This is a genomic window from Sorangium sp. So ce204, from assembly GCF_051526795.1.
In the GTDB taxonomy this organism is placed as follows: domain Bacteria; phylum Myxococcota_A; class Polyangia; order Polyangiales; family Polyangiaceae; genus Sorangium; species Sorangium cellulosum_B.
Genome location: NZ_CP150317.1, coordinates 461,371 through 576,713, shown reverse-complemented (window position 1 = coordinate 576,713; position 115,343 = coordinate 461,371). Strand labels below are relative to the sequence as shown.

Below are 115,343 nucleotides of genomic sequence, written 5' to 3'. Positions count from 1 at the left end.
GGCCCCGACCCGGCGCCGTACCATTCCAGGAGCCCTCGGGCCTTGTGCATGCTCGCGCCGGCCTGCTCGATCCACGCCGCCGCCTCCAGGGTGTGCCAGGGATCCAGGAGGCGCTCGATCGGAGCGCACCAGGGGCCCTTGAGGTTCGGCGGGATCGCCTTGCGCCATTCGCACCGCGCGCGCTCGCCCTCCTCGCTGCTCCAGCGCGTCACGTCCTCGAGCGGCTCCGGTACGCCGTGCGCGGCGAGCCACTCGAGCAGCGCGCGGTCGTCACGCAGCTCGGCCCAGCCGCACCACTGCTTCCAGTCGAGGCCCCGCCAGTAGATCGAACGGTTCTCCGGGTACAGATCCACCCGGCCCACCGGCCCGCCCTCCGCCGCAAGCACGATTCCGAGTTGCGGCAGCCCGTGCGGCGCGCGGCCGCGCTCGTCGAAGGAAGCCTTGTGCTCGTCGATCTCGAGCGCCCCTCCGAGGGCCTGCAGCGCCGTCCGGTCGAGCTCGACGAGGACGCGATCGCCCCCGTCGACCACCTGGCCCCGGGACGCCGCCGCGAGCGCGCGCTGGAGGTCCTCGTTCCGGGGAGGGCGGCCGTAAGGATAGGGATTGATGAAACGCACGAGCTCGTCTCGCTCCTCGCTCCGGGCTGATCAGCGCCGGCGCCGGCCGCGGCCCCCTTGCCGGCCGGGGCGCGCCTCGACCCAGGTACCTTGATGCACGTACGGCGTCGTTCCGCCCGTCCAGTTCGGCGCCATCATGCCCGGGCCCCATGCGTGGCCGCCCGGCCCCACGGACGTGGTGCCCGCGTAGGTCGCGGCCGGGTTGGCCGAGCGCGCGCCGCTCGCGATCGCCCGGGTCTCGTCCGCGACCGCTTGGAGCACGCTCGGCCCGTTGCCAGCCGCCGGGGTCGCGCTGTTGCACGCGGACAGCTCGACGCGCCGCTTTCGCCCCCGCTTCTGGCCGCGGAACCCCGCCGCCGTGAGCCGTTGCCCGAGCTGGCGGCCGTCGATGTACCCGTTGCCCCACTCCACCAGGTTGGGCGCGCCGTGCGTCGATACGATGACGTGATCCTCTCGCGCCAGGCTGCCCGGCGTGAGCTGATCGTATCGAAGCACGCGCGCGCCCGGATGCTGTCCCTGAAGAAGGGCGACGTGCTGCTGGATGGTCGCGTCGGCCGGCGCGCCCACGACGATCGTCGTGAGCCCGGAAGGGTCGATGAAGATCGTGACGTTGGGGACGAACCCGATCTCCTGCAGCGCGCCCAGCAGGCCGAGCGGGTCGGGGGTCAGGAAGACGTGCGTCGCCGGGTCGTAGAAGCGGTGGCGGTTGTAGTGCAGGCCGGTCACCGCGTCGGCGCGCTGCCCGGCGAACCGGAGCGCGCCCGGATCGCCCGTCGCGCGCGCGACGCGGCCGAAGGCGCCGAGATCGATCTCCGACGCGCGCCCGTCGCGGTGCAGGTAGAGCCACGGCGTGGAGGCGGCGTCCGTCACGACCATCCGCCAGTCCTTGCCGTCGCGCGCCTCGAGGAGCGGCGTGAAGCCGTCGTCGTCGAACACGCGCTGGATCGACGGGCCGCTCGTCGGGCGCTCCTCGACGAGGCTCTCGCCATCCCAGCCGAACCAGGTGCTCTCGCCATTGCCGTGCGCCTGCGCGACGCAGCGGCCGAGGGGGTCGTAGAGGTAACGGACGGCGAGGCCGTCGCCGCGGACCGCTGTGACGAGGCGGTCGCGCTCGTCGTACTGGTAGCGCCAGGTCTGCAGCGGCCCCTGGCCGGCGCGGCCCGCGAGGCGGCCGCGGGCGTCCCACTGGATCTCGGCGCCGCCAGCGCGCAGGGGACGGCCGTCCCCGCCGATCGACCACGCGGGGCCGCGCGACGGGATCGGGGTCCCCTGGGGCGCGTACGCGAACTGCTCGTCGGCGCCGAGGCCGTGGAGGCGGAGCGGCCTGCCCTCGACGTCGAGGTCGTACCGGCGCGCGCCGCGCTCGCTGTCCTCGACCGCCGCGACCGGGCCCACCCGGCTCCAGGTCCACGCGCGCGTCCGGACGGGCTCGCCCCGCCCATCCAGGATGGCGACGCTCTCCGGCATGCCCTGGACGTCGCGCGACCAGACGAGCGCGCGCGTCCCGTCGAGCCGCCTCCGCCGCGACTCGCCGCGCGCGTCCCGTTCGAAGGCGAGCCCGTCCGCGTCGGCGGCGGCGACCTCGAGCGACGCCGGCGCGCCATCTTCCTCGCGCCGGTGCACCTCGACCGACCACCCCGTCGCATAGCGACGCTCCAGCACGCGGCCCGCGTCGTCGAAGCGGCGTGCGACGGCGAACGCGAACCCGGCGGCCTCCTGGACCTCCCGGACGACCCGGCCGTCCTCGTCGCGCTCGAACGTGACCATCACGTCCGCGTTCCGCGCGCGCGTGAGGTGGCCGAGCGCGTCGTACTGGAGCTCCTCCACGAGCCCGCCCGAGGTCTCGAGCTTCGTCACGCGACCGGCGCCGTCGCGCTCGTAGCGCACCCACGTTCCGTCGGCGTGGGTCGTCCGGACGAGGTGGTTCGATCCGTCGTACTCGTACGCCGTGCTCGAGCCGCCGAACGAGGTCTCGCGGGAGAGGTTGCCGCAGCCGTCGTAGTCGCGCGCATGGCGCTCGCCCGCGGCGTTCTCGATCCAGCGGAGCCGGAGGAGCGCGTCGTAGCCGAGCCGGAATCGCCTGCCGTCCGGGCGCACCACCTCGACGAGCGCGCCGGCGACATAGCGGTACCTGGTGATCCCGCTCGCGTCGGAGCGCGCGGTGACGCGGCGGCTGGCGTCGATCTCCAGCTCCTGGACGTCGCCGTTCGGCTCCTCCAGGCGCACCAGCGCGAAGCGCGAGTCGTACGCGAATCGGTAGACGCCGCCCTTCGGGGTGCGCGCCTCGACGGGGCACCCGAACAGATCGAAGACGTACTCGTAGACGTCGCCGGCCGGCGTCTCGACCCGCAGCGGGTTGCCGTGCGCGTCGTAGTCGTACGTGAGCTCGGCGCCGTCCGGCCCGGTGGACGCCCGCACGAGGCCGTGCGCGTCCCACTCGAGGGCGTGCTCGCGGCCGCGCCAGTCGACGCTCCCGGTCGGGACGCCCCTCCGGTACGTGGTGCGGGTCTTCTTCCCGTCGGGCCGCGTGCGGACGATGGCCTGCGCCTCTTCGTCGACCGCGTCTCGCCAGGTCGCGCCGCCGGGCTCGGTGACGCTCGCGAGGTGCCCCGCGGCGTTGTACGACAGCCGCGTAGTCCGCCCGCCGCCGTCGCGGATCGAGAGCAGCCTGCCGACCGCGTCGTACGTGTAGGTGCGCGCGTGGCCGCGCGGATCGACATAGGAGGTCACGAGGCCGAGCGCGTTGCCCGTGTAGGTGTGGGTCGCGCCCTCGCCGTCGATGACCACGGTCCTGCGCAGGGCGGTGTCGTACGAGAGCCGGGCGTGGTGGATGCCCCGGGCGCCCGGGAGGGAGGGCGCGCCGAGCTCCGCGAGCACGTCGCGGCCGGCGATCTCGCCCCACGTCTCGACGCACCGCCTGACGCCGTCGATCGCCTCGTACCTGAAGCGGAAAGCGAGCCCGTCGGGCAAGACCTCCCGGATGAGGTAGTGCTCCTCGTCGTACTCGTACCGGATCTCGGCGCCGCCCGCGTCGATGACCCGCACGAGATCGCCCGCGCCGTCGAGCTCGTAGGTCACGGCGCGGCGGGTGTGCGGGGTGCCATGCTCGTCGGTCGCGGTCACCTCCCACCAGGCGAAGGCTCCCTGGCGCTCGAGCCGGGCGCGCCGCCCGACGGCATCGACGATGCCCGTGAGCTCATCGCCTCGCCATTCCAGGGTGGCCTTGTTGCCGAACGCGTCGCGGAGCTCGACGAGCGCGAAGCGCTCTTCCGGGCCGGCGCGGCGCAGCACCCGCACGAAGCCGTCATCGTCTTCGACGAGGAGATCCTCTCCGACGGCGGCGACGCGAACACCGAACGGCAGGAGCAGGACCTGATCCTGCGCGGGCCAGGAGAGCACCTGGGTGCGACCGCCCGGCGACGTCAGCTCGAGCGCGTCGCCGCGGCGCCGGGCGCTCCAGGCGAGATCGTGCGACCACCCCCACCCCATGCCGCAGCGGTGCCGCACCGCCGCGGTCGAATAGCTTCGCTCCAACGTCACGACCAGGGGCCCCGGCAGCTCGACGTCCGCGACCGGGTTCGTGTACATGGCCCCTGTCACGACGTCGACCGGGTGCCCCGCAGACGCCTGGCCGTCCGCAGCCGGCGGCGCGGGTGGGCTCGGCGGCCCCGCGCCCTGACTGCTGCCCCCGCCGCCCCCGCCGCCGTTGCTTGGGCCCTGAGGGCCGCCGCCGCCCGGACCGCCGCCGCCCCCGCCGCCCCCGCCGCCCCCGCCGCCCCCGCCCGCGGCGTTGCTCGCGCTCGCGCCTGCGCCGACAGTGATGCTCTTGTTCATCTGGCCCATGCTGCCCGTGATGCCGGCCATGCCGAGCTCGATGAGGACGTTGGGCGCGCCCAGCCAGGGGAAGCACGGTCCTCCCGTGTTGAGGCTGACAACCTCTTTGAGCGTGCCTGGCTCGTTGCCGTGACAGGCCTTCATGCAGCCGCCGACCGTGAGGATCTTCGCCCCTTCGATCTTGGTCCGCATGCACGGATCGATGATCCCCTCGGCCACGGTGCCCATCGTCGGATAGGGGATCGGCAGCGGACTCGGCGCCGCGGGCGTCAGGCACACGCTGACGGCCATGCCGGTCATCTGGTGGCCCGACTTCTCCGTGATCGTGTCCATGTGGAGGGCGGTGACCTTGGCCATGACGCTCTCGAGCGTCTCATGGGAGGTGCCCCGTCCTCAATGCGGAGGTCGGCGTGACGCGCGCGGGTCCGTGTCAGCCGACCTCGCGATCGCGCCCGGCGATGTGCGTGAAGAGCGAGAGGTCCGGCATCTTCTCTCCCTTGCGCAGGTGCGGAGAGAGCAGCGCCTCGAGCTCCGCGGCGATCCGGCCGGCGTGGGCCTCGCCGGACGCGACGACGGAGTTGGCGCTCTTCTGACGCTCGGTGACCAGCTTCGAGGGCATGAAAGCTCCTTCCCGTGAGGGTCGACGCGCGACGGCGGGCGTCGTCGCGGCGCGGACGAACGCCGCGCAACCGCGCAGGGTACAGGGTCCGGCCGCGCGCCCTCCATGGCCGGGCAGGCTTCCGGCGCTCGAGATCGCCGGATCGGGATGGGGCGCCGCAACCCGGGACGAGACGTCGCCCGGGCCACCCGGCTCAGTTGCACTCGGCGGGCGGCGTGGTCCCGGCAAGGCTCGCTCGGATCTGTGTGAGCGCCTTGGCGCGCGGCGTCTTCCCGCTCTTCACGAGCTTCTCGATCCCGGCGCAGAGATGCGATGCCGTCGCCGCCTTCGACTTGGCTTCCGGCGACTTGCCCGACTTGGTGGCGACCGCGTGGAGCGCCGTGCAGCACGCCTGGATGGAGGCACCTCCCCCCCGCGCCGTCGTCCCCGTCGCCCCCTCGGCCGTCGCCGCCCCAGCATCTGCTGTCGCCGCGGGCTCGGCGGAAGCCGCCGCCGCGGGCTCCTGCCCCGCCGCCGGCTCCTGCGTCGCCACCGTCGTCGGCGTCGCCGCCGGCACCGGATCGGCTGCCACGGGCGCGACCGTCGGCGCAGGCGTGGGGATCGTCTCCGGCTCTGCCTCTTCTTTCCGGCAGGAGCTCGACAGGATGCTGCAGGCAACAACGACGAAGGCGATGGCCGAACGCGACCGGATCATGCCTCGTCTTCTACAGAGCTTCTCCGAGCGCATCCATACGGCGGCCCGAGTACAAGCCCGTACGGCCTCACCCGCCGCGCACCCGCGCCTGCTCCCTCCAACCGCTCCGCGATCGCCCCCACCCTCCCCTTCCCCCCTTCCCCCCCGAGTCGGCGGGGGTGGGGGTGACGAGGGAGGGGCCGGCGGGGGAGGGCCCCACGAATCCGAGCGCCGGCCCGCATCGCAGCGAAGCCCCTCAGATCCGTCTCCCCCCGTTCACGAGGCAATAGCCACCAAAAGGCGCGAGTTCGTGGGAGGGCCCCCCGCCGGCCCCTCCCTCGTCACCCCCACCCCCGCCCGTAGCAGCTCAGCTGCATCCCATGCTGTTGCCGCAGTTGAGGCACTTGTAGCAGGCCCCGTTCCTCACGGTGATGTGCCCGCAGCCGTCGCAGACCGGCGCGTCGCCCATCATGTCCTCGAGCTGCGCGTCGAGCGCGCTCGCCGCCCGACCCCCGCCCTCGACCAGCGCCGCCGCGACCGGCGAGGTTGGCGAGAACGACACCGCGCCGCTCTCCTGCGCCCGCGATTCGACAGGGTCCTCCATGGCCGAGCTGACCGGCTGGACGTGGGCGAGATCGTAGCGGTTCAGGTACTCGACCCCGAGCACGCGGAAGAGGTAGTCCACGATCGACGTCGACATCTTCACGTAGTCGTGCCCCTCGACGATGCCCTGCGGCTCGAAGCGGGTGAAGGTGTACTGCTCGACGAAGGTCTCGAGCGGCACGCCGTACTGGAGCCCGATCGACACCGCCATCGCGAAGCAGTTCATCATCGAGCGGAACGCGGCGCCCTCCTTGTGGAGGTCGATGAAGATCTCGCCGAGCGTCCCGTCGTCGTACTCGCCGGTTCGGACGTAGATCTTGTGCCCGCCGACGCGCGCCTCCTGCGTGAAGCCCTTGCGCTTCCTGGGCAGGCGGAACCGCTCGGGCGCCGCCGCCGAGGGCGAGCGCGGGCGCGCCAGCGCGGTCGCTGCCTGGACGACGGGCGCGGGGGCCTCGGCCTTGTCGGCCTTGCCCTTGCTCTCCTTGCCGTCGCTCGAGCTCGAGGTCGACGAGAGCGGCTGCGACGCCTTGCAGCCGTCGCGGTAGAGCGCGACCGCCTTGAGCCCGAGGCGCCACCCCTCCTCGTAGATCCGCTGCACCTCTTCGACCGTCGCGTCGTTCGGCAGGTTCACGGTCTTCGAGATGGCGCCGGACAGGAACGGCTGCGCCGCCGCCATCATGCGGACGTGCGCCATCGGCGCGAGGTACCGCCGGCCCTTCTTGCCGCAGCGGTTGGCGCAGTCGAACACCGCGTAGTGCTCCTCGCGCAGGTGCGGCGCCCCCTCCACCGTCATGCGGCCGATGATCGTCTCGTTCGCCTCCTCGATCTCCGCGGCCGAGAAGCCGAGGTGCTGGAGCAGCGAGAAGCCGAAGCGCGCCCGCGACTCCTTGGAGACGCCGAGCCTGTCATAGGCCTCCTCGCCGAGGATCCAGGGGCCGAAGGCGAGATCCAGATCGAAGACGCCGGGGATCGCGGCCTCGACCTTCGCGAGGTCGTCGCTCGTGAGCCCCCGCGCCTTGAGCGACGCCCGGTTCACGTGCGGCGCCGCCAGGAGCGTGTTCGTGCCGGAGACGTAGGCGACGATCTCCTGCACCTCGGCCTCGGGGTAGCCGAGCCGCCGGAGCGCCTCGGGCACCGACTGGTTCACGATCTTGAAGTAGCCGCCGCCGGCGAGCTTCTTGAACTTCACGAGCGAGAAGTCGGGCTCGATGCCCGTCGTGTCGCAGTCCATCAGCAGGCCGATGGTGCCGGTCGGGGCGAGCACCGTCGCCTGGGCGTTGCGGTAGCCGTGCTCCTGCCCGATCCGGACCGCATCGTCCCAGTCCGCGCACGCGGCCCGCCAGAGCGACTCCGGGCAGCGGTCGCGGTCGATCGCGTAGGCGGCGTCCCGGTGCATGCCCATCACCCGGAGCATCGGCTCGCGGTTCCTGGCGAAGCCGGCGAACGGCCCCTTCGCGGCGGCCATCTCCGCCGAGACCCGGTAGGCGTGGCCGCAGAGGATCGCGGTGAGCGCGCCGGCGACCGAGCGCCCCTGATCGGAGTCGTACGGGATGCCCTGCAGCATGAGCAGGGTGCCGAGGTTGGCGTAGCCGAGCCCGAGCGGGCGGTAGTCGTGCGAGTTCTTCGCGATGCCCCGGGTCGGGTACGCGGAAAAGTCGACGAGGATCTCCTGCGCGACGAAGAACACCCGCACCGCGTGGCGGTAGCCCTCGATGTCGAACGAGCCGTCCTCGCGGAGGAACTTGGTGAGGTTCAGGCTCGCCAGGTTGCAGGCCGAGTCGTCGAGGAACATGTACTCCGAGCACGGGTTCGAGGCGTTGATGCGCGCCGTGTTCGGGCAGGTGTGCCAGCGGTTGATGGTCGTGTCGTACTGCACGCCCGGATCGGCGCAGCCCCACGCCGCCTCGGCGATCTGGCGCCAGAGATCCTTGGCGCTCAGCGTGTCGACGACCTCGCCGGTCGTCCGCGAGCGCGTCTCCCACGCCGCGCCCGTCGCCGCCGCGCGCATGAACTCGTCGCTCACGCGCACGGAGTTGTTCGAGTTCTGCCCGCTCACCGTGTGGTACGCCTCGCCGTTGAAGTCGGAGGGGTACCCCGCGCCGATGAGCGCCATCGCCTTCTTCTCCTCGCGGACCTTCCACTGGATGAAGTCGACGATCTCCGGGTGGTCCATGTCGAGGCAGACCATCTTCGCGGCGCGCCGCGTCGTACCGCCGCTCTTCGTCGCGCCGGCGGCGCGGTCGAACACCTCGAGGAAGCTCATGAGCCCCGAGCTCGTCCCGCCGCCCGAGAGCTTCTCCTGCTTGCCGCGGATCGCGCTGAAGTTCGTCCCCGTCCCGGATCCGTACTTGAACAGCCGGGCCTCGCTCTTCACGAGGTCGTAGATGCTCATCAGGTCGTCCTGGACCGCCTGGATGAAGCACGCGGAGCACTGCGGCCGCTCGTAGGCGTTCCGGGTCTCGACGATGTCGTCGACCGCGCCCGCCCCGTTCGTTCGAGCCGCCGACGCCTTCCCGTTGGCGCTCCCGTTGCCCGCGTCGGCCGAGGCCTCGTTCCAGGCGAAATTGCCGCCCGACCCCTCGATGCCGTACCGGTGGTAGAGCCCGCAGTTGAACCAGACGGGCGAGTTGAACGCGCCGTACTGGTGGACGAGCAGGTAGGCGAGCTCCGCCTCGAAGGTGTCCGCGTCCTTCGCCGAGGCGAAGTAGCCACCGAAGTGCTCACCCGCCTCGCGGATGGTGCGCGAAAGCCGGTGGACCACCTGGCGCACGCTCGTCTCGCCTAGCTCCTTCTTGCCGTGGATCCCGGCCTTGCGGAAGTACTTGGAGACGACGATGTCGGTCGCTAGTTGCGACCAGCCGGCGGGGATCTCGGCCCCTTCCATCTTGAAGACGACCGAGCCGTCGGGGTTGGTGATGACGCTCGATCGGCGCTCCCAGGTGACCTCATCGAGCGGATCCGCGGCCCGGTGCGTGAACCGCCGGTCGAACCCGAGCCCGCGGGGGCGCGAGGCGCCTTTCTTGGCGCCCTTCTTCGAGGCTGCGCCGTCGACCTGCGCCTTGGCGGCCCCCCCGGTCACCGGACGAGCCCCCCCCTCTTCCTTCGTCCGTGCCGTCATCTTGCCGTTCCCGGCGGGGAGCTTACCGCCGTCACCCACAACTGCCGACTGGGCCATTTCCAAGTCCTCCTGTGAACCACCGCACCTGGCGGTGACCCGGGTCCTACCGAAAGCACAAAGAGTTCCCTGGAGAACGACGAGGCCTCATCGCCTCGATCTCCACAGGTCTCGTCGCTTCTCCCCTACTACCTGCTCAAACGTTCCGTCTTCAGACCAGTGAGCATAGTTTCAGGTGCCATGCCTGAAAGGCGTGCGCCGACATGCGGGAGCGCCTGACCGCTTGCTATCCAAACTCGCGAACGGTCCGTGCGTCAAGGAGAACCGCTACATGTTGGGATCTCCCTCCGAACAGGGCCCACATATAGGGCCTCTCTGTCCGGTACGGGATTCCTAGCGATCCGTGATCAGTTCTGAACAGGTGCTACCCACCGGGCGCACAGATTACGCACAGCTTCTCCCGCGAGAAAATCCGCCTCTTCCCGGGAATGCACCCAACCAACCACCAGCTCTTCCAGAAGCCGTGCGCGTGGGCGTGTGCGCGTGCGGGGCGCGCGCTGGGGCCCGCCCGGCCGTCGCCAGCTAGTCCAGGTCGTCGGCCTCCGCGCAGTACGCGAGCACCCGCTCGCCCTCGCAGTGGATGGCGAGCGCCACCTCCTGGGCGATCCCGCGGAGCCCGACGAGCTCGAGCAGCGCGGGCACCGGCGCCGGCAGCAGCGGTGGAGGTGGGATGTACCGCGACGCGCGCACGATGGCCGGCTCGATGGCGGCCGCCTTGGGCCCGATCATCTGGCGCAGCTCGTGGAGCGCCCGCTCGAACCCGCCGAGCATGTCGACGAGGCCGCGCGCCTGCGCGTCGGCGCCGCTGTAGACGCGCCCCTGCGCGAGCGGCTCGATCTCCTCGACAGGGCGGCGGCGGCCGCGGGCGACGACGCGGAGGAACGCCGCGTAGATCGCGTCGAGCTCGCGCTCCACCACCGCCCGCTCCCCCGCGTCGAGCTTGCGCGACGGCGAGAACAGGTCGGCCCGCGCGCCGCGCTTCACGACGTCGGTCGAGACGCCGAGGCGCTCGAGCAGCGGACCGAGCGCGAAGCGCGCCGAGACGACGCCGATGCTCCCCGTGATCGTCTGCGGCTGCGCGACGATCGCGTGCGCGGCCGCCGCCACGTAGTAGCCGCCGCTCGCCGCCACGTTCGACAGGCACGCGACGACGGGCTTCACCTCCGCGAGGCGGGTGACCTCGTGGTGGATCCTGTCGGACGCGAGCGCGGAGCCGCCCGGCGAGTCGACGTGGAGGATGACCCCCTGGACGCGCGGGTTCTGCCGCGCCGCGCGCAGGCTCGCGACGAGCCGCTCCTCGCTGGCCAGGGAGGCGCCCCGGAAGCGGGCGCGGCTGACGATCGCGCCGTGCACCTCGATGACGCCGAGGACGGGCCGAGGCCACACCGGCGTCATCGAGAGCGCGCGCCGCGCGCCCAGGTAGCGGTCCGCCGACACGAGGCGCTTCTTCGAATGCCGCGCTGCAGCGCGAGCGCCTCCGCCTCCTCCACCCGATGCGCGGTCCGCGTTCTCCGCGCCGATCTCGGCGCGGCGCGGCGCGGCGGTCGCGCAGGGGAGCGACCCCGCCGCGAGCATGTGCTCGAGCTCGTCCTCGTACGCGACCGCGTCGACGATCCCTCGCGCGACGGCCTGCTCCGCGCCGAAGGGGGCCTCGTCGATCCACAGCGCGGCCGTCTCGCGATCGACGCGGCGCCCCTGGGCGAGCGCCGCGGTCAGGTCCCCGAGGCGCCCGTCGAGCAGGGCGCCCACCTGCTCGCGCTGCGCGGCGCTCATCGTGTCCCGCACGAGCACCTCGCCGGCGTTCTTGTACATCCCCTTCGCGAACACCTCGGGCTCGACGCCGACCTGCTCCAGCGCGCGGCGCACGTAGCGGCCCTCCACCGCGAACCCGAGCGGCGACACCATCGTCTCGGGCCCGACGACGATGGCCCGCGCGGCCGAGGCGAGCAGGAGCATCGTCGTGTCGGCGCCCATCGGCAGGTAGGCGACGATGTCCTTGCCCCCCGCCCGGATCTCGAGGAGCGCGTCCCGCAGCGAGGCCGCGACCGCCGGCCCCGCGTGCACCGACCGCATCCGGAGGAGCAGCCCCGCCGGGCGCGGATCCCTCATCAGGTGCTTGCCGAGCTCGCGGACGCGCTCCACCGAGAGCGGAGCCCTCTTCCTCCGGCGCCACGGGAGCGCGAGGCGGACCCGGGGGGGCTGCAGGTCGACCACGCGGCCGTCGATTTCGAGGACGACATACCCGCCCCGGGGTGCAGCAAACGCCCAGCGGAGCGCGCTGACGGGGAGCAGCAGCAGGCGGAGGAGATTGACGAGCAGGGCAGCGATCACCGGAGGCTCCTCGGAATCAGGGGATGGGCGACGGAGAGGCGGCTCGACGTCCGCCGGCGGTCACGAGGGTGGGGGGAGACAGGGTGCAGGAACCGGTCCGCGCGGCACGAGATCCGGTGGTGAGGTCGGCGCCGCCTGGCCCCGGCGCTGGAACTGGAAAGAGAGAGCGTGACGCAAGGGCCCCCCCTGTGGCTACACTGTCGCTCCAAGTTTCGAAGGGGACGGCGAGCCGATGTGGGTTACGTCTTGAAGAAGTCGTCCTCTCTCTTTCAGACCAGCTCAGCAAGCCGCGGGCCGTAGGCCCCCGGCGCCCTGGGTGGCAGAGCCCCTCCACCGAACGTGCATCCCGAGCAGAGCGCCCCCGCCCCGAGCCAGCTCCCCCTGCCACCGCCGTCCACCCTGCGGCTCGTGCCCCTCGGAGGGCTCGGCGAGGTGGGGATGAACTGCCTCGCGCTCCAGCAGGCCGATGGGCTGCTGCTCATCGACTGCGGGGTCACGTTCCCGAGCACGGATCTCGGCGTCGACGTGTACCACCCGCGCTTCGATCACGTGCTCGCGCTCCGCGATCAGGTGCGCGGCATCGTGCTGACGCACGGCCACGAGGATCACATCGGCGGGCTGCCGTTCCTCCTGCGCCACCTCGACGTCCCCGTCTGGGGCCCGCCGCACGCGCTGGAGCTCGTGCGTTACCGGCTCGCGGAGCACGCGCTCGAGGACAAGGTGCGCCTGCTGCCCACGCAGGTCGGGCGCGAGGTCGCGATCGGCGGCTTCGTCGTGGAGCCGCTCCGGGTGACGCACTCGATCGTCGACGCGACGGCGCTCGCGATCCACACGGCCGCGGGGCTCGTCGTCCATACCGGGGACTTCAAGCTGGACCCGACGCCGCTCGACGGCGAGCCGACCGACGAGGCCCGCTTCCGCGCGCTCGGCGACGCCGGCGTCCGGCTGCTCCTGTCCGACAGCACCAACGTGGACTCGCCCGGCGAGGCGGGGAGCGAGCGCGCCGTCGCCCACGCGCTGGCGGAGCTCGTCGAGACCGCGCCGGCGCGCGTCGTTGTCGGCGTCTTCGCCTCGAACGTCCAGCGCCTCCTCGCCGTCGGTCAGGCCGCGATCCGCGCGCGCCGCAAGATCTGCCTGCTCGGCCGCAGCGTGCAGACGCACGTGCGGGCCGCGCAGGCCGTGGGGAGGCTCCCGTGGCCGAGCGACCTGCTCGTCCCGCCCGAGGTCGCCTCCTCGATGCCGCGCGAGCGGCTCCTCGTCATCGCGAGCGGCACGCAGGCCGAGCGGGCCTCCACGCTGACGCGGTTCGCCTCGGGGACGCACCCGCTCCTGCGCCTCGAAGAGGGGGATCGGGTCGTGCTCTCGAGCCGCGTCATCCCGGGCAACGACCGCCCGGTCGTCGACATGATGGCCGGGCTGCTCCGCCTCGGCGTCGAGCTCGTGACGTGGTCGACGGATCGGCGCGTCCACGCGAGCGGGCACGCGCACCGTACGGAGCAGGCGCGCATGATCGACCTCACCCAGCCGCGCAGCTTCCTCCCCGTGCACGGCGCGCTGCACCACCTGACGCGGCACGCGGAGCTCGCGCGGGAGCGCGGCGTGGCCGAGGTGCTCGTCGCCGAGAACGGCCACGTCGTCGAGATCGGCAAGACGCAGCCGCTCGGCCGGAGCGGCCGGGCCGTCACCGGCCGGGTGGCGACGGCGGGCGGCGAGGAGCTCGGGGAGGAGGTCCTCCGGGAGCGAGCGAACCTCGGTCGCTCCGGGGTGGCCTTCGTGTCGCTCGTCGTCGATGTGCACGGCGCCCTCGCGGCGCCGCCGCAGGTCCTCGCCCGCGGGGTCACCGGGGAGCTCGAGGGCGGCGCGCTGAGGGCCGCGGCGCGCGCTGTCGCGCAGGCGGTGAACGACTGCGAGCCGCGCGCGCGGCGCCGCGACAACGACATCATCGAGATCGCCCGGCTCGCGGCGCGCCGGACGCTCGAGGCGAAGCTCGGGAGGCGCCCGCTCGTGACGGTGGCGCTCACGCGCCTGTGACGCCGCGCGAGGGGAGCCCCCCGCCCTCGGGCGGCGGTGGCGCCGGCGGCGGCGGCGGCGGCGGCGCGAGGCTCTCCGCGCGAGATTTCCTGGGTCCGGTGCTGCTCTCCCACATCGAGCGCGTCCGCGCCGAGGCGCGGCGCGTCGCGGCCGCGAGCGAGCAGGGCGAGAGCGCGGGGCCGGACGCGGAGGCGGTGCACGACTTCCGGGTCTCGCTTCGCCGGCTCCGGACGCTGCTCAGGCCGGCGCGGCGCATCTACGGCAGGAGGCGGCTCCGCCCCGTGGCCGAAGGGCTCCGTGAGTTCGCGCGGGCGACCGGCGCGCTGCGCGACGAGGAGGTGCTGCGCGAGACGCTCACCGCGCTCGAGCTGGGCGAGGCGGCCCGGGCGGCCGTCGCGGGATGGGTCGCGCAGCGCGCGCGCCGCGAGCGCGAGGCGAGGGCCCACATCGTCGAGCTGCTCCGGCAGGATCGCCCGGGCGACGCGGGCGCGACCCAGGCCGACGCGCCGGCCGCAGGCGACATGGGCGCGACGCAGGCCGACGCGCCGGCCGCGGGCGAGCGGCTCCGGCTGGAGCCTCACCTCGCGCGCCTCGAGCGGCGCATCTCGCGCCGGAAAGCGAGGAAGCGCGGCGCCGAGGCGCTCGCGAGGCGAGCGATCGGTGATGCCCTGGACGACGTGCGCGCGCTCGCCGCGAGCGACCCGGGCGACGGCGCGGCCATGCACGCGCTCCGGATCCGCTTCAAACGGCTGCGCTACTCCGCGGAGACGTTCTCGCCGCTCTTCGGAGAGCGCGCCGAGCGCGCCGCGAAATCCGCGTCACGGATGCAGCGCCGCCTCGGCCAGCTGCACGACGCCGACGAGGCGCTCGCGCAGATGAGGAGGGCGGAGGAGCTTGCGCCCGACGCGCGCGCCGCCGTCATCGAGGCGCTCGTCGCAGAGCGTGCGCGGCTCGCTCACAAGGCGGCCGAGGAGCTCGCGCGGGAGCTCGAGACGCTCACATCGCTCTGGTCGGGCGATCCCCGCGCGCTCCCGGGCGGATGACGCAGCGCACGGGGCGCGGCGCAGCAAGGAGCGCCGCAGCAGGCGCGCCTCGGACGGGGCGAAGGGTCGCCGGGATTGCCGGCCGCGGAGCTCGCCGTGCGGGCGGGCGCTTCGTGGTACCGTCGGTCGGGCTCCTTCGAACCGAGGCGAAGCCCGCCGATCCCGGAGGTCGTGTTGCGCCGCTCTGCGTTCCAAAGCGTCACCGCGCTCGTCGCTCTCCTCGCGGCGAGCGCCTGCACCCAGGACTTCGACCAGTTTGATCCCGATCTCTTCCCGGGGCCGTCCGGGAGCGGCTCCGGCGGGGCTAGCAGCTCCGGCGGGGCCAGCAGCTCCGGCGGAGCTGGAGGAAACCAGACGGCGGCCGGGAGCACCACGAGCAGCAGCAGCGGCGGCGCCGCCGGCGGCGGCGAGCGGTGCACCAACGGCGAGGATGACGACGGCGATGGCGCCGTCGACTGCGCCGACGACGACTGCGGAGGGTTCACCTGCGTCGCCGTGCCCGAGGACTGGCAAGGGCCCGGCCTCCTGTACCAGGGCCCCGAGGCAGCGGACGTCGCCTGCCCCGAGGGCTTCTCCGAGCGGGTGGACGTGGGCGGCCGCGATCCCCTCGGCACGCCCGCGACCTGCAGCCCGTGCGCGTGCGGCGCGCCGGCCGTGGCGTGCGAGGCGCCCGCGGTCACGGTGTACACGCGTGGCGCGTGTGGCGGGGGGGGCGCGACGCTGCCGGTGCAGACCGAGGACTGCATCAACATCGGCGGCGACGTCCAGATCGGCAGCTACAGCGGCGAAGCGCCCGACGTGAATTCGGCGACGTGCCCTCCGTCGGGCGGCGAGGCGACGCTGCCGCCGCCGCGCTTCGGTATCGAGGGGCTCGTGTGCGCCCCCGGGTCGGACGCCGGCGGATGTGAGGCCGGCGAGGCCTGCGCCCCGCGAGCGATCGATGCGCCGTTCGAGCAGGGCGCCTGCGTCTGGCGCGACGGCGAGCGGAGCTGCCCCGAGGGGTTCGGCGAACGACACGTGTTCGCGGGCTCGATGGTCGACAACCGCGGCTGCACGCGGTGCACGTGCGACACGGGCGGCGTGCGCTGCGCGGCGACGCTGACGCTCTTCGAGCAGAGCCGCTGCCGGGGGCCCGGTGAGACCGTGCCGTTCAACGGGGCCTGCGTCGACGACCCGCCCCCCGCCGCCTCGGTGTCGATCGAGGTGACCGGAAGCGGCAGCTGCCAGCCGCGCGGCGGCGACCCCACAGGCGAGGTCGAGGAAGGCGGCGAGAGGATCACCGTCTGCTGCGCCCGCTGAACGAGCGGAGCACCGCGCTGGCCGCGCGGCGCTGAACGGCGCCGCGTGGCGCTGAACGGCGCCGCGTGGCGCTGAACGGCGCCGCGCGGCGCGCAGCGCGCCTACTGCCGGAAGATCTCGACGCGCTCGAGGACGACGTCCTGGTTGGGCCGATCGCGCGTGGTCGCCACGTTGGCGATGCGGTTCACGATGTCCTGCCCGCTCACGACCTTGCCGAACACCGTGTGGCGGTTGTCGAGGTGCGGCGTCGGCCCGTCGGTGATGAACCACTGCGCGCCGTTCGTGTTCTTGCCGGCGTTGGCCATGGAGAGCACGCCGGCGCCCTCGTGCCTCAGCGCGGGGTTGAACTCGTCGGCGAACTTGTACCCGGGGCCGCCCGTGCCCCAGAGCTGCGCCTTGTCCGGGTAGCGCGAGAGCGGGTCGCCGCACTGGATCATGAACCCCGAGATCACGCGGTGAAAGCGGACGCCGTCGTAACAGGGGGTCCCTTGCATCCCCTGGCCGGTCTTCGGATCGGTCCAGTTGATGGTGCCCGTGGCGAGGCCGACGAAGTTCTTGACCGTGTTGGGGGCGCCCTCCTCCTCGAGCCGGACCGTGATGTCACCGAGCGAGGTCTTGAGCCGGGCGTGGAGCTTGCCGGTGCCGGGCACGTTGATCGGGGGGAATTCCATCAGGCCTTCTCCTTTTCTTGGCCGCCGAGGCGGCGCCGTCAGTTCTTGGCCGCCGAGGCGGCGGCGTCAGCCGAGGGAGGTGAGCCGCGGGCCCCCCTTCCTGCGTTCTGCTGCGGCGGTCTTATCTCATCTGGCGCCGCGGACGAGCGGCGAAATGACCTCACGCGCGCTCGAACAGCGTCGCGATGCCCTGACCGACGCCGATGCACAGCGAGGCGACCCCGACCTTGGCGCCGCGCGCGCGCATCGCATGCACGAGGGTGCACGCGATGCGCGCGCCCGAGCAGCCGATCGGGTGCCCGAGCGCGATCGCTCCGCCGCGGACGTTGACGCGCGCCGGGTCGAGCTCGAGCGCGCGCGAGCACGCGAGTGCCTGCGCCGCGAACGCCTCGTTGAGCTCGAAGAGGTCCACGTTGGGGACGCGCAGCCCGGTCCGCTGGAGGAGCTTCTTCACGGCCGGGATCGGCCCCTCCCCCATGAGGTTGGGATCCACCCCGGCGGTCGCCGTCGCGATCACCCGCGCGCGCGGCGTCGCGCCGGCGGCCTGCACGGCGTCGCCCGAGGCGAGCAGGAGGGCCGCGGCGCCGTCGTTGAGGGGCGACGAGTTGCCCGCCGTGACGGTCCCGCCCTCGCGGAAGGCGGGCCTGAGCTTCGACAGCGCCTCGAGCGAGGCGTCGGCGCGCACGCCCTCGTCGCGCTCGAACAGGACGGACTCGCCCTTCTTCTGGGGGACGAGCACGGGCACCACCTCGGCGGCGAAGCCCCCCGACTCCCAGGCGAGCGTGGCGCGCTCGTGGGAGAGGAGCGCGAACCGGTCCTGCTCGTCGCGGCTGATGCCGTGCTTCTTGGCCACGTTCTCGGCCGTCTCCCCCATCGACTGGAGCTCGAACCGCGCGGCCATCCGCGCGTTCGGATAGCGCCAGCCGAGCGTCGTATCGTAGACGGTCGGCGCGCTCCGCTCGAAGCGCTCGGCCTGCTTGGGCATCGTGAACGGCGCGCGCGTCATGCTCTCGACGCCCCCCGCGATCGCGCAGTCGGTCTCTCCGGTGGCGATCATCCGCGCGGCGTCGGCCACCGCCTCGAGCCCCGAGCCGCAGAGGCGGTTCACCGTGACGCCCGGGACCTCGTAAGGGAGGCCGGCGAGCAGCGCGGCCATGCGCGCGACGTTGCGGTTGTCCTCTCCGGCCTGGTTCGTCGCGCCGAAGACGACGTGATCGAGGCGCGGCGCGAGCGAAGGATTGCGACGCACGAGCGCGTCGAGGACGTGCGCCGCGAGGTCGTCGGGGCGGACCGTCGCCAGGGCGCCGGCGTAACGGGCGATCGGGGTCCGGACAGCGTCGACGACGAAGACAGGGCGCAGGGCAGCAGCCATGACGAGAGCGTAGCGTCGCCTGGTCAGCGCGCAGCGGGAGATCGCGCGCGCCCTGGAATCTCCGCTCGGCTCGGCTCGGCTCGGCTCGACTCGACTCGACTCGACTCGACTCGACTCGACTCGACTCGACTCGACGCGCGCCGCGCCGCGCCGCGCCGCGCCGGCGTCGATGTCGCGTGTGTCCGCCCGGTCACGCCAGGGGTGAGCACGGCGGCCGATCGAAACGCCCGGGCGGACGCCGACCGATCGGCCCGATCCGTCCTGCACAGGGTGAAGAGGCGGCGCGCAGCGGCTCAGTAGCTATCGCTGGATCCGCCCCCGCCGGAGCGACCGCCGCCGCCACCACCGAACCCGCCGCCGCCGCTGCGGCCGCCGCCGCCGCTGCGGCCGCCGCCGCCGCCTCGGAAGAGGATCGCCTGGAGGACGAGCCACAGGAACCAGCGGAAGGAGGGCGAGATCAGCGCGAGCACGAGCGCCGCCACGATGGCGACGACCGTCACGCCGACCTTGATCGGCGAGACCGGAGCGGGCGCCGGCCGGGCGTCGGGCGCCGGGCGCCGTTCCTCCTCGGGTGTCCCGGCGACGAGCGTCCTGGCGATCTCCGCCGTTCCCTGGTCGATGGCGTCGCGGAATCGATCCTGCCTGAGCAGCGGGTTGATGGTCTGCCGGATGATGTCGTTCGACTGGAGATCCGTGAGCGCTCCCCCCACGCCCTTGCCCGTCTCGATCCGGACGCGCCGCTCGTTCGGGGCGATCACGAGGAGAACGCCGTTGTCGGCCCCGCGCTGGCCGAGTTGCCAGGTGTTGAAGGCCTCGTAGGCGACGTCCTCGATCGTCTCGCCTTCGAGGGAGCCGACCACGAAGGCGACGATCTCGAACCCTGTCTCGCGGCGGATGCGATCGAGCTTCGCGTCGAGAGCGCGGAGGTCGGGCGGATCGAGCCGCCCGGCGGTGTCGACGACGTGCCCCGTGAGCGCCGGCGGCGCGAAGTCGGCCAGGGCCGGCCGCGCGACGAGCGCGCAGACCAGCGCGAACGCGGCCGCGACGGCCCTGGCCGCGGCGCGCAGCCGCGCCCCGCTCGCGCCGACCCGGCGCATCGCCGCGCCCCTCATCAGAACGAGACCTTCGGCGCCGACTGGACCTCGGGAGAGGCGGTGAAATAGACGCGCGGCTTGAACGGCTGGCCCGTCGCCTTGTTCACCACCTGGCCCCGGATCTTCAGGAGCTCCGCGTTGTACTCGCGCGCCGCCTGGTTGTACTCCTCGCGCGCCCGGAGGATCCGGTTCTCGATCCCCTCCAGCTGGACCTGGAGGCTGTGGAAGCCCTGGTTCGCCTTGAGATCAGGATATTGCTCCTGCACCATGAGGAGCCGCGAGAGCGAGCCGCTGAGCTGCTCCTGCGCCTTCTGGAAGGCCTGCACCTTCTCCGGATCCGTCAGATCGTCGGCGTTGAGCTGGACGCTGGTCGCGCGGGCGCGCGCCTCGGCGACGCTCGCCAGCGTCTGCTCCTCGTGCTTGGCCGACCCCTTCACGACGGCCACCAGGTTCGGGACCAGGTCGTAGCGCCGCTGGAGATTCGCCTCGAGATCGGACCATTTCTGGGCCGCGATCTGATCTTTCTCGACCAGCACGTCGTAGCGCTGGCAGCCGACGACGGACGTCATGACGGCGAGCACCGCCAGGAACAGGGAGGCCACCGCGAGGCGCTTCCGAAATGTCGATTTGTGAACAATCCGCATGACTGGCTCCAGGGTCGCTCGCATTACCCGCCGGGGTTGCGTCGCGAGGCGCCTTGCAAGACCCGGCCCCATGGCGCTCGCGGCGGGCTGGCGTGCTGCGGCGCGCCCGCGGCGTGATACCCTTTCCCTGTCGTGCCTTCGGTCGACGCGGTCCATGCGCCGCGCAGGAGAGCCTCAGGGAAGCCACACGCGTGGCACGCCGCCACAGTCGCCCATGACGATGAGCCACCGCCAGCGCATCGCAGCCCATTCGCTCAGCCCCGCAGCTTATGCGCCGTATGGCGACATCCTCATGGCCTCGCCGCACGGCGAGCCCGGCAGGCCTGCCAACCAGGGGACGGCGCGGCGCTTCGATCACCTCGCCGCGATCGAGAACCTCCGCCCCGGGCACGCCTCGCTGAACGTCTCGGTGTTCCGCTGCGCCCCGCGCTCGAGCTTCCCGCTCCCGATCGCCCTGCTCGAGAAGCACCCCGGCTCGACCCAGGCGTTCGTGCCGATGAACGCGCGGCGCTACCTCGTCGTCGTGGCCCTCGGCGGCGACAGGCCCGAGCTCACGACGCTCGGCGCCTTCATCGCCCACGGCGCCCAGGGCATCACCTATCGCCCCGGCGTGTGGCACCACCCCATGATCGCGCTCGACGCCGAGGCCGACTTCGTCTGCCTGGCCTGGGAGGACGGCTCTCCCGGCGACTGCGCCGTGGTCGAGTACGCAGAGGGCGAGCGGATCGCGGTCGCGATCGACCTGCTATAGAGGCGCCCCCCCGCCATGCGCCGCTCGACCCCCAATTGCTCGTTCGTCGCGCAGGAGCAGCGAAGGCTGCTCGCCGCGCTCGACTCCCTCGACGTCGCCGACGTCGCCCGCATCCTCGAGGAGTTCGTCACGGACGAGCGCAGGGCCCGGCTGCGCGGCGTCATCGCGGCGCGGCTCGACGCCGTCACCGTGGCCATGGATGCGCCGCACGATCCGCACAACGGGGCCGCCGTGCTCCGCTCCTGCGACGCATTCGGCTTGCAGCGGCTGCACATCATCGAGCGGGCCGAGCAGTTCCTTGTCTCGAACACGGTCTCGCGCGGCTCCGAGCGCTGGGTCGACGTGCGCACGCACGCGACCACCGAGGCCGCGGTCGCCGAGCTCCGCGCCTCGGGGCACGAGCTCGTGGCGACCCACCCGGAGGGCGAGCTCACCCCGCGCGACCTCTCGAGCATCCCCCGCCTCGCGCTGGTGCTCGGCAACGAGCGCGACGGCATCCGCCCCGACCTGGCCGCCGCCTGCGCCCGCGCCGTGCGCGTCCCCATGCGCGGCTTCGCGGAGAGCCTCAACGTGAGCGTCACCGCGGCGATCCTGCTCGAGCACGCGACGAACGGCCGTCCCGGCGACCTGCCGGAGCCCTACCAGATCACGCTCTACGCGCGCGCGCTCGTGCTCACCGTCCCCCACGCGGCGGAGATCCTGGCCGCGCGGGGCATGCGCCTGCCCCTGCCCCTCGGAGGAACGCCGCCCCCTCCCCCGAAGCCGCGCGGCCCCAAGCCGCGGAGGCCGCCCGCGCTCGACACGCGCAGCGCCGGCGCCCCGCGGGAGCCTGAAGGCGGATAACATGCAGCTCCCCATGCGAAGCCCCGGTCCCCCGCGGCGCGAGCCGCGCGCCCGTCGCGCCGCGGCGCGCCCGCCGGCGCATCACGGCCTCCGCGCGCGCCTCGCCCGCGCGGCGCGCGGCGCCGCCGCCCTCGCCCTGCTCCTCGCCGGCTGCATCGAGGTGCCGCCGCCCCCGCCCAGGCCGCCCCTCCAGCCGAAGGACATCAAGGTCCCCGAGGGCGTCGGGCTCGAGATCGCCTGCACACCGACGGGGGTCGAGCTCTGCTTCGACGCCCGCGACAACAACTGCAACGGCGTGATCGACGAGGGCTGCGGGCTCCACACCGGGATCCTCCAGTTCACGATCGCCTGGGAGGAGCCCGAGGCCGACGTCGATCTCAACGTCTATGACCCGGCGGGAGAGCTCGCGCGCGTCGGGGAGCCGACGGCGAGCGGCCTGATGAAGGACCGCGACTGCCCGCGCGTGAGCGGCGAATGCCAGGAGCAGAACGTGGAGAACGTCTTCCTCACCGAGGGCGAGCCGGCGCGGGGCCGCTACCGCGTCGTCGTGCGGCTCGACAAGCTGAACGACGCGACGGCCCCCATCCGCGTCCGCCTGAGCGCGCGGGTCGGCCAGCGCTCGTACAGCATGGCGCTCGATCTGTCTCCCTCCGCCGCGACCGAAGAGAAGAGCGTCGAGTTCACGCTCTGAGCCGCTCGCGCAGCGCACCCCGCCCGCGCCCCTCACGCGCCGCCCGCGCCCTCGCCGCGCGAGGAGCCCCAGCGCGCACCGACGTATCCGCCCTTGCAAGAATAGAAATCCGGCGAAGGAGCCCCGCGCGTTCCCGCGCCGCCGCGCGGTTGACGTCCGGCAGCCGCCCACCTTAAAAGATGTGGCCATTTTACACCTGGAGACGCCCCGCGAATGAATCCCACGTGGATGCTCACATTGCTCGTCGGCCTCTTCGCCGCCTTTGCGTGGAGCGCCAACCGGCGTTGGCAGCTCCTCAAGGTCGGGCGCGGGGAAGACCGGCTCGACCGGATCGCCGAGCGCCTCAAAGGCACCTGGGAGTACGCCTTCCGGCAACGGAAGATGGGTTACTACCCGCTCGCCGGGCTGGCGCATAAGCTCATCTTCTTCGGATTCCTGGTTCTCCTGCTCCGGACGCTGATCCTGTGGGGGCGCGGCATCGACCCCTCGTTCGATCTGTGGATCCTGGGGCACGAGCCGGTGCGGCTCCCGGGCATCGGCGCGGTGCCGCTCGGCGGGATCTACGAGTTCGTGAAGGACGTCATGGCCACGCTGGTCGTGATCGGCGCGCTCGTGTTCATCTACTACCGGGCGATCAAGCGCGAGCGGCGCATGACCCTGTCCGGCGAGGGGCTCCTCATCCTCGGCATCATCGTCACGATGATGGTGAGCGACATGCTCTATGACGGCGCCTCGCTCGTGCTCCACCACCGCTGGTCCACGGCGGCGTGCGGCCCCGCGGACGCGGCGCTCTGCGAGCGCGTCGCCACCGTGACGGCCCCGTTCGCGGGCGTCCCCGCGGACCCGGCGGCGCTCCGCTGGCACCTGTTCCCGGCCCCGGCGGGCTCGCTGTTCGCCGTCCTCCTGAGCGGCGTCGGCCCGGGGGCGCTCGTCGTGCTCGCGCACATCGGGTTCTGGACGCACGTCACGCTGGTGCTCGTGTTCCTGAACCTGCTCCCGCACTCGAAGCACTTCCACATCATCACGTCGATCCCGAACGTCTTCACGCGCAACATCGAGCCGCGCGGCCGGCTGCCGCTCGTCGCGGGCAGCGCCGAGGCGATCGGCGAGATGGTCATGAAGGCGGCCGAGGAGCCCGAGAAGGCCGCCCCGGTCGGCATCGCGCGCATCGAGGATTTCACCTGGAAGGCGATCCTCGACTTCTACACGTGCACCGAGTGCGGCCGCTGCAGCGACAACTGCCCGGCCCACAAGACGGGCAAGATCCTGAGCCCCAAGCAGCTCACCCTGGACCTGCGCGATCACCTGTACGGCCGAGAGGGAGAGTTCATCAACAGGCCGGGCGGCCCGCGGGGTGCGGCCGGCGACGGCCACGCGGCCCAGGCGAACGGGCAGGCCACCGACGGGGCGGCGGCGCAGGACGGCCAGGCGGCGGAGACGGCGGAGACGCAGGAGCGCGCGGAGCAGGCGGCCCCGGAGAACCCGGTCCCGGTCCCCGAGGTCGCGTACAAGCCGGTCGACCTCGTGGCGAACGTCGTCCATCCGGACGTGCTCTGGGCCTGCACGACGTGCCGGGCCTGCGAGGAGCAGTGCCCGGTGCTGATCAGCTACGTCGACAAGATCGTCTCCATGCGCCGCCACCTGGTCCTCGTGAAGGGCGAGTTCCCGGCGGAGCTCGGGAATCCGTTCAACGCGATGGAGGTCAACGGCAACCCCTGGAACCTCGCGCGCATCGACCGCGGCAACTGGGCCGAGGGGCTCGAGATCCCGACCATGGCCGACAAGCCGCAGGCCCCCGTGCTCTACTGGGTCGGCTGCGCGGCGAGCTACGACGACCGCGCGAAGAAGATCGCCCGCGCCACCGCCAGGCTCCTGAAAGCCGCCGGCGTCGATTTCGCCATCCTCGGCCAGGAGGAGACCTGCACCGGCGATCCGGCGCGCCGCGCGGGCAACGAGTACCTCTTCGCGATGCTCGCCGAGCAGAACGCCGCGACCCTGAACGGCTACAAGGAGCAGGGCGGCGTCCGGAAGATCGTCACGACCTGCCCCCACTGCTTCAACACGCTCGCGAACGAGTACCCCGACTTCGGCGCGAAGTTCGAGGTCGTGCACCACACCGACTTCCTGCTCGGCCTTGTCGCCGAGAAGAAGCTCGTCCCCAGCAAGCCGGTCGAGGGGAAGGTGGTCTTCCACGACTCCTGCTACCTCGGCCGATACAACGACGTGTACGAGCAGCCGCGCGACATCCTGAAGCGCATCCCCGGGCTAGAGCTCGTCGAGGCCGAGGGGTGGAACCGGCAGAAGGGGCTCTGCTGCGGCGCCGGCGGCGCGCAGATGTGGATGGAGGAGCAGAACAAGGACCGCGTGAACGTCAAGCGGACACTGCAGCTGCTCCAGACGGAGGCGAAGACCATCGCGACCGCCTGCCCGTTCTGCCAGACGATGATCACCGACGGCCTCAAGGATCAGTCCAAGGAGGAGTCGATCCGCCAGCTCGACGTCGTCGAGCTGCTCGAAGAGAGCTGCGCTCTCGACCGCTCGGCCGGCTCCCGCTCGGCCGCCGCCCAGGACGCCGCCGAGACGGCCGCGTCCGCCAGCGCCTGAACCTCCAGATTCCGTTGCCATTGCACGCTGGAGCGGTACGTCATGCAGGCCATGACGCGCCGCTCCAGCGTGTTCGCCTACATCTGCGCCCTGGAGCAGGCCTGATGGTGTTCAGGCACAGCCTTCTCGTGCGTCCCGTCTCGGCCTGAGCTAGATTCGGCCCTGCCGCCGGAGGTGGATGTGATTGAAGGCGCTCTGAAGGGGACCGCGAACCTGGACCCCTGCCCTACGCCGGAGGGGACCGCAAGTGCGGATTACCGGCTCACAGGGACACTGGCCCAACCGATTTGCGTCTCGGTCGACGCGATCGCCGACAACGCGCTGCGCGCGCGTCAAGCAGCCTCAGGCGCAACCGAGCACCGCTGCGACGTGTGCGACAGGGCCATCACGGGGGAGCCCCACGGGCGCGGCCTCTACGTGTGGTCGCGCGGCGACGAGCTCCGGTTCGAGGAGCCTGCGCTCTGCTGCCTCTGCTCGGTCGCCATCGGGGTGACCGCGCTGTCCGCCTGGAACGTGGAAGAAGAAGAGGGCTGATCGCCCGCGGCCTGCTCGAAGGCGCGGGCCGCACCGCCCTCCGGCGCCCGCCGGACGGATCACCCCACGTCAGAACGCCTCGCCGATCGCCAGGTTCACGGCGATGGGCAGCACATCGAACAGCTTGCCCGGCGGCCGCTCGTCCTCGGGCCAGCCTGCGGCTTCTGTCTCGTCGCAGACGCCGAGCACCTGCATGCAGGGGATGCGGTAGCCGACGTCGAAGCGCAGCGGTCCGACCGGCGTGACGTAGCGCAGCCCGAAGCCCGCCGAGAGGTGCAGGCGCTGCGCTCCCGAGCGGAACAGCCGGTGCTCCCGGGTGACATCGCCGGCGTCGGCGAAGATCACCGTACCGAAGCTCTCGCCGAGCGGTATCCGCAGCTCCAGGCTCGTCTCCCACAGCAGACGGCCTCCGATGGGGACCAGCGGCGCGTCCTCCTCGTCGGCGCTGTCGCCGGCCGTCAGGCTCGGCACGCGGGCGTGCGGGCCGACCTCGTTGTACCCGTATCCGCGGTTGCTTGTCGCGCCGCCGCTGAAGAACCCGCGGAACTGCATCAGCTGAAGATCGGCCCCCACGTCTCTCCGGCAACGGTCCCTGTCCACGCCCGCGAGCGCGTCGCACTGGGCAGGATCCACGGAGGCGTCGCCGTAGTCGCCCGTGAACAGCCACCCGGTCATCAGGCGGAAACCCAGCGTCCATCTCCTCGAAACAGGGAAGTAGGCGCGAAACTCGGGCTGAAGGCGGATGTCGCGCGCGGAGTGAAACCGCCTGTCCCGCTCGTCCCGCGCCTTCTCGCCGACCAGGGCCTCCGCGATCGCGGTGTCGAACCCCAGATAGCCGGCCAGCTGCGTGTCCAGCGCGATGTAATAGCCGTGATGGGGGGTGACCCTGTCGGGCTTCCCCGCCTCGTTCAGCCGGCGGTCATAGGACACGAGCGCCTGGAGGTAAGGGATGAAGAGGGTCCCGAACCCGGAGGGCAGCCGCGCCGAATTGTAGGTGAACGGGCTGTTCAGCTGGACGTTGTAGAGGAGGGCCGCGTTCAGGTCCGATTTCAGGAAGGGCCGCTCGATGCCGATGGAACCGACGTACTCGCGGTAGCCGACGATCGCGTGCTCCGGAGCCTCCTGGCCAGCGTCTGGTGCAGCTCCTGACTCCCCCTCGGCGCCCCCCTTGTCCGGCTTGGTGCAGAACTCACCTGTCTGGGGGCAGTAGAGCTTGAACGAGCCGCGCAGCACCGCGGCCGTGCGCCGCTCGATCGCCCCGGGCTGGCGGAGCTCGGACCGGAGCTGGATCTCCGGCAAGAGGCGGAACGTGTCCCCGAGCTCCTTGCCGAGCAGGTTCGAGAACTCCACCGGATAGAAGACGAGCCCCGGCCGGGCCTCGATGCTGAAGCGGCGCAGCCCCCCGAGGAAGTTGCGATCTTCCCACCCGGCGACGAGGTGCGCCTCGACGCGCGAGCCGACCTCGGCGCCTCCGCCGAGCTTCACGGCGCGCAGCGCGGACGGCTGCACGGAGAAGGTCACGGGGACGACCGGGTTCCTGGGCTGTCCGGGCGGCGCGAGCTCGGGCTTCACGGCGACGGAGCCGAACACGCCGAAGTCGGCGAGCGCCTGCTCTGCGTCCGCCAGATCCGCGGTCGAGAAGCGCTCGCCCTCCTCGATGCCGATCGCCGTCCTGACGGGCCCCTCGGGCAGCTCGCCGAGCCCCTCGAGCTTGACCTTGCCGAACCTGCACTCGGGGCCGAGCTCGATCGTGTAGCGGACCCGCGCCTCGTTCTTCACGAGGTCGACGTCGACGTGCCCCTCCACGTTCGCGTAGGCGAAGCCGCGATCGGTGAGGACCCGGAGCAGGTTCTTCTTGAGCTCCTCGTACCGGGCCTCGTCCAGGCGCTCGCCGACCTTGAGCTCGTCCTTCGCCTCGGTCACCGGCCGGCCGATGTCCCTGCCCTTCTCCAGGGTCCAGTCCCGCCACGCGAGATCCACCGACGCGATCTTCACCGGCGCGCCCTCGGAGACGACGATGCGCACCCGCACGCGCCCCTCCTTGCCGGGGCCGCCGAAGCGCTGCACCCGCGCCGCCCGCACCCGCGCTCCGTAGAACCCGCGCGCGCGGTAGTACCGCTCGATGCGGGCCAGGTCCCGCTCGAGGACGAACCGGTCGAAGCGCTCGTACTCGACCGTGAGCGCGTCCCAGACGCTCAGGATCGGCACGGGCTCGAGCGCGCCGCCGAGGAGGCGCGAGCTCTCGGCCGTCGCGATCCGCGCGGCGAGCTCGTCGCCGCTGATGACGTCGTCGCCCTCGAACGAGACGTCCTCGATGGCGCACCCGCTGAGGTCGGGACGCGTACACACCGGCGGTTGACGCGTGGCGGCACACGCGGAGGACCCGAGCACGGCGAACATCACGAGCGCTGCGGCGACGGGACGAGGCATCGGGACCTGGACAACGGAAGGAGAACTTTCGGCTGTGCCGGCCGAAGCGCAATCGCCCCGATGTGCGCGATGGCGAGGATTCAACGTCACGCCTGTGTTTTCGATATGCTGCGTCCGCTTCGGCCGCCGGGGGCCCCGCTCCAGTCTGGGCGGCCTTCGGAGAGCGGCGCGAGCGAGGGAGAGCCTACGAGATGGCAGAGCCGACGCAAAAGGAACCTGGTGCCGGTGGGTACCTCGGACATGGATTGGCGCACGAACCTGGGCCTCACGGGGTGCCCGCGAGCGCCGGCGCGCCGTCCGCGGGCCCGGCCCCCGAGGAGCGGCGTGGCGCCCTGAAGGCGCTCGTGGCGATCGGCGGTCTGGCCTGCGCCGGCGCGATCGCCGTACCGGCGGCGAGCTTCATCGCGGCGCCCGCCGCAGGCAGCGCCGGCGCCGCGGGCGGGCGCGAGCGCTGGGTCCGGGTCGGGCGCCTCGCGGACCTCCCGCCGGGCGAGCCGCGGCGGCTCAAGGTGATCGGCGAGGAGCGCGACGCCTTCACGGTCGCGAAGGACCAGATGCTCGGCGCCATCTGGGTCATCCGGGAGGGCGAGAAGATCCGCGCGATGAGCGCCACGTGCCCCCACCTCGGCTGCGGGATCGAGCTCAACGACGACAAGAAGAGCTTCAACTGCCCGTGCCACGCGTCGCGCTTCGGCCTGTCGGGTGTGCCTGAGACGGGGCCGTCCCCGCGCCCCATGGATCCGCTCGCGACGCGGGTCGTCGATGGATGGCTCGAGGTGGATTTCCGGCGCTACCGTGACGGGGTCGCCGAGCTCCAGGAGATCGCAGGATGAGCCTCGGCGACTGGCTGAACGAGCGCATAGGGCACCGCGAGCCGCTGCGCCGGTTCCTCGACGCGCCGATCCCCGGCGGCGCGCGCATCGGTTACGTGTGGGGAGGCGCGCTCGCGCTGCTGCTGCTCGTCGAGGTCGTCACGGGCGCGCTGCTCATGTCGGCGTACGCCCCGAGCGCGACAACGGCGTGGGCGAGCGTCGCGCACATCAACTTCACCCTGCGCGCCGGGTGGCTCATCCGAGGCCTCCACTACTTCGGAGCGCAGGCGCTCGTCATCTTGATCGCGATCCACGTGGCGCGGATCGCGCTCCACGGGGCGTACCGCGCGCCGCGCGAGATCGGCTGGTTCTTGACCCTCGGCCTGCTCGGCGTGATCCTCGGCTTCACCTTCACGGGCAACCCGCTCCCGTGGGACCAGGACGGCTACTGGGGCGCGCGCGTCGAGACCGGCATCATGGGCTCGGTCCCCGTGGTCGGGTCGTTCACGCAGCAGCTCGTCGTCGGCGGGAGCTCGCTCGGCCACCTGACGCTGACGCGGCTCTACGGCCTGCACGTCTTCGTGCTGCCGGCGGTCATGGCCTTGCTGCTCGCCGCGAGCTTCGCGCAGTTCCGCAGGCACGGCTTCGGCACGCCGCACGGCGCCGACCTCGGCAAGGCGGATCGGTTCTTCCCGAAGCAGCTCGGCCTGATCCTGCTGGCCGTGGCGCTCGTGCTGGTCGTCGTGTTCGATCTCGCGGCCATGGAGCACGGCGCCCCGCTCGAGGCGCCGGCGGATCCCGTCAGCGACTACAACGCCCGCCCCGCCTGGTACTTCCGCCCGCTCTTCGAGCTGCGCAAGTACTTCCCTGGCTCGTTGGAGCTCATCGCGACCGTCGGCCTGCCGGGGGTGGTCGGGCTGTACCTTGCGCTGCTGCCGTTCATCGACAGGAAGCCCGGCCCGCTCCGGGCGCGGCTGCCGGCGCTCGCGCCGCTGTTCCTGATCGGCCTCGGGGCCGTCGGCCTGCTGGCGACGTCGTTCGTGAAGGACGCGAAGGACGAGGGCTTCCAGCGCTCGGAGGCGCAGAGCGCCGCGCGGACGGCGCGCGCGGTGGCGCTGTTCAAGCAAGGCGTCCCGCCCGAGGGGGCGCTCGCGATGCTCCGGAACGACCCGGAGACGCGCGGCGAGGACCTCTACAAGAAGGAGTGCGCGAGCTGCCACCGGCTCAACGATCTCGGGCCGCCCAAGGACAAGCAGACGGCGCCGGACCTCACCGGGTTCGGGACGAAGGCCTGGGCGCTCGAGGTGCTGAGGGATCCCGACGCCGACCACCTCTTCGGCAAGACGGCGTTCAAGGAGATGATGCCGTCGGCGGTGAAGCCGCCCGCGGATCCCGAGGCGGCGAAGGTGTTCACGCCGATGAGCGAGGCCGACCAGGAGACGATCGCCGCGTTCCTCGAGGGGCAGGCGCGCGGGGAGCCCGGCGCCGGGACGCCCGGCGAGAAGATGGTCCGGCAGCGGTGCACGAGCTGCCACCGGCTCGACGGCAAGACCGACGACGAGGAGTCGGCCGCCCCCGAGCTCCGCGGCTGGGCCTCGGTCGCGTGGATCGAGGCGCAGATCACGAACCCCGGCAGCGGCAAGGCCTACCCGCCGGCCGCGATGGCGAAGGACCTGGAAGGCCACATGCCGGCGTTCGAGGAGAAGCTCTCCGCGAACGACCGGAAGGTCCTCGCCGCCTGGGTGTACCGCCGCGGCCGCGGTGAGCCCGGGGCGACGGTCGCCGCCAAGGCGCCCGACAAGAAGCCCTGAGCGAGCCGCCCGCCGGCGCTCGCTGCCCCGCCCTTTCCTCCTCTCGATCCCCTTCTCGATGAGCGCCGCCGCGGCGCGCGCGCGGCTCGTGGACGCCCGCGCGGCCCGTGGACGCGCGCCGATCCGTTCGGGTCAAGGCGCGCTCTGACAGGCGCTCGCGCGGGCGCGCCGGCGCGACGGGCCGGCACGCGCGGTGCTGCGCGTCCCGGAGGGAGGGTCGGTGGCGACATTGTGCACGGTCGCCTCCACGCCGGCGTGCGCGTGGCGCTCGCCTCGATCGCAGACAGCGGTCGTGCCCCAGAAAGAGCAGGACCCGTGGACCTGGATGCGGCTGTGAAGCACCACTTCCTGTGGATCGCGGGCACGATGATCGCGTCCGCCGCCTACTTTCAGGCGTCGGGGGTGTCTCACTTGATCGGGAGGACGATCATCCCGGACAGAGCCACGAGGCTCTCTTCCTTGCCCCCGGCGCCCCACCGCGCGCCGCGCGACGGCCTCCACGCGACGAGCGCTGAAGCGATCCTCCAGCGCAACCCGTTCGACTCGGCGACGGGGCCGCTCCTCCCGCCCCCGGGCGGCGCGCCCGAGGAGCGCGCGCCCGCGGCGCACGGCGATCCGTGGAGCGATCCGACCTGCGACGCCGGACGCGTGGTGCTGATCGCGGCGTCGCAGGACGCCGCGTGGTCGTTCGCGGCCATCGAGGGCCCCGACGGGCAGACGCAGCTCCGCCGGCTCGGCGGCGACGCGGCGGGGGGCACGCTCACGCGCATCGCGTGGGACCGCGTCTGGATCACCGCGGGCGGCGCCCGCTGCCAGATGCAGCTCGGGAAGGCCGGGAAGAGCGCGCGCGAGGAGGCGCCCGCGCCGCAGCCCCGGCCTCAGGCGAGGCCGGTCGGGAGCGACAACAGCCTGAACTCGATCCCGCCGGAGATCGCCGCCCGCATCCGGCGGGTGAGCGCCACGGAGTTCAACGTCGACCGCGCGGCGGTCGATCAGATCCTCGAGCAGCAGGCGCTCCTCATGCGCTCCGCCCGGGTGACCCCGGAGCGACGAGGAGACCAGGTCGTCGGGCTGAAGCTCAGGATCAGGCGAGGCTCGCTGCTGGAGACGCTCGGGCTGGAGAGCGGAGACACCCTGAGGTCGATCAACGGCTTCGACGTCACCGATCCCCAGAAGGCGCTGGAGGCGTACGCGCGGCTCCGGACCGCGGACCGCCTGTCCGTCGCGATCGAGCGCGGCGGACAGCTGATGACGGTCGACTTCAACATCCGCTGAGGACCCGGGCCGGGCGCGCGCGGAGCTCAGCCGAAGGCGTCGACGGTCGCCCTGGCCGCCTGGCCCGAGAGCGACGGCGGCGCGATCGCCTCCCACCACGCCGCCGCGTGCTGCTCGGTCCAGTCGGCGTCCATGCGGAGCGCGGCGAGCCGCTCGGACAGCTCGCGCGCCGACTGCGGCCGCCGCGCGGGGTCCTTCTCGAGGCAGTCGAGCACGATGCGGTCGAGCGCGGGCGGGATCGCGCGCGCCGCGCGCTTCGAAGGCGCGACGGGCGCCTCCGTCGCGTGGAGCAACATCGTCTTCATCGCCGTCTCGGCGTCGAACACGAGGGCGCCGGTGAGCAGCCAGTAGGCGACGCACCCGAGCGCGTAGATGTCGGTCCGGCCGTCGATCGGGCGGTCGCCCAGCACCACCTCCGGGGCCATGAACGCGGGCGTGCCGGTGATCGCGTTGTCCGCCGTCAGCTTGGAGGGATCCGCGTCTTTCCTGCGCTGGGCCACGAGGCCGAAGTCGAGCACCTTCAAGAAGTCGAGATCTGCGCCGTAGCGGCACAGGAAGAGGTTGGCGGGCTTGATGTCGCGGTGCACGAAGAGGGCCTTGTGCGCCTCGTGGAGCGAGTGGCAGGCCTGCCGGAGCAGGTGGACCACGCGCGCGGGCGGCTGCGGGCCGTCCAGCTTGACGAGGGTCTCGAGGTCCATGCCGTCGAGCAGCTCCATCACGTAGTAGAACGACCCGTCGCGGGCGACGCCGAAGTCGAAGATGCCGATCGTGTGCGGCGATCGGAGCGCGGCGGTCGCCTGGGCCTCGCGCTCGAACCGCGCCTTCGCGTTGCCGTTGCTCGATGGCTCGCCCTGGAACGCCTCGGGCCGGATCAGCTTCACGGCCGCGGGGCGGGCGAGCATCCGGTGCTTCGCCCGCCACACCTCGCCCATGCCGCCGCCGCCGAGCCGCTCGACGAGCCGGTAGCTGCCGAGCTCCCGCGCCGCGTCGAGCTTGCGCCCGAGCCCGAAGACGACGCGCGACACGAGGACGGAGAGCGCGAGCGCGATGACGCTCGGGAAGAAGCGGCGGAGCATCGCCTCGCCCGAGGGCGGCTCCATGAAGCCCGAGCGGACGAGCACCCAGAGGCAGGCCGGATCGGTGAGGATCGCCAGCGTCGAGGTGAACAGCGTGCGCACGCTCGGGGCGGGGACGATGATGGGAAACATGAGCACCCAGACGGCCACCGGCGGCCATCCCGGCAACACCGGCCCCTCCGGCCACGGCTGCGCGTTGGAGATGACCGAGAGCAGCGCGGCGCCCAGGATCTTGTAGGCGAACGAGAGATCGACGATCCGCGGCGGCGACAGGAGCCCCTTCCGCGCGATGACGAAGAGCGCGGCCGAGACCAGCATGAACGGCAGGAAGACCGCGACGCGGATCGGGGAAGGGCCGAGCTCGAGGCCCGGGATGAGCTCCGACACGACGAAGCCGAGGGCGCCCGCGACGATCGTGCAGAGCGCCATCCACGCGACGCGCCTCGTCGCCTCCTGCTCGAGGTCCGGGGGGAGGCGCGGCGACAGCCACTCCCAGCGCTGCCTCGCGCAGGTCTTGCTGGCGTCGGGGCCGAGGAAGACGGTCTCGCTCATCGAGTCGCGCGCGCGGCCCACGGCCGCGTCGGTCTGCTCTAGGGGAGGAGGAAGGCGGCGGGAATAGAAGAGTCGCGCGAGGCGCGCGCCTCTCGGCACGCGCACGGCCGGGCGTCTTCGCGTGCGGGCGGACTCGACTCGGCCAACCCGCGCGAGGGAGCGTTACTTGATGAAGACCTGCGCGGCCGCGATCCCCGCGCCCTTCGTCGCCTTGAGGATCACCTTGCCCGGACCGCCGATCGGCAGGGGGTTCTTCCAGCAGCCGGAGGCCTTGCCGCCGAGCGTCGCCGCGGCGCCGGTGGTGCTGTCCTGCGCGAGCACGACGGGCGGCAGCGCGGGCGCGGGCTGCGAGACGAGCTGGATGTCGAGCTCCTGGACCCCGAGGCCGATGCCGACGACCGTGTAGCACTTGCCGGGCGAGATGTTGATCTGCTGCTCGAGCGCCTGGCCCTCCTGGAACTGCCCCGCGAACGGCCCGCCGTCCGGCTTCATCCCCGGGGCCTCCGTCGTGCCCATCCCCTGCAGGATCGGCGTCGCGGCCACCGCGGCGACCGGCGGGATCGGCGTGGCGGCGGAGCCCGCGGGCGCGGCGGTGGTGGTGGGCGTGGGCACCGCCGTCGCCGGCGTGGTCGGCACGGCGGAGGCGCACCACTGGCCCGGAGGGCACGGGTTGTTCGGGTCGATCGTCGGCTCGGGGGTCGACGAGCACGCGAGCGCTCCGAGCGCGGCGAGGGAGAGCGGGAGTACGTGGAAGACACGCATCATGAGAATGCTCCTTCGATGGGCATGAGCTCGCCCGATCGCAGAACGAGTGCCAGCGCTTCTTACACCGGCTGCGGTTCGACGTGTGGGCCGAGCTCACGGAGCAGCGATCTCTACAGCGCGCGGGGTGCAACCCGAGCGCAACGGGCGCAACGGGCGCAACGGGCGCAACGGGCGCAACGGGCGCAACGGGCGCAAACGGATGCAACCGGACGCAAGCCGAACGCAACCGCGCCGCTTTGCGCCCCGCGCGTGGCGTGCTACCGAAGTCGGGCACGCGTGGTCTTGCAATCCCGAGTAGCTAAACTATACACGTGATCCGCGTCATCTGCGTGGGGACGGCAGTGCGCGCCCAGTGGCGGACTCCGCAGCGTGCCTTGCCTCCTGGCCACCTCTGGCCCGGGCGGCGTGCTCACGCCGCACAGGGCCCGAGCCGCTGCATCCTGTGCGCCCGGCGTCGTCGCGCGGACAACGCGCATCGCCGGAGCAGCCAGCAGCCATGAGCCAGGATCAAAAGCCCCCTCCCGCCGAAGGCAGCGCCCTCTGGTACAAGGACGCCATCATCTACGAGGTCCATGTCCGCGCGTTCAGCGACTCGAACGCGGACGGCATCGGCGACTTCGAGGGGCTCGTCGACAAGCTCGATTACCTCCAAGATCTCGGCGTCACCGCGATCTGGCTCCTGCCCTTCTACCCCTCGCCGCTGCGCGACGGCGGATACGACATCGCGGACTACGCCAACATCAACCCGTCTTACGGGACCCGGCGCGAGTTCGCCCGCCTCCTGCGCGAGGCGCACCGCCGCGACATCCGGGTCATCACCGAGCTCGTCCTGAACCACACCTCGAACGAGCATGAGTGGTTCCAGCGGGCGCGGACCTCGCCCAAGGGCTCGCGCTGGCGCGATTTCTACGTGTGGAGCGACACGCCGCACCGCTACAAGGACGCCCGGATCATCTTCAAGGACTTCGAGACATCGAACTGGGCCTGGGATCCGGTCGCCAACGCCTATTACTGGCACCGCTTCTACTCCCACCAGCCCGACCTCAACTTCGAGAACCCGGACGTCCACGCCGCCGTCTTCAAGGTGGTCGATTTCTGGCTGGAGATGGGCGTCGACGGGCTCCGGCTCGACGCCGTGCCGTACCTCTACGAGCGCGAGGGGACGAACTGCGAGAACCTGCCGGAGACGCACGAGTTCTTGCGGAAGCTCCGGCGCCACATCGACGCGAATTTCGCCGATCGCATGCTCCTCGCGGAGGCCAACCAGTGGCCCGCCGACGCCGCGGCGTACTTCGGGAGCGGCGACGAGTGCCACATGAACTTCCACTTCCCGCTCATGCCCAGGATGTTCATGGCGGTCGAGCTCGAGGACAGCTTCCCGATCGTCAACATCCTGAAGCAGACGCCCGTTGTCCACGAGACCTGTCAGTGGGCGACGTTCCTCCGGAACCACGACGAGCTGACGCTCGAGATGGTGACCGACGAGGACCGGGACTACATGTACCGCGTCTACGCGCAGGAGCACACCGCGCGCATCAACCTGGGCATCCGCCGGCGGCTCGCCCCGCTCATGAAGACGCGGCGCAGGATCGAGCTGATGAACGCGCTGCTCTTCTCGCTGCCGGGGACCCCCGTCCTTTACTACGGCGACGAGATCGGGATGGGCGACAACATCTATCTCGGCGATCGCGACGGGGTGCGCACGCCGATGCAGTGGAGCGCCGATAGGAACGCCGGGTTCTCCAGGGCGAACCCGCAGAAGCTCTATCTGCCGATCATCATCGACCCCGAGTACCACTACGAGGCGATCAACGTCGAGGCGCAGCAGCAGAACCCGGCTTCGCTCCTCTGGTGGATGAAGCGGCTCATCACCCTGCGCAAGCAGAACAAGGTGCTCGGCCGCGGGACGATCGAGTTTTTGCACCCGGACAACAGCAAGGTGCTCGCGTTCATCCGCGCGCACGCGGACGAGCGGCTGCTCATCGTCGCGAACCTCTCTCGGTACGCGCAGCACGTCGAGCTCGATCTCGCGCGCTTCGAGGGCATGGTGCCTGTCGAGCTGTTCGGCAGGAGCCGCTTCCCGGAGATCACGAGCCGCGGTTACTCCCTGTCGCTCGGTCCGCACGACTTCTTCTGGTTCGCGCTGGAGCCGGCGACGCCGGCGACCTCCGCGGGCGACGCCGAGGCGGCGCCCGCGATCGCGACGAAGGGCTCGTGGCGGGCGCTCCTCTCCCCGGAGGGGCGCAGGGTGCTCGAGCCGGCGCTCGGGAAGTTCATCGCGGCGCGGCGCTGGTTCCGCGGCAAGGCGCGCACGCGGCGCGCCACGACCCTCGCGGACGTCATCCCGATCCTGCGCGGCGAGCAGACCGCGGCGGAGCACTACCTCCTGCTCGCGCGCGTCGAGTACACGGACGGCTCGCCGGAGACGTATGTCGTGCCGATCGGCTTCGCCACGGGCGAGCACGCGCGGACGCTCGCGACGCGCGCGCGCCACGCGGTGATCGCGGACGTCACGATCCGCGATCCCGAGCCGGAGAGCGCGGCGGCGCCGGAGGGCGTCCTCTACGACGCGCTGGCGACCCCGGAGTTCGCCGCGCTCGTCCTCGCCGCGATCCGGGCGCAGGGGGTCGCGACGGGCTCCTTCGGCGAGCTCCACGCGCTGCCGCTCGGGACGACGCTCGAGACGCTCGGCGCCGAGGGAGAGCTCCCGGCGCGCATCTCCGAGACCGAGCAGAGCAACACGACCATCATCTACGGCGACAAGCTCCTCCTCAAGATCTTCCGGCAGGTCGAGGAGGGCATCAACCCGGAGCTCGAGATCGGCCGGTACCTGACGGAGCACCAGTTCCCTTCCACGGCGCGGCTCGCCGGGGCGATCGAGTACCAGGCCCGCGGCCGCGAGGCGACCACGGTGGCGATGCTCCAGGAGTACGTGCAGAGCCAGAGCGACGCGTGGACGAGCACGCTCGAGGCGCTGAACCGCTTCTTCGAGCGGGTGCTCGCCGACGAGACGGCGAAGGGGGGCGCGCCGCCGGTGCCGGCCGGCACGCTGGTCGACGCGTCGCGCGCGACGCCGCCGCCGCTCGTGAACCAGCTGATGGGCACCGAGCTCGTGAGGATGCGGCTGCTCGGCGAGCGCACAGCGCAGCTCCACCTCACGCTCGGCAAGCACAGCAAGGACCCCGCGTTCGGGCAGCAGTCGTTCTCGACGCTGCACCAGCAGTCGATCTTCCAGTCGGCGCACGGCATGCTCGCGCGCACCTTCGCGCTGCTGAGGAAGCGCGAGCGCTCGCTCCCCGAGAGCGTGCGGGAGCAGGTGTCGGCGATGCTGCCGCGCGAGGCCGAGATCAACGCGAAGCTCCAGCAGATCGTGTCGAGGAAGTTCGACATCCCCCGCATCCGGACGCACGGCGACTTCCACCTCGGCCAGGTGCTCTCGACGGGCGACGACTTCATCCTGATCGATTTCGAGGGGGAGCCGGCGAGGCCGCTGAGCGAGCGCCGCTACAAGCGCGGCCCGCTCCGGGACGTGGGCGGGATGCTGCGCTCGTTCGACTACGCCGGCGCCTCGGCGCTCCGGGACGCTCGCCTCCGGCCGGAGGACGTCGCCGTCCTCAAGCCGTGGACCGACGCCTGGGTGACGTGGATCTCCGCGAGCTACCTCGCGGGATACATGGAGACGGTCACGCGCGCTCAGGCGACCGCAGAGCCGCGGACCGACGAGACGGCGCCGTACGTGCCCGCGAGCGACGCGGACACGGTGCTCCTCATCGACTTCTACATGCTCGAGAAGTGCATTTACGAGGTCGGCTACGAGCTCAACAACCGGCCTGACTGGCTGGACATCCCGCTGCGCGGGCTGGAGCGTCTGATCACGCCCAGAGCATAGGAGCGCTGGTGGCGCGATGATCCGGCTGGAGCTCGCGGGCATGCATACGCGGTTGCACTCGACGTTGTGCGGCTCGTGCCCGCAGGGCCCGACGGGCTGCTGCGCCAGCCCGCCTGGTGTCGAGTGGTCGGACATCGGGCGGATCGTCTCGCTCGGCGGCGCTGGCTGGCTGCTCGATCAGATGGCCGCGGGCACCCTGCGCCCGGGCCAGCGCGGCCTGCTCATCCAGCGGGTCGAGCCCCAGGGCAGCGATGGTGGAGCGCTCCCCAAGAGGTGCGCTTTCCACGGTCATGAGGGCTGCACCATCCCCCCCGAGCGGCGCGCGGCGACGTGCAACTACTATGTTTGCGATGACGCCTTCGCGCACGGGGGCGAGCCTCGCGGGGCCCCTGAAGCGCTGGCCGGCCGCAAGGCGCATGACGCGCTCGTGGATCTCTACGGGAGCTGGGATCTCGAGCTCGCCGCCCGCATACGCGAGCGCTGGCCCGACGGCCCTCCGTGGAACCTCGATTTCCTCGACTGGCTCGGTCGAGAAGTCCGCCGCCTCGCCGCCAAGGCAGGTTCCTCCATGCGTGTCCTCCGGGCCGGCCCCTGAAGTATCCCCTCGAATTTGTCAGGGGAATTCAAAGGGAGACGGGGAGATCTAATTGGAGGGTATCGTGCTGATGTCCTGACGCCGGAGCGCGACGGTGCGCTCTACGACGTCCGACGCGGAGAGCTGCAGGAAGATCGACACGTCGACCCAACCGGCCCTGGACACCACGACGACCTGCATCCCTTGAGGCAGCTCGACGCTGAGGGGCGTCTTGCCGAGCATGGTCCCGTTCCAGCTCACGTTCGCGTCCGCGGGCTCGCTCTTGATGGTGACCTTGGCCTTCATCAGGCCCGGATCGAGCGCCGTCGCAGCCGTGGACACGGCAGCAGGCTGCTCCGACGCGACGGGCTCCACCGAGCGCCCGCGGAACATCACGAAAGCCCCCGCGGCGAGCAGCGCGACCACCCCGAGCACAGAGGCGAGATACCCACGCTGCCGCCAGGACGAGACGCGCCCCACCGTCGCGCCCAGGCTGCCGGGATCGACGGCCGGGGGCTCGTGATGATGGTGGGCGGGGAGGCTGTGGCTGTGATCGCTGAGGAGGGGTAGACCGGCCGCGGTCGCCGAGGGCCACATCGAGCGGTTCATCCCCATGACCATCGAGGCGCGGGGGAACTCTCCGACCATCGAGGCGCGGGGGAACTCTCCGACCATCGAGGCGCGCTGGATGTCGCCCGCGACGTCCAGCGAGCTCAGGTACTCGAACTGCGCGGTGACCTGCTGGCGCACGAGCGCCCGGCTCTCCGCGAACATCTCGAGCACGTGCGCGCCGAGCTGCTCCGTGCGGACGTCCTCACCCGAGCCCCGCAGATAACCCTCCAGCGCGTCGCCCATCTCCTGCGCGGTGGCGAACCGTCGATCGGGATCCCGCTGGAGGGCCCTCGCCACGATCTCGTCGAGCGCCGGATCGATGTCCGGCACGACGGTGGAGAGCCGCGGGATGTCCCGCGTGAGCAGCTGGTGCATCACGGCGACGTGGTCGCCATCGAACAGCCGCCGCATCGCCAGGAGCTCCCAGAGCACGATGCCGATGGCGAAGATATCGGCCCGCCGATCGACGTCGCCGCTCGCCATCGCCTGCTCGGGCGCGGCGTAGGCCATCTTGCCCTTGAAGGTTCCGCTCTCCGTGTGCGCCGCGTTGAGGGCCGCCTTCGCGACGCCGAAATCGACGATCTTCACAGCTCCGTCGTACGTGACGAAGATGTTGTGGGGCGAGACGTCGCGGTGCACGATGCCGAGCAGACCGCCATCGAAGTCCGCGAGCTCATGCGCGTAGTGCAACCCGCGCAGCGCCTCGGCGATGACCCTGACCCACGCCCCCCGCGTGAAGCTCGCGGCGCCAGGACAGCCGCTCACCACCGCCCTCACGACGTCCTTGAGCGGCTGGCCCTCGAGGTACTCCATCACGATGAAGTACCCGCCGCTCTCGCCCCCGATCTCGTACGTCTGAACGACGTTGGGGTGATTGAGCCGGGCCGAGAGCTTGGCCTCGTCCAGGAACATCAGGACGTAGCGCGGGTCATCCGCCATCCCGACGCGGAGACACTTCACAACAACGAGCTTGTTGAACGACCCGGGCCCGCGGGAGACGGCCAGAAACACATCGGCCATCCCACCACGACCCAATTTTGCAATCAGGCGGTATCGACCAAGCAAGCTGTTGCTCGCTTGCTGGGTCGAAGAGATGGTTTGGCCGCCTGAATTCACGACATCCCCCGCTATAAGAGCTTAATTAGCCCGTTGACCTGGAGTTTGCAAAGACTTTTACGCCTGGAAACAATCCGCGCCCCCTGTAGACGCGTGCCGCGTTGCTCCATCGCCTGACCAGCCATCATGGTGTCCTGGCGCAGCGCTCCATCGCCGGATTGCTGCACAAGGACACCCCTCCCGGGTCGCAGATGTCATGGTCCTAACGAAATGGCCCCCGATCGAACCGGCACGCACGTGACCACACACACCGGGTGCTCCTGTCGGCACACCCGGTGTTCCGCCACCGCTCCATTGTACACCAGGTGCTCCAGGAGCGGTGGAACTGGATGCGTGTCGCAGGTCGATCCTCGAGACCCTGCTCGGGTCGCACGAAACCAGCGGAGCACAGGCCCGCTGGCACGAGAAGGGGCCAGTCAGTAATGGCGCATACATGTTCGGCGTCGAGGGCGGCGGCTCCTGGGCGGACCGGACGACCTCGGCCCTGCGGAGCCCGGGGGCTCCGCAGGAAATCGACGTCCGCCCTGCGCGGAGCTCTCTACCAGGCTGTCCTGGTCGTTCTGTGGAAGAGAGCTACCAAGGGTCCTGCGCCCAGAACCTGCGCACGACATCGAGCGTGGCGTCGAGCTGCTCGAAGTGCGGGAGACCCAGCGTGGGCGCGACGCGGGCGGCCTCCACGCGGGCGTTCTGCTGCGTGAGCTCGGCGAGGCGGTCGAAGCGCGAATACGGGTCACGGTCGTGGAGGATCAGCGTGGCGACGGGCAGGCGCGCATAGAGGCGCTGGAGAGCGTCGTTCGTGAACAGGGCACCGGCGATGAACGCGAGGGGGGCCCGGTGAGCCAAAGGCTCCTTCGACGCGCGGATGGCATAGTCGACGAGGCCTGGATCCGGCGCGCCGACGAAGCTCTTCTTCAGGAACCAGCGAATGCTGGGCGGCGCGGCCAGCACGCGAAAGAGCGCCTCCGCGGCGTAGGGGACGCGCGAGACGGCCCGGAGGAGGGCGCTCGCGCCGGGAGGCTCACGGCCGAGCCCCGTCGGGGAGATGAGCACGAGGCTGTGAACGATGCTCGTCTCCTCGCAGGCGACGGCGGCGGCGAACTCCGAGGAGAGGGAGAGCGCGATGACGTCGGCGCCGCCCGGCGCGCGGACCACGTCCGTGAGGAAGCGACGCAGCGCGGCGCGGTAGAGCTCGCGATCGTACACGCGGTCCGCTCGCTCCGAGAGGCCGAAGCCGGGAAGATCGAGCGCGTAGACCGGCCGCTCGCCGCGGAGCGCATCGAACAGGGGCGCCATCTCCCTGGACGAGGCGGCCGCGTCGACCCCGTGCACGAGCACCACGGGGCGCCCCGCAGCGCGGGCGTCCACGTAATAGGCGAGGCGCCCCGCGCTCCACGTGTCGACGTGCCGCACCTCCGCGTCGAGCGCAGGGGCGAGGGGCGCGCGCTCCGCGGGGCGGAGCGCGCCCGGCACGAGCCGATCGACGAGCCCATCGAGGCTCATCGCGCGTGCGCTCATCACGTCTCCCCCGGCGGCAGCATCCCCTCGTTGTCCGCGCGCTCGAGGTCGGCGATGCTCGGATTCCTCGGCGCCGGACGCGACTTGACGCCGCCGTCGCCGGGCCTCGCCTCCTGGCCCGCGTCGCTGCGCTTCTCGCGCTCTCGACGCTCTGCTTGACCGGCGATCTCCTGCGCTGCGCGCACCAGCCGGTCCAAACGATCCACCTCCAGCTGATGGCGAGATCCATCGGGACCACCGTGCCGATCCTCGAAACGGTGGTGCCCAGCGTCAGCGCGGCCATGAGACACCGTGCGATCAGGTCGAACTGTCATGCTCAGCTCCTTCCGCACGAGGTCAAAGCACGGACCGTGCCCCCGCGGGCCGCGGCCCCAGCAGCGCTCGTCGAGCCGATACCGGGCTGAACAGGCGCCAAGACGCCTCGAATGTGACCATTTGCCTCGGTCACCCTCGTCATCCCCTGATGGCAGGCCGCGATTCCCGGGCTCCGGACGTCAGCCGGCGACTTCGAGCTTCCGGCCGGCCGGCTTGTTGATGTCGGCGAAGAAGTCGTTGCCCTTGTCGTCCACGACGATGAAGGCGGGGAAATCCTCGACCTCGATCTTCCAGACCGCCTCCATGCCGAGCTCGGGGTACTCGAGCACCTCGACCTTCTTGATGCAGTCCTTCGCGAGGCGCGCGGCCGGACCGCCGATCGAGCCCAGGTAGAAGCCGCCGTGCTTCTTGCACGCCGCGGTGACGGCGGGCGAGCGGTTGCCCTTCGCGAGCATGACGTAGCTGCCGCCGTTCGCCTGGAAGAGGTCGACGTACGCGTCCATCCGGCCGGCCGTGGTGGGGCCGAACGAGCCGGAGGCGTAGCCCGCGGGCGTCTTCGCGGGCCCGGCGTAGTAGACCATGAACTCCTGCAGGTAGCTCGGCATGCCGTCGCCGCGATCGAGGCGCTCCTTGATCTTCGCGTGCGCGATGTCCCGCGCGACGATCATCGGGCCGCTCAGCGAGAGCCGCGTGCGGATGGGGTACCTCGAGAGCTCCGCGCGGATCTCGCTCATGGGACGGCGGAGGTCGAGCTTCACGACCTCGCCCTCGAGATCCGCGTCCGTCGTGTCGGGCAGGTACTTCGCGGGATCGGTCTCGAGCTGCTCGAGGAAGATGCCCTCGCGCGTGATCTTGCCGAGCGCCTGACGATCCGCGGAGCACGAGACGGCGATGCCGACAGGGCACGAGGCGCCGTGGCGCGGCAGGCGGATGACCCGGACGTCGTGGCAGAAGTGCTTGCCCCCGAACTGCGCCCCGATCCCCGTCCGCTGCGCGAGCTCGAGCACCTTCTGCTCGAGCTCGCGGTCGCGGAAGCCGCGCCCGCGCGCGTTGCCGTCGGCCGGGAGCGTGTCGAGGTAGCGCGCCGAGGCGAGCTTCGCGACCTTGAGCGTGTACTCGGCCGACGTGCCGCCGACGACGATGGCGAGGTGGTACGGCGGGCACGCCGCGGTGCCGAGCGCGCGGATCTTCGCCTCGACGAAGGAGAGCAGGCTCTCCGGGTTCAGGAGCGCCTTGGTCTCCTGGTAAAGATAGCTCTTGTTCGCGGAGCCGCCGCCCTTCGCCATGAACAGGAGCTTGTAGGCGTCGCCGTCCGTCGCGAAGATCTCGATCTGCGCAGGGAGGTTGTCGTTCGTGTTGACCTCCCGGTACATGTCGAGCGGCGCGAGCTGCGAATAGCGCAGGTTCTGCGCGCGGTAGGTCTCGAAGACGCCGCGCGCGATCGCCGCCTCGTCGCCGCCGCCCGTGAAGACGAGCTGGCCCTTCTTGCCCATGACGACGGCCGTGCCTGTGTCCTGGCACGACGGGAGCACGCCCCCCGCGGCGATGCTCGCGTTCTTGAGGAGCTCGAGGGCGACGAAGCGATCGTTCGACGAAGCCTCGGGATCGCCGAGGATCCGCGCGAGCTGCGCGAGGTGACCGGGCCGGAGGAGGTGGGCGATGTCGCGCATCGCCTCGCGCGCGAGCAGGGTGAGCCCCTCCGGCTCGACCTTGAGGAACGTCGAGCCGGCGGCCTCGAAGGTCGAGACATGGTCGCGGCTGACGAGGCGGTACGGGGTCTCGTCATGGCCGAGGGGGAGCATGTCCTGGTACTGGAAATCGGTCATCGTTCGGGTCTCCGGGGAAGCAGAGGGGCAGACACGCAGAGAGGAGAGAGGCAGAGCGGCTGCGGGTCCCTCCTTCTTTGCATGGCTCCCGCCCCGGGCTCAACACCCACCCAGCGTCGGCCGTCACGCGGGGAGCGCGCGCTCGACGTCGCCGAGGACGGCCGAGATCGACCGCAGGAGCGGCTCCCGGGCGCTCCGCAGGAAGAAGTGTCCGCCGGGGAACATCTCGACCCGGAAAGCCCCGCGCGTGTGAGGGCGCCAGCCCTCGAGATCGGCGCGGTCCGCGCGCTCGTCGTCGAGGCCCCCGAACGCGGAGATCGGACACTCGAGCGGGGCCCCCGGGACGAACGGCTCGACCTCGTTGACCGCGAAATCCGCGCGCAGGACAGGCAGGAAGAGCGCCAGGAGCTCCGGGTCGCGCAGCACCTCGTCGGGCGTGCCCCCCATGCGGCGGATCCGCTCCAGAAACTCGGGCTCGGGCAGGCCATGGAGCGGATCCGAGCCGCGAACGTGAGGCGGGCGCCGGCCGGACACGAAGAGGTGGCGCGGCAGCGGTGCTCCCCGGCGGCGGAGCTCGCGCGCGAGCTCGAAGCAGACGAGCGCGCCGAGGCTGTGGCCATACAGCGCGAACGGCTTCGTGAGCCATGGGTCGAGCGCGGTGGCGAGGGCCTGGACGAGCGGCGTGAGGCGCTCGAACGGCGGCTCGCTCATGCGCGCCTCCCGGCCGGGGAGCTTGAGCGCGCAGAGCTCCGTGTGCGCGGGGAGCTCGCGCCACCAGGCGCTGTAGATCGACGAGCCGCCGCCCGCATAGGGCGCACAGAAGAGTCGAAGCCGGGCAGCAGGGTTCGGCCTCGGCACGCCGACCCAGGGGTCGCGGCTCGGGCTGGGGGTCGTCATCACGGGGCGCTCAGCGTAGCTCGCCCCTCCGGCGCTCGCTCCCTACCATTTGCTGCCCAGGGCGACGCGGATGGTGGCGACCTTCCCCTGATCGAGGCCGAAGCCGAGGTCGTCGTCGAGCGCGACAAGCGCGCCGACGCGGGTGAAAGAGCCCTTCACGAGCGGCTCCCAGCCGACGAACGGCTCCGCCGCGAGCTGGGCCGAGTTGCTCGAGGAGAGAGGGAACGCCGCCTGAAGGCGCATGCCGATGCCAAAGTTCCCGAACGGGCGGAACTCGATCTCGTTTCCCTGCTCGATCACGGTCTTCGTGTCCTCCCCGTCCCGGGTCGGAAAGAAGACCTGACTCGCGAGATCGTGAGTGAAGAACAGGACCTTGCCGACGTTGATCTCGGTCCCGACGCGCGCCCGGAAGGCCCAGTGCGCGAGCAGCACGCGCTGCGCATCGAAGTAAGCCCGCGCGGGGAAGTTCGCCACCGACGCGACCTCGAGCTCCGCGCCCGGGTGCGGGTGGAGCGGGATCGTCAAGCTCATGCCGCCGAAGAGCGCGAGGATGGGAAGGGCGTTGGCAGCGTAGTGGAGGCCGAACGTGGGATTGCCGATGAAGAACTGGCTGTATCCTGCGCCGCTCGTGAACCGCCTGCCGAACAGGTCTGTCGACTGGGGGCCCGAGACGTCGCCGTAGGCGAACGGGATCTCCGCGTCGAGGTGGAGACCCGCGAAGAGCTTGTACTGGGCGGCGGCGGTGATGGCGACGCCGAGCCGCGACGACTCCTCGACGGTGGCCTCTTCGCTGCCCGCCGCCGCGATCTCCCGCTGGTAAGACGAGCTGAGGACGTCGATCTCGAAGCCGAACCGGCCTCCCTGGCTCTTCGCCCAGCGCTCCTTCGTCTTGTCGGTGACGGGCTGCCGCGGCGCCGCCTCTTGCGCGACCGCGGGCGCGGCCAGGGAGAGCATGAGGAACAGGGTCCCAAGAGACGCTTTGGTCGTGCTCACCTGGTGTCTCCCATCTCGTTCTCGACTCGCGGGCAGCGCGGGTGATTGACCACCTTGTCGCACCGTCGCCGCGGCGTCGCACGGGAGAAGCCCCCATGACCGCGGCGATCGCCCGGATCAATGCAGCTCCAGCGCGCTGGATGCAAGCGTTTTGACCGTCGCGACCCTGCGACGCTCTGCGTCGGTCCTAGAAAGAGCCCGCGAGCTCGAGAGACGCCGGCGCGATCGTGAGCCTCACCGGAGGAGATGACGCGCGCTCTCCATCGCCGCGCTCCGGGCCCGCGCCAGCGACAGTGAGGTAGATCGAGATGCCGCCGGCGAGCACGGCGGCGCCCGCGAGCAGGTCGGTGGTGAGCGCGAGCGCCTCGCTCCTCGCCCGCGCTCGCTCGACGGCGCGGGCGTCGCCGGGATACCGATCGAGCTCCGCGTCGAGGTCCCCGGAAGCGCCGAGCGCGAGGACCCCGGTGGCGGCCGCGCCCACGGCGAGCGCGCCGGTCGCGAGCCAGGGGAACGCGGGCACGCTCCGCTGCTGGCGAGGCGCGCGGTCCATCCGCAGCGCGCCCGGCGGCGCCGGCGGCGGAGCCGGCGCGCCGCCCGCGCCCTCGCCGGGGCTCTGCAGGGCCCGCGCTTCGGGGAGCGCGATCTCGAGCCGAACGTGATCGCCGCCGGCCACGTCGACGACCCTCAACACGGCCGGGCGGCCCGGCGCCTCGGCGGCGATGCGGCGGCGCCCGGCGCTCATCAGAAGGGGCTCAGGGAGCGGCGTCTTGCCCGCCGGCACGCCGTCCACGGTGATCTCGACGTCCGGCGCCGAGGTCGAGATCTCCACCGTCGCGACGCGGCTCCGCAGGACGGCGATGTCCCGCTCCACCTCGGCCCGCCGGCCGCCCGGGATCCGCTCGCCACCGTCGGCGAGGTACCTCTCGAAGGCGCGCAGCGCGCAGGCGTAGTCCTTGAGCTGATAACACGTACCTGCGATATTGTAGAGCACCTGATATGCGGGCGCGAGCTCGTAGGCGCGGCGAAACTCGATGAGCGCAGCGCCATAATCCACCTCGTTGTAGAGCTCGACGCCTCGCCGGAAGCGGGCGTCGGCCTCCTCGGTCTTGTTACCGGCAGGCTGAGCGAACGCGCCGAGCGGGGCGCTGAGCACGATCGCGGCGCAGAGGGCGAGCGCTCTCGGGGTGTTCATCGGGCGTACGGGCTCTCCAGATCGATCCCCCGCTTCGGCTTCTGCTCGGCAGACGGCGGCGCGGGCGCGCTCGACGGCGGCGCGGGCGCGCTCGACGGCGGCGCGGGCGCGCTCGACGGCGGCGCCGTGGCGACGCTCACCGGGGCGCTCCGACCGATGGCGGCGAGCCTCCCTGGCTGCGCTTCCGGTTCGCTCTTCAACGCGAGGCTCAAGAAGAGATCGTTGCTCGCCGTGACCTTCTCTTCCTGCGCGAGGAACCCCGGCGCCTCCGCGCGGATGACGTGCGCGCGGCCATCCCTGGCGAGGCGGCCCTCGTAGGCGCCGGTCGACATCGGCGAGCCGTCGATGGAGACCGTCGCGTCGACCGGCGAGACGCGGACGACGAGGCGGATGGCCTCTTCCTGCTTCGGAGCGGGCTCCGCCGCAGGCCGCGCGGCGACCTGCGCCTCCTGGTGATCGCTCGCGGCGATCCTCCATGGCTGCGCGCGCAAGACCCCGACGCTCACGGCTCCGCCGATGGCGACGAAGGTGACCGCGATCACGACGATCGCGCGGTTCGGGCGCGCGGGGCGCTCCTTCGCGCCGGTCATGCTGACCGAGGGCAGCATCGAGCTCCCGTCCGAGGAGGCGCTGACCGCCGCAGGCGCAGTCAAGGTCGGCGTCATCGACATCGGACCGGCGCTCAGCTTCGGCAGGTCGGGCGTCAGCGTGACCCTCGGAGAGCTCCCGGTCCAGCGCACGCCGCGCAGCTGCTCCTCCACGACTTGCTTGATCCGCGCCCGGTCGTCCGCGAACTGGCCGGCAACGATCTCGCCGGCCTCCCGCGCGGACATGCCCCGGTGGCGCTCGCCGAGCCAGCGCTCGAGATCCGCCTGCAGCTCGGCCGCGGAGGCATGACGGTCCTCGAGCGCGGGCGCGAGCGCCCTCTGGCAGATCCGCTCGATCTCGGGGTCGAGCTCGACCCTGGACGCCTCTTCCGCGAGCCTTGGGACCTCTCCGATGGCGAGCCGCCCGAGGATCGCGAGGTCGTTGAAGCCCTTCCACATGCGCCTCCGGGCGATCGCCTCCCAGAGGATCACCCCCACCGAGAAGACGTCGGAGCGCCGGTCGACGCGCTCTCCGCGCGCTTGCTCCGGCGACATGTACGAGACCTTGCCCTTGAGCGTTCCGGTGCGCGTCTCCGTCAGCGAGTCGGCCGCCTTGGCGATGCCGAAGTCGACCACCTTGATCACGCCATCATAGGTGACGAAGATGTTCTGCGGGCTCACGTCGCGGTGGACGACGTGGAGGGGTGTTCCGTCGAAATCGCGCAGGTCGTGCGCGTGATGGAGCCCGGCCAGCGCGTCGCACAGGACACGAACCTGGAGCGGGAGCGGCACCTTGTCGTGCCCCATGCGGGAGCGAATGCTGCCGAGCGGCTGGCCGGCGAGGTACTCCATGGCGATGAAGAAGCGCGCTCCCTCGTCGCCGACCTCGTACGTCTGAACGACGTTCGGATGATTCAATCGGGCCGCGAGCCGCGCCTCGTCGAGGAACATCGCGAGGATGTCGGCGTCCTCCACGAGCTCGGGCCGCACCCGCTTCAGCACGACGAGCTTGTTGAATCCCACGGGGCCCTGGGCGACCGCGAGGCAGACGTCGGCCATACCTCCCCTGCCGATCTCGGCGATCGGGCGATATTTCCGCCAACCATTGGGATCGCTGGGAGCGCTCATTCGACCTGTGCCGGATCGATCCCCAGAGGGAGGCCAGCCCGGCCCGGAGAATGCCCGCGACCTGTTACCTCGAAGCGGCCGTCATGTGACGTTCTCGCGAATGCGATGGCCTGTCAGCGACGGTTTCGCCACGTCCCTGTCGGCCGGACAGCGCGGCCCTGCTTGACAGAGACGATTCACTTGCCATCGGGTGATTGCAATGAACCACGAGCGCAGCCCCGTCGATTCACCACCTGCCGCCGCCCTCGCGCTGGCCATGGGCGCGCTCGCCACCAGCGCCCTCGCGTGCTCGCTCATCATCGAGCAGCGGGATGTGCAATGCGCTTCCGACGCGGACTGCGCGCAGTTCGACGGCGCCATCTGCGATCGCACGGACAGCGTCTGCGTCCCCTCGTCGAGCGGCTCAGCCGGCGGCGAGGGCGGCAACACGCCAGGCGGGTGCGCGGCGGCCGACAAGCCGACCGTCGAGATCACCGGGGATATCACGGAGGATTTCACGCTCAGATGTGACAAGAAGTACATCCTCAAGGGCCAGGTGAACGTCTCGGCCGGGGCGACGCTGACCATCGAGAAGGGCACGACCGTCCTCGGCGAGACGAACCCGCAGGTCCCCGCGACGCTCGTGGTGCACCCCGGATCCAAGCTCATCGCCGTGGGCACCCGGGATGAGCCCATCGTGTTCACGAGCAGCAAGGCCCCGGAGGATCGCATGGCCGGCGATTGGGGCGGCGTCATCCTCCTCGGCAACGCGCCGACCAACCACGTGGACGCGAACGGCGCACGCACCCCGGGCCAGATCGAGGGGTTGACGAACAACGGGCGATACGGGGGCATCGACGAGAACGACTCGAGCGGCACGCTCAAATACGTGCGCATCGAGTACTCCGGCGTGAAGCTCGCGCCGAACAACGAGATCAACGGGCTCACCCTCGGCGGGGTCGGCAGGGGGACGATCATCGATTTCGTCCAGGTGAGGCACGTGTCCGACGACTGCTTCGAGTTCTTCGGGGGCACGGTGAACGCAAAGCACCTCGCCTGTCAGTACAGCGGAGACGACGCCTTCGACTGGGACCAAGGTTATCGCGGAGAGCTCCAGTTCCTCGTGGCGCAGCAGGACCCGAACGTCGCGGAGGAGACGAACGGGTTCGAGGGGGACAACGACCCGCTCGCGCTCACGCCGGCGCTCGAGCCTCGGAGCGAGCCGACGATCTACAACGCGACGCTCTGCGGGAAAGGCGTGGACGTGGGCAAGGAGCAATACGGCATCCTCCTCCGCCGATCGACGAAGGTGAACATCGCCAACACGATCGTCACGGGCTTCGAGTCGGGCCTCGACGTGCGCGACCCGGATCCCGAGCAGAACATAGCGAGCTCGATCTTCTTCAATCTGGTGAATGACCTCGCCTACGCCGAGACGAGCGACGGGACAGGCATCCTCCAGGACGACGACGGCGGCTTCGATGAGATCGCGTTCCTGAGCGAGCCCGATCGGAAGAATCGGGAGGAGGACCCGGGTATCCAGGGCTGCTTCGACCCGTCCGCGCCCGTGTTCGGCCCCGCGACGTCCCTGACGAAGGACGCGGTCGTGCCGCCGGACGGGTTCTTCGACGCGAGCGCCGCGTTCATCGGGGCGTTCAAGGATGCGAGCGATACATGGGCCACGTCGGGAAAGTGGGCCGTGTGGAGCCCGAAGTAGCGCTACGGTGGGAAGTCAGACCGAAAGCCAACGGCCATGACGCCAAGGACGCCAAGGACGCCAAGAGATCGGGGGAATAGGACCGAAGAGTGTCAGGGCGACGCGTCCACATCTCTCCTGGCGTCCTTGGCGTCATGGCGGTCGTTCTGCTGATCCGGCGCAACGTCCCGCAGGAGAGCTAGCGCGGGCAGCGCTCCAGGCGCCGGGCGAGGTTCCCGCGCTCCGCCGACTCCGCGCCCCCCCGAGCGCGCAGCGCGAGCGCGAGCGCGCGCGGGAGATCGAGGGCCGCGCCGCGCGCGCGCATCTCCAGATAGGACCGCTCGTAATCGCGAGGGACCCGCAGCGACCAGTTGTGGTCGCCCACCGTGCCGGGCGTGTTGTAGATCTCCTTCATCCCGAGCAGATCGGCGAAGAAGACCATCACGTTCGACGCCGGGCTGGCGAAGAGGTCGGCGATCTTGGCCTGCGCCAGCGCGCGAGGGTCGGACGCGAGCGCGCGCGCCATCGCGCCCTCCTCGGCCGGCGAGGGCGCGAGGCGCGTCGCCAGGTACGCCGCCTGCCGCCCCAGCGCGGCGTCGCGCTCCCAGGTGTCGAGGAGCCTCCAGAGCGGCGGCGTGTCGTGGGTCCCCACCATGATCCAGTCGGCGTGCGCGGCGTTCTCGCTGCGATAGACGTCCTTCGGGTTGTCGAGATCGGCCTTCTGCGTGACCCGGAAGCGCCCCAGCCCGTGCCTATCAAGGACGGCCCCGAGCGGGTACGGGAGCGTGCTCAGGACCTCGCACACGACGTCGGAGATGGCGCGCCCGCGGGCCTCCGCGCAGCGCGCGATCGTGTCGAAAATGACGCTGTAGCGCCCGACCTGCTCCGGAGACAGCGAGGTGACCCAGCCGTCGGCATACCGGGGCACGGCGCGGTTCAGCTGCCCGGGCGAGACGATGGCGTACCGCGCGAGCAACGGGTGCTCCGGCAGGTCGGGCGACGAGAAGAGCCGCGCCCCGCCCTGGACGGCGCGGAGCGGATCGGGGGCGTCGGCCGCATAGACCCAGGGGCAGACGAGCCCGTGCGGGTGATCGAGGCGCACCCCGTCGAACTCGTCGAACATCTTGTCCATCCGCGCACGGACGAGCGCGAGCCCGCCGGACGACGCATCCGCGTACTGCGCGGGATCCAGGACAGGGTAGCTCCACACCTGGCCCTCCGGGTTGGTCCGGCTCGGCGGCGCGCCCATCAGATACCCCCTGAGGAAGACCGATTGATAGGCCCAGGCATCCTGAGGCGAGTAGCCTATCTGCAGATCGCCGTAGAGCTTGAGCCCGAGCTCGGCCGTCACCGTCCGGAGCGCCGCGTGCTGCTCGTGCGCGAGGAGCTGGCAGAACGCGTAGAAGCGGAGCTCGTCGCGGTACAGGTCGAGGAGCGCTCTCCTGCGCTCCCGGCACGCGACCACCTCGCCAGGGCCAGGCGCATAGAGGCGTCGGTCCAGCTCCGGCTCGCCAGACCAGCCGTGAAACCAGCCGCTCCGGTGCTCGGCGCAGAGGGGGCCGTAGAGCCCGTCCCTCTCGAGCCACGCCGCGTTCCGCCGTGTGAAGGCGTCGAGGCGGCGCTCGAGATCGCCTAGCTCGCCAAGGTCGCCGGGCTCGCCGCGCCTCCGCCGGCCCTCGAACGACGCGTACGCCTCGCGGAGCGCGGCGCGCTGGGCGCGGTAGGCATGGCCGTGGTGCGCGCGAGCCTCGCTGCCAGGAGGCCGGCCGGCGACGATCTCCCGGAGCGACTCGGGGCGGAGGAGCGCGCCGGAGGGGCCGTCCTCGACCAGCCGGGCGAGCGCGATCGACAGCGTGCTCCGCGAGAAGATGGTGCCGTCGTACGGAGACGCGTTGTCGGCAGAGGTCTCCCCCTGCGGCCCCAGCTGGACGCCGTTGAAGCCGAGATCCCGCGCGAACCGGAGGAATCGGCGCCCCCCCTCGGTATTCGGGGACCCGCGCCCGATGTCCTCCGCGTCGTCCGAGGGAAAGCTCGGATCGTGGATCGCGAGCACGAGGTTGCGGATGCCCAGCAACCCGAGCGCGGCCTCGACGAGCGCCCGCTCGTCATCGCTCCATCGAGCCTCGGCCGGCGCCGCTTCGCCCCTGTCGTTCCCGACGTCCTTCATCGCGGCAAGGTATAGCGATGAACGGATCGGACCGCCAACGCGCAAGGCGAAGAGCCCCTCCTGCCTCGGTGATGTGATGACACCGCTGTACGGCAAACCCCGAATGCCGCTGTCAGGCCCCGAGGCGCGTGCCTGCCGCGACTCCCGATGTCGCGCTCGTGGCCTCCACCATCGGCAGCGTGAAGAAGAACGTGCTGCCCTCGCCCACCTTGCTCTCGACCCAGATCCGCCCGCCGTGCACCTCGACGAGCGCCTTCGCGATCGAGAGGCCGAGCCCGGTGCCCTTGTGGGCCGTCTCCTTCGCCTGCCAGTAGCGCTCGAAGATCCGCGCCCGCTGGTCCTCCGGGATGCCCGGGCCGGTGTCCCGCACCGAGAGGCGCACCTCCCGGCCCCACGGCTCGGCCCGGATCGCGACCTCGCCGCCGGCCGACGTGAACTTGATCGCATTGCCGACGAGGTTGGCGATCACCTGCAGGATCCGCTCGCGATCGCAGAGCGCTCGATCGACGCCGAGCTCGACGCTCTGCTCGAGGCGCAGCGACTTCTCCGCCGCCTCCTCCCGCAGGAGCTCGATGGCGTCGCCGAGCAGGCCTGCGACGTCGTGGGGCACCGGCTGGATCGAGATGTGGCCGCCGTCGAGCTTCGCCAGGTCGAGCAGATCGCGGATGAGGCGGTTCATGCGATCGGCCGCCTTCTGGATGCGCTCGACGGGGCGCCGCACGTCGACCGCCTCGTCCGCGCCCGGCAGCTTCCGGCGCAGGAGGCTCGTGTTCATGACGATGGTGGCGAGCGGGCTCTTGAGATCGTGCGACACCACCGCGACGAGCTCCTCCCGGGCCCGGATCGCCCGCTGCGCGCTCTCGTACAGCCGCGCGTTGTCGATCGCCAGCGCGGCCCTGCGCCCGAGATCCTCGGCGAGCGCCCGGTCCTCCACGCCGTACATGAGATCGTCGCGGCCGGACGCGATGGTGAGCACGCCGAGCATCGTGCCGCGCGTGACGAGCGGCACGGAGATGTAACGCCGGAGGCCGAGCTCCATGAGGAGCGCCTCGCTGGCCGACACCGGCGGCTCGCTCTCGTACGAGCCGCGCTCGCTCTCCGGGGCGAGGGGCGCGCCCGCGACCTCGCAGAGCGCCGCCTCGCCCGTCTCCAGCACGCGCGCGACGCCGGACGGGAGGACCGAGTCCATCGGCGTCTGGCCCTGCAGGAGGCGCGCGAGCTCGCTCTTCTGGGGATCGGCGTGGACGACGACCGCGCGCCGGAGCATCGCCTCGCGCTCGATGATGTCGACCATGCACCAGTCCGCGACGAACGGGACCGGCAGGCGCGCGACGCGCACCAGCGTCGCCTCGTAATTGAGCGAGCTCGAGAGCAGCCGGCTCGCCTCGGAGAGGAAGGCCGCGCGCCGCTGCGCCGCCTCCGCCGCCGCGCGCCCCGCCTCCGCGGCGGCGAGGTTCCGCGCCCGCTCGCGCTCGTTCTCGATCATGCGGGCGTAGAGCAGGCGGTGCACCAGCGCCGTGCGGAAGGTCGCCGTGAGCCGGCGCATCATGCCCCGGTACCGGGGCGCGAACGGGGGCTCGCTCTCGAAGCAGAGGAGGAGGCTGGACGCGCCGCTGTCGCCCTGCCCCTCCAGCGAAAAGTGCCACGTCACGAGCCCGGGCCGCGCGAGCTCGGGGTACGGCAAGGAGAGGCCCGCGCCCGCGCCGTTGGGCTCGCCCGCCCCGGCGGGCGAGCGCGGCGGGATGGGCAGCGCGCGCGAGCTCGCCGACAGGCCGGCGGCGTCGAGGAGCCGCGGGGCCCGCGGGGCCGGCTCGACGAGCACGAGCACGGCGATGCAGCTCAGGCGCTCGGCGAGCCGCTCCAGGAAGACCGCCATCGACTGGTGCGGATCGAAGAGGTCGAGCGCCGCGACCGTGAGCTCCTGGAGGACGCTGAGGAGCGCCAGCCGTTCCTCCTGGATCTCGTGCTCTTCGCCGCTCGCCATGACAGGGCTCCAACCGCTCCCGCGCTCAGGCCCCCAGGGCGAGCACGACAGCGGTCTTGTTGTGAAACTGCGGTACTCCCCGGCCCAACGTACCGACTTCTCCAAAGGTCAGACATCCCATCACCGGGACGCTCTCGCCGAGCTCGCTCTCGAAGGTGGTCAGCTCGTCGCGCACCGTGTCGCCGAGCATCATGCACCGCGAGATGCAGTCGAAGACGAACGCGCCGGCGATGGGCCCGGCCACCGCTTCGCGCGCCGTGGTCGCGGCCTCGCGCGCGGCGCCGACGAGGCCGATGGGGTCGCCCTCCATGACGCGGATGAGGCACCCGTCCGGGACCTCGCCGACGCAGTAGAGCCCCCCCGGCGAGACGACGCGCAGCGGGTCGCGGATGACGTGCTCGCCGTCGGCCTGCGGGATGCCGAGCGGGTGGGTCATGGCGAACGTGGCGAAGCCGTCGATGTTCACCTGATCCCCCCTCGCCCGCGCGGTGCGCTGGTAGACCGAGAAGGCGCCCTCGTACTCGAGCTCGGCGAGGACCGTGCCCTCGGCGCGGGTCACCATCGTGGGCGGGCCATACGGCCGGAAGCCGTGGCGGATGCCGGTCGCCATGCGCGCCGGCGAGTCGATCGCGACAACGACAACGCTGTCCGAGAAGGCGCTGCCGCCCGCGAACTGCGCGGTGCGCACGAAGCGGAGGTTGTCGCCCGCGCCGCCGCCGGCCCAGACGACGCCCGTCCCGCCGACCTCAACCGCGCCGCGCACCACGTCCGCCGCGTTGCCCGTGACCGCGTCCGGCAGCACGATGAGCGCGCGGCTCCACCCGGGGGCGACGGACGAGGGAAACCTCTCGAGGGCGCGCGAGGCGGCGAGCACGCCGGCGCGCCGCCCGTCCTGGCTCACCGGCTGCGCGACCCCGACGCCGACACGCACCGTCTCCGAGGCGACGAGCCCCACCACGAGCCCCTGCCGGAGCAGCCGGCTGCCGGCGAAGACGCCAGCAGTGCAGCACCCCGCCCAGGGGACGCCCGGCAGCTGGCTCGTCACGGCCGCGGCGAGCGCGTCGGCGTCGTACTGGTCCGTCGATAAGACGAGGGCGAATGCCGGTCGCGCCGCATGCTCCGTACGGGAAGACCCGCGGAGCGCCGTCGCCACGGCCTCTGAAGCAGCCTCTCTCGGATCCGCCGCGGAGCTCGCCCCGACAAATACCTGTGTCGCCATGTTCCCTCCCCCCCTCGGAATTTCGGCACTCGCGTTATACTGGAGATTCATCCGATCGTCACGGCGGGTGATTGTCTCATGATGTCATCCGTACAGGGCGCTCCCGTCCGTCGAGCGACTCACGATTTTCCCGGCGCGACGCTCCTTGCCGAAGAGCCAGGCACAGCCGTGAAGAGGCCTGCGAAGCGCTGATCTGCGAGGAGAGAGGGAGGCGCCTGAGACCGAGGGGGCAGGCCCCTCATCCTCCGATAAGACAACGCGCACTGCAAGCGCGGCAGACACGCCGGACACACTCGAGTCGGCCGTACAGGAGCAATCAGGGTCTTGCGCAAAACCTGGACAACACGCCACCACACGGCAGGATCGTGGCATTGCGAACCGCGCTCGATGGGGCCTTGATGCCCGAGGCGGAATCAAGGCGAGTTCACGGCGCGCTGCCAGGCGAGGCGTTGTCGTTCCGTCCGACGAGAGACGGTGAACCCCGGAACCTCGCCGGGAATGGGATGATCCGGGAACAAGCTCAGGGATTCGCCCGCAAGAGCGAGTACGTCAGGGGGTGCCAGAACCCGCCCTGTTCCGCCCCCGGAGCGGCCCCGACGGCGACAAGCACGAACCCCTGACCGTCCCCGATGTCCGCCGCCGGCACGTCGCTGCTCGCCAGGATCTCGCGCATCGGCACCGACGACGTCACCGTCCCCGCGATGGGATCGCGGGTCTCGATCGCGACCTCGTCGAGCGCGCCGAGATCGCTCACCGAGAACCCGGTGAACGGTGGGAACGGCGCGATCGCGCCGTAGGAGAGGTCCTGCGCGAGCGTCGCCCCGGTCGCGTCCTCGCGCCCGGGCGTCAGATCCACATGGACGACCGGCGTCGCCGCGCTCGCGTGCGCGACCTGCAGGCTCACCCTGTCGAACCTCGTCCGCCGCGACATGGCGACCGCGACGAGGCCGGCGGTCGGCGTGTCGATCGAGTAGGCGTCGCCGCAGCCTTCCTTCTCGCTCTCGTGTGTGTGCCCCTCGCCGCCGAGGCATCCGGTGGCGACCACGAGGAGGCTCTTCTCCTCGGCGAACACGGGCGCCGGGAGAACGGGGAGCCCCGCGGCGACGATCGGGGCCGCGGGGCTCCCCGTGCTGCCGGCGAGCGCGAGGATCTCCGCGCAGTCGAGCCCCTCCGTCGCGCGGAGGTCGCCGGCGATCACGTGCGCGCGCAGGCTCGTCCCCGCGGGGATCGCCGCGCCGAGCGGCTCGACCTCCTGGGCCCGGGCGAACGCGAGGCCCGCGGCGGCGGCCGGCCAGGGGTCCACGCCGGCGCCCGTCCCGTCGGGGTACGCGAGGAAGCAGAAGCGGACCGCGTCGTGATCGCTGATGCCGTTGACCACCGTGAGCTTCGTCGGCCCCGGCGGCTCGACCGCGCCGCCGCCCGCGCCCGTTGTCGTCGTCGTCGCGCCGCTCGTTGTCGCTCCCGGGCCGCCGCCGGCGCCGGAGGTGCTCGCCCCGCTCGATGGATCCCGGCCGAGGACGCCGTGGTCCTGCGTGCAGGCTGCCGCGACGGCAAGCGAGATCCCCCCGAGGCAGGCCCATCCGGACGAACGAACTCGGTGCAGCACGCTGCGAGCTTACCGTGCTAGGCGGGGTCGATGCGGGTCCATCTCACCGCGCCAGCCGCCGCCGCCGTCCGCCGCGGCCACCCATGGGTCTACCGAGACGGCATCGCGGACGGCGGGCACGGGAGCAAGCGCGGCGAGGGCAAGCGCGGGGAGCGCGCGCACCGCGGCGGCGCCGCGGCGTCGGGCGACGTCGTCGAGCTGTCGGCCGAGGGCGCGCCGTTCCTCGGGCGGGGGCTCTGGGACGCGGACTCGGCGATCGCCGTCCGCGTCTTCCAGCGCACGCAGGCGCCGCAGCTCGACGAGCGGGCCATCGCCGAGCGGCTCGAGCGCGCCTTCGCCCTGCGCGACGGCTGGTTCGACGGCCGCGACACGACGGCCTACCGGCTGTGCAACGGCGAGGGGGACCGGGTGCCGTCGCTCGTCATCGATCGGTACGACCGCGCCGCGGTGCTCCGCCTCGACGGCGACATGCTGGCGCCCTGGCTCGATCGCCTGCTCCCGCGCCTCGCGCGCGCGCTGGGCGCCCGCGGCGTGCGCTCGATCGGCCTGCGCGCGCGCGCGTCGGCGGCGGGCGAGGACGCGGACGGGAAGAAGCTCGCGCACCTGCACGGGCCGCCGCTGCCGGATCGCCTCTTCGTGAGGGAGACGGGGGTCGCGATGGAGGTCGATCTCGCGCGCGGGCAGAAGACGGGGGCGTTCCTCGACCAGCGCGACAACCGCGCCCGCGTGCGCGCGCTCGCGGCCGGGCGCCGGCGCGTGCTGAACCTCTTCAGCTATGCGGGGGGCTTCTCGGTGGCCGCGGCGCTCGGCGGCGCGGCCCGGGTCACCTCCGTCGACTCGGCGTCGGCCGCGCACGCGTCGGCGCAGCGCACGTTCCGCGAGAACGGCGTGGATCCGGCGGCCCACGAGTTCGTGACGGCGGACGCGTTCGACTTCCTCGAGAAGGCCCGCGCGCGCGGCGACCGGTACGATCTCATCATCTGCGACCCGCCGAGCTTCGCGCCGAGCGAGCGCGCCAAGCCGCGCGCGCTCGGCGCCTACCGGCGGCTGCACGCCGCGGTCGCGCGCGTGCTGGATCGAGGTGGCGTGCTCTGCGCGGCGTCGTGCTCGAGCCACATCACGGCGGAAGACTTCCTGGCGACGCTGGACGACGCCACGCTGGAGCGGGACGACCTGCGGATCCGGGCGATCCACGGGCAGCCGGAGGACCACCCGACGCTGCCGGCGTGGTGGGAGGGGCGGTATCTGAAGTTCGTGGTGCTGGAGTGACGCGCTGACACGCCCGCCGGATTCGCGGCCGGTGACGCAGGCGCTGCCGGCCTGGCGGAAACGGCTGTCCCTGGAATTCGTCAATGACCACGGCGCTGCCGGCCTGGCGGAAACGGCTGTCCCTGGAATTCGCTAATGACCACGGCGCTGCCGGCGCAGCGGAAACGGCTGTCCCTGGAATTCAATGTCGTTCACAAAGGCATGACCGACAGGCGCCGCGGCCGTATCGGCTCTCCGGCGCTCCGCGGGATCGGCAGCATCGCGTCTCCGTCTCGACGCTTCCGAGCTCCTCCAGAGATCGGCCTTCCCGGGCCACGCTACTACACTGGCCCAGTATTGTCCATTGCTCAGCCAACACACGGCTCACGCGCGTCACCCGCGGCGATACGCGCGGCGACAGCGAGCGATAAAGTCGATTCGAAGCAGGGAATCGATCGAGCGCACCGCCATAGCCCGCGGTATCTTTGGAGAAGAGCCGCGCCGATCGCTCCAGGAGCTCGGACGCGGCAGGAAGGGGGATCTATCATGACGACGCTGAAGATCACCCCGGAGCAGATGCGCTCGCGCATCGCGCGGTTCGGCGAGCTCCGGGCTTACGTGAATCACACCGTTGACACCAGCATCCCACAGGAGGCGTTCGACGCCGTGAACCCTCCTCTGTATCTCCTGATGGCGCACGCGGCGGGGGACGCGCGCGAGGGGACAGCGCCGGCCATCGTCGGCCCCAAAGGCATGAGCGTGGGCATCGTCAGCTGCAGGCCTGGCGACAAAGTCCCTATGCACGCACACCGTCGCTCGAGGGAGGTATTTCTGTGCCTCACTGGACGCTTCGCGCTGCGCTGGAACGAGGGCGCCACGGACGAGACGACGCTCGAGCCGTTCGATATGATCGACGTGCCCGTGGGCGTCTACCGGCAGTTCGAGAACGTCGGCCAGGAGCCCGGGCTGCTCCTCGCCATCATCACGGACGAGCGCGAAGACGAGCCGGGCGACATCGTCATCGCGCCCGAGGACAGGGCGCGCTTCGCCGAGCGCTTCGGGCCCGCAATCCTCGAGAAGCTCACGGCGACGACTGGTATGCTCTTCACCGATCCTCCCACAGAGTAGCGCCTGCCCTCGCGGTCCATCCGCGGACAGCCTCCGCCGAGCCACGGAGGCGCCGGCTGTTCAGGGCCAAACGCGGTCCCCTGCCGGCGCGGCCCCGGGCGCGGCGCCGCGCCGCGCCGACCAGAGCAGGGCGCGTCGCGGCTGAATTGTTGGGGCGGGAACTCGGGCGGGAACTCGGGCGGGAACTCGGGCAGGGACTCGAGCGGGCACTCGAACCTGATCGAGATGAGCCTTCTGCTCGTCGCACGAACGATTTTGATCATTCCGCTTGGCAATACCAAGATAAAGGATCATTATTAATTCTGTAGACCAAGAAAAGGTGTCGCCGGGGGAGGCGAAGACGTCGAGTTCTCGCGTGATGGTTCCGTGACAGGCGCACGCCTGATGCGCGCTCTGGGATGAGCTGCGCGCTCGGGAGGAGGAGCGCCATGTCACCGAGGACATCGCTGAGCCGACAGCCGGCGCGCGAGTGAATGGAGTGCCTGACAACCTGCATGGGTGCGCGCCGACGCGGCGCGCGTGAGCCCATTGCAAGGGCCTCTCCGAACGCTCGGAGCGGGAGGAGGGAGGTGCTCTCTGACATCAACGGACAGGAGGGCATGCGCCATGGTTGAGCTGACTTACGCGCCACTTTCCTTCGAGCAAGAGACGAAATGGCTCCTTGCTCGAGTCCATGGTCCCGCGCCGGTCATCCATGAAGGCGGCGCGGCCTGGCTCGACGGGGATCTCGATGTACCCAGGCTGCGCCGCGCCATCGAGGCGATCGCGGCGCGCCACGAGCCGCTCAGGACCTCCTTTATCGAGCGCGAGGGAGAGCCCGCGCAGGTCGTCAGCCCCGCGGTGGCGATCGACCTCGGAGAGGTGTGCCTGGCCCCGGACCTACAGCCCACCTCGGACGAGGCGGCGCTCGCGGCCGCCCGCGAGGCGGCCGCTCGCCCCTTCGATCTCGAGCGTGCCCCGCTCTGGCGGGTGACGCTCATCCGGGCGCACCCGCGCCGCCACCTGGTCGCGCTGTCCATGCACGGCCTCGTCTGCGACGGCGCCTTGAGCGTGGGGCTGTTCTTCTCGGAGCTCTGCGCCCTCTACCATTCCATGACGCCTCCGGCGCTGCCCATGCGTTATCAGGACCACGTCCGGCGGCAGCTCGACCGCGCCGCCGGCGATGCCCTCGACGCGCGGCTCGACCACTGGACACGGGAGCTCGCCGGCGCGCCGACTGCCCTGGATCTTCCGACGGACCGGCCGCGGCCCGTCGTGCATGCCTTCGACGGAGGGTCGGTCGAGCGCGCGCTCGATCGATCGCTCCTCCTGCGCCTCGAAGCGGCGGCCCGGGACGAAGGAGCGCGCCTGTTCACCGCGCTGCTCGCGGGGATGCTGGCTGTCCTGCACCGGATCACCGGCGAGGAGGATGTCTTGATCGGCGCGCCCCTGCCCGGGCGCGATGCGCCGGACGTCCGGGAGCTCATCGGCCTCTTCGGCGGCCCGGTGATCGTGCGGGGCAGGTTCGGCGCACAGCCCTCGTTCCGACAGCTCCTGCGCCAGGTACACCGCTCCATCGAGGAGGGCAGAGCGAACAGCGAGGTTCCCGCCAGGGCGCTGCTGGAGAAGCTCGCCGCGCCGCGCGACCCGGGCCGCACGCCGCTCGTCCAGGTCCTCTTCGCGGCGAGGCCCCAGAGCCCCCCGCCGTACAATGGGCCGCTGCTCACGCTGACCCGAACGGACCTCGATCTGCCGTACGTCGCTCATGATCTCGTGGTGAGCGTCGAGGACGCCGCCGAAGGGGCCGTCGCGAGGCTCGATTACCGCCGCGATCTCTTCGAGCAGGCGACGGCGGTCAGGCTGCTCGAGCACTGGCAGGCGCTGCTCGGCGGCGCCGCCGAGGACCCTGATCAGCGGATCTCGGATCTGCCTCTCCTGTCGGCCAACGCGCGGCGGCAGCTCCTCGTCGACTGGAGCAGCGGCGCGGCGACGGCCCCGCCGCGCGAGCTGGTCCACGAGCAGGTCGAGGAGCAGGCGCGCCGCGCCCCTTCCGCCGCCGCGGTGGCGTTCGAGGGCGAGCGGCTCACGTATGCCGAGCTGGATCGGCGGAGCAACCAGATCGCCCACCACCTCAGGAAGAGCGGCGCCGGGCCTGGCGCGCTCGTCGGCATCTGCCTGGAGCGCTCGCCGGACATGATCGTGGCCGCGCTCGGCGTGCTCAAGGCGGGGGGCGCGTACGTCCCGCTCGACCCGGCCTATCCGCCGGCTCGGCTCGCGTTCATGCTGGAGGACGCGAAGGTGTCGGCGCTCCTGACCCGCGACCACCTCGTCGGCCGCGTGCCGAGCCGCGGGCTCAACGTCGTTCGCCTCGACGCGGATCGGGCGATGCTCGATCGCGAGCCCGCGGACAAGGTGCCTCCGGCCGCTGGCCAGGCGCCGGACGACGCAGCGTACGTGATCTACACGTCGGGCTCCACGGGCCGCCCGAAAGGCGTGCTCGTGGAGCACCGCGGGCTCACCAACCTGGTCGCCTGGCACAGGCGGCGGTTCACCCTGTCCAGCGCCGATCGCGCCACCCTCATCGCGAGCCCGGGCTTCGACGCCTCGGTCTGGGAGATGTGGCCCGCGCTCTGCTCCGGCGCGTGCCTGTACATCCCCTCCGAGGCCGTCCGCCGCTCGCCCCTGGAGCTCCAGCAGTGGCTCCTCGAGCAGCAGATCACCGTCTCCTTCGTCCCCACCCCGATGGCCGAGGAGCTGCTGCGCCTCGACTGGCCCGCGCGCTGCTCCCTGCGCGCCCTGCTCACCGGCGGCGACAGACTACGGCGCTGGCCTCACCGCGCCATCCCCTTCGAGGTCGTCAACAACTACGGCCCCACCGAGGCCACCGTCGTCACCACCTCCTGCGCCCTCCCCAGGGACGCCCACGACGACCGCGGCCCCTCACGCGAGCCGCCCATCGGCAGGCCCATCGACAACGTCCGCGTCTACCTCCTCGACCCGCGCCGACAGCCCGTCCCCGTCGGCGTCCCCGGCGAGCTCTACATCGCCGGCCACGGCCTCGCCCGCGGCTACCTCCACGACCCGGAGCTGACCCGCGACCGCTTCCTCTCCGACCCCTTCTCCTCCGACCCCGGCGCGCGCATGTACCGCACCGGCGACCTCGTCCGCTGGCGGCACGACGGCGACATCGAGTTCCTCGGCAGGCTCGACCACCAGGTCAAGATCCGCGGCTTCCGCCTGGAGCTCGGCGAGATCGAGGCCGCGCTCAGGCAGCACCCCGCCCTCGACGACGCCGTCGTCCTCGCGACGGACGACGCCCACGGCGACAGGCGCCTCGTCGCCTACGTGGTCCCGGCGAGCGGCGGCGGAGCCTCCGCGCGAGGCGTGGAGGGAGTGGAGAGAGTGGAGGCGTCGCCGGCGGCGCTCCGCGCTCACCTCCAGGGCAGGCTGCCCGAGTTCATGGTGCCGTCCACCTTCGTCGCGCTCGACGCGCTGCCGATGACGGCGAACGGCAAGGTCGACCGAGCGGCGCTCCCGGCCCCCGGCCCCGCGCGGACCGCGCTGGCGCACGCCTTCGTCGCGCCTCGCTCTCCCGTCGAGCGGGCGCTCGCCGAGATCTGGCAGGAGGTGCTGCGGCAGGAGCGCGTGGGGGTGCATGACAGCTTCCTCGAGCTGGGCGGCAGCTCCGTCCATGCCGTGCGGCTGCTCTCCCGCGTGCGCAGCGCGCTCGGGGTCGAACTCGCGTTCCAGGAGCTCTTCCGCCGCCCGACCATCGCCGAGCTCGCGCCCCTCGTGAGGCAAGAGCCCGCGGCGCGCGGGGCCGAGCGCGCGATCTCGCCCGTCCCGCGCCTCGGGCCGCTGCCCCTGTCCTTCGGGCAAGAGCGCCTCTGGTTCCTCCAGCGGCTGGCGCCGGAGAGCCGGGCCTACAACTGCTTGTTCCCGTTCCGCCTGCGCGGGCGCGTCGATGTCGGAGCGCTGGACAGGAGCCTCCGCGAGCTCGCGCAGCGGCACGAGATCCTGCGGACGACCTACGCGGAGCGCGACGGGCGGCCGGTCCAGATCATCGCCCCGCAGAGCTCGTTGCAGCTCAACGTGATGGATCTCCAGCACCTCTCCCCGGACGAGCGGGAGGTCGCGGCGCACCAGCGCATCAACGCAGAGGCGCAGACCGTCTTCGACCTCGAGCGAGGCCCCCTGCTCCGGGCTTGCCTGCTCAAGCTCGGGCCGGAGGACCACATCCTGTGGCTCCACCTCCATCACATCGCGACCGACGGCTGGTCCATCGAGCTCGCGTTCCGCGAGCTCGCCCTCCTCTACGACGGCCACCGCCGGGGCGCCCCCGCGGCGCTGCCCGAGCTCGCGATCCAGTACGCCGACTTCGCCGCGTGGCAACGCGAGCAGATGAAGGACAGCGCCCGAGCAGCGCTGCTCGCCTGGTGGAAAGAGCGGCTGCTCGACGCGCCGCCCCTGCTCGAGCTGCCGAGCGATCATCCGCGGCCGGCGATCCAGAGCCTGCGCGGCGCCACCGTCTCCTTCCGGATCGACGCGCCGCTCGCGGAGCGCCTCGGGGAGCTCAGCGCCCAGCGGGGGATGACGGTGACGATGGTCCTCATGGCCGCCTTCGCCGTCCTGCTGCACCGCTACACGCAGCGCGACGACCTCTTGATCGGCATGCCGAGCGCCAACCGGGCGCGCATGGATCTCGAGGAGATCATGGGCTTCTTCGTGAACATCGTGCCCCTGCGCGTCGATCTGTCCGGCGACCCGAGCTTCGACGAGCTGCTCCAGCGGGTGCGGCAGCTGTGCCTGGAGGCCTACGAGCACGACATGCTGCCCTTCGACGTGCTCGTGCAGGAGCTGAGGCCCGAGCGCAGCCCGGGCTACAACCCGGTCGTGCAGATCGCCTTCGCCCCGCAGAGCCCCGCGGAGCGCGATCTCGCGCTCGCCGGGGTCGAGGTCCGCCCCATCGAGGCCGACGCCAAGAAGACGATCTTCGACCTCTCGCTGTACTCCTGGGAGAGCCCCGACGGCGTGACGGGGATGCTCGAGTACAGCACCGATCTCTTCGACCGAGCGACGATCGAGCGGATGGCGGAGCACCTGCTGACGATGCTCTCCACCGCGGCCTCGGGGCCGGATCAGCCGGTGTCGTCGCTGCCGCTGCTCACGCGCGTCGAGCAGCGGAGGCTCGTGATCGAGATGAACGACACGGAGGTCGACCCTCCAGGAGACCGGTGCGTCCTCGACCTGTTCGAGGAGCAGGCGGCGCGCGCGCCGCATGCCCTGGCCGCCGTGGCCGACCGCGGCTCGCTCTCGTACGGCGAGCTCGATCGCCGAGGGAACCAGCTCGCCCACCGCCTGCGCGAGGCCGGCGTGGGGCCGGGGACGGCGGTCGCGATCCACGCGGAGCGGTCGCTCGCTCTCCTTGTCGCCATCGTCGGGATCCTCAAGGCTTCCGGGGCGTACGTCCCCTTCGGCCCCGAGAGCTCGAGCGAGCGGCTGGAGCTCATGCTGAACGACTCCAGGGCGCCGGTGCTCATCACCGGGGCGCGCCTCGCCGACCGCATCCCCGCGTTCGGCGGCGTGGTGATCCGCCTCGACGCCGACGGGCGGGCGCTCACCGGGCAGCCTGATTCGGCGCCGCCGAGGAGCACAGGCCCCTCCGACGCGGCGTATGTCATCTACACGTCGGGCTCGACGGGCCGGCCGAAAGGCGTGCTCGTGGAGCACCGCGGGCTCACCAACCTGGTCGCCTGGCACAGGCGGCGGTTCGCCCTGTCCAGCACGGATCGAACCACCCTCATCGCGAGCCCGGGCTTCGACGCCTCGGTCTGGGAGATGTGGCCCTCGCTCTGCTCCGGCGCGTGCCTGTACATCCCCTCCGAGGCCGTCCGCCGCTCGCCCCTGGAGCTCCAGCAGTGGCTGCTGGAACAGCACATCTCGGTCTCCTTCGTCCCCACCCCGATGGCCGAGGAGCTGCTGCGCCTCGACTGGCCCGCGCGCTGCTCCCTGCGCGCCCTGCTCACCGGCGGCGACAGACTACGGCGCTGGCCTCACCGCGCCATCCCCTTCGAGGTCGTCAACAACTACGGCCCCACCGAGGCCACCGTCGTCACCACCTCCTGCTCGCTCCTCCGGGGCGCCCCCGCCGACCGCGACGCCTCACGAAAGCCGCCCATCGGCCGCCCCATCGACAACGTGCGCGTCTACCTCCTCGACCCGCGCCGGCAGCCCGTCCCCGTCGGCGTCCCCGGCGAGCTCTACATCGCCGGCCACGGCCTCGCGCGCGGCTACCTCCACGACCCGCAGCTCACAGAGGACCGCTTCCTCCCCGATCCCTTCTCCGACGCGCCCGGCGCGCGCATGTACCGCACCGGCGACCTCGTCCGCTGGCTGCCCGGCGGCGACATCGAGTTCCTCGGCAGGATCGACCACCAGGTCAAGGTCCGCGGCTTCCGCCTGGAGCTCGGCGAGATCGAGGCCACGCTCAGGCAGCACCCCGCCCTCGACGACGCCGTCGTCCTCGCGACGGACGACGCCCACGGCGACAAGCGCCTCGTCGCCTACGTGGTCCCGACGAGCGGCGGGCAGCCCGCGGCGCACGACGCGAGCCTCCAGGCGGGCCACGTCACGGAGTGGCGCGCGCTGTACGACGATACCTACGCGAAGGACATCGCCGCCACCGATCCGGACCTCGACACGACGGGCTGGAACAGCAGCTACACGGGCGCGCCCATCGAGGAGGCGGAGATGCGCGCGTGGCGCGATTTCACGGTCGAGCGGATCCTGTCCTTCCAGCCGAAGCGGGTCTGGGAGATCGGCTGCGGGACAGGCCTCCTGCTCCTGAAGACGGCGCCCCGCTGCGAAGCCTACCTGGGGACCGACTTCTCCGAGCAGGCCATCTCCCTGCTCCGCCCCAGGCTCGCCTCCAGGGGGTACGCGCACGTGACGCTGGCGCGCCGCGAGGCCAACGACTTCAGCCGCGTCGAGCCCGGGAGCTTCGACGCGATCGTCCTCAACTCGATCGTGCAGTACTTCCCCGGCGCCGACTACCTGCGATCGGTGATCGAGGGCGCCGTCCGCTCGGTCGCCCCCGGCGGGCTCGTGTTCATCGGCGACGTGCGGAGCCTCCCCCTGCTCGAGGCGTTCCACGCGTCGGTGCAGCTCCACCGGGCGCCGCCGGACACCGCGGCCGAGGAGCTGCGCGGCCGGGTGCGGCGGGCGATCTCGACCGAGGAAGAGCTCGTCGTCGCGCCCGAGTACTTCCGCGCCCTGCGCGGCCAGATCCCGGGCGTGAGCCAGGTGGAGATCTGGCTCAAGCGCGGCCACGGCGCCGAGGAGATGACCCGCTACCGGTACGACGTCGTGCTGTTCGTGGGCGCTGCGGCGGAGCCGGCCGCGATCGCTCGATCGATCGGCGGGCCGCCGGCGGACATCGATGAGATCGAGCGAACGCTGCGGGAGGACCGCCCCGAGGCGCTGGAGGTGCTGGGCATCCCGAACGCGCGCGTGCACGCGGACGTCGCCCTGGCAGCGGCGCTCTCGACGGCGAGCGGGACCAAGGAGGACCTCTGCGCCGCGGGCCCCGCGCGCGCCGGCGCCGCGATCCAGCCGGAGGCGCTCTGGGAGCTCGGCGGCAGGCTGGGCTACGCGGTCCGCGTCACCTGGTCGCGGACCGGAGGCCCCGAGCGCATGGACGTCCTCTTCGAGCGCGACGGGGATCCGCGGAGACCGCGCGCGCTCCCCAGCGCGAGCGCCGCCGAAGGACAGGCGCGCGCGCCGCTGGTCAACGACCCGCTCCGCGCGAAGCAGGCGCGCGCGCTCCTCCCGGCCTTGAGGGCGTTCCTTGCGGCGAAGCTCCCCGAGTACATGGTCCCGGCGATCTTCGTGAAGCTCGACGCGCTGCCGCTCAACGCGAGCGGGAAGGTCGATCGGCGCGCGCTCCCCGCGCCCGAGCGCCCGACGCCGAGCGCCGAGCCGAAGATCGCCGCGCCGGCCTCGGACATCGAGGCCGTCCTGAGCGAGATCTGGCGCAAGGTGCTCGACCTCGACCGCGTGGGGCTCGATGATCGGTTCTTCGAGATCGGCGGCCACTCGCTCCTGCTCGTGCAGGTCCAGGCCGCGCTGAAGGCGCGCCTCGGCCGGAGCGTGCCGATCGTGGAGCTGTTCCAGCACCCGACGATCCGCAGCCTGGCCGCTCACCTCGGGGCGGCCTCGCGGGCCGCGGAGGCGGACGAGACCGCGGCGCCAGCGCCGCCGACGCGCCCCTCGAGCCGCCGGGCCCCCGCGCCGGAGCGCAAGGCGGCGCCCGCGAACGCCGTCGCGATCGTCGGGATGGCCGGGCGCTACCCCAGGGCGCGCGACGTCGACACGCTCTGGTTCAACCTGCGCAACGGCGTCGAGGGCATCCGCTTCTTCACGCCCGAGGAGCTGGAGGCCTCGGGCGTCGATCTGGACCTGATCCGCGCGCCGAACCTCGTGCCGGCGTGCGGCGTGCTGGACGACGCGATGTGCTTCGACGCGCGGTTCTTCGGCTACAGCCCGAACGAGGCGATGCTCATGGACCCGCAGCACCGGATCTTCCTCGAGTGCGCCTGGGAGGCGATGGAGAGGGCCGGCTACGACCCGCTCTCGTGCGAGCAGTCGGTCGGCGTCTTCGCCGGGAGCGAGGCCCCGCTGTACTGGCTGGAGCGCGTCGGCATGCCCAAGGCGCCGCTGAGCGCCGAGTACTACCGGATCCTCACCGGGAACGTCACCGACGGCCTGACGACGCGGGTCGCGTACAAGCTGGGCCTCCGCGGGCCCGCCGTGACGGTGCTGACCGCGTGCTCGACGTCGCTCGTCGCGGTGCACCTGGCCTGCCAGAGCCTCGCCACGAAGGAGTGCGACATGGTCCTCGCGGGCGGCGTCGTGGTCCTGCCGCCGACGCGGCTCGGCCACGTCCACGAGGAGGGCTCGCTCGCGTCGCCGGACGGACACTGCCGGCCGTTCGACGCCGACGCGCAGGGGACCGTGGCCGGCAGCGGCGTGTCGGTCGTCGTGCTCAAGCGGCTGGAGGACGCGCTCCGCGACGGCGACCACATCCACGCCGTCATCCTCGGATCCGCGATCACCAACGACGGCTCGCGCAAGGTCGGCTACGCCGCGCCGGGTACGGACGGACAGGCGCAGGCGATCCTCAAGGCGCACGCCGCCGCGGGGGTGGAGCCGGAGAGCATCACCTTCGTCGAGGGCCACGGGACGGGCACGAGGCTCGGCGATCCGATCGAGGTCGCCGCCCTGTCGCGCGCCTTCGGAAATGGCACTGACAAAGTCGGGTTCTGCGCGCTGGGCTCGCTGAAGAGCAACCTGGGGCACCTGGGGGCGGCCGCCGGGGCCACCGGGCTCATCAAGGCCGCGCTCTCGCTCGAGCACGAGCTGATCCCGCCCACGCTCCACTTCCGGCGCCCGAACCCCGAGCTCCACCTGGAGAGCAGCCCGTTCTTCGTCAACGCCGCGCCGCTCGCCTGGAAGCGCGGGGCGCGCCCGCGCCGCGCCGGGGTGAGCGCCTTCGGGATGGGGGGCACGAACGCCCACGTGATCCTGGAGGAGGCGCCCGCGATGGATCCTTCCGGCCCGTCGCGGCCTTGCCAGCTGCTGGTCCTGTCCGCGCAGACGAGCGAAGCGCTCGAGGGCATGACGGATCGGCTGGCCGGGCACCTGCGGCACGCGGCGCACCTCTCCCTCCCCGACGTCGCCTTCACGCTCCAGCAGGGGCGGGCGCGGTTCGCGCATCGCCGCGCCGTCGTCTGCCGCGAGCCGGTCTCGGCGGCCGCCCTCCTGCGAGCGCGCGATCCCGCGCACGCCTTCAGCGACGTCGCCGAGGGCCGCGCGCCGAAGGTGGTGTTCCTCTTCCCCGGCGGAGGCTCCCAGCGGGTGGACATGGGGCGAGAGCTGTACGGGAGCGAGCGCGTCTTCCGGGAGAGCCTCGATGAGTGCGCCACGCTGTTCCAGCGCGCGCTCTCCATGGATATCCGGGCGCTGCTCTTCCCGGGCCCCGAGGAGCGGGAGCGCGCGGCCGAGCAGCTGCGCGCCCCCTGCGCGAACATGGCGGCCATCTTCTCGATCGAGGTCGCGACGGCGCGGCTCCTCCTGTCGTGGGGCATCCGCCCGGCGGCGGTCAGCGGACACAGCCTGGGCGAGTACACAGCCGCCTGCGTCGCGGGCGTGCTGTCGCTCGAGGCCGCGGTGACGCTCATCGCGGCGCGCGGGCGCCTGTACGAGCAGCTGCCCAGGGACGTGGCGACGCTCGTCGTGCACCTCTCCGAGGACGCGCTGCTCGCTCGGCTCGGCGACGGCCTCTCCCTGGCCGCCGTCAACGGCCCGGAGGTGTGCGTCGTCTCCGGGACGCTGCCGGCGATCGAGCGCCTCGAGCGGGAGTGCGCGCGCGAGGGCCACGAGACCCGGCGCTTGCCGATCGCCACGGCGGCGCACTCCTCGCTCGTCGGCCCGATCGCGGACCGCTTGACCCAGCTGGCGGCCTCCCTGGAGCGACGGGCGCCGCGCATCCCGATGCTCTCGAACCTCACCGGCACGTGGATGACGGACGCCGATGCCCAGGATCCGTCCTACTGGGCTCGGCACCTCCGGGGGACCGTCCGCTTCGGGCGAGGGCTCGCGGCGCTGCTCCTCGACCCGGATCACGTCTTCGTCGAGGTCGGGCCCGGGCGGACGCTGGCCACGCTGGCGAGCCAGCACCCCGACGCCGGCGCGGGGCGGCTCATTCTCACCACGATGGCGAGCTCGGGCTCCGATCGGACGGACCTGGAGGCGCTGCTCGCCGCCGTCGGCCAGCTCTGGTGCGCCGGCGCCGACGTCGACTGGGCGGCGTTCTCCCGGGACGAGCGGCGCCGGCGCGTCCCGCTGCCGACGTACCCGTTCAAGCGCACGCCGTACGTGCTCGGCGCCTCGCGCCCGGCGCCCGCGACGAAGGCGGCGCCCTCGTCGGCGCTCGACAGCAGCGACGCAGCGTCGCGCCCGGCGCCCGCGACGGACCGGGGCGACGCGAGCTCCGAGCCGAAGGCGGGGGCGCCTGCGGATCACGTGGCGCGCGCGCTCGCGGACATCTTCAGGGAGGTGCTCGGCGTGGCCAAGGTGCGGCCGCACGACAACTTCTTCGACCTCGGCGGGCACTCCTTGAGCGCGATCGAGGTGCGGGCCCTGATCAAGGAGCGGCTGAAGGTCGAGCTACCGGTGCACGCGCTGCTGGAGCTCCGCACCGTCGCGGCGCTCGCCGAGCACATCCACGAGAGCCAGCCTTCCAGCGCCTCCGCGCCGCCCACCTACAGGAGCGCCAGCGCCGCGCCGGGGCGCGGGCGCGGCCGGCTCATCGTCCCGCTCCACGTCGGGTCGCACCGCAGGGCGCCGCTGTTCCTCGTGCAGCCCATCGGTGGCACGATCTTCATCTACCGCGAGCTGGCGCGGCAGATGGGCGCCGAGCTGTCCATCTACGGGATCCGCGCGTCGGGGATGGAGCCCGACGAGCCCGTCTTCACCGAGATCCCCGCCATGGCGGCGCGGTACGTTCAAGAGCTGCGGGCCATCCAGCCGGAGGGCCCGTACCTCCTGGGCGGCCACTCGGCCGGCGGCGTGATCGCTTACGAGATGGCGCAGCAGCTCCTGGCGGAAGGGAAGAAGGCGCAGCTCCTCCTGCTGGACACCGGATCCCTGGCGTCCGTGCGGGGCGCGTCGATCGAGAGCGCCGACGACGTGCTCCGGCAGCTGATCGGGCTCAAGGACGCGGCCCCCAAGGCGTACCAGGGCTTCGTCGCCGCGCTCCAGGAGGACGCGCCGTTCCGCGCCATCGTGCTGAGCACCTGGCGCGCCATGACGCGCTACGAGCCGCGCCCGACGGAGGCCAGCGTCCTGTTCGTGCGCGCGCGCGATCAGCTCGACGCGAGCGAATCCGACGACGTCGACTACTGGAGGGACCTCACCCGCGGGCGGTTCGTCATGCACCAGGTCCCGGGCAACCATTTCACCATGATGGAGCCGCCTCAGGTCGCGTCCGTGGCCCGCGTCGTCCGGGCGCACATCACGGCGCGGAGCCGCGTGCGGGCCAGGATCCCCGAGGGCGCCGCGCGTTCGGGGTTGAGCCGATGGAGCTCCCGGAGGAGCGGCCCGGACAGCAGCCCCGACAGCGGACAGGCGAGGACCTGAGCCGGTCGCGCCGGCGCCGCGCTCAACGCGCGGCGCTCTTCACGAGGCCGTCGGTCCTCCCCGTCCTCTGCAGCGCGTACGCGATGCCGCTCTGGAGCGTCCCCCGCGTCACGATCTCCCTGAACTCGATCTGCAGGCCGGTGAGGGTCGTCGCGACCTCGGGGCGGATGCCGGTGAGCACGGCCTGCGCCCCGAGCATCCGGAGGGCCTTCGCCGTGGCCATCAGCGTGCTCGCGACGTCGCTGTCGACGAGCTTCACGCCGGTGATGTCGATGATCACGACCTCGGCGCCGTTCGACTCGACCCCGTGCAGGGCGGTGCTGAGCGCCTGCTGGGCCCGCGCGCTGTCCATCATCCCGATCAGCGGCATGACCATGATCCGGTCGGTGATCGGGATGATGGGGGTGGACAGCTCCGCGAGCCGGTCGTTCTGCACCCGGATGATCTCTTCCTGCAGGGACAGGCGCTCCCGCTCGCTCCGCTCTCGCCCGGCGAACTCGACCCCGAGCCGCTGCTCGGCCTCCTGGAGCGCCGCCGTGCGGTGCTCCAGGTGCTCGTAGAGCAGCGCGTTCTCCACGGCCGTCCCGGCCTGCGTCAGAAGGAGCCTGACGAGCTCCTGCCGCGCCGGCTTGAAGGTGCTCGGGGCGAGCCGGTTCTCCAGGTAGATGATCCCCTTGGTCCGGCCCTGGTGGATCATGGCCAGGCACAGGATCGACCTCGGGGCGCACGCGGCGATGTACGGGTCGCCCGCGAACCGGGATTCCTGGGTCGCGTCCGCCAGGATCACGGGCTCCTTCGTCCTCGCGACGTACTGCACGATGGAGACCGGCACGTCGGCGCTCCCCTCGAGCGGGGCGGCCAGGCCCGCCCGGAGCGAGCTCGGCTCCGCGATGACGACCGCCTCGACGAGCAGCTGCTGTTCGCGCTCGAGGATGAGGGCGCCCTTCTGCGCGCCGGAGTTCTTGATGACGATCTCCATCAGCCGGCTCACGACGCTCTCCAGGACGACCTCGCCCGCGAGCGCCTGCGCAGCCTGGATGACCGCCTCCACGTCGAGGATGCTGGTGCTGAGCCGCGTCGTCGACGTGGTCTGCGCCCTGCCGGAGCGCGATGAGGCGACAACGCTGCGCGGCCCGAGGAGCCCTCCGTCGGCGGGCACGAGGTGGGGAGCGACCCGCGCCAGGCTCTCCACCTTGGCCGTCGCCCCCCACAGGAGGTACGCGTGGTAGGCGTCCGTCATGAAGGCCCGCGCGGACCGGAGCAGCCCCTCGGCCTCGTACAGCTTCGCCGCGAGCTCGTTCGCGATCGCCTCGTCGCGCACGAACCGGCTCGCCCTCGCCGCCTCGATCGCCTTCTCGTAGAGCATCATCGCGTCCCGCGTCCTCCCCGAGAGGCGCGCCACCTCGGCCGCCACGAGGGTGCTCTTGTGGGCGTAGTTGGACGGGCTCAGCTCCGCCCAGTGGTTCAGCTTCGCCTCGAGCCTCGCGAGCGCCTCCATGTGCTCTGCGCGCGCGCCGTCCGGCGCCCCGTCGCACGACGCCGCGAGCGTCAGGCAGCCGAAGAAGACGATCTCCGTCGCCCAGGCGTGGCTCGACCACCCCACGCTCTGCTGCTCGGCCGTGGCCAGGAACGAGCGCGCGGCCGCGTAGTCCCCGTGGAGGTAGCTCAGCTGAAGCTTGAAGGCGCTGTGCCAGCTGACCACATAGGCGAGCTCCGGCCCCTCGATCGACCTCGTGAACTCGGCCTCGTCGAACGAGCCGCCGCTCAGGGAGTGCCCCCCTTCGGTTCGACCCGTGAGGTTCGCGACCACCTGCTTCGCGCAGACCAGGGCGTGGATCGTGGTCAGGTCGCCGATCCGCCGCACGAGCGCGAGGCTCTGCTCGATCTCGTCCGCGAGCCCGTCCAGATCGTCGCCGAGGTTGAGCTTCGCCGCCGCGATGTGCATGCAGCAATACGACGCGTAGACCAGGTCGCCGCTCGCCAGCCCGGCCTGGCGGGAACGCCCGAAGCAGTCGATCGTCTCCGAGAGATGCTCGAACAGGTGGAGTATCGCCGCGAAGTAGATCAGCAGCTTGCAGGTGAGACGAACGTTGTTGAACTTCTCGTTGAGCGCGATCCCGAGCTTCGCGAACTCGTATCCTTCCTCGTATCGCTGAGGGTTGTCCCGGAACAGGGGCAGATCGTTCCCTAGCATGCTGCCGAACGAGACGTACCCCAGGGCGGACATGGCCGAGTTGCCGTGCTTCATCGACAGGTTGATCTGCTTGACCACCGCGAGCAGGGCGAGGGTGGGGTCCACGGCGTTCGCCGGCGTCGCCAGCTCGCCGAGGAGGCCCAGGATCATCTGGGTCTCCGCGCCGGACGCCTGCGGCAGGTCGATGAGACTGGCTATTTCGCGCGTCTCCAGGCTCGCCCGCAGGGCGGCGAGCTCCTCGCGCAGCATCACCTCGCGCGCTTCGGCGGCCTGCGGGAGCGCGACCCCGAGCAGCCCGAGCGCCTCCAGCGCCTGGTCTATCACCCGGTTGATCTGGCCGAGCATCAGGTAGAAGGTCATGCGCAGCGCGCAGACGTTCGCGCGATCCAGCGTGGTCCTCGCCTGGGTCGAGAGGACGTCGAACAGCGGCTCGGCCGCCTCGAAGCCGCCGCTCAGGCACCTGCACTCCGCGAGCTCCGTGTGGAGCCCGAACGCGAGCTCGTACTCGCTCTTCCAGCTCTCCGCGTCGAGCAGCGATGTCCCGATCTCGAGGTAATGAACCGCGGCGTCATAGGCCGCCCCCATCTTCGCCCGCTTGCCGGCGTCGAGGTTCAGCCGCGAGAGCGCCCGCTTCTCGCGCTCGTCCGTGATCAGGGCGACTCCCCGGTTCATGTGGCCCACGATGTCGAACAGCTCGGCCTCGGACTGATCTCGCCTGCTGTCCTCCAGCATCAGCCGCCCGATCTGGAGGTGCGCCGCCTGCTTGTCCGCGTCGTCCATGAGCGCGTAGGCGGCCTGCTGCACGCGATCGTGCAGGAACCTGTAAGAGACGTTGAGCTCCTCGTCGGAGCCGTCCTCTGCGACGGCGAGCTCACCGTCCATGGCGATATCGAAGAACCTGGACTCCGCGTCCACGGGGAGGATGAACCCCTCGCGGAGCACGCCCCAGAGCTCGCGGGCCGCCTCCTGGCGCGACCGCCTCGTCACGATCGCCAGCGTCGTCAGATCGAACTGGTGGCCGACGCACGCCGCGAGGGAAAGGATACGCTGGGCGCGCTCGGGCAGCCGGCGCATCTTGCCCACCATGAGCTCGATCACGTTCTCCGAGGCCTTCGCCTCGCGGATGCGATCGAGGTCCCATGTCCACGAGAAGCCGGCGGGGTCGAACGAGAGGAGCCTCTCGGCGTGCAGGCTCTTCATGAGCTGGCTCATGAAGAACGGGTTACCCCGGGTCTTGTCGAAGATGAGCCTCGCGAAGGGCTCCGCGCGGTGAGGATCGCAGCTCAGCGTGTCGGCGACGAGCTGGTTCACGTCGGAGAAGGCGAGCGGCCTGAGCATGAGCTCGCTCACCGCCGCCGCCTTCTTGCGGAGCTCCCCGAGGACCACGGAGAACAGGTGGCTCGCGTCGACCTCGTTGTCGCGGTACGCGCCGATCATGAGCATGTAGGGGATCCGCGCCTCGGCCGCGATGTTCTGGAGGAACTTGAGCGACGCCGCGTCCGCCCACTGCAGGTCATCGAAGAAGAGGACCAGGGGGCGCTCCTTGGAGGGGAAGGCGCGGCAGAAGTTCTGGAGCGTCAGCTGGAACCGCGCCTGCGACTCGGTGGGGCCGAGCGCCGGGACGGCCGGCTGAGGGCCGATGAGGAGCTCGAGCTCCGGTATCAGGTCGATGAGGAGCTGCCCGTTCGAGCCGACCGCCGCCGAGAGCCTGCGCTTCCACTGCGCCAGCACGTCGGCAGACTCCGCCATGATGTTGCGGATGAGCTCCTGGTAGACGTGCGCGACGGCCGCGTACGGTGTCGTCCGGTTGAGCTGGTCGAACTTGCCGGTCGCGAAATACCCTCTCTCACGAACGACGCTCTTCTGGAGCTCGTTCACGAGGACCGACTTGCCGATCCCGGAGTAGCCGGAGACCAGGACGGACTCACTCCCACCCTGCCTCGTGCGGACCCACGCGTCGGAGAGGAGCGCGACCTCGGTCTCCCGGCCATAGAGCTTCTGAGGCGCCCGCAGCTCATCGACGTAGTCGTAGCGGCCGGCGGGGAACGGCTCGATCTTCCCCTTCGACGAGAGCTGCGACGAGCACTCTTCCAGGTCGACCTTGAGCCCGTGGGCGCTCTGGTACCTGTCGTCTGGGCTCTTGGCGAGGAGCTTCATCACGATGTCGGAGACGGCGCTCGGCACCGCGGGCGACACGGCCTGCGGCGCCGGCGGGGTCCGCGCGATGTGGCTGTGCACGAGGTCCATGAGGTCCGTCGTCCGGAAGGGGAGGACGCCCGTCACCATCTCGTACAGGGTGACGCCCAGGGAGTAGAGGTCCGTGCGGCGATCGATGACGACGTTCAGCCGCCCGCTCTGCTCCGGCGACATGTAGGCCAGGGTCCCCTCGAAGGACGCGAAGCGGTTTGCCTTGTGGGCTTCCTGCGACAGGCGCGTCGCGCTGCCGAAATCCGTCAGCTTCGCCTCCAGCGTCTCCGCGTTGACGAGGATGTTGTGCGGCTTGACATCCATGTGAGTGACGCCTCGTCGATGGATGGACTCCAGGGCGTCGGCGATCGAGATCGCGATACGGAGCGCGTCCTCCAGCTTCAGCTTGCTCGCGCCGATGATCTCGTTGAGCGGGCGCTCGCCCGCGTCCTCCATGATGAGCGCCAGGCCGCTGCCCACCTTCTCGATCCCATAGACCTTCACGACGCCCGGCAGCGCGAGGTCTCGGGCGATGGCGTATTCGTACTTGAGCTTCGCGATCTCGACCGGCAGCGGGCGCTCGCTCTTGAGCCGCTTGATCGCCACCGGGGAGCGGTCGCTCTCTCGAACTCCCCGGTAGACCGTCGTCGCCGAGGATTCGTGGATGACGCCCGTCAATGTGTAAGCAGCCCCACTTGCCATAAATACATTCTCGCGGGTTCGCGTCATCGCAGCAAGGGGATCCCTTACAGTCGCGACCCGAGGCCGCCGCCCAGGTGATCCACTGGGGTCGCACGTCGCAGCCCGCGGCAGGCGAGCGTCGGAGTCGCGCGCGCCGCCCGTCAGCCCCTCAGGCGCGCCGGCCCAGCAGGAACGCCGCCAGCGCCTCGGCCTTGGGGACCAGCGTGCTCACCTCGACGAGCTCGTCCTTCGTGTGGAAACCGCTCCCCCGCGGCCCCAGCCCGTCGATGGACGGGATCCCGATCTCGGCCGTCGAGCTGGCGTCGGATCCGCCGCCGAGGAGGGGCGCCTCGGCGTCGCCGAGCCCCGCCGCCCGCGCGCAGGCCGCGTACTCACGGCAGAGCGCCGCGCTCGCGTCGGTCCGCGCGAGCGGCGACCGCGCGATCTCGCCGTCGACCTGCACGGCGGTGCCGGGCACCCCGGCGGCCGCCTCGCGCGCCGCCGCGGCGAGCGCCGCCAGCATGGCCTCGCCGTCCGCGCGGCTCACGAAGCGGAGGTCGACCTGCGCTTCCGCCGCGTCGGGCACCGTGTTCCTGCCCTGCCCTCCGCTCACCTTGCCGACGTTGACGGTCACCCCCCGCCCGTAGTCGGTGAGCTGCTGCGCCCGGTCGACGAAGCGCGCGAGCGCCCAGACGGCGTTCGCGCCCTGCCGGTGCGCGTTGCCGGCGTGCGCCGCCTTGCCCGTGGCCCTCACCGTCGCGCCCCCCGTGCCCTTGCGCGCGGTGATGATCCGGTCCCCCTCGCGCCCCGCCTCGAACACGAGCGCGCACGCGGCGCCCGCGAGCTCGCGCTGCAGCAGCGGGCGCCCCTCGGGCGACCCGACCTCCTCGTCCGCCACGATCGCGAACCGCACCGGGATCGCCGGCAGCGCGCCGATCCGCTCGAGCGCCCTGAGCGCCTCGATCACCACCACGAGCCCGCCCTTCATGTCGAGCACGCCGGGCCCGCGCGCGAGCTCCCCGTCCAGGCGGAAGCCCTCGAAGACCCCCGGGGGGAACACCGTGTCGAGGTGCCCGACGAGGGCGACGTGCCCCGCCGGCGACGCCTTGGCCGCCTCGCTCTCCGCCACCCAGTGCGCCGCGTAGCGCGCGCTCGCGAACCGCCGCACGCACAGGCCGGGGATCGTCGAGAGCTCGTTGGCCAGGACCTCGCCCACGGCGTCGCCGCCGCGCGGGTTGTCCGTGAAGGAGTTGAGGTTCACCAGCCGCTCGAGGAGCGCGAGCATCGGCTCCGCGCGGCTGGACAGCGCCTGTCGGAGGGCCTGGATCACGGCGCCAGCATGCCACGGAAGCCACCGAAGGCCGAGCGCCGCCCCGCGCGAGGTCGCCGGCGCCCGCTCGCGCTGCCACGCCGCCACCACGCCGCCCGCCACCCCCCCGCGCGCCGGCGACCTCTGCCCTGGCCGCAGCAGAAGTGGTACGTGTGCCCCTCATGAAATGTCCCAGAGCAGCGCGGAGGCACCCGTGACCACGGCGACGGGTCCGCTCGTCATCAAGCTCGGCGGCGAGGTCGTGGGCGGCCCTGCCCTCGCCATCCTCTCCAGCGACCTCGCGGCGCTCACCCGCGCGGGCGCGCGCGCGATCGTCGTCCACGGCGGGGGCGCGCAGGCCACCCGGCTGCAGGAGCGCCTCGGCATCCCCGTCCGGCAGGTCGCCGGTCAGCGCGTCACCGACGCGGACACGCTCGACGTCATGAAGATGGTCGTCGCGGGCAAGCTCAACGTCGACCTCTGCGCCGCGCTCGTCGCCGCGGGCGCGAGGCCGGTGGGGCTCCACGGCGCGAGCGGGCCCGCCCTCTCGGCGGTCAAGCGGCCGCCGCAGGTCTACGCCGGCGCCGGGCCCGAGCCGGTGGACCTCGGCCTCGTCGGCGACATCACGGGCGTCGATCGCGGGCTGCTCGAGCTGCTCGGGAGCGGCGGCTACTTGCCCGTCCTCGCCTGCCTCGGGGCCGGCGCGGACGGGCAGGCGTACAACATCAACGCCGACACGGTCGCCAACCGGGTCGCCATCGAGCTCGGCGCTGCGGGGCTCTTCCTCGTCAGCGACGTGCCGGGCGTGCTGCGCGACGTCGCCGATCCCGCCTCGCGCATCCCGAGCCTCACGGTCGCCGAGGGGCGCGCCCTCATCGCGAGCGGCGCCGTCACGCGCGGGATGATCCCGAAGCTCGAGGAGTCGTTCGCCGCGCTCGCCGAAGGGGTCCGCCGCATCCACGTCCTGGGGCGGCTCAAGCCGGGCGATCTCGCGCGCGAGGCGAGCGAGCCCGGCTCGATCGGCACCGTGCTCGTCCCCTGAGCTTCTGGGCCCACCTCGCCCGAGCCGGCCCCGCGCCGTATGCTCCCCGCCTCACCGCCGTATGTTACCCGCCTCATCGATGACGGATGCCGCCCGAGCAGCGCGTGCGTTCGTCGACGCGCACCGCGAGCAGCTCGCCATCGGCGTGGGCGTGTGCCTCGCCAGCTTCGTCGCGGGCATGGCGCTCGTCACTGTCGTGCTCGTCCGGTTGCCCGCGGACTACCTGGAGAGGCAGGAGGAGGCGCCCTTCCTGGAGGGGCGTCCGGCCTGGGTGCGCATGGCGGCGCGCGTCGGAAAGAACCTGCTCGGCGTGATGGCCGTCGCGCTCGGGATCCTGCTGTCGCTGCCCGGCATCCCCGGTCCGGGCGCGCTGGTGATCCTGATCGGCGTGATGCTCCTCGACGTCCCCGGCAAGCGGCGCCTGGAGCGGCGGCTCCTCGGGGCGCCGCGGGTGCGCGCCGTCGCCGACCGCGTGCGCGCCCGCTTCGGCCGCCCTCCGCTGCGCGTTCAGGCTGACGCCCGCGGCTCCTCACCCGGCTCACCCGGCTCACCCGGCGCGCCCTGAGCGCCGCGGGCGCCCTGCGCGGGCGCCGCCGGCCTTCCCTTCGGGGCCGCGGCGCGCCGCCGGAGGTGCCACCCGAAGAGCGCCGCGGCGAGCGCGAGCGAAAGCCCCGCCGAGATCCACTCGCGCGGCGCGAGCAGGATGCAGCCGGCCACGAAGGCGCAGCTCGCGAGCGCGAGGCGCTCTTCAGCGTCAGGCGCGTCGGGCGCGTCAGGCGCGTCGGGCGCGTTGGACATGGAGCGCACGTCGCCCTCCTCGTTACCGTCCCGCGCCGCGCGCATCAAGCGCGCCGTGCGGTCGCGATCCTGCCCACAGGGCGCGACCCGGCGCGCTCGCACGTCGCGCCCCTGGTCGCCTCGTGCGGCGCCCGCGCGGTTGCGGTAGGTAGGGGATGGAAACGGCGAGCGCTCCGCTCGCGCAGCATCGATCTCGACGCCTTATGAACGCAAAAGACGATCGCGACGAGGGTGGGCCCGAGGGCGCGCTCCGGAACGAGGACCCCGGCGAGAGCCGCGAAGCAGGCCCGGAGGCCGCCGCCGCGAGGGGCTCCGGCGCGGGCGAGGGCGCGCGCGCGGACGACGGCGCAGCGCGCGCGGGCGACGGCGCAGCGCGCGCGGGCGACGGCGCAGCGCGCGCGGGCGATGGCGCAGCGCGCGCGGCGCAGCGCGACGCGGCCGCCGAGGACGACGGCGCCGCGGAAGGCGAGCACGACGAGGAAGACGGCGCGGCGCCGGAGCCGCCTCCGCGGCCGCGCGGGCCCTCGATGTGGGACATCCTCCGGGACAGCTTCTTCACGTTCGACCGGCGGACGCTCGGCTTCACGCGCATCCTGCTCGGCTTCTTCCTGATCGGCGACCTGTTCCGCCGCAGCTGGGCGTGGTCCGACATGTTCGCGGACATCGGCGTCCTGCCGAACCACGTGAACCTCTGGCGCCCGCAGGGCGGCGGGAACTTCTCGCTCGTCAACGCCTTCTCCACGCCGGGCGAGCTCTGGGTCCTCTGGGCCGTGATCTTCGCCACCTACGTCTGCCTGCTCATCGGCTGGAAGACGAAGCTCATGCAGGTGCTCTCGCTCGTGTTCGTCACGAGCATGAACGGGCGCGTCCTGCTCATCGAGAACGGCGGCTACGTCGTCCACAACCTGCTCTTGCTCTGGACGTGCTTCCTGCCGATGGGCGATCGCTTCTCCGTCGACGCGCTCCTCGCGTCGCTGAAGCGGAGCCGCGAGCGGACCGCGGACGATCTGAACGACCGCGCCACGCTCGACGACCCCCGGAAGCCGGACGCCTATGTGACCGTCCTCGGGCCCGTCCTGCTGATCCAGCTCTCGGCGATCTACTTCTTCAACGTGGTGCACAAGACCGGCCCCGCCTGGAAGAACGGGACCGCGGTCCACTTCGTTCTCTACGTCGACCGGATGGTGACGCCGATCGTGGCGGACATCCGCGACTACGCGCCGAAGTTCCTCATCCTGTTCATGACGAGGATGGTGATCTCGTTCGAGGCGGCCATCCCGGTGTGCCTGCTGTCGCCCCTCGGCCGGGTGTGGGCGCGGCGGCTCACGCTCGTGATGATGAACCTGCTCCACGTCGGGTTCGGCACGACGTTCGTGCTGGGCCCGTTCGCGTGGGCGCTCTGCGTGTTCTCCACGCTCCTCATCAGCCGCGAGGACTGGGAGATCGCCGCGCGCACGATGCGGCGCGTGCACCGGGCCCGCGTGGTGCTGTTCGATCCGCGGTCGCCGGGCGCCGTGCTCGCCTGCCGCATGCTGAAGCGGATGGACCGGTTCGGCCTGCTCACCTTCGAGGCGTCGAGCTCCGCGCCCTTCGGGCTCGCGGCGCGGCGTCCTGGCGGCGAGGCGGCCGAAGGGGCGGCGGCGCTCGCCGACATCGTCGCGGCGATCCCGCTCGGCCCCACGGTGGCGTGGGTGCTCCGCCTGCCGCTCGTGCGCGACGCGGCGACCGCGGCGATGGCGGCGGCGCACCGCCGCAGCCTGGGCCGGGCGCTCGGCGCGCGGCTCCCGGAGCGCTCCGAGATCGCGCCCCCGCCGGCGCCGCTCCGGCTGGCGGGCCGGAAGGTGCTCGCGACGTTCCGCGAGCTCGCCGTGCTCGTGATGTTCGTCGGCGCGGTCAACCAGGCGGCGGTCGAGCTCTGGGTCATCAAGAACCGCTGGAAGGTGCCTCACCCCGAGCCGACGCGTGTCCTGTCGCAGAAGCTCCGGTTCCTCCAGGGCTGGTTCATGTTCTCACCGAACCCCGTGATGGACGACGGGACGATCGTCGTCGACGCCATCACGGTCGACGGCCGCCACATCAACCCCTTCACCGGCGAGCCGCCGAACTTCGACCTCCTGCACGCGAAGAGCTTCGCGTACACCCAGATCTGGTGCGACTACTTCGCCCGCATCAAGCTGCCGGCGAACACCGCGTACCGGGACGCGATGAAGGAGTACATCTACCGCTACCCCGAGCGCACGGGCCGGCCCGAGGACGCGATCGTCTCCGGGGAGGTGTACTGGGTGAAGGACTGGAACCCCAAGTGGGGCAGCACGGAGAGCTACGGGGAGGAGCGCGAGAAGCTCTTCCTCTTCCAGAACCCGAAGGCCCAGGCGCGCGCGCAGGCGGAGCCGCCGAGCCTTGCCAACTAGGGCGCGGGGAACGCGGGGAACGCGGGGAACGCGGGGAACCAGGGGAAGCACGGCAAGCAGGGGGACCTGGTGGGGCGCCCAGGGTCCCCCCAACGACAGACAGGCGGCGGAGAGAAAACCGCGATCGATGCTTGACAGGAGCGTCCCGGCGAGTAGAGTCCGCGCTCTCGAAAGCGAGGGCCTGTAGCTCAGTTGGGAGAGCGCTAGAATCGCACTCTAGAGGTCGCAGGTTCGATCCCTGTCAGGTCCACCCTCGAAGCAGCTCAATCCTCTTTCTTAGCCGTTCTTCTTAATTCCACGCCATCGCCACGCTCTCGAAAGCGTGCGACCGCACCAGAAGCGGTCCGCCGAGAGCGTGCGCGCTCGCGCAGAAGCGTGGCCAGCGCCTGGATCGGGTGCGAGGTGACCGCGATGCGGCGTTCCCGTCAGTACGGGGGCCGCTCGCAGCGCGCTGCGCTGAGCACCCGCCGCAGGACGCTCGTCGACGTCGCCGTGTGCCCCGCAGCGCTTCCCGCGCGGCTGCGCCTGGCGCTCACCCCGCCGCGTGCGTCAGGCCGATCCGTGGGGGATGGGGTGAAGCGCCCCCCGGGACCGCGCGCGGCGCGAGTCCGAGGAGCACATCGGTGCGGGGAAACCGCGCAGCCGATGTGCTCACGCTGCCCGCGCAGCCGATGTGCTCACGCTGCCGGCGTCTCCGCGCCGCCTCTCGCGAGGCGCGCCGAGACGGCGCGGAGGCTCGGATCGATCACTCGTCGATCGGCTCGAAATCGGCCTTGGTCGCGCCGCACTCCGGGCACATCCAGGAGTCGGGCAGGTCCTCGAACGAGGTCCCGGGCGCGATGCCGGTGTCGGGGTCACCGACCCCCGGGTCATAGACGAATCCGCACACCAGACACCGATACTTCTTCATCCGTGGTCCTCCTCAGGGGCTCGACGAGCGGCGCAAGACGCTACCACGAGGGCGGACACGACCGCAGATGAACCGTCTGGTCCGCAGCTCTCGCCGCGGCGCCCAGGTCCTGCGCCTCGGCGCGCCGCCGCGGCGACCGTGGCCGCCAGGACGCGCGCCTCAGGGCGGCGCCGGAGCGTCGCGCACCGCGAGCTGCTTCTTCCGCAGCACGCGCGCGATCGGCCAGTAGGCGAGCCGGAGCAGCCACCGCGGGCAGAGGACGCCGAGGTGGATGACGAGCCACGCCACCGCCCCGGGCACCACGAGCGCGCGGCCGCGGTCCACCGCGCGGACCAGCGCGCGCGCGCAGCGCTCCGGGGAGATCGACAGGAGCGCGGGAGGCTCGAGGCCCGTGAAGTTGCCGGCCACCTCGTTGAACTCGGTCCGCACGGGCCCCGGACAGACCTGCGTCACCCGCACGCCGGAGCCGGCGAGGTCGAGGCGGAGCGCTTCGGTAAAGCTCGTGACGAAGTGCTTCGTGCCGACGTACGACGCCATCCCGGGCCCGAACGTCAGCCCGAAGCCGGAGCTCACGTTCGCGATCGCGCCGCGCCCGCGCGACACCATCGGGCCGACGAGCCGGTGCGTGAGGTACGCGAGGCTCGTCACGTTCAGCGCGATCATCTGCTCGGTGCGCGACCACGCGGAGAGATCGAACACGCCGATGTCGCCGAAGCCGGCGTTGTTGACGAGGACGTCGACCCCCCCGACCTCGGCCTCGACGGAGAGCAGCATCGCGTCGACCGCCGCCCGATCGGTGACATCGCAGCCGAAGGCGAGCACGGCGAGCGCCGGGCGCGCCGCGGCGAGCTCGGCCCGCAGCGCCTCCAGGCGATCCTTGCGGCGCGCGACCAGCACGAGCGCCCGGGCGCGCCGGGCGATCTCGTGCGCCAGCGCGCGGCCGATGCCCGACGACGCGCCGGTGATGAGCACGACCCCGCTGTCGATCGGCGATTGCACGGCCGAAAGGGTTGCCCGGCGCCCCCCGGGCGCGCAAGGGCCCCTCGCCGGTCGGCCTCGCATCGTCCCCGCTCCCGCCTCCCGCGCTTCCGCCCTCCGGCGTTTCCGCGCTCCCACGCTTCCGCCCTCCGGCGTTTCCGCGCTCCCACGCTTCCGCCCTCCGGCGTTTCCGCGCTCCCACGCTTCCGCTCTACCGCAGCTCGCCCGCTACACCCCGCAGGCCGCGCGAGCGCGCCGCGCGCCACCTCGGAGAAATCGGGCGAAACGGAGAAGCGCACCTCGGAGGAGATAGGCGCGCAGGAGGCACCTCGACATCCATTGCGCTACCTTCGAGACCGCGAGTCGCAACCGGCCGGTAACACCCATCACCCCCGGGGCGCCCCCCGCGACCGCCGCCAGCACCGCGCCTTGGCCGGCGAGCGAGCCGGCGGCGCGGCCGCGCCGCGCGTTGACGTCCACGGCGGCTCTCTCATACCGTGGACGGCGTCCTCACGAGCCAGGAGACCTCATGCGTTGGCCCTCATCTCTCATCAGTGTGCTCTTCATCGCCGCCGGGCTGGGCGCCTGCGAACGATCCGCGGACTACGAGCACAAGGCCCCCCCGGCCTCGAACACGGCGAAGCCCGGCGCGACCGCCGCGGCGACAAGCGACGTGAAGCCGCTCGTCTTCGATCCGAAGGACGTCAAGTCCTTCCAGGTCCTGCCCGCAAAATTCGAGACGGACAAGAACACGATCACCGATGACAAGGTGACCCTGGGAAGGATGCTGTGGTACGAGACGCGCCTCTCGAAGAACCACGATATCTCCTGCAACTCGTGTCATGGCCTCTCGACCTACGGCGTCGACAACAAGCAGTTCTCCTCCGGGCACAAGGGCCAGCTCGGCGGCCGCAACTCGCCCTCTGCGTACAACGCGGGCCCCCACATCGCCCAGTTCTGGGACGGCCGGGCGGCCACGCTCGAGGACCAGGCCAAAGGGCCTATCCTGAACCCCGTCGAGATGGCCATGCCGGACGAGAAGCGGGTCATCACGACGCTCAAGTCGATCCCCGACTACGTGAAGCTCTTCAAGGCGGCCTTCCCCGACGACAAGGAGCCGATCACCTACGACAACATGGCCAAGGCGATCGGCGCGTTCGAGCGCGGCCTTGTCACGCCGTCGCGCTTCGACAAGTTCCTGGGCGGCGACGACAAGGCCCTTACCGCCGAGGAGAAGGCCGGGTTCCACAAGTTCATCTCCCTCGGGTGCCCGACCTGCCACACAGGCGTCGCCGTCGGCGGCTCGACGTTCCAGAAGCTCGGCCTCGTGAAGGAGTTCCCCGGCCTCAAGGACAACGGGCGCTTCGACCACACGAAGGACGAGAAGGACAAGTTCTTCTTCCGCGTCCCGAGCCTCAGGAACGTCGAGAAGACCTTCCCGTACTTCCACGACGGCTCGATCGCGACGCTCGACGAGACGGTGACCAAGATGGCGTGGCACCAGCTCGGCGTGGAGGCCAAGCCCGAAGAGGTGAAGGCGATCGTCGCGTTCCTCAAGGCGCTCACCGGCGATCTCCCGACCGACTACATCAAGCAGCCCGAGCTGCCCAAGAGCGGGCCGACCACGCCCAAGGCCGACCCGACGTGAGCGGATCACGCGGATCACGCTGATTACGCTGATCACCAGATTGCGCCGGGAGGGCGGATCGGCTCTGATCCGCCCTCTCGGATGAGCACGAGCTCCAGCGACGACGGGCGATCCGCGCCCGCTCCAGAGGACGGAGCGGGCGCGTCCGCGGAAGGGGCCCGCGACGCGAGCGAGGGGCGCACCGCGAGGGCGCTCGTCTTCGTGCGCGAGCGCTTCGACGGCGCGTGCCTCGCCTTCCCCGTCGCGGCGCCGGGCGTCGCGAGCTTCGGCCGCGACGAGGACGTCCTCGTCGAGCAACAGCTCTTCCTGCGCGAGCACGCCGCGCGCGCCCGGCCCGAGGCGGTCTCCCGGCTCTCGTTCCCGCGAGGGACAGGGCTCCTCTCCGTGAGCGTCCCCGTCCCGCGCGACGACTTGCCGCGCAAGCTGCGGAACGAGGTGCCGGTGAGCTTCCCCTGCGTCGTCGTGCCGGCCGGCGAGCTGGACGCGCGCGGGCAGACGGAGGCGCCGGCGGAGCGAGGGGATCGCGACGCGTGGGTGCTCGTGCCGAGCCTCGGGCACGCGTTCTACGTGGAGGCGGGGGAGCCGATCGAGGCGGCGATCCGGCACGAGGTGCGCCGGCTGCTCGCGTCGCAGGTCCTGTCGACGTGGGAGCACCTGGGGCTCCTGCCCGGGAGCGCGCACCGCCTGGAGGTGCTCCACGCGCCGCTGCCCGAGCCCGAGCGCGCGGGCGGGCACGGGCCGCGCGGCGCCTCGATCGTGGAGCGCGCGCGGCGGAAGAAGGCCGTGGAGACGCTCGTCGCGGTGGCGACGCCGCTCCACGTGGCGGCGCAGCGGAGCCCGCTCGCGACGCCGCCGCTCGCCTGCCGCGACGCGGAGCTCGCGCGCCTCGCGGCGCTGCTCGACGGCGAGGAGCGCCTCGGCGTGCTGCTCGTGGGCCCGGAGCACGCCGGGAAGACCGCGCTCGCGCTTTCGTATGTCGCCCGCCAGACGCGGCTCGTCTACGCGACGTCGGGCGCGCAGCTCATCGCGGGCATGAGCGGGCTCGGGCAGTGGCAGGAGCGCATCCACGGCGTGATGGAGGCCGCCGCCGCGCTCGACGCGGTGCTCTACTTCGAGAACCTCGACGACCTCCTGGCCGAGCGCGTCGACGGGGGGCACGTGGACCTGGCCGGCGCGATGCGGCCCTACCTCGACGAGGGGCGGGTGCGCGTCCTGTGCGAGCTCCGGGACGACCGGCTCGACGCGCTCGAGGGGCGGCACTGGGCGTTCTTCGCGGGCCTGAGCCGCGTCCGGATCGATCCGCTCTCGGCCGCCGATACGCGGAAGGCGCTCGCCGCGCGCGCCGAGCGCGACGGCCGCGTCGAGCCGCACCGCCCCGCTGTCGCGGGCGACGCGCTGACGGCGCTCGTCGATCTCGCGGAGCGCTACCTGCCGTACAGCGCCTTCCCGGGCAAGGCGGTCCGCCTCTACGAGGACCTGCGCGCCGTGCACGAGCGGGAGCGGACCGCGCAGGGGGAGCCGGTCACGCTCGGGCGGAGCGATCTCTACGAGCTGTTCTCGATGCGCACGGGGATGCCGGCGTTCCTGCTGCGCGACGATCTCCCGCTCCGCGTCGACCGCGTGGCGCGCGACCTCGGCGCGAGCGTGGTCGGGCAGGAGCGCGCGGTGCGCGCGCTCGCCGAGACGATCGCCGTGGTGAAGGCGGGGCTCTCGCCGCCGGACAAGCCGCTCGCGGCGTTCCTCTTCGTGGGGCCGACGGGCGTCGGCAAGACCGAGCTCGCCCGCGCGCTCGCCGGGCTGCTCTTCGGCTCGCCCGATCGGCTCTCGCGGTTCGACATGAGCGAGTTCTCGAGCGAGGGCGCGGCCGATCGCCTGATCCGCGGGACCGACGGCGCGGGCGGGCTGCTCACGCAGCGCGTGCGCGAGCAGCCGTTCTGCGTGCTCCTGCTCGACGAGATCGAGAAGGCCCACCGGGCCGTGTTCGATCTCCTGCTGCAGGTGCTCGGCGAGGGGCGCCTGTCCGACGCGCGCGGCAGGACGGCGTACTTCCACAACGCGATCGTGATCATGACGTCGAACCTCGGCGCGGCGGAGCGGCGCGCGCGGGCGGGGTTCGCCGGCGAGCGAGGCGCCGAGGCCCCGGAGGAGCAGGCCGCGCTGGACGAGGCGCACTACCAGCGCGTCGTCGCGGGCGCGTTCCGGCAGGAGTTCGTGAACCGCATCGATCGCGTGGTGCCGTTCCGGGCGCTGACCCGGGCGGAGCTCGCCGAGGTCGCGCGCCTCACGGCGCAGCGCCTCGCCCAGCGCCGCGGGCTGTCCGAGGCGGGCGTCGCGCTCGAGGTGTCGGAGCGCGCGCTCGCGCGGCTCGCCGAGGACGGCCACGCGCCGGCGTACGGGGCGCGGGCGCTGCGGCGCCACGTCGAGGAGCACCTCGCGGCGCCGCTCGCGCGGCTGCTCGCGAAGCTCGGGGGCGACGCGCGGGATCTCACGGTGTGGGTGACCGAGGCGGGCGAGCCGGAAGCGGCGGCGCCCGCCGACGGCGCCGTCGTCGCCCGCGCCGAGACGCCAGCGCTCCGCCTCGCGGCGCGGCGGCGGCGCGCGGCGAAGGCCGCGCAGCAGGCGTTCGGCGTCGAACAGGTCGGCGAGCTCCGGCGCGAGGTGGACCGGTGGATGGGCCTCGGGCCGCTCGAGCAGCTCAGGGAGCAGCTCGACTTCCTGCTGACGCAGCTGAGCCTCGCGAGCGGGCCGTCGCGCGATCGGCGCAAGGAGATCGACGCCGCGGCGCTGCAGGCCGAGCACCACCGGCTGAGCGAGCTCTGGGGGCAGCTCGAGCGCGCGCAGGAGGAGATGCACGGCGTCGAGGAGCTCGCCCTGATGGCGCTGCTCGAGGGCGAGGAGGTGCGCGGGCTCGCGGGCGAGGCGCGCGCGGCGTGGGAGGGCGTGCGCAAGGTGCTGCCCCGCGCGCTCGTCGCGACCGAGTCGCGGCGCGACGCGATCACGCTGATCCTGGAGGAGCTCGACGCGGGGGCGTTCGAGCGGTGGCTCGCGCCGCTCCTCAAGGAGCTCCCGCGGCGCGGGTGGGGCGCGACGCTGCACATCGACGGCGACCGGGCCGGGCCCGGCGACGGCGCGTGGCCCGCGAGCCGGCGGTGGGGCCCGCCGCGCGCTCCGGGCGACGTGCTGGACGCGCTCGACGAGCCGAAGCGCGGGTTCCGGAGCGTGCTCCTCCGCTGCACCGGCGCGTACGCCGGGGCGTTCCTCTCGCTGGAGCGGGGGCTCCACCGGGTGGTCGCGCGCAAGCGGGACGCGGGCGAGGCGCCTGGCGATGATCGGCTGCACGTGTTCGTGCACTTCGTCGCGCACGCGGCCGACATCGCCGAGGACCAGTGGGAGCACAGGTCGCTCGCCCCGCCGCCCGCGGGCTCGGCCGCGGCGCGGCGGCGCGGGGCGGCCGCGCGCGAGCTCGACGAGGTCGAGGGCGCGGCGCTGATCGCGGGGCGCAGGGCGCGGCTCGCGATGGATCCGGCGTGGTACTGGGAGCGGCTCGACGAGGTCGCGCTGACGCACCTGCTCCTGTTCGAGGACGAGGGGAGCGGGCTGGATCGGAGCGAGTACTTCAGCGCGGGCGGGGACGGCCCGGCGCTGGATGATTTGCCCGACGCCTGACCTGGCAGAGCCACTACCCTGAGGCCGTGCACTTCACGATCCCGCTCTTCGAACGGCGGACAACGAACGTCGAGTGCGTGACGCTCGGCCTCGGCCCGAGCACGCGCTCGCGGGAGGGGCGGCACGCGGAGCGCGTCCGGCGCCTGCTCACCGAGGAGCTCAGGCCCGTCTTCGAGAAGGCGCGCGCGGCCGAGCTCGCGCGCCTCGAGTTCCCCCGCGGCATCCGGCTCGAGAAGGTGCGCCTCGAGCTCACGCTCTCCGGCGCCGCCGAGCGGCGCAAGGTGAGCGGGCTCTGCCCCGTCGTGCTCGAGCCGCGCTGGGCCTCGGAGCACGAGCGCGTCGTCTTCGCCTACCACCCCGTCCGCCAGGGCGAGGCCGCGCCGATCCGCGAGGACCTCCCGCTGGACGAGCAGCTCCGCGCGCTGTTCCAGGTCGCGTGGGCCGCGCTCGACGACGACGAGATCGCGCGGCTCTGGAGCCGGGGCAAGGAGCGCATCACGGCGCTGTCGTTCTCGTGCGCCCCGCGCTCGGCGCTCGCGGACCTGCCGGAGCGCCCGGGCGACGACGACACCGGCGCCGATCCGGCGTTCCGCTGGAAGAAGCGCCGGGGCCTCAAGGTCCTGCCGAGCCTCGGCGTGAGCCTCACGCAGCGCGCGGCCCAGGGCAACCTCGACGCAGGCGTACCGCGATCGCCGCAGCGCGAGCAGCTCGCCTTGCTGCTCGGCGCGGGCAGGGCGCAGCCCGTCGTCGTCGTCGGCCCGCCGGGGTGCGGCAAGACGACCTTGATCCACCGGGCGGTGCTCGATCTCCTCGCGGCCGACGGGTACGGCGCGCACAAGAACCTCGACCGCGTCCGCGACGTTTTCGCCGTGAGCGGCCGCAGGCTCATCGCCGGGATGAGCCACCTCGGCGACTGGGAGAAGCGGTGCGTCGAGCTCGTCGAGGACGCGCGCAGCCGCGGCGCGATCCTCGTCATCGACGACCTCCACCACTTCGGCCGGATCGGCAGGTCGCGCGAGAGCGAGCGCTCGCTCGCCGACTTCTTCCGCGGCCCGCTCTCCCGCCGCGAGATCGTGATGGTCGGCGAGTGTTCCCCCGAGGCGTTCCGCCTCCTCGAGCAGGAGTCCCCGTCGTTCGCGGCCCTGTTCACGCCCCTCTTCCTCCCCGAGGCGACGCCCTCCGAGACGTTCCGCCTCATGGTGCGGGAGGTCCGCGCGCTCGAGCAACGCCACGCCGCCCGCGTGAGCCCGTACGTGCTGCGGACGATCCTCGACCTCGGCGGCTCGCTCCTCTCGTCGCAGGCGCTGCCGGGCAAGGCCATCGACCTCTTGCGCGAGGTCGTCCGCGCGGGCGCGACGCCCTCGCCCTCCGGGGAGCCGGGGCCGGCGCGCGGCCACGCGCCGCGGCCGATCGGCTCGCAGGACGTGCTGCGGCTCCTGTCGCAGAAGACAGGCGTACCGCGGCTCCTCCTCGGTGGCGACGAGCCGCTCGACGCCGGCGCGCTGGAGGAGGAGCTCGGCCGGCGGGTGATCGGCCAGCCGGAGGCCGTGCGCGCGGCGGCGGACCTCGTTGCGCGCATCAAGGCGGGCCTCGTGGATCCGCGGCGCCCGTACGGCGTGTACCTCTTCACCGGGCCGACGGGGACCGGCAAGACCGAGCTCGCCAGGTGCATGGCGGAGCTCATCTACGGCAGCGCGTCGCGCCTGCTCCGCTTCGACATGAGCGAGCAGAGCGGCCCGGACGCGCCGGCGCGGCTCGTCGGCGATCGCTACGCGCCCGACGGGCTCCTGACGCAGCGGGTGCGGGAGCAGCCGTTCTCGCTGGTGCTGCTCGACGAGATCGAGAAGGCGCACCCGTCGGTGCACGGCCTCTTGCTCCAGCTCTTCGAGGACGGGCGGCTCACGGACGCCGCGGCGAGGCCCGCGCACTTCCACCACGCGGTCGTGGTGATGACGTCCAACCTGGGCGCGCGGTCGCGGGCGCTGGTCGGCTTCGGCGGCGCGGGGCTCTCGGAGGCGCGGGCGCTCGCGATCGCGGAGGAGTCGGCCCAGGAGGTCGCGCGGGCGGTGCGCGATTTCTTCCCGCCGGAGCTGTTCAACCGGATCGATCGCGTCGTGCCGTTCCGGCCGCTGACGCCCGAGGTGGCGGTGCGGGTGGCCGAGAAGGAGCTCGATCGGCTGCTCGGCCGGCGCGGCCTCGCCGAGCGGAGCGTCTTCGTGCGCCGGGGCGCCGGCGTGGCCGAGCGGATCGCGCGCGAGGCGTTCGTGGCCGAGGACGGCGCCCGCTCGGTGAAGCGGTTCATCGAGGACGAGATCGGATCGCTGCTGAGCGACGCGCTCACCCGCGGCGCGCCCGCCGCGATGCAGGTGATCCGCATCTTCACGACCGCGCGCGGCGACGGCGCCGCCGCGGCGGGCGACGGCGCCGCGCCCCGCGGGTCGCCCGCGTCACCCGGGTCACTCGCGTCACCCGCGTTTGCGCTGCACCGCGAGGCGCTCGCGGAGGCCGAGCCCGCGGCCGCGGCGTGGGCCCTCGCGCCGCTCATGGCGAGGCCGCTCGGCGCGCTCACGGCGGAGCTCTCGCCGCTGCTCGAGTTCGTCGACGCGCTCGATCGGAGCGACGGCCTCGCGCGCCTCTCCGAGCGGATCCGCTACCACCTCGCGGAGCACGGCCGGACCGCCGCCGAGGGGCCCGAGGCGCACGGGCACGCGGAGGCGGTCTACAACCTCGACGCCATGCGCGGCGCGATCCAGGCGTTCCGCGAGCGGATCGACCTCGTCCGGCGGCGGAGCGGCGACGACGACGAGCAGCAGCACCTCGACCTGGAGGTGCGGCGGTTCGGCTACGTGACGGTCGAGGACGAGTGGAGCCGCTCCCGGGTGCGCCTGTTCCACCGGCGCCAGCTGCCGGGCCCGCTGCGCCGGCCGGCGAAGCAGGAGGTCCTGGAGTGCATCGCGGAGGGCCACGCGCTCCGGCGCGCGCTCCGCAAGGTGGACGAGCCGGGCCAGCACGCGGTCCTCATCGAGCTGCTCCGCGCGGCGCGCTTCGACGAGCGGCCGGCCGGCGGGCGCGACGAGCCCGAGGAGGGGCTCTTCGAGGCGCTCGCGCGCGCCTACGGCGAGGCAGGGGGCGAGGTGGAGGGGTGGGCGTGCGCGCCCCTCGGCAGCGCGTCCGACGGTGACGGGCGCGCCCGCGTTGTCGAGCAGGGCCGCGGGGCGGCGGGGCTCGAGGCGATGCTCGCCGCCCCCGGGCGCGGGGCGGAGCTCCTCGTCCTGAGCGTCGTGGGCCTGTGCGTGATGGACTTCTTCGAGCTCGAGACGGGCGCCCACGTCTGGACGTCGCTCTCGCGCGGCCCCGAGGTGGTGCGGGTGCGCGTCCTGCCGGCCCGGCCGGGCCTCTCGCCGGCGGGCGCGGTCCGGGAGCACCTCGAGCGGCAGGCGGCGTTCGACGAGGCGGCGCGGCTCGGGCGCGCGCTCCCGCAGAACCCGGCCGAGCTCCTTCCGGTGGTGCGGCGGGTCCGGTTCGACCCGCCGCGCCGCCCGGGCGCGACCGCGCCGATCGAGATCGAGGACTACGTGATGGGATATGCCGAGTCGTCGCTGGTGCGGAGCCTGTCGCAGGCGCTGGCCCCGCTGTGGCTGCTCCGGATGAGCCGGGAGGACGTGGCGTGAGCCGGCGCCCCGGGCTGCTGCTCCGGGGATGCGCGGGCGACGGCGGACGGCCTCTCAGGGCAGCCGGAAGAGCGGGCGGCCGTACGTCATGAAGGGCCACGGGATGACGGCGAGGATGACGAGCAGCGTGATGAGGACGCCGATCGCCAGGCGCCGGTGCTGCGCGGTGGGGTCCGGGGCTCGCTTCGCCCGGGCCCAGGCGACGTGGGCGACCGCCACCGCCACAAGCATGGCGACGATGTGCTCGACGACGAAGAAGCGCAGCGCCGCGATGGGCATGGCGGCCTTCAGCGCGGCCAGCGACGTGGGCCTGAGCGGGCTGAGCGCGGTGTAGAGCAGGACGCCGAGGACGAACTGGGCGTTGAGCGAGCCGACGAACGCCGCGCCGACCTTGCGATCCGCCGCCGTCCACGGCCCCCGCTGGGCCCAGCCGCGGACCGACCGCGCGAGCGCCAGGAGCCCGAGCAGCAGGACGACCCAGCGCAGCCACGAGTGCGCGACGAGGACGAACGAATAGATCATGGACCTTGCTTTCCGGCCGCGGTGCCGGCCTCGATGATGTACTGCGCGATGTCGGCGAGATCCGACTCCCGGACGCCGCGGAAGCTGGGCATCGGGGGGACGTCGGTGCGCTTTCGCCCCGGGGTCACGGCCCAGCGGACGATGCCCGCGGGATCGGTCCTGTAAAGCCCTGCGATCTCGCTGAGCGGAGGGCCGACCAGCTTGGCGCTGGGGGCGTGGCACGCCGCGCAGAGGGTGGAGAACATGGCCTTGCCCTTCGCGGCCTGCGGCGAGAGCGCGACCGCCTCCTCGACGGGGTCGGGCCTCTTGCACGCGGCCGCGAGCAGGAGCAGGGCGGCGAGGATGGGCGACCACTTCATGCGGGCGGGCCGGAACATAGCGCGCGCCGGCGCCGCGTGGGGCCGCCGTCGCGCCGCGGGGATCACCAGGGCGCCGCGGGCCCGGCCAGCCCGAGCTGGAGGCCGCGGCGCGGGGCGCCGAAGGAGCCGGGTCGCCTCGCGACGATCACTGCATCTTGAAGAGGTCCAGGATCCCTGCCCGATCGCGGCCCGGTCCGGCACCGGCCGATCGCGACGAACGTCATGCGAGGCACGCTGTCCTGGAGCCAGCGGCCGGGCCCTTCGATCGTGATGGGCCGCGCTGCCGATAGGCACTCGACCACCGCCGCGCTCGCGGAACACCCACGCGCCTCACCGCTGCGGTCGAGCGTGATGTCCCGACGGCAGGTGGAGCAGCGCCCCCTGATGGGCGTGGCGATGTCCCACGATGGTGGGGCGTGATAGCGTCGGCGGCGCCCCGCCATGATCGACCAGGAAATCGACGCCCTCATCGCCGAGAACCAGTTCCATCCGAACGTCGTGTGGCGCCGCATCCCCGGGAAGGGCCGGGGCGTCTTCGCTCGCCGGTTCCTGCCGAAGGGCGCCGTCGTCGAGTGGGCCGCTGTCAGCTGCTTCCCGGCCTCGGATCTGAAGACCGAGGAGCACCGCGGCTGCCAGGCGCTCCATCACGTGTTCACGTGGGGAGAGGATCCCGGGCGGGAGAAGGCGTATGCGTGGGGGTTGCTCGCGCTCTACAACCACTCGACGACACCCAACGTCGAGATGGATGACGGTCCGGTGCCGGACTCGATGGCTGCCATCGCGCTCCGCGACATCCAGGCGGGCGAGGAGCTCTGCTTCGACTACGGCTATACCTGGTTCGATCCTCGCTGAGGCGAGGGCGCCAGCGCCGCGGCGACGGCCGTATCGCTCCGGCTCACCTCGGCGACACCGTCGCGCTGGCGACCGCCAGGCAGCCGCACCGGCGCTCCGCGCCCGCCTCTTGCGGCAGCGGCATCCAGGTCAACGCCTGGGCATCACACAGGCCGGACTGTCGTCGTTGCGGAGGTGAGGACGGGATTCGAACCCGCGTATAACGGTTTTGCAAACCGTTGCCTAACCACTTGGCTACCTCACCGACTGTTCGAAGCGGCGGGAGGTCATGCCTCATCTCTGCCCGGCTGTCAACGCCTTTGAGACCGCCGTCTACATTCACGCGGCCGAGCCGCCCCATCAGCCGCTTCAGCCGCGCGCTCCGCCGCGCTCGTTCTGTCGTCGTTCTGTCGTCGTTCTGTCGTCGTTCTGTCGTCGTTCTGGCGTCGTTCCGGCTTCCAGCTCCCTCCGTCCCGATCCCGGAGCCGGCGGAGGGGGCTCCGGCGCGTCCCCGCCGCAGCCCTCCAGAACACCCGCGCTGCCTACTGTTCGCGCCCGCCGCGCCGTGCCCTTCCCGCGCGCGGCCCCCTCTCCCGCGCCCCCAGGGCTCGCCCGATGTAGCTGGCCGTGTAGACCGCCCGCCGCGTCGCCTGGAGCAGCCCGCGCGGCACGATCCCCTTCCCCGTCTGGAACGGGTTGAAGCGGAGGGCGCGCTGGTCGATGTCCACCGGCTCGTACAGCTCCATATCGGCCACTGCCATCCACCGCGCGCGCGAGCCCCCTCGCCTCACCTCGAGGCGCAGCAGCGCGAGCCCCGCCGCAGCGGCGCGCTCCAGCTTCTCCACGCGGTTGCCTTTCACCACCGCCGCGCGCAGCGGCACCAGGCGGAACTCCGCGCGACCGAAGCCGGCCACGTCGAACCGCGCCAGCGCGTAGTAGTCGTTGTCCAGGAAGTCGTGCCTCTTCGTCGTGAACAGGGCGAACGGGAGCAGCAAGAGTCGGCGCGCGCTCACGAAAATGAGGTCCTGATCGCCGGTGCTCGCGGCCGGCGTCACCTCTTCGCTGGTCCGGAAGCGCACCGCGACCCCCAGCACGTCCGGACGGCGCTCGCCCTTGCCGCCACGCCACCGCCACATCGCGCCCGAGAGCCGCACGAGCGCCGGCCCCGCCAGCCGCTGCGCCAGCGCGCCGACCTCGCCCTCCACCGCGAGCGCCTTCACCCCCGCGCAGTAGACCACGCCGTCGGGATGGAACAGCCTCGCTCTCCGGATGAAGCTGCCCCCCACGGCGATGGGAGACAGCGCTCCCCCGATCACACGCCCAACCGCTTCGAAGAACCGCATGGTGACCCCTCCCTCGAACCTGGAGCGCCTGGGGCCAATCGCAAGTTGGGCGCGACCCGACAGCGCCCCTCCCGCGGCGCTCACCCGCGTCGAAGCGTCGAGATCTGCTGTTCTCCGCGCGCCATCCGTCCTCCCGCGCAACGGCGATTCCAGGGAAGCGCCGTGTCCCCGGCGCTCCCTCTCGTGCCGCTCGTACCGAGTCCTCCAGCGGCCTTCTCCGTCGCACACTCCGTCCCGCGCGCGCGTCACCCCGCGAGCGCGCGCGTCACCCCGCGCCGGCCTTCGCCGCCGGGTCGATCGCCGGAGCGGCGTCTCGCTCCGCCCGGGACTCGATAAGGCGCTTCGCCACGAGCGTCAGGAGCGCGAGCAGGACGAGCAACGAGGCGACCGCGAACGCCGCCGAGAAGTGGAACTCGTTGTAGAGCACCTCGACGTGCAGCGGCATGGTGTTGGTCTGCCCCCGGATGTGCCCCGAGACGACCGACACCGCGCCGAACTCGCCCATCGCCCGCGCGTTGCAGAGCACCACGCCGTAGAGCAGGCCCCACTTCGCGTTGGGGAGGGTGATGCGGAAGAACATGCTCCACCCGCTCGCGCCGAGCGACAGCGCCGCGTGCTCCTCGTCGGCCCCCTGGCTCTCCAGGAAAGGGATGAGCTCGCGCGCGACGAACGGGAACGTCACGAACGTCGTCGCGAGGATGATCCCCGGACGGTCGAAGATGACCCGGAGGTCGTGCTCGATGAGCCAGGGGCCGAACACCCCTTGCGCCCCGAAGAGCAGGACGAAGATCATGCCGGAGATCACCGGCGAGACCGCGAACGGCAGATCGATGAGCGTGACGAGCAGGCTCTTTCCCGTGAACTCGAAGCGCGCGATCGCCCAGGCCGCGGCCACGCCGAAGACGAGGTTGAGCGGCACGGCGATGACCGCTGTCGTGAGCGTCAGCTCGATGGCGGCGATGGCGTCCGGCGCGGTGATCGCCCGCCAGTACCCCCCGAGGCCGTCCTTCAACGCCTCGATGAACACCGCCACGACCGGCAGGAAGAGGAAGAACCCGAGGAACGCGAGCGCCGCCGCCGTGAGCGCCCAACGCACCAGCGGGGGCTCGGACGTCGCGCCGCGCACCGCCCCGCGCGACCTGACCCGCAGCTTGCCGGCCGCGCCAGCCACTACGACGCGACCCCGGGCGTGGCCCCCGCGGGCCGATCGGACGCGGGCTTAGGCGCCTCGACAGGGCTCCGCGACGACACGCGCGCGCCGCTCCAGGACTGGAGTCGGTTGATCAGGAAGAGGAGCACGAAGGAGCAGAGAAGCATCACCATCGCGAGCGCCGTCGCGCCCGCGTAGTCGTACTGCTCGAGCTTGGTCATGATGACGAGCGGCGTGATCTCCGTCTTGAGGGGCATGTTCCCGGAGATGAACACGACCGACCCGTACTCGCCGAACGCCCTCGCGAACGACATCGCGAACCCGGTGAGGATCGATGGCCAGAGCGCGGGCAGGAGGATGCGACGGAAGATCTCGAAGCGGCCCGCGCCGAGCGACGCCGCCGCCTCTTCCTGGTCGACCTCGAGCTCTTCCATCACCGGCTGGACGGTCCGCACGACGAACGGGAGCCCCACGAAGGTGAGCGCGATGACGACGCCCAGGCGGCTGAACGCGCTCTGGATCCCGAGCGGGTACAGGAACCGACCGACCCACCCCTGCTGCGCATAGATGGCCGTGAGCGCGATGCCGCCGACCGCCGTCGGGAGCGCGAAGGGCAGGTCGACGAGCGCGTCGACGATCGACTTGCCCGGGAAGCTGTAACGGACGAGCACCCACGCCACGAGGACGCCGAAGACCGCGTTGATGCCCGCCGCGATGAGCGACGCGGCAAAGCTCATCTTCAACGAGGCGATGGCGCGCGGCGAGGTCACCACCGCCCAGATCTCGGCGGGCTGGAGCGTCGCCGTCTTGAGGAAGATCATCGACAGCGGGACGAGCACCAGCAGCGACAGGTACGTTACCGTAATCCCCATCGCCAGCCCGAAGCCGGGCAGAACGCTCTGTCGCCGCCAGAGGAGAGCCACGAAGTCTACTTACTTACCGGCCTGGTAGATCTGGTCGAAGACGCCGCCGTCGGAGAAGTGCGCCTTCTGGGCTTTTTGCCACCCCCCGAACACCTCGTCAATCGAGAAGAGCGCGACCTTCTGGAAGACACCCTCCGACTCGGCCGCCGCGAGGATCGCCGGGTTGCGCGGGCGGTAGAAGTGCTTCACCGCGATGCGCTGGCCGTCCTCCGTGGAGAGGAAGGCGAGGTACGCCTCCGCCGCCGCCCTCGTCCCGCGCCTGTCGACCACCTTGTCGACCACCGCGACAGGCGGCTCGGCGAGGATGCTGATCGACGGCACGATCACCTCGAACTTGTCCTTACCGCTCTGCTTCACCGCGAGCAGCGCCTCGTTCTCCCAGGCGATCAGCACGTCGCCGAGCCCACGCTCGACGAACGTCGTGGTCGAGCCGCGCGCCCCCGTGTCGAGGACGGGCACGTTCTTGAAGAGGCGGCCGACAAAATCCTTCGCCTTCGCCTCGTCGCCGCCCGCTCGCTTCAGCTCGTACCCCCACGCAGCGAGGTAGTTCCACCGCGCCCCGCCGGAGGTCTTCGGGTTCGGGGTGATGACCGCCACGCCCTCCTTCACGAGATCGTCCCAGTCCTTGATGCCCTTGGGGTTGCCCTTGCGCACCAGGAAGACGATGGTCGACGTGTAAGGAGCGCTGTTGTCCTTGCGGCGCGCCTGCCATCCCTCCTTGATCAGCCCGGCGGACACGACCGCATCGACGTCGTAGGCGAGCGCGAGCGTGACCACGTCCGCCTCGAGCCCGTCGATCACCGACCGGGCCTGCTTGCCCGAGCCGCCGTGCGATTGCTTGACGGTGACGTCCTGTCCGCTCTGCTCCTTCCAGCGCTTCGCGAAGGCGGCGTTCACCTCTTCATAGAGCTCGCGCGTGGGGTCGTACGAGACGTTCAGTATCTGCACCGACCCCGACTTCGAGGCGCCGGCCGCGTCGCCCTTCGAGCACGCCGAGAGCGCCAGCGCCAGCACACAACAAAGCATCGTCATCAAGCGTCGCATCGATCGTTCCTACTCCCTTAGCCAGTCGCGAGATAACGCGCTTCCCGCTGCGCGAGCGCGTCGAGCAGCTGCTGGAAGCGCGAGGCGCCGATGCGCCGGGCCATGAACGCCGCGCGGCCGAGCTTCTGGCAGAGCTTCTTGGCGAGGAGCACGCCGCCGTGGCTGTTCACGTCGGTCAGCACGATCACGAGATCGGCCCGCTCGATGGCCGCCCGCAGCTCCGCCGCCCCGCGGCCGCCCGTGTTGCCCGTGTGAAACTCCAGATGGTGCCCCGCCTGCAGCGCCATCCGCTCCAGCTGAGCCTGGTTGCGATCCAACCCACCAATCCAGGTGATCCGCATCGCTCCGCCTCCTTGCGTCTAGCAGCGGGTGGCCGCCGCTATAACGGACATATCTCACGCTAAAGCAGAGGGCGCAAGGGAGATCTGCCAAAATAACGGAGGACATGTCTTGGATACCGGAGGGACACGAGGCTGGCGAGGACCGGAAATGGGGCGGGGCTACCCGCGCGAACCGTAGGTCATGACGAGGTACATGACGGCCTCGGCGCTGCCCGGGTTGCGGTAGCTGTGCGGGCTGTCGGCCTCGAACAGGATGGCGTCGCCGGTCTCGAGCAGGCGCCGCTCGCCGGCCACGGTGATCTCCACCGAGCCCTCGGTGACGATCAGGTTCTCCGCGGTGCCCGGGGCGTGCGCGTCGGCGTGCTCGACCGAGCGCGGCGCGAGGCGGAGCTCGTAGAACTCCACGTTGCGCGGCCGGTCCATCGGGAAGAGCGCCCGGGAAGAGAAGTCGCCGTTGCGAGACCGCAGGATGCGCGCGTGCGAGGCCTGCATGACGGTCGTGACGGGCGAGGTCGCCTGGCTCATCAGCGCCGAGAAGGGGACCCCGAGGGCGCGCGCGATCTTCCAGAGGACGTTGATGGTCGGCGTGCTCTGGCCCAGCTCGATCTGCCCCAGCATCGCCCGGCTCACCCCGGACGCCTTCGCCAGGCGCTCGAGCGACAGGCCCCGCTCGGCCCGGAACCGCTTCAGGTTGGAGGCGACGACCGGCGTGAGATCCGACGCGTCGTCGAACGCCGGGTCGTCCCCGCCAGGCTCGCTCGCCGGGGGCGGGGGTGGGGACGGCGGCTCGGCGGCCGCCGATCGCGCGGGGGTCTGGGCTCTGCGTGCCTTCACTGGACGCGTATCCGCCATGGTGGAGGGCGCGCGTCAAGCGAGCGGGGGGAAGGGCGCGCTCAGGGGCCGCCGGAGACCGCCTCCGCGACCGGGCTCGCGGGCGACGGGCGACGCACCGAAGGCACGGGCGCCGCCAGGAGCACCGGCGAGGTATGGCCGGTGATGAGGCGGGCGCCGCGCTTGAAGGTGATGTACTGCCACATCCACGCGAAGACGACGGTGAAGCGGTTCCTGAAGCCGATAAGGAACAGCACGTGGACGGCCAGCCAGGCGAGCCACGCGAGCGTGCCCGACATCTGCAGGCGCCCGACCTTCGCGATGGCGCGCGAGCGGCCGATGGTCGCCATCGTCCCCTTGTCGAGGTAGGCGAACTGCCCGCGCGGGCGGCCCTCGAGATCATCGAGGATGCAGCGCGCGACGAAGCGCCCCTCCTGGATCGCGGCCGGGCTGAGGCCGGGCACGTCGACGCCGTTGCGGTCGCGGAGCGTGGCCATGTCGCCGATCGCGAAGACGTTCGGGTGCCCGGGGAGGGAGCAGTCCGGCCCGACCTTCACGCGGCCGACGCGATCGAGCTCGACGCCGAGCGCGCGCGCGAGCGGGGTGCCGCGGACCCCCGCGGCCCAGATGACGGTCGCGGCGGGGAGGCGCTCGCCGTCCTCGAACTGCACGCCGTACTCGTCGATGCTGCGGAAGCGGCGCCCCTTGATGACCTCGACCCCGAGGGACGTGAGCTGCTCCTCGGCGCTCGCCGAGAGGCCCTCCGGGAAGGCCTGGAGGATGCGGGCGCCGATCTCGACGAGCAGCACCCGCGAGAGCGAAGGGTCGAGGGAGCGGAAGTCGCGCGCGAGGATGTACCGCGCGAGCTCGGCGAAGGCGCCGGCCATCTCGACGCCCGTGGCGCCGCCGCCGATGACGACGAACGTGAGCAGCCGCCGCCGCGCCGCGGGGTCCTCCTCGCGCTCGGCGGCCTCGAAGGCGAGCAGCATGCGCTCGCGGATGGTGAGCGCCTCGTCGAGGTTCTTGAGCGCAGGCGCGAACCGGGCCCACTCCTCGTGGCCAAAGTAGTTGTTCGTCGCGCCGACCGCGAGGATCAGGAAGTCGTAGTCGAGCGGGTCGCCGTCGACGGTGACGCGCCGCCCGGCGAGGTCCACGCCCGTCACCTCGCCGAGCAGGACCCGGACGTTGCGCTGGCGCGACAGGACCGATCGGATCGGGACCGCGATGTCGGCCGGCGAGAGGCTGGCCGTCGCCACCTGATAGAGCAGCGGCTGGAACAGGTGGTGATTGGTCCTGTCGACGAGGGTGACCCGGACGGGCGCGTCGCGGAGCGCCTTTGCCGCGTTCAGGCCGCCGAACCCTCCGCCGACGATCACGACGTGAGGCTCTCTCGCGGTCGTTGCCATGGTGCCTCCTGGCGAGGAACGCTTCCTCGGTGGCACGACGATGGTAGGGGGCGCGGATCACCGCGGCAAGCAGGCGCAGCGCGCGGGCGCGGCGCCGCGATCGCTCATGCCGCCGCGGCCTTCACGTCGCTGCTCGCCTCGGCCTTGCCGTCCGGCGCTTCGCCGCGCAGCACCTCGGCGAGCAGCTTCCGGCCGCGGTGCAGGCGGCTCATGACGGTGCCGACCGGGACGCCCAGCCGCGTCGCTGCGTCCTTGTAAGACATCTCCTCGAGGTCCACGAGCACCAGGGTGTCACGGAAGGTCGGCGGGAGCGTCGCGAGCGCGCGCCGCACGCCGGGCGAGAGCGCGTGCATGTCGGCGCAGCGCTCCGGCGCCGTCCACGCGCACGGGTCGGTCGCGAGCACGTCGAGGGCGTTGCGCTCGCGACGGCTGCGCCGGCAGCGGGTGATGAAGACGCTGAAGAGGATCTGGTGCACCCACGCCCGCAGGTTGGTCCCGGGCTCGTAGCTCCCCGCGAACCGGAGCGCGCGCTCCACCGTGTCCTGCACGAGGTCCTCGGCCGTCGCGGGCGTCCGGGAGAGCCGCAGCGCGCGGCCGAAGAGCTCCGGTGTCATTTCGACAAGGCCCCGGAGCAGCTCGTCGACCGCTCCCCGCGAGCCCTCTCCCGGCGCCGTCCGCGCCGCGCGCGCCACACCGAAGGACGGCCCGCGCCCGAGCGCGCGCGTCGCGCCGGGCGGCGGCGCTGGGTTCGAGGACCGGGTGGGGGCATGTGCGGCGTGGACGAGCATGGCGGGACCTCCTGCGTCACCGGCACTGGCAAGGCAGGTGCCACCGCGCGGACCTCGCGAAGGCCGCGAAACACGCTGAATGGCGCGGGCGGAGACACGCGGGCGCGTGTCAAATCGACAGCAGGGAGAGCGGGCGCGCCAGGGTGGCGAGCCACCCCGCGGCGCGCCCGGCCCGGCGGCCCCACCCGCGCGAGCGCCGGGCGAGGCGTCCAGCCGAGCGGGCGCCGGGCGGGGCGTCCGGCGGAGCAGGCGCTCGCGTCACGTCGAGAGCGGGTCGCTCCCGGCGGCCAGCGCGGCGATCAGGCCCGGGACCAGCTCGGCGATCTCGCCCGCCAGCAACCCCCGATCGCTGCCCGTCTGCGCGCGCCACACATCACCGGCGAGCGCGTGGATCAGCACCCCGGCGCTCGCCGCGGCGGTGGGATCCATCGAGCACAGGAGGGCCGCGATCATCCCGGTCAGGACGTCGCCCGAGCCGGCGGTGGCGAGCGCGGGGTTGCCCGCCATGCAGATGAACATGCGGCCGTCCGGGAGCGCGATGATCGTGCGCGCCCCCTTGAGCACGACGATCGCCCGGGTGAGCGCCACGGCCTCGCGCACGGCGCCGAAGCGGTCCTCCTCGACGGCCCGCGCGCTCCGGCCGAGGAGCCGCCCGAGCTCGCCGGAGTGCGGCGTCATGATGAGGCTCCCGCGCGCGGTCGCGAGCGCCTCCGGGCGACCCACGAAGTGCGTCAGGGCGTCCGCGTCGACGACCTTCAGGCCGTCCCAGCCGAGCACGACGTGATCCACCGCGGCCCGCGCCCGCTCGTCGAGGCCGAGGCCCGGGCCGATGGCGACCGCCCGCCGCCCGGCGAGCGCGCCGTCGAGCGACGCCGCGATGCGGGCCGGATCGATCGAGGTCGTCATCAGCTCCACGACGCGCGACTCCATCGCGCGCGCGGTGTCGGCCCAGGTGCAGATCGTCACGAGGCCCGCGCCCGTCCGCATCGCCGCGCGCGCGGTCAGCAGCGCGGCGCCGAGCTTGCCCGGCGAGCCGGCGATGACGAGCACGTTGCCCGCCTGGTGCTTGTAGACGCTCGCCTCGCGCGGGCGCAGCGACGAGCCGATCGTCTCCTTGCGGAGGACCTCCGCGACGTGGCCCACCTGGGCGAGGATCGGCCGGTCCGGGACCCCGAGATCGACGACGTGCACGTTGCCCGCGAGCCGCGCGCCCTCGGGCGTGAGCAGGCCGATCTTGAGGTGGCCGAAGGTGACCGTCTCGTCGGCCTGCACCGCGGCGCCGAGCGGCGCGCCGCTGTCGGCGTCGAGGCCCGAGGGCACGTCGAGCGCGATGCAGAGGCAGGTCGCCGTGTTGAGGACGCCGATGACGTCGGCGAGGTGGCCCTCGATGGGGCGGTCGAGGCCCGTGCCGAAGATCGCGTCGACGAGGAGGTCGGCCTCCGCGAGCGCGACCTCGAGCGGGGCGAGGGACGCGCCCGGGGGGAGCTCGGTCAGCGCGCCGCCGAGATCCACGTACGCGTCGTGGTTGATGCGGCTGTCGCCGGTGACCTTCTCGGACCGGGCGGCCAGGAAGACCTGGACCTCCGCGCCGCGGGCGAGGAGGTGGCGCGCCACGACGAAGCCGTCGCCGCCGTTGTTGCCGGCCCCGCAGACGACGACGACGCGGGCGTGGAGGGGGTACGTCGCGGGCTGCCCCGGGCTCGGGACGTGCCGGACCGGGAACGATCGGATGCGCGCGGCGCGGGCCTCCTCGGCGTCGCGGCGGCCGTTCGGCGGCGGCGGGACGCTCCCGGGGCGGCCCCGGAGCCCCGCCCCGGAGGGCAACGTGGCCGGCCAGAACGCCCGCGCGGGCGAGAGGCCGGACGCGAGCGGGTGCGGCGCGCGGTGCGCGGCGTCGCCGGGCTGCCCGGCGCTGCGCCCCTCGATGATCGCCGAGATCACGTCGGCGGCGCCGCGGCCGGCGTTCTCCATGAGGACGACGCCGGGGACGTGGCACTGGTGGATCGCGTGTTTGTCGAAGGCGCGCATCTGCGCGCGCGATAGGACCGGAATCACGAGCGCTCTTTCCCTTCGTCCAGGCTGGATCGGCTCTCGCCGTCCTCGTCCTCTTCGCTCCGAGATCGGCTCTCGCCGTCCTCGTCCTCCACGGTCGGGGATCGGCTCTCGCCGTCCCCTTCCAGGATAGCCACCGCCGCCGCCACGCCTGCATCATGCGTGATCGACAGGTGGACCCGCTGGACGCCCATGCGCTCGGCGAGCGCGCGCGCCGGGCCGTGGAGCGCCATCGTCGGCGGCATGCGCGGCGCGCCGCGCACCTCCAGGTGGTGCCAGCTGACGCCGGGCGCGCCGGCCATCGCCTTCACCACGGCCTCCTTCGCGGCGAAGCGGCCCGCGAGCGCCGTCGCCCGGTCCACGCGGTGCGCGAGCGAGCGGCGCTCCGGCTCGGACAGCACCCGCTCCCAGAACCGCTCCCCCCACCGCGCGAGCGCCTCCTCCATGCGTCCGATGCCGCAGACGTCGATGCCGATGCCGAGGATCACGCGCCCCCCTCGCTCGACCGAGCGTCCGGGCCGGCGGCCGGCGGTTGCACGGCGCCTCCGCAGGCGACGCTCGCCGCGATGCGATTGGCTGGACGGACAGACACGGGGAAGGCCATGTGGCGACTCTACCCTATTCGATGGCGACGCCTCCTGAAACGCGATCCGCGCCTCGCCCCGAGCGCGGAAGCGGAAGCAGACGCAGACGCAGACGCGGAAGCAGGCGCAGAAAGCGCCTCAACGGCGGCACGCGAGCGGGGAAGAGGCCCGGCGCGAGGCGGCCGGCCGCGGCCTCAAGCGTCGCGAGCGCGCCGCGACCGCGCGGCGAGCCCGGCCGTGGAGCGTCGCCCGCGCGCGCCGATCGCGGCTACCATGCTCGCGGCGCCCATGCAGACAGCCCTCGATCTGACGGTCATGCTCCCGCAGAGCGCCTACGATTACGGCGAGCGCTCGTCGGGCGAGGCCCACGGCGTGGTGCTGACCAAACCCCACGTCGTGAATCTCATCCTCGATCTCGCGGGCTACACCGCGGACCGGGATCTCGCGTCGCTGTCGCTGCTCGAGCCAGCCTGCGGCCACGGCGCGTTCCTGGTCCCCGCCGCCGAGCGGCTGATCCAGTCGGCGCGCCGCCACGATCGCGACCTCCTCGATATCGAGCCGGCGATCCGCTCGTACGACGTCGAGCGAGACCACGTCGACCGCGCGCGCCTCGCGGTCGCCGGCGCCCTCGCGCGGCTCGGGCTGCCGCACGGCGACGCGACGCGCCTCTCCGAGGCCTGGATCGCCCACGGCGACTTCCTGCTCACCAGCCAGGGACGCCGGTTCGACGCGGTGGTCGGCAACCCGCCCTATGTCAGGATCGAGCAGCTCTCGCCCGAGCTCCAGGAGGAGTATCGACACCGGTACAGGTCGCTCTACGACCGCGCCGATCTCTACGTGGCGTTCATCGAGCGCGGCCTCGAGCTCCTCGCGCCCGGCGGCGTCCTCTCCTTCATCTGCGCCGACCGGTGGACCCTCAACCGGTACGGCGCGCCGCTCCGCCGGCTGCTCTCGAGGTGGTTCCGGGTGCGGTGCTACGTCGATCTGCGCGGCGCGTCTCCTTTCGAGTCCGAGGTCGTCGCCTACCCGTCGATATTCGCCGTGTCGCCCGGCAAGACGGGGAGCGTCCCTGTCGCGACGCTGCGCACCGCCTCGCCGGAGGAGTGCGAGGCCGCCTCCGCCGCTCTTCGACACGCGGAGGGACACGCGGAGGGACACGCGGAGGGACGCGCGGAAGGACGCGCGGCGGAGCGCGGCTCCGGCGTCGCCGTGTCGGAGTACGCTTCCTGGTTCGAGGGCGACGACCCGTGGGTGCTCGGCTCGCCAGAGCACCTCGAGGCCCTGCGCGCGCTCGAGGCGCGGTTCGCGCCGATCGAGGAGGTCGGCGGGACGCGCGTCGGCATCGGCGTCGCCACCGGGAGCGACAGGATCTACATCGTCGGCGAAGAGGTGGATATCGAGCGTGATCGCCTCGTGCCGCTCGTCATGCGAGACGATATCGAGGACGGCCGCATCCGCGACGCCAGGCGGTTCGTCATCAATCCCTTCGGATCCGACGGCAAGGTGGTCAATCTCGAGGAGTACCCCAGGCTCTCCGGGTACCTGCACGCGCACGAGGCCGAGATCAGGAGGCGCTACATCGCGCGGCGGGGCGGCGCCGGCTGGTTCCGCACCATCGATCGCGTGGTTCCGGGGCTGACCACCGCCCCGAAGCTGCTCGTCCCCGACATCGCCGGCTCCAACGAGGTGGTCTATGACGAGGGCAGGTTCTATCCGCACCACAATCTCTATTTCATCACGTCGGAGGGCTGGGACATGGAGGCCCTCGGCGGGCTGCTCGGCTCCAAGGTCGCCCTCTTCTTCGTGTGGTCCTACGCGGTCAAGATGCGCGGAGGCTACCTGCGCTTCCAGGCCCAGTACCTGCGGCGGATCCGCCTGCCCCCGCCGGAGAGCGTCACGGAGGAGCTGATGAGCGATCTCCAGAGCTCCTTCCGGCGGCGCGACTTCGACAGGCTCGACGAGCTCGCGCTGCGCGCCTACGGCATCGACGCGCTCCCCGGGTTCGGCTTCCTCGACACGAGGAGATAGCCCGCTATCCGGGCCCACGCGCGGCGTGGTACCGTCGCGCTCTCACGGGGCGTTCGCGGGCGAGGGGACGAGCGATGACGGCCGAGAAGATCGAGTGCGCCAGCCGTATCGAGGGGGTCGTCGTGTACGCGCGCGGGGCGATCGTCACCCGCCGCGTCGAGCTCGCGGCGCCGCTCCCCCGGGGGGCCGTCGAGATCTCGGTGCCGGGGATCACGCCGCTCGCCGAGCCGGGGAGCTTCCGCGCGCTCATCGACGCCGCGGGAGGCGCTCCGGCGGGCGCGGCCGCCTCCGGGCCCGCGCGCGACGTGATCGGCGTGCGCGCGCGGCTCGTCGTGCCCCCGGCGCCCGTCTCGAGGGCGGCGCTCTCCGCCGAGCTCCGCGAGCTCGAGCTCGCCATCGCGCGCCTGTCGGCGGAGCGCGACCACCTCCGCCTCTGGCGCGACCAGCTCGGCGCCGTCTCGCTCGATCCGGAGCTCGCGCGGCGCTTCCGGCCGGGCGACCCGGCGGCCCGCATCCGCGACGCGCTCGCGGTGAGCCGCCTGCTCTCGGACGAGCTCGCCGCGCTCGACGCCCGCGCCGCCGCGCGCGACGCGGAGCTCGAGCGCGCCCGGAAGGATCTCCTGGCCGCCCAGCTCGACGCCGCCCAGGCCACGAGCGGCGAGGTCGAGGAGCGCGACCCGGCGCGCCTCGACGTCGTCGTGCGGCTCGCGCCGGAGCGCGGCGGCGCGGCCGGGGAGCCGGCGCTCCGGCTCGAGTACGCCGTGTCCGCCGCGCGCTGGTGGCCCGCCTACGCGGCGCGGTTCTCGCGCGGCGCGACCGAGGTCGCCTTGCAGCTCGACGCCCTCGTCGCGCAGGCCTCCGGCGAGGACTGGAAGGACGTGCGCCTCGCGCTCGCCACCGCCGATCTCGTGCAGGACACGCGGCTGCCGGAGCTCGCCTCGCTGCGGCTCAGCCGCGCGCAGCGCCCCCCGCGCCGCGGCTACCGCCCCGCGCCGGAGGGGCTCGACGCCATGTTCGAGGGGTTCGACAGCTTCGTCGCGGCCCTCCCCGAGCCGGCCGCGCCGACCACCGCGGCGCCTGGAAAGCTCCCGCGCGCGCGGGACGGCGACGAGGCCGCGCGGAACCGGGCCAGCCCGGAGCCCTTCGCGGCGATGAAGAGGCCGGCGGCGCCTGCGCCGTCCGGCCCGGCCGCCCCGCCACCCCCGGTGCAGGCCGCCGCGCCGATGGCGTTCGCCCCGCCGCCCCCGATTCCGCTCGCCGCGCCGGCGCGCAAGTCGCGCGGGCTGTCGCTCCCGTCGTTCGGCGGCGGCCACGGGGCGCCGCCCCCGCCGGCTCCCCAGGCGAGCGCGCCCCCGGTCCCCCGGAGCGCCCTGGGCTCCGCGGCGAGCGTCGAGGCCGCGGCCAGCCTCGAGGAGGAATGGCTCGCTCCCGAGCAGGCGCAGGAGGGCGCCGGGGCCGCCCCGGCGCTCGAGCCCGCGCAGGTCGAGGAGTGGCTCGACTTCGACGCGCTGCACCTCCCCGGCGCGGGCAAACAGCGCGGCCGGCTCGCGCGCGACGAGCCCGGGCCCTCGCGGCGCGACGCGCGTCGGGCGGAGCAGGACATCGCGGACCTCGGCGCCCCGCCCCGGGCCGTGGATCCGCGCGACTCGCGCGGGCAGTTCGACCACCTCTACGTCGGCGAGAGCGCCGCCGACGTGCCGTCGAACGGCAGGCTCCACCGCGTCGCGCTGGGCGCCGCGCGCGCCCCCGCCGCGCCCCGGTTCGTGACCGCGCCCCGCGAGGCCGCCGAGGTCTACCGCGAGGCGCGCGTCGAGAACCCGTTCGACGCCCCGCTGCTCGCGGGGCCGGTCGACATCTTCGTCGACGGCGCCCTCGCGGCGCAGTCCGCGCTCGGCCGCGTGGACCGGGGCGGCCTCCTCCGCGCCGGCCTCGGCGTCGAGGAGCGGATCCGGGTCGCCAGGAACGCGCGCGTGGACGAGTCGAGCGCCGGCCTGCTCGGCGGCTCGCTCGCCGTCGAGCACGCGGTCGTCATCGACCTCTCCTCGTCGCTCGGGATGGGCGTCGAGATCGAGGTCCTCGACCGCATCCCGGTGACGGACGACAAGGACGTCGAGATCAAGCTCCTCTCGTCGCAGCCGAAGGCCGAGCCGTACACCCAGGAGGAGCTCGGCGAGCCGGTGCGCGGCGGGCTGCGCTGGCGCGTCCCGATCGCGCCGGGCGGCAAGGCCTCCGTCGCGTTCACCTACCGCGTGGTGCTCTCGTCCAAGAACGAGATCGTCGGCGGTAACCGTCGGGAATAACAAAGGAAACGAGCGCACCATGGCAACGGATGCGAGCGGTTCGGACCGGGCTGGGCGGAGCGCCAGCGGGGGCGGAGGGAGCGACGGGAGCGGCGGCCACGAAGGCGCCCGCGCGCCGCACCCGAGCGTGGCGCGCGCGGTGACGCTGTTCGAGGATCGCGCCGAGGTCGTGCGCGCGGCGCGCGTCGAGGTCCAGGCGGGGGCGCAGTGGATCGCGATCGGCGGCGTCTCGGTGTTCGTCGACGAGCGCACCGTGCAGGCGCGCATCGCGGGCGTGGGCGCGGACGCGGTGCGCGTGACGGCGGCGCGCGTCCGGTGGAGGGCGCACAGGGAGGCGGCGCTCGGCCGCGAGGCGATCGACGCGCTGGAGCGCGAGGAGCGCGAGGCGTCGCTGCGGGCCGGCGCCGCGGAGCGCGCGCGGGACCGGGCGTCGCGGCGCGAGGCCCACCTCGACCAGCTGCTCGCGAAGTGGGCGCGGGCGATGAGCGAGGTCCCGAAGGACGCCGGCGAGCCCGCGCGCCTCGCCTCGTGGCGCGGCGGCGCCGAGGCGCTGCACGCGGCGCTCGCCGAGGCGCTCGGCGCGTCGGCGGACGCGCGCGCGGCGCGGGCGCGCGCCGAGGAGGACGCCCGGCGCGCCGCGGCGCGGCTGCGCGAGGGATCGGTCGAGCAACCGCGCTACGAAGCGGTGATCGAGGTCGAGGTGCACGCCCCCGCGCCGCAGCCCGTCGATATCGAGCTGACGTACCGCGTCGCGTGCGCGATCTGGCGCCCCGAGCACCTGGCGCGGCTCGCCGCCGGCGCCGCGGTCACGAGCGCGGGCGGCGCGGCGGCGCAGGGGCCTGGCGGCTCGATCGAGCTCACCACCTGGGCGGCCGCGTGGCAGGCGACGGGCGAGGTCTGGGAGAACGTCGCCGCGCGCTTCTCGACCGCGCGGCCGTCGAGGAGCGCCGAGGCGCCGCTGCTCGAGGACGACGTGCTCCGCGCGCGGCGCAAGACGGAGATCGAGCGCCGCCGCGTGATCGTCGAGGCGCGCGACCAGGCGATCGCCGCGGCCGGGCTCGACCGCGGGGCGCGGGCCGTCGACGAGATGCCGGGGGTGGACGACGGCGGCGAGCCGCTGATCTTCGAGGCGGCGGAGCCGGTGACCCTCCCCTCGGACGGCCGCCCGACGCGCATCGAGATCGCGCGGCGCTCGCTCCCCACCGAGCTCGCGCTGGTGCTGTACCCCGAGGTCCACCCCGCGGCCCACCTGCGCGCCACGGTGACGCTGGACGGCGGCGGCGCCGGCGGACGGCCGCGCCCGCTGCTGGCAGGCCCGGTGCGCGTCGCCCGGGGCGGCAGCCTCATCGGCCGCGCCCGGCTCGATTTCGTGGGCGCCGGCGAGCCGTTCGAGCTCGGCTTCGGCGTGGACGACGCCGTGCGCGTGCGGCGCACCGTCGACGAGGAGCAGGACACCGCCGCGATCACGGGGAGCCGCAAGATCCGCCGGCGTGTGAAGCTGTCCGTGTCCAACCTCTCCAGCAACGTGAAGCGGGTGCTGGTCACCGAGCGGATCCCTGTCAGCGAGGTGGCCGAGGTCGAGGTCGCGCTCGGCGAGGCCCCCGGCTGGACGCTGGACGAAAAAGACGGATTTCTCCGTGGCCACGTCGAGCTCCCTCCGAAGGGGTTGAAGACGATGTCGTTCAGCTACGAGCTCCGCGCAGCAGCGAGCGTGGTGTTGCCTTTTTGAAGCCAGGAAACGCAGAGCGCGGGAACGTGGAAGGAGAGAAGGAGAGAAGCACGGAAGCCGCGACGCCGACGGCCGCCGTCGCACGGTTCGCGCGGAGCGCCGTTGACAGGACGCAGTGCGCTTCTGTAACGAATCGATCTTCCAGCGGCTTCACTCGTGAAGGAGGAGGATCGCCATGAGGCAGCAGATCGACGGGGCCGTGGTGCTGACCGCAGCCGACGAAGACGTGATGGAGTATTTGCCCAACCGAGGCGTCTTCATGGCGCAGCTGCTGGGAAGAGACCGCGGGAACGCCTTCGGCTTCTACAGGGGCACGATGGGCCCCGGCTGTGAGATCTCGCGCGAGCTCCACACGGAGACCACCGAGACCATCTACATCCTGGCCGGGCAGGCGCTCGGCATCGTCGGCGATCGCGAGGTGCCCCTCGGCCCCGGCCAGATGATGCACGTCGAGACGAACGTACACCACGGGCTGCGCAACACGGGCGCCGGGCCGCTCGAGTTCCTCGTCATCGGCCACCCCGATTTCTGATCGCGCGGTCCGCTCCTTGAGGTGCGCCGCGCCCCTCCGGTTCGCCTCCAGCGCGCTCGCCGTGACGGCGCTGCTCGGCGCTGCAGCGGCGCGCGCCGAGCCGCCTGCAGCGGCGGGAGCCGAGCCGCTCGCGGCGCCGTCCGGCGCGGCGATACGCGGAGCCGGCGACACAACCGCCCTCCGTTCCGGGGCGGCGCTGCCGGGCGCGCCGCGCCGGGCCGCGCCGGAGGCTCCCTCTCGCGCGCGGCCCGAGGTCGCGTGGGATCCGGCCTGGCCGCGCTTCCGCGTGAGCGAGTATGTGGCCACGGGGCTCCTGGCCGCGACCGCGTTTGGCACGCTCGCCATCCCGCCGTCGGAGGGCCGGTGGACGACCGTGAACGGCTTCGACGGCTCGGCGCGCGACGCCCTGCGCATCCGCAGCGATCGCCAGCGCGAGGTGGCGCGGGACGCGAGCGATCTCCTGCTCACGCTGATGACCAACCACCTCGCGGTGGACGCGCTGCTCGTGACCTGGTGGGGGCACGGCCGCGGCAGCGTCGCCTGGGAGATCGCGATGATCGACGTCGAGGCGCTCGCGCTGAACGCGGCCCTGAACGGCGTCGTCGCGGGGCTCACGAGCCGCGAGCGCCCCTACCGCGCCGGGTGCGCCGTGCCGGAGGAGCAGCAGGACCGCGACTGCCGGGGGAGCAAGCGGTACAGGAGCTTCTTCAGCGGCCACAGCTCGACCGCCTTCACGGCGGCGGGGCTCGTGTGCTCGCACCACGCGCGCCTGCCCCTGTACGGCGGCGGCGCCCCCGACGCGCTCGCGTGCGCCGCGTCGCTCGGGACGGCGGCGGCCGTGGCGACGCTCCGGGTCGTCTCCGACCAGCACTTCGCGACCGACGCGCTCACGGGCGCGGCGGTCGGCGCCCTGACCGGCCTCGGGCTCCCGTGGCTCCTGCACTACCGCGGCGGCGCCCCCGCCTCGGACGCGCCGCGCGGGGACGGCATCACGCTCGGCTTCGCGCCCGCGCCGCTCGGCGGGTACCTGGTGGGCAGGTTCTAGCGATGGCGCTCCGCCGCGCGCTGGCCGCCGCCGCGACGCTCGCCGCCCTCACCCTGCTGCCCGCCGGGGCCGGCGCCCAGGATCCGGCCGACCTGCCGTCGCCCGCCGGCGAGCCGCCGCCGGTGCCCTCGGGCATCGACCTCCTGCAGAAGCGCTCTTACTGGGCGCGGAGCGCCGCCGCGCGCCCGTTCGTCTCCGCGCTGATGGATCTCGGCGTGATCTACTTCAGGCCGAGCCTCGCGCTCGGCGTGGGCAAGCCGCACTGGTCCTGGCTCGGGATCGAGGCCTACGCGAGCGTTTCGCCGAGCGGCGGCGCGGAGTACCTGGGCCTCCGCGCCGCGCTGCCCAGCGTCGAGATCCGCGGCGGCGCGCGGTACGCCTTCTCGACGACCCAGTACTTCCTCGAGCCTCGGGCGTCGTACACGCGCAGGGACACCGAGCTCATGCAGGGCCCCCCGTCGCGGTACGTCGCGGCGGAGCTCGAGGTGTCGGGCTCGATACCCTTGCTCGGAGGCAGCCTGTTCGGCGTCGCGACCGGCTATGCGGTGCTGGGGACGCCGGAGGGGTTCTACCTTTACGAGGAGGCGCTCCACGCGGTGATGAAGCCGCCGTACCTCTACCGGGCCCGGCTCGGCTACATGGCGGAGATGGACCGGTTCGGCGAGCTCCGCCTGGGCGCCGCCGCCGAGGTGCTCGGCAACCCTGGCCGCGACAGCGTCGTCATGCGGCTCGGCCCCGTGCTGGCCGTGTCGTTGACGCACCACCTGGACGCGGTGGGGACGGTGATGGTGGTGGCCGCGACGCCCGATCGGCTCGGCCTGCTGGGCGCGGATCTCGGCCAGCTCGGCCTTCGATACCGGTGGGCGACCGGCGATCGCTGGCCGGAGTTCCCGTGACGCATGCGCCTGCCGCGACGCGTGGTAAGCGTCTCTGTATGAACAAGCTCATCTCCCTGACGTTCCTCGCCGCGGCCCTCGCGGCGTGCACCCAGCCCGGCGAGGCGAGCGCGCCCGCGGCCGCCGGCGCCGCCGCGCCGCAGCCCGCCAAGGCCGACGCCCCGAAGGCGAAGGCCGCGGGCGCGCCGGCGGCTCAGGCGGCCCAGGCCAAGATCGGCCAGCCCGCGCCCGATTTCACGCTGCCGGACCTCGACGGCAAGCCCGTCAAGCTGGCCGATCACAAGGGCAAGACGGTCGTCCTCGAGTGGTTCAACCCCGGTTGCCCGTTCGTGCAGCTCGCGCACCGAAAGGGCGGCCTGAAGGACGTGCCGGCGCAGCAGGCCCAGAAGGGGGTCGTGTGGCTCGCCATCAACTCCGGCGCTCCGGGCAAGCAGGGCGCCGCCAAGGAAGAGAACGTGAAGGCAAAGGGCGAGTTCGGGATGAGCTACCCGGTCCTCATCGACGAGAAGGGCGATGTGGGGCGCGCGTACGGCGCCCAGCGCACACCGCACATGGTCGTCATCGATCCCCAGGGCACGGTCGTCTACGCCGGCGCCATCGACAGCACGAAGGGCGGTGAGCCCGAGCCGGGCGAGCAGGTCACGAACTACGTCGATGTCGCGCTGACCGAGCTCGCCGCCGGCAAGGCGATCTCCACGAAAGAGACCGAGGCGTTCGGCTGCACCGTCAAGTACTGATCAGCCCGCCGGCGGGCCCATGAGCAGCGGAGCAGCTGAACCCACCTCGGCATCATGTCGCGCGCCCCACAAATAGCGTCGCGGACGGCGTCCCGCACCTCGCTGCTCTCTCGTTGGATCGTTCAATGGCGCTGTCGTCGGCGCGGCGCTGAACGTCGCTCACCGTCGCTGACCGTCGCTCACCGTCGCGCCCGCCGTCCGTTCCCGCCCCACGCCGATCGCCGCGTCGAGCGCATCGCACCCTGGCCCCCTCACGGCGACAGGCCCAGTCCGGGGTGTTGACATGGACGTAAACTCAGGTTTACCGTTGGGTGACAGTTCTGGCATATCGCTCGTAGCTCACGCCTGAAGCGAGGCGCTCACTGGCACGCGGCCGGGCGGTCCGGGATGATGGCGATTCGAGGCCATG

The 115,343-nt window shown here is 72.2% G+C and carries 73 protein-coding genes and 2 tRNA genes (1 of these 75 running past the window's edge); 32 read left to right on the top strand and 43 right to left on the bottom strand.

Features of this window, described 5'->3' with window-relative positions:
• The 6 genes from WMF22_RS02095 to sppA all read right to left on the bottom strand — a co-directional run.
• Positions 1-617: the 5' end (the start) of a hypothetical protein gene (locus WMF22_RS02095; protein ID WP_438034670.1), read on the bottom strand. 1,051 nt of this gene lie to the left of the window's left edge; the window shows 617 of its 1,668 coding nt (coding positions 1-617); its start codon is at positions 615-617; the stop codon falls past the left edge of the window.
• A 30-nt stretch (positions 618-647) separates the two neighbouring features.
• Positions 648-4,808, bottom strand: coding sequence for a PAAR-like domain-containing protein (locus WMF22_RS02090; RefSeq protein ID WP_438034669.1), 4,161 nt, complete (start codon positions 4,806-4,808; stop codon positions 648-650).
• Between the two features lie 73 nt (positions 4,809-4,881).
• On the bottom strand, positions 4,882-5,070 hold the full coding sequence (locus WMF22_RS02085; protein WP_438034668.1) for a hypothetical protein: 189 nt from the start codon (positions 5,068-5,070) through the stop codon (positions 4,882-4,884).
• A 193-nt stretch (positions 5,071-5,263) separates the two neighbouring features.
• Positions 5,264-5,764 (bottom strand): hypothetical protein, encoded by a 501-nt coding sequence (locus tag WMF22_RS02080; protein WP_438034667.1) that lies wholly within the window; start codon positions 5,762-5,764, stop codon positions 5,264-5,266.
• 346 nt (positions 5,765-6,110) lie between these two features.
• On the bottom strand, positions 6,111-9,521 hold the full coding sequence (locus WMF22_RS02075) for a vitamin B12-dependent ribonucleotide reductase (protein ID WP_438034666.1): 3,411 nt from the start codon (positions 9,519-9,521) through the stop codon (positions 6,111-6,113).
• A 522-nt stretch (positions 9,522-10,043) separates the two neighbouring features.
• The gene (gene sppA / locus WMF22_RS02070) at positions 10,044-11,852 is read right to left on the bottom strand and encodes a signal peptide peptidase SppA (protein ID WP_437297465.1); all 1,809 of its coding nucleotides are present in this window, start codon (positions 11,850-11,852) and stop codon (positions 10,044-10,046) included.
• 339 nt (positions 11,853-12,191) lie between these two features.
• On the opposite strand from sppA, the gene WMF22_RS02065 reads away from it, so the two are divergent.
• From WMF22_RS02065 to WMF22_RS02055, 3 genes are all read left to right on the top strand, one after another.
• Positions 12,192-13,883, top strand: a complete 1,692-nt coding sequence (locus WMF22_RS02065; protein ID WP_437297464.1) for a ribonuclease J — start codon at positions 12,192-12,194, stop codon at positions 13,881-13,883.
• On the top strand, positions 13,880-14,926 hold the full coding sequence (locus WMF22_RS02060) for a CHAD domain-containing protein (RefSeq protein ID WP_438034665.1): 1,047 nt from the start codon (positions 13,880-13,882) through the stop codon (positions 14,924-14,926). The genes WMF22_RS02065 and WMF22_RS02060 overlap by 4 nt, the downstream gene beginning before the upstream one ends.
• A gap of 171 nt (positions 14,927-15,097) precedes the next feature.
• Positions 15,098-16,225: a hypothetical protein gene (locus WMF22_RS02055; protein ID WP_438034664.1), complete on the top strand. Its 1,128-nt coding sequence runs from the start codon at positions 15,098-15,100 to the stop codon at positions 16,223-16,225.
• A gap of 101 nt (positions 16,226-16,326) precedes the next feature.
• On the opposite strand, the gene WMF22_RS02050 is transcribed toward WMF22_RS02055, so the two are convergent.
• The 4 genes from WMF22_RS02050 to WMF22_RS02035 all read right to left on the bottom strand — a co-directional run bounded on the left by WMF22_RS02050 (position 16,327) and on the right by WMF22_RS02035 (position 20,006).
• Positions 16,327-16,896, bottom strand: coding sequence for a peptidylprolyl isomerase (locus WMF22_RS02050; protein ID WP_437297461.1), 570 nt, complete (start codon positions 16,894-16,896; stop codon positions 16,327-16,329).
• A 160-nt stretch (positions 16,897-17,056) separates the two neighbouring features.
• Complete coding sequence (locus WMF22_RS02045; RefSeq protein ID WP_438034663.1) at positions 17,057-18,268, bottom strand: thiolase family protein; 1,212 nt, start codon at positions 18,266-18,268, stop codon at positions 17,057-17,059.
• 293 nt (positions 18,269-18,561) lie between these two features.
• Positions 18,562-19,365, bottom strand: a complete 804-nt coding sequence (locus WMF22_RS02040; protein ID WP_438034662.1) for a TPM domain-containing protein — start codon at positions 19,363-19,365, stop codon at positions 18,562-18,564.
• 14 nt (positions 19,366-19,379) lie between these two features.
• The gene (locus WMF22_RS02035) at positions 19,380-20,006 is read right to left on the bottom strand and encodes a LemA family protein (protein ID WP_437297458.1); all 627 of its coding nucleotides are present in this window, start codon (positions 20,004-20,006) and stop codon (positions 19,380-19,382) included.
• Between the two features lie 214 nt (positions 20,007-20,220).
• Here WMF22_RS02035 and WMF22_RS02030 point away from each other — a divergent pair, with 214 nt between their 5' ends.
• From WMF22_RS02030 to WMF22_RS02010, 5 genes are all read left to right on the top strand, one after another.
• Positions 20,221-20,757: an ureidoglycolate lyase gene (locus WMF22_RS02030; protein WP_437297457.1), complete on the top strand. Its 537-nt coding sequence runs from the start codon at positions 20,221-20,223 to the stop codon at positions 20,755-20,757.
• 15 nt (positions 20,758-20,772) lie between these two features.
• A complete protein-coding gene (locus WMF22_RS02025; RefSeq protein ID WP_437297456.1) occupies positions 20,773-21,600 on the top strand; it encodes a TrmH family RNA methyltransferase in 828 nt (275 codons plus the stop codon).
• 13 nt (positions 21,601-21,613) lie between these two features.
• Complete coding sequence (locus tag WMF22_RS02020) at positions 21,614-22,291, top strand: hypothetical protein (RefSeq protein WP_438034661.1); 678 nt, start codon at positions 21,614-21,616, stop codon at positions 22,289-22,291.
• A 228-nt stretch (positions 22,292-22,519) separates the two neighbouring features.
• A complete protein-coding gene (locus WMF22_RS02015) occupies positions 22,520-24,895 on the top strand; it encodes a (Fe-S)-binding protein (RefSeq protein WP_437297454.1) in 2,376 nt (791 codons plus the stop codon).
• Positions 24,896-25,264: 369 nt separating this feature from the next.
• Positions 25,265-25,429: a hypothetical protein gene (locus WMF22_RS02010; protein WP_437297453.1), complete on the top strand. Its 165-nt coding sequence runs from the start codon at positions 25,265-25,267 to the stop codon at positions 25,427-25,429.
• Between the two features lie 69 nt (positions 25,430-25,498).
• Here the strand turns inward: WMF22_RS02010 and WMF22_RS02005 are convergent, their stop codons facing one another.
• Positions 25,499-27,859, bottom strand: coding sequence for an autotransporter assembly complex protein TamA (locus WMF22_RS02005; protein WP_437297452.1), 2,361 nt, complete (start codon positions 27,857-27,859; stop codon positions 25,499-25,501).
• 272 nt (positions 27,860-28,131) lie between these two features.
• Here WMF22_RS02005 and WMF22_RS02000 point away from each other — a divergent pair, with 272 nt between their 5' ends.
• From WMF22_RS02000 to gspC, 3 genes are all read left to right on the top strand, one after another.
• Positions 28,132-28,692 (top strand): ubiquinol-cytochrome c reductase iron-sulfur subunit, encoded by a 561-nt coding sequence (locus WMF22_RS02000; RefSeq protein ID WP_437297451.1) that lies wholly within the window; start codon positions 28,132-28,134, stop codon positions 28,690-28,692.
• Complete coding sequence (locus tag WMF22_RS01995; protein WP_438034660.1) at positions 28,689-30,482, top strand: cytochrome b N-terminal domain-containing protein; 1,794 nt, start codon at positions 28,689-28,691, stop codon at positions 30,480-30,482. The genes WMF22_RS02000 and WMF22_RS01995 overlap by 4 nt, the downstream gene beginning before the upstream one ends.
• A gap of 315 nt (positions 30,483-30,797) precedes the next feature.
• A complete protein-coding gene (gspC, locus tag WMF22_RS01990; RefSeq protein ID WP_437297449.1) occupies positions 30,798-31,757 on the top strand; it encodes a type II secretion system protein GspC in 960 nt (319 codons plus the stop codon).
• A 26-nt stretch (positions 31,758-31,783) separates the two neighbouring features.
• Here gspC and WMF22_RS01985 read toward each other — a convergent pair whose 3' ends face one another.
• Positions 31,784-33,490 (bottom strand): serine/threonine-protein kinase, encoded by a 1,707-nt coding sequence (locus tag WMF22_RS01985; RefSeq protein ID WP_438034659.1) that lies wholly within the window; start codon positions 33,488-33,490, stop codon positions 31,784-31,786.
• Positions 33,491-33,547: 57 nt separating this feature from the next.
• On the bottom strand, positions 33,548-34,150 hold the full coding sequence (locus tag WMF22_RS01980; RefSeq protein ID WP_012232997.1) for a hypothetical protein: 603 nt from the start codon (positions 34,148-34,150) through the stop codon (positions 33,548-33,550).
• A 496-nt stretch (positions 34,151-34,646) separates the two neighbouring features.
• Here WMF22_RS01980 and treS point away from each other — a divergent pair, with 496 nt between their 5' ends.
• Positions 34,647-38,039 (top strand): maltose alpha-D-glucosyltransferase, encoded by a 3,393-nt coding sequence (gene treS / locus WMF22_RS01975; protein WP_438034658.1) that lies wholly within the window; start codon positions 34,647-34,649, stop codon positions 38,037-38,039.
• A gap of 16 nt (positions 38,040-38,055) precedes the next feature.
• Positions 38,056-38,634: a hypothetical protein gene (locus tag WMF22_RS01970; protein ID WP_438034657.1), complete on the top strand. Its 579-nt coding sequence runs from the start codon at positions 38,056-38,058 to the stop codon at positions 38,632-38,634.
• Positions 38,635-38,682: 48 nt separating this feature from the next.
• Here WMF22_RS01970 and WMF22_RS01965 read toward each other — a convergent pair whose 3' ends face one another.
• The 8 genes from WMF22_RS01965 to WMF22_RS01930 form a co-directional block, all read right to left on the bottom strand.
• Positions 38,683-40,341: a protein kinase domain-containing protein gene (locus WMF22_RS01965; protein WP_438034656.1), complete on the bottom strand. Its 1,659-nt coding sequence runs from the start codon at positions 40,339-40,341 to the stop codon at positions 38,683-38,685.
• Between the two features lie 573 nt (positions 40,342-40,914).
• A complete protein-coding gene (locus WMF22_RS01960) occupies positions 40,915-41,856 on the bottom strand; it encodes an alpha/beta fold hydrolase (protein WP_437297444.1) in 942 nt (313 codons plus the stop codon).
• The gene (locus WMF22_RS01955; protein WP_157906384.1) at positions 41,856-42,062 is read right to left on the bottom strand and encodes a hypothetical protein; all 207 of its coding nucleotides are present in this window, start codon (positions 42,060-42,062) and stop codon (positions 41,856-41,858) included. Before WMF22_RS01955 ends, WMF22_RS01960 begins: the two co-directional genes overlap by 1 nt.
• Before the next feature lie 288 nt (positions 42,063-42,350).
• Positions 42,351-43,997 (bottom strand): fumarate hydratase, encoded by a 1,647-nt coding sequence (locus tag WMF22_RS01950; protein WP_437297443.1) that lies wholly within the window; start codon positions 43,995-43,997, stop codon positions 42,351-42,353.
• Between the two features lie 123 nt (positions 43,998-44,120).
• Entirely contained in the window at positions 44,121-44,894 is a 774-nt protein-coding gene (locus WMF22_RS01945; RefSeq protein ID WP_437297442.1) for a thioesterase II family protein, read from the bottom strand.
• Positions 44,895-44,936: 42 nt separating this feature from the next.
• The gene (locus tag WMF22_RS01940; RefSeq protein WP_438034655.1) at positions 44,937-45,887 is read right to left on the bottom strand and encodes a hypothetical protein; all 951 of its coding nucleotides are present in this window, start codon (positions 45,885-45,887) and stop codon (positions 44,937-44,939) included.
• 187 nt (positions 45,888-46,074) lie between these two features.
• Positions 46,075-47,079 carry a PEGA domain-containing protein gene (locus WMF22_RS01935; RefSeq protein WP_438034654.1) on the bottom strand — a complete coding sequence of 335 codons (1,005 nt, stop codon included), beginning with the start codon at positions 47,077-47,079 and terminating at the stop codon, positions 46,075-46,077.
• Positions 47,076-48,794 carry a serine/threonine protein kinase gene (locus WMF22_RS01930; RefSeq protein WP_438034653.1) on the bottom strand — a complete coding sequence of 573 codons (1,719 nt, stop codon included), beginning with the start codon at positions 48,792-48,794 and terminating at the stop codon, positions 47,076-47,078. The genes WMF22_RS01935 and WMF22_RS01930 overlap by 4 nt, the downstream gene beginning before the upstream one ends.
• Before the next feature lie 199 nt (positions 48,795-48,993).
• On the opposite strand from WMF22_RS01930, the gene WMF22_RS01925 reads away from it, so the two are divergent.
• On the top strand, positions 48,994-50,490 hold the full coding sequence (locus WMF22_RS01925) for a hypothetical protein (protein ID WP_437297438.1): 1,497 nt from the start codon (positions 48,994-48,996) through the stop codon (positions 50,488-50,490).
• 178 nt (positions 50,491-50,668) lie between these two features.
• On the opposite strand, the gene WMF22_RS01920 is transcribed toward WMF22_RS01925, so the two are convergent.
• The 4 genes from WMF22_RS01920 to WMF22_RS01905 all read right to left on the bottom strand — a co-directional run bounded on the left by WMF22_RS01920 (position 50,669) and on the right by WMF22_RS01905 (position 57,445).
• Positions 50,669-52,636, bottom strand: coding sequence for a 4-alpha-glucanotransferase (locus tag WMF22_RS01920; protein WP_437297437.1), 1,968 nt, complete (start codon positions 52,634-52,636; stop codon positions 50,669-50,671).
• A 112-nt stretch (positions 52,637-52,748) separates the two neighbouring features.
• On the bottom strand, positions 52,749-54,620 hold the full coding sequence (locus WMF22_RS01915) for a sensor histidine kinase (protein ID WP_437297436.1): 1,872 nt from the start codon (positions 54,618-54,620) through the stop codon (positions 52,749-52,751).
• Positions 54,621-54,645: 25 nt separating this feature from the next.
• A complete protein-coding gene (locus tag WMF22_RS01910) occupies positions 54,646-55,839 on the bottom strand; it encodes an FIST signal transduction protein (protein WP_437297435.1) in 1,194 nt (397 codons plus the stop codon).
• 520 nt (positions 55,840-56,359) lie between these two features.
• Positions 56,360-57,445 carry a hypothetical protein gene (locus WMF22_RS01905; protein ID WP_437297434.1) on the bottom strand — a complete coding sequence of 362 codons (1,086 nt, stop codon included), beginning with the start codon at positions 57,443-57,445 and terminating at the stop codon, positions 56,360-56,362.
• A gap of 30 nt (positions 57,446-57,475) precedes the next feature.
• Between WMF22_RS01905 and WMF22_RS01900 the strand changes: the two genes are divergently transcribed.
• From WMF22_RS01900 to WMF22_RS01890, 3 genes are all read left to right on the top strand, one after another.
• Entirely contained in the window at positions 57,476-58,714 is a 1,239-nt protein-coding gene (locus tag WMF22_RS01900) for a class I SAM-dependent rRNA methyltransferase (protein ID WP_437297433.1), read from the top strand.
• 525 nt (positions 58,715-59,239) lie between these two features.
• Positions 59,240-59,821, top strand: a complete 582-nt coding sequence (locus WMF22_RS01895; RefSeq protein ID WP_437297432.1) for a cupin domain-containing protein — start codon at positions 59,240-59,242, stop codon at positions 59,819-59,821.
• 606 nt (positions 59,822-60,427) lie between these two features.
• Positions 60,428-71,998: an amino acid adenylation domain-containing protein gene (locus WMF22_RS01890; protein WP_438034652.1), complete on the top strand. Its 11,571-nt coding sequence runs from the start codon at positions 60,428-60,430 to the stop codon at positions 71,996-71,998.
• Between the two features lie 22 nt (positions 71,999-72,020).
• Here the strand turns inward: WMF22_RS01890 and WMF22_RS01885 are convergent, their stop codons facing one another.
• Both WMF22_RS01885 and WMF22_RS01880 read right to left on the bottom strand, forming a co-directional pair.
• The gene (locus tag WMF22_RS01885) at positions 72,021-77,081 is read right to left on the bottom strand and encodes a protein kinase domain-containing protein (protein WP_437297430.1); all 5,061 of its coding nucleotides are present in this window, start codon (positions 77,079-77,081) and stop codon (positions 72,021-72,023) included.
• 148 nt (positions 77,082-77,229) lie between these two features.
• Positions 77,230-78,390, bottom strand: coding sequence for a M20 family metallopeptidase (locus WMF22_RS01880; RefSeq protein ID WP_437297429.1), 1,161 nt, complete (start codon positions 78,388-78,390; stop codon positions 77,230-77,232).
• A 166-nt stretch (positions 78,391-78,556) separates the two neighbouring features.
• Between WMF22_RS01880 and argB the strand changes: the two genes are divergently transcribed.
• Both argB and WMF22_RS01870 read left to right on the top strand, forming a co-directional pair.
• Positions 78,557-79,411: an acetylglutamate kinase gene (gene argB, locus WMF22_RS01875; protein ID WP_437297428.1), complete on the top strand. Its 855-nt coding sequence runs from the start codon at positions 78,557-78,559 to the stop codon at positions 79,409-79,411.
• Positions 79,412-79,490: 79 nt separating this feature from the next.
• A complete protein-coding gene (locus WMF22_RS01870; protein ID WP_438034651.1) occupies positions 79,491-79,976 on the top strand; it encodes a hypothetical protein in 486 nt (161 codons plus the stop codon).
• Here the strand turns inward: WMF22_RS01870 and WMF22_RS01865 are convergent.
• Positions 79,919-80,218, bottom strand: coding sequence for a hypothetical protein (locus tag WMF22_RS01865; protein WP_438034650.1), 300 nt, complete (start codon positions 80,216-80,218; stop codon positions 79,919-79,921). The two genes, WMF22_RS01870 and WMF22_RS01865, sit on opposite strands and share 58 nt — an antisense overlap.
• A 194-nt stretch (positions 80,219-80,412) precedes the next feature.
• Here WMF22_RS01865 and WMF22_RS01860 point away from each other — a divergent pair, with 194 nt between their 5' ends.
• Together WMF22_RS01860 and WMF22_RS01855 are read left to right on the top strand one after the other, a co-directional pair.
• Positions 80,413-82,620: a hypothetical protein gene (locus WMF22_RS01860; RefSeq protein WP_438034649.1), complete on the top strand. Its 2,208-nt coding sequence runs from the start codon at positions 80,413-80,415 to the stop codon at positions 82,618-82,620.
• Positions 82,621-82,797: 177 nt separating this feature from the next.
• Positions 82,798-82,870, top strand: a tRNA-Ala gene (locus tag WMF22_RS01855).
• Positions 82,871-83,365: 495 nt separating this feature from the next.
• On the opposite strand, the gene rd is transcribed toward WMF22_RS01855, so the two are convergent.
• Together rd and WMF22_RS01845 are read right to left on the bottom strand one after the other, a co-directional pair.
• The gene (rd, locus tag WMF22_RS01850) at positions 83,366-83,530 is read right to left on the bottom strand and encodes a rubredoxin (protein WP_012232973.1); all 165 of its coding nucleotides are present in this window, start codon (positions 83,528-83,530) and stop codon (positions 83,366-83,368) included.
• Between the two features lie 159 nt (positions 83,531-83,689).
• A complete protein-coding gene (locus tag WMF22_RS01845; RefSeq protein ID WP_437297424.1) occupies positions 83,690-84,529 on the bottom strand; it encodes an SDR family NAD(P)-dependent oxidoreductase in 840 nt (279 codons plus the stop codon).
• 508 nt (positions 84,530-85,037) lie between these two features.
• On the opposite strand from WMF22_RS01845, the gene WMF22_RS01840 reads away from it, so the two are divergent.
• From WMF22_RS01840 to WMF22_RS01830, 3 genes are all read left to right on the top strand, one after another.
• Entirely contained in the window at positions 85,038-86,156 is a 1,119-nt protein-coding gene (locus WMF22_RS01840; protein ID WP_437297423.1) for a cytochrome-c peroxidase, read from the top strand.
• 81 nt (positions 86,157-86,237) lie between these two features.
• Entirely contained in the window at positions 86,238-89,822 is a 3,585-nt protein-coding gene (locus WMF22_RS01835) for an AAA family ATPase (RefSeq protein WP_437297422.1), read from the top strand.
• Positions 89,823-89,848: 26 nt separating this feature from the next.
• Positions 89,849-93,493 (top strand): AAA family ATPase, encoded by a 3,645-nt coding sequence (locus WMF22_RS01830; protein ID WP_438034648.1) that lies wholly within the window; start codon positions 89,849-89,851, stop codon positions 93,491-93,493.
• A 54-nt stretch (positions 93,494-93,547) separates the two neighbouring features.
• Here WMF22_RS01830 and WMF22_RS01825 read toward each other — a convergent pair whose 3' ends face one another.
• Together WMF22_RS01825 and WMF22_RS01820 are read right to left on the bottom strand one after the other, a co-directional pair.
• The gene (locus WMF22_RS01825; RefSeq protein WP_437297420.1) at positions 93,548-94,015 is read right to left on the bottom strand and encodes a hypothetical protein; all 468 of its coding nucleotides are present in this window, start codon (positions 94,013-94,015) and stop codon (positions 93,548-93,550) included.
• A complete protein-coding gene (locus tag WMF22_RS01820) occupies positions 94,012-94,374 on the bottom strand; it encodes a c-type cytochrome (protein WP_438034647.1) in 363 nt (120 codons plus the stop codon). The genes WMF22_RS01825 and WMF22_RS01820 overlap by 4 nt, the downstream gene beginning before the upstream one ends.
• 441 nt (positions 94,375-94,815) lie before the next feature.
• Between WMF22_RS01820 and WMF22_RS01815 the strand changes: the two genes are divergently transcribed.
• Positions 94,816-95,226, top strand: a complete 411-nt coding sequence (locus WMF22_RS01815; RefSeq protein WP_437297418.1) for an SET domain-containing protein — start codon at positions 94,816-94,818, stop codon at positions 95,224-95,226.
• Between the two features lie 172 nt (positions 95,227-95,398).
• On the opposite strand, the gene WMF22_RS01810 is transcribed toward WMF22_RS01815, so the two are convergent.
• From WMF22_RS01810 to acpS, 11 genes are all read right to left on the bottom strand, one after another.
• Positions 95,399-95,470 (bottom strand) — tRNA-Cys (locus tag WMF22_RS01810).
• A gap of 277 nt (positions 95,471-95,747) precedes the next feature.
• A complete protein-coding gene (locus WMF22_RS01805; protein ID WP_438034646.1) occupies positions 95,748-96,548 on the bottom strand; it encodes a hypothetical protein in 801 nt (266 codons plus the stop codon).
• 265 nt (positions 96,549-96,813) lie between these two features.
• Complete coding sequence (gene cysW, locus WMF22_RS01800; protein WP_437297416.1) at positions 96,814-97,719, bottom strand: sulfate ABC transporter permease subunit CysW; 906 nt, start codon at positions 97,717-97,719, stop codon at positions 96,814-96,816.
• Positions 97,719-98,621 carry a sulfate ABC transporter permease subunit CysT gene (cysT, locus tag WMF22_RS01795; protein WP_437297415.1) on the bottom strand — a complete coding sequence of 301 codons (903 nt, stop codon included), beginning with the start codon at positions 98,619-98,621 and terminating at the stop codon, positions 97,719-97,721. Before cysT ends, cysW begins: the two co-directional genes overlap by 1 nt.
• A 9-nt stretch (positions 98,622-98,630) precedes the next feature.
• Positions 98,631-99,665, bottom strand: coding sequence for a sulfate ABC transporter substrate-binding protein (locus WMF22_RS01790; protein WP_438034645.1), 1,035 nt, complete (start codon positions 99,663-99,665; stop codon positions 98,631-98,633).
• A gap of 17 nt (positions 99,666-99,682) precedes the next feature.
• On the bottom strand, positions 99,683-100,006 hold the full coding sequence (locus WMF22_RS01785) for a DUF2325 domain-containing protein (protein ID WP_437297413.1): 324 nt from the start codon (positions 100,004-100,006) through the stop codon (positions 99,683-99,685).
• A 159-nt stretch (positions 100,007-100,165) separates the two neighbouring features.
• On the bottom strand, positions 100,166-100,840 hold the full coding sequence (locus tag WMF22_RS01780) for a helix-turn-helix domain-containing protein (protein WP_437297412.1): 675 nt from the start codon (positions 100,838-100,840) through the stop codon (positions 100,166-100,168).
• A 59-nt stretch (positions 100,841-100,899) separates the two neighbouring features.
• A complete protein-coding gene (locus WMF22_RS01775) occupies positions 100,900-102,243 on the bottom strand; it encodes an NAD(P)/FAD-dependent oxidoreductase (protein ID WP_438034644.1) in 1,344 nt (447 codons plus the stop codon).
• A gap of 104 nt (positions 102,244-102,347) precedes the next feature.
• A complete protein-coding gene (locus WMF22_RS01770) occupies positions 102,348-103,031 on the bottom strand; it encodes an RNA polymerase sigma factor (RefSeq protein WP_437297410.1) in 684 nt (227 codons plus the stop codon).
• Between the two features lie 258 nt (positions 103,032-103,289).
• Positions 103,290-105,086, bottom strand: a complete 1,797-nt coding sequence (locus WMF22_RS01765) for an NAD(P)H-hydrate dehydratase (RefSeq protein ID WP_438034643.1) — start codon at positions 105,084-105,086, stop codon at positions 103,290-103,292.
• Positions 105,083-105,571: a holo-ACP synthase gene (acpS, locus tag WMF22_RS01760; RefSeq protein WP_437297408.1), complete on the bottom strand. Its 489-nt coding sequence runs from the start codon at positions 105,569-105,571 to the stop codon at positions 105,083-105,085. Before acpS ends, WMF22_RS01765 begins: the two co-directional genes overlap by 4 nt.
• Positions 105,572-105,955: 384 nt before the next feature.
• Between acpS and WMF22_RS01755 the strand changes: the two genes are divergently transcribed.
• The 7 genes from WMF22_RS01755 to WMF22_RS01725 all read left to right on the top strand — a co-directional run bounded on the left by WMF22_RS01755 (position 105,956) and on the right by WMF22_RS01725 (position 114,934).
• Positions 105,956-107,695 carry an Eco57I restriction-modification methylase domain-containing protein gene (locus tag WMF22_RS01755; protein WP_438034642.1) on the top strand — a complete coding sequence of 580 codons (1,740 nt, stop codon included), beginning with the start codon at positions 105,956-105,958 and terminating at the stop codon, positions 107,693-107,695.
• A gap of 74 nt (positions 107,696-107,769) precedes the next feature.
• Positions 107,770-109,995, top strand: a complete 2,226-nt coding sequence (locus WMF22_RS01750) for a DUF4139 domain-containing protein (RefSeq protein ID WP_438034641.1) — start codon at positions 107,770-107,772, stop codon at positions 109,993-109,995.
• A 19-nt stretch (positions 109,996-110,014) separates the two neighbouring features.
• Entirely contained in the window at positions 110,015-111,724 is a 1,710-nt protein-coding gene (locus WMF22_RS01745; protein ID WP_438034640.1) for a DUF4139 domain-containing protein, read from the top strand.
• 175 nt (positions 111,725-111,899) lie between these two features.
• The gene (locus tag WMF22_RS01740) at positions 111,900-112,256 is read left to right on the top strand and encodes a cupin domain-containing protein (RefSeq protein WP_012232951.1); all 357 of its coding nucleotides are present in this window, start codon (positions 111,900-111,902) and stop codon (positions 112,254-112,256) included.
• Positions 112,257-112,272: 16 nt separating this feature from the next.
• The gene (locus WMF22_RS01735) at positions 112,273-113,301 is read left to right on the top strand and encodes a phosphatase PAP2 family protein (RefSeq protein ID WP_438034639.1); all 1,029 of its coding nucleotides are present in this window, start codon (positions 112,273-112,275) and stop codon (positions 113,299-113,301) included.
• Positions 113,302-113,303: 2 nt separating this feature from the next.
• Positions 113,304-114,197: a hypothetical protein gene (locus WMF22_RS01730; protein ID WP_438034638.1), complete on the top strand. Its 894-nt coding sequence runs from the start codon at positions 113,304-113,306 to the stop codon at positions 114,195-114,197.
• 38 nt (positions 114,198-114,235) lie between these two features.
• The gene (locus WMF22_RS01725) at positions 114,236-114,934 is read left to right on the top strand and encodes a thioredoxin family protein (RefSeq protein WP_437297402.1); all 699 of its coding nucleotides are present in this window, start codon (positions 114,236-114,238) and stop codon (positions 114,932-114,934) included.
• The last annotated feature ends 409 nt before the right edge of the window (positions 114,935-115,343 follow it).

Excerpts from the sequence above, each read along its gene's own strand:
- WMF22_RS01995 (WP_438034660.1), top strand. The coding sequence starts at position 28,689 with ATGAGCCTCGGCGACTGGCTGAACGAGCGCATAGGGCACCGCGAGCCG.
- WMF22_RS01775 (WP_438034644.1), bottom strand. The coding sequence starts at position 102,243 with ATGGCAACGACCGCGAGAGAGCCTCACGTCGTGATCGTCGGCGGAGGG.
- WMF22_RS01870 (WP_438034651.1), top strand. The coding sequence starts at position 79,491 with ATGACGGATGCCGCCCGAGCAGCGCGTGCGTTCGTCGACGCGCACCGC.
- WMF22_RS02080 (WP_438034667.1), bottom strand. The coding sequence starts at position 5,764 with ATGATCCGGTCGCGTTCGGCCATCGCCTTCGTCGTTGTTGCCTGCAGC.
- WMF22_RS01740 (WP_012232951.1), top strand. The coding sequence starts at position 111,900 with ATGAGGCAGCAGATCGACGGGGCCGTGGTGCTGACCGCAGCCGACGAA.
- WMF22_RS02005 (WP_437297452.1), bottom strand. The coding sequence starts at position 27,859 with ATGCCTCGTCCCGTCGCCGCAGCGCTCGTGATGTTCGCCGTGCTCGGG.
- WMF22_RS01960 (WP_437297444.1), bottom strand. The coding sequence starts at position 41,856 with ATGAGCGCACGCGCGATGAGCCTCGATGGGCTCGTCGATCGGCTCGTG.
- WMF22_RS01945 (WP_437297442.1), bottom strand. The coding sequence starts at position 44,894 with ATGACGACCCCCAGCCCGAGCCGCGACCCCTGGGTCGGCGTGCCGAGG.
- WMF22_RS02025 (WP_437297456.1), top strand. The coding sequence starts at position 20,773 with ATGCGCCGCTCGACCCCCAATTGCTCGTTCGTCGCGCAGGAGCAGCGA.
- WMF22_RS01755 (WP_438034642.1), top strand. The coding sequence starts at position 105,956 with ATGCAGACAGCCCTCGATCTGACGGTCATGCTCCCGCAGAGCGCCTAC.
- WMF22_RS01860 (WP_438034649.1), top strand. The coding sequence starts at position 80,413 with ATGAACGCAAAAGACGATCGCGACGAGGGTGGGCCCGAGGGCGCGCTC.
- WMF22_RS02090 (WP_438034669.1), bottom strand. The coding sequence starts at position 4,808 with ATGGCCAAGGTCACCGCCCTCCACATGGACACGATCACGGAGAAGTCG.
- WMF22_RS02030 (WP_437297457.1), top strand. The coding sequence starts at position 20,221 with ATGACGATGAGCCACCGCCAGCGCATCGCAGCCCATTCGCTCAGCCCC.
- WMF22_RS02035 (WP_437297458.1), bottom strand. The coding sequence starts at position 20,006 with ATGCGGATTGTTCACAAATCGACATTTCGGAAGCGCCTCGCGGTGGCC.
- WMF22_RS01895 (WP_437297432.1), top strand. The coding sequence starts at position 59,240 with ATGACGACGCTGAAGATCACCCCGGAGCAGATGCGCTCGCGCATCGCG.
- WMF22_RS01750 (WP_438034641.1), top strand. The coding sequence starts at position 107,770 with ATGACGGCCGAGAAGATCGAGTGCGCCAGCCGTATCGAGGGGGTCGTC.
- argB (WP_437297428.1), top strand. The coding sequence starts at position 78,557 with ATGTCCCAGAGCAGCGCGGAGGCACCCGTGACCACGGCGACGGGTCCG.
- WMF22_RS01935 (WP_438034654.1), bottom strand. The coding sequence starts at position 47,079 with ATGAACACCCCGAGAGCGCTCGCCCTCTGCGCCGCGATCGTGCTCAGC.
- WMF22_RS02040 (WP_438034662.1), bottom strand. The coding sequence starts at position 19,365 with ATGCGCCGGGTCGGCGCGAGCGGGGCGCGGCTGCGCGCCGCGGCCAGG.
- WMF22_RS01785 (WP_437297413.1), bottom strand. The coding sequence starts at position 100,006 with ATGCGGATCACCTGGATTGGTGGGTTGGATCGCAACCAGGCTCAGCTG.
- WMF22_RS02020 (WP_438034661.1), top strand. The coding sequence starts at position 21,614 with ATGCGAAGCCCCGGTCCCCCGCGGCGCGAGCCGCGCGCCCGTCGCGCC.
- WMF22_RS01825 (WP_437297420.1), bottom strand. The coding sequence starts at position 94,015 with ATGATCTATTCGTTCGTCCTCGTCGCGCACTCGTGGCTGCGCTGGGTC.
- WMF22_RS01920 (WP_437297437.1), bottom strand. The coding sequence starts at position 52,636 with ATGAAGGACGTCGGGAACGACAGGGGCGAAGCGGCGCCGGCCGAGGCT.
- WMF22_RS01970 (WP_438034657.1), top strand. The coding sequence starts at position 38,056 with ATGATCCGGCTGGAGCTCGCGGGCATGCATACGCGGTTGCACTCGACG.
- WMF22_RS01900 (WP_437297433.1), top strand. The coding sequence starts at position 57,476 with ATGCGGGTCCATCTCACCGCGCCAGCCGCCGCCGCCGTCCGCCGCGGC.
- WMF22_RS01815 (WP_437297418.1), top strand. The coding sequence starts at position 94,816 with ATGATCGACCAGGAAATCGACGCCCTCATCGCCGAGAACCAGTTCCAT.
- rd (WP_012232973.1), bottom strand. The coding sequence starts at position 83,530 with ATGAAGAAGTATCGGTGTCTGGTGTGCGGATTCGTCTATGACCCGGGG.
- WMF22_RS01730 (WP_438034638.1), top strand. The coding sequence starts at position 113,304 with ATGGCGCTCCGCCGCGCGCTGGCCGCCGCCGCGACGCTCGCCGCCCTC.
- WMF22_RS01910 (WP_437297435.1), bottom strand. The coding sequence starts at position 55,839 with ATGGCGACACAGGTATTTGTCGGGGCGAGCTCCGCGGCGGATCCGAGA.
- WMF22_RS02075 (WP_438034666.1), bottom strand. The coding sequence starts at position 9,521 with ATGGCCCAGTCGGCAGTTGTGGGTGACGGCGGTAAGCTCCCCGCCGGG.
- WMF22_RS01930 (WP_438034653.1), bottom strand. The coding sequence starts at position 48,794 with ATGAGCGCTCCCAGCGATCCCAATGGTTGGCGGAAATATCGCCCGATC.
- WMF22_RS02050 (WP_437297461.1), bottom strand. The coding sequence starts at position 16,896 with ATGGAATTCCCCCCGATCAACGTGCCCGGCACCGGCAAGCTCCACGCC.
- WMF22_RS01840 (WP_437297423.1), top strand. The coding sequence starts at position 85,038 with ATGCGTTGGCCCTCATCTCTCATCAGTGTGCTCTTCATCGCCGCCGGG.
- WMF22_RS01745 (WP_438034640.1), top strand. The coding sequence starts at position 110,015 with ATGGCAACGGATGCGAGCGGTTCGGACCGGGCTGGGCGGAGCGCCAGC.
- WMF22_RS01915 (WP_437297436.1), bottom strand. The coding sequence starts at position 54,620 with ATGGCGAGCGGCGAAGAGCACGAGATCCAGGAGGAACGGCTGGCGCTC.
- WMF22_RS02015 (WP_437297454.1), top strand. The coding sequence starts at position 22,520 with ATGCTCACATTGCTCGTCGGCCTCTTCGCCGCCTTTGCGTGGAGCGCC.
- WMF22_RS01885 (WP_437297430.1), bottom strand. The coding sequence starts at position 77,081 with ATGGCAAGTGGGGCTGCTTACACATTGACGGGCGTCATCCACGAATCC.
- WMF22_RS01950 (WP_437297443.1), bottom strand. The coding sequence starts at position 43,997 with ATGACCGATTTCCAGTACCAGGACATGCTCCCCCTCGGCCATGACGAG.
- WMF22_RS02045 (WP_438034663.1), bottom strand. The coding sequence starts at position 18,268 with ATGGCTGCTGCCCTGCGCCCTGTCTTCGTCGTCGACGCTGTCCGGACC.
- WMF22_RS01805 (WP_438034646.1), bottom strand. The coding sequence starts at position 96,548 with ATGCGGTTCTTCGAAGCGGTTGGGCGTGTGATCGGGGGAGCGCTGTCT.
- WMF22_RS01820 (WP_438034647.1), bottom strand. The coding sequence starts at position 94,374 with ATGAAGTGGTCGCCCATCCTCGCCGCCCTGCTCCTGCTCGCGGCCGCG.
- WMF22_RS01835 (WP_437297422.1), top strand. The coding sequence starts at position 86,238 with ATGAGCACGAGCTCCAGCGACGACGGGCGATCCGCGCCCGCTCCAGAG.
- WMF22_RS01725 (WP_437297402.1), top strand. The coding sequence starts at position 114,236 with ATGAACAAGCTCATCTCCCTGACGTTCCTCGCCGCGGCCCTCGCGGCG.
- WMF22_RS01790 (WP_438034645.1), bottom strand. The coding sequence starts at position 99,665 with ATGCGACGCTTGATGACGATGCTTTGTTGTGTGCTGGCGCTGGCGCTC.
- treS (WP_438034658.1), top strand. The coding sequence starts at position 34,647 with ATGAGCCAGGATCAAAAGCCCCCTCCCGCCGAAGGCAGCGCCCTCTGG.
- WMF22_RS02085 (WP_438034668.1), bottom strand. The coding sequence starts at position 5,070 with ATGCCCTCGAAGCTGGTCACCGAGCGTCAGAAGAGCGCCAACTCCGTC.
- WMF22_RS01925 (WP_437297438.1), top strand. The coding sequence starts at position 48,994 with ATGAACCACGAGCGCAGCCCCGTCGATTCACCACCTGCCGCCGCCCTC.
- WMF22_RS01890 (WP_438034652.1), top strand. The coding sequence starts at position 60,428 with ATGGTTGAGCTGACTTACGCGCCACTTTCCTTCGAGCAAGAGACGAAA.
- WMF22_RS01980 (WP_012232997.1), bottom strand. The coding sequence starts at position 34,150 with ATGATGCGTGTCTTCCACGTACTCCCGCTCTCCCTCGCCGCGCTCGGA.
- WMF22_RS01770 (WP_437297410.1), bottom strand. The coding sequence starts at position 103,031 with ATGCTCGTCCACGCCGCACATGCCCCCACCCGGTCCTCGAACCCAGCG.